This is a genomic window from Streptomyces sp. NPDC058001 (genome assembly GCF_042886315.1).
GTDB lineage: Bacteria > Actinomycetota > Actinomycetes > Streptomycetales > Streptomycetaceae > Streptomyces.
This window is the reverse complement of the sequence record NZ_JBHVQT010000004.1, coordinates 536,167-645,759: the sequence shown is the minus strand read 5'-3', so window position 1 is coordinate 645,759 and position 109,593 is coordinate 536,167. Positions and strand designations below refer to the sequence as shown.

Sequence of the window (109,593 nt, the reverse complement as noted above, 5' to 3'; positions counted from 1 at the left end):
GGTACTGCAGGGGGGACCCTGTGGGAGAGTAGGACACCGCCGAACTATCTTTATGGGAAAGCCCCCGCACCTCGGTGCGGGGGCTTTTTCGTTTTACCGGTGAGGGGACGGCCCGTACCATCTCCGTATGGAGCACGTGATACGCGCCGTACGCGCCGATGAATGGTCGCAGATCAAGGAATTGCGGCTGGCCGCCCTGCGGGACCCCGCGGCGTCGATTGCCTTTCTGGAGACGTACGACGCCGCGTGCGCCAAGCCGGACGCGTTCTGGCAGGACCGGACGGCCCAGGCCGCACAAGGCGTGGCTCAGCGGCAGTTCGTCGCGGAAGGCCCCGACGGCACCTGGGGTGGCACCGTCGTCGTACTCATCGAGGAGCCCGGTTCCCTCGACTTCTTCGGGAACCCCGTCGAGCGCCGGCAGGTACATCTCGTCGGTGTGTTCGTACGGTCCGAACACCGCGGCACCGGGATCACGCAGGCGCTGTTCGATGCCGCGCTGGAATGGGCGTGGTCCGTGGACGGCGTGCACCGGGCGCGGCTCTTCGTGCACCAGGACAACGGGCGCGCCGACAGCTTCTACCGCAAGGCCGGCTTCGTACCCAGTGGTGTGACCGTGGTGGAGCCGGGGGGACCGGACCGGAACGAGACGCACGACCACGAGTTGGTGATGGCCAGGCCGTCGCGAGGCTAGCTTTCGGACGGGGAGTCAGACCAGGGAGTGGGTCAGACCGGGAGTTCGTCGTGGGGCCAGCGGGTGCGGCCCTGTTCGCGGGAGCGGAGCAGGGCCAAGGTCGGCAGGCCCCGGTCCGCTCCCGTCGTCAGCAGCTCCGGCAGTTGCGGGAGCGGGGCCACCGCCGCCACGTCCTCCAGGACGAACGTAAGTGGTGGGTCGAGCCGACCAGAGGATGACCGTTCGGCCATGCGCCGGCCGTGCTCGACCACGCTTGAGGCCAGAGCCGTATGCAAAGGCATGGCTCCGGGATGGGACCTGGGGTCCTCAATGGCTTCCCCCACCAGATAAAGCGTGCCCCCTTCGTTCACGAAGGAATCCAGGGTGAGGGCATCAGTTCGGTTCGGTGTGCACGCCTCGCGGATGTTGACCGTGAACAGGGCCGACAGCGCACGGGCCGTCAACTCCTGGGCCACATCACGGCGTTCCGGATGGCCGGTGAGTGCCGCCTCCAGCTCGCCTGCCGCGCCCGATGCCGCCTTGGGATGCGTACGCAGCGCACGGACCGCCTCCTGCACCTGGCTGCCCTGCGCCCAGCGGTGGACGTGGCGGAACTGGCGGCCGTCCACGGCGGCGGCGTGCAGGAAGCTGCGCATGAGCGTTTCGGCCGTGTCGGCGACCGCCGCGTCGATCTTCGCGCTGGGGCGTACCGGGGCGAGCAGGGCCTTGGCGCGGCGGGCCGCCGTGTCCCGGTCCTCGCAGCCGGCGGTGGGGGACCAGTGCATACGGGCCGGGGTGTCGCAGAGGTGGGACGGGTCGTAGAGGAGGACCGGGCCGAGTTTGGCGCGGGCGTCCTTCGTCTCCTCCCACACCGTGGGGTCCGAGGTGACCACCATCGCGGGGCCCTCCGCGTCCCGTACGGCCTGGATGGCGGCCGGGTGCCGAGTTTCGGGCGGGCCCAGGAGCATGCCCCTCCGGGGGTGCGGGACCGGCGCCGGTGTCGGGGCCGGTGCCTCCGGCGGGGGTTCCTGGACGGTCGGCGTCGGCGTCGGCATCGCTTGCTGTTCCGCGCCTTCGGCGCAGAGATCCCGCACACCCGCCCATTCTTCTTCCGGAACCTTCGAGTCGACCCGCGCCGGGGCGCCCGGAACCTTCGAGTCGACCCGCGCCGGAGCCCGTCGCATAGCCCGCAGTCGTGTCACCACGCCCAGGACGAACACCCCCAGCACCACCAGCACCATCACCTGCCCTATGAACAGGCCCCAGAAGAGCCCGTAGCCGGAGAGGTGGTCCGGTGGGGTCGCGGGCCAGGCCGTGGGGAGGTCGCGGGGGGCCGCGATCAGGCGGCGCATGGCCAGGGGGGTGTTGCCGAAGGTCACCGACGACGGCCAGGAACCGTGGGCGAACAGGCCCGCCAGGCCCGTCGCCGACCACACCATGATCGTCATGCCGAGCAGGAAGGCTAGGACGCCCACCAACAGGCCGTCGGGCACGCCCCGTTCCCGGTGTTCGGCGCCGCCGCCTCCGTATCCTCCGCTGTCGTGTCTCGGCATGTCAGGCCACCGTGGATTCCGACGAGTCGGCGAGCTGTTGTTCCACGAACGCCGCCGCGCGCTCCTCCGCCTCCAGTTCCGCGGCCCGTAGCGCGTCGTCCGCCATCTCGGCCGACGACTGGGTCATCGCGCGGTCCGTGAAGACGAGGGGGCGTTCCGTCTCGGTGATGAGGTGTTTGACGACCTGGACATTGCCGTTGACGTCCCACACCGCGATGCCCGGGGTGAGGGTCGGGATGATCTCGACGGCCCAGCGGGGCAGGCCCAGGACGCGGCCCGTGGCGCGGGCCTCGTCGGCTTTCTGGGCGTAGATCGTCCGCGTGGACGCCATCTTGAGGATCGCCGCCGCCTCCTTGGCCGCCGCTCCGTCCACCACGTCCGAGAGGTGGTGGACCACCGCCACGAAGGACAGGCCGAGACGGCGGCCGAACTTCAGCAGGCGCTGGAACAGTTGGGCGACGAAGGGGCTGTTGATGATGTGCCAGGCTTCCTCGACCAGGAAGATGCGCTTCTTGCGGTCCGGGCGGATCCAGGTGTGTTCCAGCCAGACGCCGACGATCGCCATCAGGATCGGCATCGCGATGGAGTTGCGGTCGATGTGGGACAGGTCGAAGACGATCAGCGGTGCGTCCAGGTCGATGCCGACCGTGGTCGGGCCGTCGAACATGCCGCGCAGGTCACCGTCGACCAGTCGGTCCAGGACCAGCGCGACGTCCAGGCCCCAGGCGCGTACGTCGTCCAGGGCGACGTTCATCGCCTCGGCGGAGTCAGGCTCGGGGTGGCGGAGTTGCTCGATGATGTCGGTGAGGACCGGCTGGCGTTCGACGGTGGTCTCGTTGACGTAGGTGTGCGCGACCTTCAGGGCGAAGCCGGAGCGCTCGTCGAGGCCGTGGCCCATCGCCACCTCGATGATGGTGCGCAGCAGCGCCAGTTGGCCGGTGGTGGTGATCGACGGGTCCAGCGGGTTGAGGCGGATGCCCATGTCGAGGGCGGCCGTCGGGTCGAGCCGGATGGGGGTTATTCCCAGCTCTTCGGCGATGAGGTTCCATTCGCCGACGCCGTCCTCGCCCTGGGCGTCGAGGACGACGACCTGCCGGTCGCGGAACCGCAACTGGCGCATGACATAGGTCTTCTCCAGTGCGGACTTGCCGTTGCCCGACTCGCCCAGGACCAGCCAGTGCGGGGCCGGCAACTGCTGCCCGTAGAGCTGGAAGGGGTCGTAGATATAGCCCTTGCCGGAGTAGACCTCGCGGCCGATGATCACGCCGGAGTCGCCGAGTCCGGGTGCGGCCGTGGGCAGATAGACCGCCTGGGCCTGGCCCGTCGAGGTGCGCACCGGCAGTCGGGTCGTCTCCACCTTCCCGAACAGGAAGGCGGTGAAGGTGTCCGTCAGGATGGACAGCGGATCCCGCATCACCACATCAGCTCCCGCATGACCACATCAGCTCCTGTCCACCTACCTGCGGATGCCGGTCGCGAACGGCAGGGTGTTGACGAATGCCCTGTGGTGCTCGCGGTCGCACCACTCCAGCTTCAGATAGGACTTGCCCGCCGACGCTCGGATGGTGCGCTTGTCGCGGGCCAGGGACTCCGGGGAACGCGAGGACACGGTGATGTAGCCGACGAGGTTGACGCCGGCCGCGCCGGACGCGAGGTCCTCGCCGCGCTGGTCGAGCCGGGAGTGCGCGGCGATGTCGCGGGGGTCCACGGTCCGGTTCATCTTGGCGGCGCGGCTGGCGTCGGCCTCGTCGTTGGTCTTCTCGGTGAGCATCCGCTCGATGGCGATCTCGGTGGGTTCTAGGTCCATGGTGACGGCGACCGTGCGGATCACGTCCGGGGTGTGGACCAGGAGCGGTGCGAGGAAGTTGACGCCGACGGGGGTCATCGGCCACTCCTTGACCCACGCGGTGGCGTGGCACCAGGGGGCGCGACTGCTGGACTCGCGGGTCTTCGCCTGGAGGTACGTGGGTTCCATGGCGTCGAGTTCGGCGGGCCAGGCGTTGCGCTTGGTCATGGCCTGGATGTGGTCTATGGGGTGGTCCGGGTCGTACATGGAGTGCACGAGCGACGCGAGGCGGCCCTGGCCGAGGGGCTGGCGGACGCGGATGTCGGCTTCCTGGAGGCGGGAGCAGATATCGGTCAGCTCGCGGGCCATGACGACGGCGAGACCGGCGTCGCGGTCGAGTTTGCGGCCGGAGGTGGGGCGGGCGGCGCGGGCCATGGCGTGTGCCTCGGCGGCGAGTTCGCGGCTGTAGTGCATACAGGCGACGAGGTAGGCGCGATGCTGCTCGCTGCTGGTGGAGACCATGGACTGGAGCTGGTCGTAGGACTGCTGGAGCCAGCCGGGCGCGCGTTCGTCGCCGCGCACGGTGACGTCCTTGGCGTGGGCGTCGGGGTCGGCGGGCAGGGTGCGGGCGAGCATCTGGAGGCGGGTGACGAAGCCGTCGCCGTTCGCGACGTGCTTCAGCAGGGTGCCGAAGCGGTCGACGAGGGCTTCCTGGTCCTCGGAGTCGCGCAGGCCGACGCCGGGGCCCTCGATCTCGATGGCCGCCGTGACGGTTCTGCGGTCGGCGTGCAGCAGGACGGCGATCTCGTCGGGTCCGAACGGCGCGGCCAGCCAGGAGATACGGCCGATGCCGGGCGGCGGTCCGATCTCGACCTCGCGGCCGTCGAACCGTACGCCCGCCTCCGGGGCCTGGGAGCGGTACGTGGTGCCCTGTTTGACGCGGCGCTTGTAACTGCGGTTGATCTCGAACCACTTGTAGAAGGTGCGGCGCTTGTACGGGATGTAGACCGCTGCGAGGGCGAGCAGCGGGAAGCCCATGAGCAGGACGATCCGCAGGGACAGGACGGGGACGAGGAGTCCGCACATCATGCCGAGGAACGCCCCGGCGATGATCAGCGCGATCTCGCCCGTCTCGCGGTTGCGCCCGACGACGGCGTTCGGCCGGGCGCGGCCGATGAGATACGTCCGGCGGGGCGCGACCGGATGGGACATATGGGACACCGAGGAGTCGGTGGTCAACGCCCTTCACCTCCCGTGCGGTGGTTACTGCCTTTGCGGTGGCCGGCGTGCGGGGTGTTGATCGGGCTGCTGCGGGGTGCGGGTGCGGCGGAGGGGACAGATCCGCCGCCTCCCGCACCGCCCGCGCCGCGGCTGCTGTGTGCGGCCACCCCGCCGCTCACCGGGTTCGCGGGCCGGGGCGGCTGGCCGCCGCCTTCGGCCCTGCCCCGGGCGCTGTGGGTCTTGATGCCTTGCGATACGAGGGCGGCCGGGGAGCTGATGACGGCCGCGGCCCGGTTCTCGGCACCTTGCTGGATACGGTTGTTGCGGGAGCCGGCGATCTCGTCGCCGAAGCCGGGGACGAAGCGGTAGATCATGGCGCTGGCGAAGATGGCGAGCAGGATGATCGCGAGGCCGGAGATGACGGCCGAAAAGGCGTCGGGGCCGTTGTCCGACCCGCTGAGCGCGCCGGCGAGGCCGAGGACGATCACGATGACCGGTTTGACGAGGATGACGGCGATCATGATGCCGGCCCAGCGGCGGACGTGGCCCCAGAGGTTCTTGTCGACGAGTCCCGCGTAGACGACCGTGCCGAGGAGTGCGCCGACGTAGAGCAGGGCGGCGCGGATGACGAGTTCGAGCCAGAGGATGCCGGCGGCGAGGATCGACACGAGGGCGACGACGATCAGCATGATGGGGCCGCCGCCGATGTCGGTGCCCTTGGTGAGGGCTTCCGAGAAGGAGCCGAAGAACACGTCCGTCTGGCCGCCGGTGGATTTCGCGAGGACGGCGGTGACACCGTCGGTGGCGGATACGACGGTGTAGAGGATGAGCGGGGTGAACGCGGACGCCAGGACCGTCAGCCAGAGGAAGCCGATGGCCTCGGACAGGGCGGTGCCGAGGGGGACGCCGCGGACCGCGCGCTTGGCCACGGCGAGGAGCCAGAGCAGCAGCGTCAGGACGGTCGACGCGGCGAACACCACGGCGTACTGCTGGAGGAACTTGGGGTTCGTGAAGTCGACGTTCGCCGTCTCCTTGACCGCGTCGGACAGCTTGGTGACGGTCCAGGAGGCGGCCTCGGCGCAGCCCTTGGCCAGGGAGGCGAGGGGGTCGAGGGTGCTGGGGAGGGTGTCGGAGGGGGTGTTGGGGGAACGGCTGGTGCCATTGCCTCGTTCGCAGTAGTCCTTGGCGGGGCCGCGAATCAGGTCACAGGGGTCGTTGCTGGGAGTGGGGGACGGGGTCGGTGCGGCGACGGCTCGGGTCGCCAGGAGGACGGCGGCCGTCTGTACCGAGGTGACGGCGGCGGTGAGCGTCAGGAGGGCACGGCGGCGCTGTTTACCGGGCATAGGTGAAGCCTCCGTACTGCTCCACTGCCTTCGTGAGTTCGTCGGCGGTGGACGCGGTCTGGTCGCGCCCGGTGGGGACGGGCCCGTCCTTCTGGTCGAAGTCGGCGACCTTCCAGTCACCGCCGTTCCAGCGCAGTTCGTAGGTGGTGGTGTACCAGTTCTCGGTGACCGGGTTCTTGGAGCCTTCGCCGGCGAGGCCGAAGAGTGAGGAGTTCCAGACGGCGACGGTCGCGCTGTCGGCGCTGAACTTCTCGACCTTGGTGCCCACGGGGATGACCCGGGAGATGAACGTCTGCCCGTCGGGCGCCGATCCGTCGCGGTCGAGGCCGATGCCGGTGAGGAAGTCCTCGGCGCTGTACGCCGTGTCCAGGTCGGCCTGGCGGCCGGCCGCGGCGTCAGGGGTGTAGACGGCGGTCACGATGGCGCGGCGTCGGTCCGTGCTGAACATCTCCGCCGATCCCAGCGCCACCGCGTAGTTGGCCGCCGCCGACTCCGCCCCCTGCCGGTCATGGGCGAAGCCCGACGGGATGCCGGCGTTCTTGGCGTCGACCGGTTGGGTGCCGGAGGCTGCCGTGGGGGCCGGTTTGGCGTTGCTGGTGTCGTTGTTCGACGAGGAGTCGCCGCCGCCGCGGTTCGCGAAGGCGATGGCCGCGATGAGGAGGACGACGACGCCGACGACGGTGACGAGGCTGCGGGAAGGGGTGCGGCCGGCTCTGCGGGCGCTCCCGTACCCGTCGCCGTCCCGCTCGGGCAGCCGCGTCCGGGTCTGGCCGCTGCCGCCGAACTCGTCGTCGTCGCGCCCCGCGTCCCCCGTGTACCGCCCGGCGTCGCCGCCGTAGCGGGCGGATTCGCCGTCGTAGCCGTGGTCGTCACTCGGGCTCATGCCGCGTACGCCCCCTCAGCGTCGTACCCAACCGCGTGGACCGCGTAGTACGACGGTAGCCGTGCTGGTTCCCGCGCGGGCGCGGTGTGGTGACTCGACATCAGGGAAACGCAACCTCAGCCGGTGGGCGCGACGGACGGGTGGGACGGGGGATGAACGGGGCGCTCCGACCGGGACTGACGGGCGCCGGACGCGGCGCGGCTAGACGGCCATGCCGTACACGATGGTGAAGAGCGTGCCGAGGGATCCGATGATGAACACACCGGTCAGGCCCGCGATGATGAGGCCCTTGCCCTGCTCCGCGCTGAAGGTGTCGCGCAGTGCCGTCGCGCCGATGCGCTGTTTGGCCGCGCCCCAGATCGCGATGCCCAGGCAGAGCATGATGGCGACCGCCATCACTACCTGGATCATCACCCGCGCTTCGCTGCCCAGGCTCCCGAAGGGCCCCCAGTCCGGGGCGATCCCGCCGATGATGGTGGTGATGTCGCCCTTTTCGGCTGCCATAAGCATGTAACTCACCGCCCCTGTTGGGTAGTTCCCGCTCCTCTGCGAGTGCGCAGAGGTCACGCCTATTGTCGCCGACAATGGCGCCGACGGATGTCGACTTGACGTCATTGGTTGGCGGGTTTCGTACGGATCCCCGGTCGCCGGCCCCCGCGCGGGGCGTGAGACGGCATACGAAGGACCGCATGGTCACTCTGTGTATCACGCGGGGTCACGCCGGGCAATGAAGGACCCCGAAACCTGTCACGTGGTTGTGTCGTTGTTCCCCTTTACCGTCATCCCCATTTTTACCCCGCGCGGCTGTGAGGCGGCGTCAGAGTCCGTAGCCGAGGCCGTTGGTGAGGACGTAGGCGCACTCCGTGTACAGGTAGCCGTTGCGGATGTTGGCGGTGTCGCTGCCGGGGGTGGTGACGGTGGGGTTGTCCACAGGCTTGTGGAGGAAGTAGTACGTGCCCGGGGGCAGGCTCAGGGTCTTGCTCGGGTAGTTCCTGCCGCTCGCCTTGCAGGCGCTGAACTGGGCGCTGATCGCGGTGCTGTAGGTCGTGCAGCCCGCGCAGCGCTTCAGCTTCATGCTGCCGGTGACCGGGCCGGTGAACAGGACCTCGATCTCGTCGGGGCTGTCGTTCTTGAAGGTGACGGGGATGCTGCCGCCGGGGTTGCCGGTCGAGGGCAGTCGCTTGCCGGCCGCGGGTTCGGTCTGGGCGATCTCGGCGGCGATGACGATCTTCTGCGCGCGGGCCCGGTTCTTGTCGTTCTTGTAGCTCGCGATGAAGTCGTCCAGGGTGCCCTGCGCGGCCTTGAAGTCGCCGTCCTTGTACTGGTCGACACCACAGGCGTACGAGCCGGCCGCGAGCTTGGACTCGGCGCGGCCGGCGTCCTTGTGGAGCGCGTCGGTGACGCCCGCCTTGTCGCCCGGCAGGCGGAGCGCCTGGCGGTTCAGGACGCGCAGGCGGTCGGTGGCGTCGCAGGGCTTGTCGCCCTTGATGCCCTTGGCCGCGGCGTCTATCGCGGAGCTGACGGCCGGTTCGACGCGGGCGGCGGGCTCGGACTCCGGGAAGGTGCGCAGGAGTTCGCCGAGGTTGCCGTCGGGGGCGTCGACGCTTTCGGTGACGCCGAGCTCGGTCACGCCGCACTCGTACAGCGAGGTGGCGAGCCGGTCGTCGGGCCAGCCGGCGAGGGAGCCGAGCCGTTCGCGGTCGATGACCTTCGGCACGGTCCGCAGATAGGTCAGCGGCGCGACGGCCTCGCAGTACTTCTTGTCCGCGTACGGCGCCCCGACCGTCTTGTAGTACGCGGTCAGCCGGTCGGGTACGCGGTGGGCCGCGCGCGAGTCCGGGTGGTCGTCGCCGAGGTCGCCGTAGAGGGTGAGCGCCTTGCGGAAGTCGGCCTCGCCGGTCGTGAACGGCCGGCCGGCCGCGGCGCGGACGAGCCGGTCGGCGTTGTCGAGCCGGTCGAGCAGCATCTGTTCGACGGCCTCGTCGTGCGCGGCGCCGTACGCCACGACGCCGCCCGCCGGGACGGCGAGCAGCACCAGGCCGAGGACGAGCGCGATGGGGGCGCGCGGCGGCCACGACAGGGGCGTACGCAGCGCGCGGAAGGCGCCATGAAGCGCGGCGAGCGCGAGGAGGACGAGATACGCGACGAGTGCGCCTCCGGAGACGCCGTCGACGTCGGCGGGCAGCGCGACGAACAGCAGCGCGGCGGTGGCGACCCAGCACACTCCCGTGGCACCCCAGCGGCGCAGCAGCGCGTACCCGATGCCGAGCCCGCTGAGGTTCAGCAGCGCGACGGCGACGGCCCGCAGCGGGTCCGCGGGGCCGGAAGGGGCGGGGGGCCGGGGCGGCGGCCCCCCGAGCAGGAACTCGCCGGGGGAGAAGTCGGGGGGCAACGGGCCGCCGGGGGGCGGGCCGTAGGGATTTTCGGGTGCGGAGGGCGCGGAGGGCGTCGGTCCGGCGGGCGACGGGCCGGGCGGTGGGCCGTAGGGCTGGTAGGAGGGCGGCGCGGGCGACTGCGGTGGGACCGACGGCTGGGCAGGTGCCTCAGCGGGTGCCTGTGCGGGTGGCGGTGGCGGTACGGGCGTCGGTGGCTGTGCCTGTGACGGTACTGACGGCTGGTCGGGCGTCTGTGTCGATCGCTGCTCGGGGATCCGGTCCGACGGCTGCTCGGACGGCGGTGTGTTGGGCGTAGGCGTCTGCGCCCCGCCGGTCGCCCCGGCCCCCGTGCCGCCGTCCCCGCTCTCTTTCCCGTTCTCAGGTCGCTGGTCCCAGACCATGACGCCTCGACTCCCCCTGGTCGCCGGACGCCCGGTCGACGCCCGTCCCCCCCGCACTGCCCGGCCACTCCTACGGAGTGAGATGCCCCGGAACTCCGGGCGCCACGCACGATACGCAGTGTGTCAGCGGTTGACCGACTGGATTTCCTGGACCGTCACGTTCTGGTCGTCCCCGAATGTCCCCTCGGGTAGATCCACGGGTCCCGGGACCCCCGTACCGGCCCAGTGGATCTTCCAGGTGACCGTCGCCTGGAGCTTGTACGTGTCGTCGCCGGAGGAGCGCAGGTACTTCACGCCGCACGGTGGGGTTCCGCCCGACTTGCCCTTGCTGTACGGCTCGCCGATGCGGCCGTTGGTGATCCGGCACTCGCCCGACGCGGGATAGGTGATCGCGTCGTCCGTGCCCGGTTCGATCTTCAGCGAGACGGGTTCCGCGGTCGTGGTCGCGGTGATGTTGAGCAGGGGCACCGACGCGGTGACGGAGACCGGCTTGAACTGGGCGCCGTTCAGCCATGCCCAGGTCGGCAGGTTCACCTTCGTGGTGCCGGCGGGGGCGAGGTCGACCTCCGTCGACGGGACGCGGATCTCGGCGTACGCGAGCATGGCGAGCATCTCCGGAGTGATGGCTTCCGGAATGTTGGCGGGCGGCGGGTCGCCCTGGTCGACCCAGAAGTAGGGCTCGTCGCAGTTCAGCGCGCCGGGGTCGCCCTCACGGCCCGGGGTGACGTAGGAGGACCACCAGTGGCCCTTGCCTTCCTTGTCCTTGTTGAAGTCCGTGTACGGCTTGCCGTTGACGTACCGGTCGCGCTGGGAGACGTCCCACTCGTGGCCGGTCGACTCGGCGTTCCAGATGGGCTCCAGATAGTCCTTGAGCTGGTCCGGGGAGTACTTCGGCGCGTAATAGCAGGCGGGTGGCGTCCAGTTGGAGGAGGACGTGGTGACCGGTCCCGCTTTGGGGCCCGAGCCGTTCTTGGAGCGGTCGAAGACGACGGCGCCCGCCGTGGCCGATATGCCGCCGTCCTGCTGGCCCCCGTCGACCTGGGTCTCCGAGCCGGAACCGTTGCCCCCGGGCACGATGTCCGCCCAGGCGGGCGGGGTCGCGGCCAGGACCAGGGCGCCCGCGACGGCGGCGGCGCCCGTGGCCCGTTTCCAGGACGTGACCCTTTTCCAGGGTGGCAAGGCCGTCAAGGCGGACGTCAAGGCTGACATGATGAAGCTCCCCGTGTGGAAATGATCTGCGACGTCTGCCAGACGCCCGCTCCGTTCTTGTCGAGGCGGGTGTTGTAGAAGACGTAACTGTTCTTCGTGACCGGGGTCTTGGAGATCTCACCGGTCTTCTTGTCCTTGCTGAAGCCCTTGCTCTCGTCCGCGCAGAAGGTCAGCACGGCGGACGTCTTGCCCTTCAGCGTGACCGTCCGGTCGTAGTACCGGGCCTCGCCCGTCATCGTCGCGTTCGCCTTCTTGAACTGCCCGACCCAGTCGAGCGCGGCCTCCAGCGCCTTGCCGGTGTTGTAGAACGCGAGCGCCTCGCCCTTGGCGTCGGTGCCGGTGATCGCGGCGTCCACCGCGCGCATGCGCTGCTCGTTGTCGGCGAGTACGGCGTCCTTGACGGCGTCCCCCGTCTTCGCCCCCTCGAACGTCAGCTTGAGGTCGCCGGGCAGTGTGATGTCCGGCCGGCCGGCGCCCGCCGGTTCCGACGCGCTCGTGCTGGGCGTCGCCGACTCCTTGGCGCTCGTTTCGGCGCCCGAGATCTTGTCGTCCGGTGCCTTGTCGTCCCCGCCGCAGGCGGACAGCGCGAGGGTCGCCGCGGTGGTGAGCGTGGCCACGGTGAGCAGCGTGGAGCGGCGGTTCACGGTCGACTCCCGTTGGGTGGGTGAGGGTTGGCTGGATCGGCACTCACGCTATCCAGGGCCGGTTCGTGGCACCAGGGCGGAATCTTTGCCACCGGGGAGGATTCTGTGAAGGCCGGGCCCCGAGACCCCGGCGATGCCCCCTGGTCGGCGCGGCCCGCGCCTCTACACTGGCGAACGGTGGACTGCGGTGCGGCGAGAGGCGGTTGACGGTGCGTAAGGCGTGGATCGTGGCCGGGGCCGCCGCCAGCGGTGGGCTCGGGTTCGTCATGCTGCTCGTCGTCGGGACGTACATGGTCGCCGGGAACCTCACCAACGGCATCGGCAAAGGCGCCGTCGGTCTCGCCAAGGGCGCGGTGCCGGCCGCGTACCAGCCGCTCGTGCAGCAGTGGGGGAACCTCTGCCCCGCGATCAACCCGGCGCTGCTCGCCGCGCAGCTCTACCAGGAGAGCGGGTTCAACCCGAACGCGAAGAGCCCCGCAAAGGCGCAGGGCATCGCGCAGTTCATCCCCGGTACCTGGGCCACGCACGGCATCGACGGGAACGGTGACGGGCAGCGGAACGTCTGGGACCCGCAGGACGCCATTCCGTCGGCGGCCTCGTACGACTGCGAGCTGGCCAAGTATGTGAAGGACGCGCCGGGCGACCCGACCGAGAACATGCTCGCCGCCTACAACGCGGGCGCGTACGCGGTCATCAAGTACGGCGGCGTCCCCCCGTACCGCGAGACGCAGAACTATGTGAAGACCATCCGCAGTCTGGAGCAGAGCTTCGCGCGGCCCGTCGGGCGGGTGCAGCCCTCGCAGCAGGCCGCGGGCGCCATCTACTACGCGCAGCAGAAACTCGGCACCGAGTACCTGTGGGGCGGCAACGGCACCGCCGACCAGGGGGGCCGCTTCGACTGTTCCGGGTTGACCAAGGCCGCGTACGAGACCGTGGGGATCGAGCTGCCCCGGGTCGCCAACGACCAGTACAACGCGGGCCCGCACCCCGCACGTGACGAACTGCTCCCCGGTGACCTCGTCTTCTTCTCGGACGACCTCACCAATTCGCGCGCCATCCGGCACGTCGGCATCTATGTCGGCGGCGGCTACATGATCGACGCGCCGCGTCCCAACGCCGTCATCCGTTTCGACCCGATCGACACCCCCGACTACTTCGGTGCGACGCGTGTGACCGAAGACGGCGCGAAAGCGCTGCCGACCGGTCCGTCGAACGTCTGATCAAGGTCGCGCGGGCGGGTTCCAGGCGCTGAGCGCGCGTGTGATGATGGTGCACCCGACGTCGGCCGCCTGGCCGGATCTCGCCGGATTCCCCTCCCTGACCACACCCGCTGAGCTGCGGCGATGTGTCTCTCTTCGATAACGTCTGCGTGATCATTCGGTGGAGAGTGGAACGTATGAAGGGGGACTGTGCGTTCCTCTTGCTGAAGCGGATCTACGACCGCGGGGGTTGGTGGAGTGGCGCACAGCGACGTGCGCCCGCGCGCGCATGAGGACGAAGGGGCCGGGCACCATGGCTGGACTCGACGAGACATCCGGGTCGAACCCTGACGTCAGCCTGCTCTACGACATCAACGGCCTGGCCAAGGCCGCGCCGGGCTGGCTAGACCGGACGGTGGGCTTCATCGGGGAGTACGGGCTGCTGGTCGGCATGGTCCTGCTCGTGCTGTGGGCCTGGTGGACCCTGCGCCGCCGTGCCGCGACCCTGGGGGACGCCGCCTCGTCCACCGCCGCCGTGCTGTGGGCGCCGCTCGGTGCGGCCGTCGCGATCCTGGTGAACGTGCCGATACGCGGCTTTGTCGAGCGCCGCCGGCCCTTCCTGGACCACCAGGGCCTTGAGGTCCTGGTCGATGGGAAGACCGACTTCTCGTTCGTCAGCGATCATGCGACGCTCGCCATGGCGATGGGCGTCGGCCTCTTCGTCGCGCACCGCAGGATCGGTCTCGCGGCCATCGGGCTCGCCGTGGTCGAAGGCTTCTGCCGGGTCTACATGGGCGTGCACTATCCGACCGACGTCATCGGCGGCTTCGCGCTCGGTACGGCCGTCGCGCTGCTGCTCTCGCCGCTCGCGACCGCGTTGCTCACTCCGCTGGCGCGGGCTGTGGGGGCGTCTCGGCGGGTGGGGTGGGTGGTGTGGCGGCGGTCTGCGGTGACGGTGGCTCAGGAGACGGTGGGGATTCCGGAGGCCAGGACTCCTGGGGGGTCCGGGGACCGGGATCTCGCGGCGTAGTCGCCTCGCGCTCGCGTCGGAGGAGGGCCCGGCCGGCTGCGCCGGCGGCGGCTGCTGTGGCGGCCGAGGTGAGGGTCCAGATGCCGGCGTTGGGGTGGGGGGTGCCGTCCTCGGCCGTGGCGGAGGCCAGGGCTGCGCCCGCGGTCAGGAGGGCTGCGGCTATTGCCGTGCCGGCGGCTATTCGGGTCGGCGGTATGTGGGTCATGTGCTCAGCGGAACTCCGGCGGCGGGGTTGAGCTAGCTGAGCGGGGCTGTTCGGGGTACCCGCCGTGGTCGGGGTGCAGGTCCGTCGTGGTTGTGCCCACCCTCCCCCAAGGACTCCGACAAGCTCCGTCCAGGGGGGACCCCCATCGCCCTGCGAGACGCCTGCCCACAACCAGGTTGGGTTGGGTTTACAGGGACTGGGGGTTGCTGAAGAAGTTGGTTGGGTCGTGCTGCTTCTTCAGTTTCTGTAGGCGGGGGGCCGCTTGTCCGTAGTACGCCTGGCGCCAGTTGGTGAGGGTTGGGTCTGTGTAGTTCTGGTAGGCGGCGCCTGAGGCGTGGGGGGTCATTGCCTTGTGGGCCGTTGTCAGCCAGGTCGTCGCCGCGGTGCCCGAGGTGTCCGGGCGCCAGGACGCGATGTACTGGGCGAGCATCCGGGAGCGGCGGTGCACGAACGCCGTCGCCGTCGGGTCGACCCGGTTGACCGCCCCGCCGAGCGCGGTCAGCGCGATGCTGCCGGTGCCGCCCTGGACGGACCGTACGCGGGACAGCAGGGTCTGGATCCCGGCGGCGGACAGGGAGCGGTCGAAGAAGTCGGAGCGGGCCGCGTACGTCTCGCGCTGAAGGGCGCCGCGCGGGGTCCGACCCGGGGTCGGCCCCGGCATATGGCACTGCGCTTCGTCGCCGAACGCCGAGCAGCCGGCGTACACCTCCATCGACTCCTGGTACGAGCGCCGCTTGAGGGAGACGCTGCTCGCGGAGGCGCCGACGCGGTCGGCGAGCCGGTCGACGGCGTTCTGGAGTTCGCCGTACGTGCCGAGCGAGAAACAGGCGACCGAGACGGTCGGGGTGCCGCCGGCGGAGTTCGCGAGATGCGCCGACGACCAGATCTCGTCGGGCTGCTCGGGACCCCACTCCTGCCACGCCCCGAGCACCGCGGCGGCGCGGCTCCACGGCCACGACAGATACGCGGTCACGCCCTGCGGGGCCGGATGCGTACGGAAGCGGAGTTCCGTGACGACGCCGAAGTTGCCGTTCCCGGCGCCGCGCAGGGCCCAGAACAGGTCGCTGTTCTCCCGGTCGTTCGCGACGAGTTCCTTGCCGTCGGCCGTGATCAGGGTGGCCTGGGTGAGGCTGTCGCAGGTCAGCCCGTAGGCGCGGGACACGACTCCGTGGCCGCCGCCCAGGGTGAGACCGGAGACGCCGACGGTGGGGCAGGAGCCGGCCGGTATGGTCACGCCCTTCGCGGCGAGCGCGCGGTACACGTCGATGAGCTTGCAGCCGGCGCCGACGACCGCCTCGTCCCCGCTGACCCGGATCCGCGACAGCTTCGACACATCCACGATCAGCCGGCCGTCGCCCGACGACCAACCGGCGTAGGAATGGCCGCCGTTGCGGATCGCGACGGGGATGTGGTGCGCGCGGGCGTACGCGAGGGCCGACCGGATGTCGTCGGTGTGCGCGACATAGGCGACAGCCGTCGGTTTCAGGCCATCGAAGCGGGTGTTGTAGAGCTGGCGTGCCGTCGTCCAGTCGCGGTCGCCCGGCCGCACGAGCGGTCCGTCGAGGTCCTGCGCGAGGGCCTTCCAGTCGGCCGGTCCGGTGGCGCTCGCGGTCGCGGAACCGGAGTGGGTGGCGGGGGTCCCGGTGGTGCGGGGCGTACCGGTGGCGGTTCCCGGCGCGCCGCCGGTCCCGTCACCGCCGGCGCCGCACGCCCCGGTCACGCCCATGGTCAGTGCCGCCGCGCCCGCCCCGATGAACGTACGCCGTTCCATGTCGCCTCCCCGTGGAGTCCCGGCCGGTCCGTCGCGGGTCCCGTGGAACGGGACGACCCTGCGGACCCCAGGGTTCCACGGGGATACGGGCAGGCAAGGGGGCTTGGTTCAAAGGAGGCGCGATGGAGTCCGGATCGATAAGTATCGACAGGCGGGAGGTGTGGTGCGGTGGGTTCAGATGGCGAGTGGTGGGGCGTGTTCGGCGGCGTCGGAGCGGGCCTTGCTGCGGGCCCGGCGGGCCGGGCCGCGCCAGCCGCAGGTGCATCGGGCGGAGATGAAGCGGCCCTTTTCGACGGTTGTCGTGGTGTGGCCCCCGGAGGAGGACGGGGACCCGGTCAGGTCCTGCTGATGCGCCACGGGTCCACGGTACCGAGCGGTGGGGTCGACCGCGGACCGCGCCCGTGGACCGGACGAAGGGCCGTCAGGGACCGAGCGGAGACCGGCTGGAGACCGGCCGGAGACCGATCGTGGCGCGGCCTCGCGCGTGACGAGCGCACCCACCCGTCGTTATCCGGACGACAGGGGGCGCCCTGTCGGGACTGACTTGGGGGTCGGCAGCCGATGGTGGTGCGACAGCATGGGCGGACGGGCGGCGCGCTGGTCGTGGCCGTCGCGGTGGCGGGTCTGATGACGGGCGCCACGGGGTGCTCCGAGTCGGGGGCCGCCGCCGAGACCGTGGACCCCGGCGATCCGGTCGACGCCGTGCACCGCGCGGCGGGCGAGCTGATCCGCGCCGGTTCGTCCAAGGCCCGTACCGCGATGGAGATGGCCACCGGCGGGACCCGTGTCACCATCCGGGGCCAGGGCGTCTACGACTACAAGGACCGGCTCGGGCAGTTGCGGGTGATGCTGCCGCAGGACGCGACCGGCGCCACCGAGCACCGCCCCATCACGGAGCTGCTCGCACCCGGCGCCCTCTATATGAAGAACCGCGGCGCGGGTGTCCCCGCCGACAAGTGGGTCCGCGTGGACACGGCGTCCCTGTCGGACGGGAATCTGGTCACGGGTGGCGCGACCGATCCGCTGGCCGCCGCCGAACTGTTGCGGGGCGCCGAGGAGGTGACCTTCGTCGGGGAGACGGAGGTCGCGGGCGCGCCGGTGCGGCACTACCGGGGGATCACCGATCTGGCGCGGGCGGCGAAGGTGTCGTCCGCAGAGACCGGCCAGGCGCTCGCGGCGGCGGCGAAAGGCTTCTCGCGTACGGAGGTGCCCTTCGACGTGTACCTCGACGATCAGGGGCGGGTCCGTAAGCTGCGGCACGAGTTCAGTTTCACCAACGCGGGCCGGAAAGAGCCGGTCGCGGTCGCCTCGACAACGCTGCTCTACGACTTCGGGACGCCCGTGTCCGTACGGCTTCCGGACGAGCGGGACATTTACGCGGGGAAGATCGCGGAGCCGTAGTCCCGGCGTCGTAGCCCCGGCGCCCGTGGTCGCGGGCCGTGGTCGCGGGGCCGTGGTGACGGCCCTGGGCCAGGGGGCGCCGACCGGTCGGGCGGGCCGGAAATGGTCCGTCCGTGCCATGCGCGGTGCGTAGGCCGCTCCCTACTCTAGGAAGTCGGCGACGGCAGGAAGAGGTGATGTGCGTGGCAGCGTCGACCGCGACGGCGGTGCAGGACTACGTCGCCCTGGCCGAGATCGAGATGTGCGGCGAACTGATCATCGCCGCGTCGGCGTCCCTCGACGAACGCCTCAGCGCCGACCGCATCGACGAGGTGCTGCGTGTCGGCCACGAGTGATGGGCGGGTTCCGGCCAGGCGGTGTCCTGATCCGTTCCCTAGAGGTCCCGTAGAGGTTCCGTAGCTGGCCCTTGGTCAGGTCCTGAGCAGGCGGGCGATCGCCTTGGTGGCCTCTGCGACCTTCGCGTCGATCTCCTCGCCGCCCTTGACCGCCGCGTCCGCGACGCAGTGGCGCAAATGCTCCTCCAGGAGCTGGAGGGCGAAGGACTGGAGCGCCTTTGTCGACGCCGAGACCTGGGTCAGTATGTCGATGCAGTAGACGTCCTCGTCGACCATGCGCTGGAGGCCCCTGATCTGGCCCTCGATCCTGCGCAGCCGCTTGAGGTGCTCGTCCTTCTCGTGGTGGTAGCCGTGCACTCCGCGGTCGTGGTCGGTCACCACGTCCTGCGCCGTGGAGGGCGCGTCCGTCGTCGCGTCGGCCTCGGTGGTCGTCATCGCGTCCTCCTGCTGAATGCTGCCCCGGGGGGCCGTGTGTCACGGTTGTCCCTATATACCCTGGGTGGGTATATAGTACCGAACTTTCCTGGGTACGGGACGGTTGGCCCGGGCCCCGTGCTGATCAGCTTGCCCAATGGGCGACACTGGGAACGCCGGTTAGCTGTGGCCGGATGATGCGCTTAGCATCACCCTGACCGAAAACCAAAGCATCCCGAGGACCCCAACGTGCGCTTTCGTCTGACCCCCAGGGAGACGAGCTTCTACGATATGTTCGCGGCGTCCGCGGACAACATCGTGACCGGCTCGAAACTCCTGATGGAACTGCTCGGGGCGGACGCCTCCGCTCGGGCCGAGATCGCAGAGCGCATGCGGGCCGCGGAACACGCCGGGGACGATGCCACACATGCGATCTTCCACCAGCTGAACTCCTCCTTCATCACGCCGTTCGACCGCGAGGACATCTACACCCTCGCTTCGTCCCTCGACGACATCATGGACTTCATGGAGGAAGCCGTCGACCTGGTCGTGCTGTATCAGGTCGAAGAACTTCCCAAGGGTGTCGAGCAGCAGATCGAGGTGCTGGCACGGGCCGCCGACCTGACCGCCGAGGCGATGCCGAATCTCCGCACGATGGACAACCTCACCGAGTACTGGATCGAGGTCAACCGGCTGGAGAACCAGGCGGACCAGATCCACCGCAAACTGCTCGCGCAGCTTTTCAATGGCAAGTATGACGCCATGGAAGTACTGAAGCTGAAGCAGATCGTGGATGTGCTGGAAGAGGCGGCCGACGCTTTCGAAAAGGTCGCCAACACCGTGGAGACCATCGCGGTCAAGGAGTCCTGAGCGTACGTGGACACCTTTGCGCTGGTCGTGACCATCGGGGTCGCGCTTTTCTTCACGTACACCAACGGATTTCACGATTCGGCCAATGCGATCGCGACATCCGTGTCCACTCGGGCGCTGACTCCTCGGGCCGCCCTCGCCATGGCGGCCGTGATGAATCTCGCGGGCGCCTTTCTTGGCAGCGGGGTCGCCAAGACGGTGAGCGAGGGGCTGATCGCCACGCCTGAGGGCGGCAAGGGGATGGGCATCCTCTTCGCCGCGCTCGTCGGCGCGATCATCTGGAACCTGGTCACCTGGTACTACGGGCTGCCGTCGTCCTCGTCGCACGCGCTGTTCGGCGGCATGGTCGGCGCCGCGCTCGCCGGCGGTACGGATGTGATCTGGTCCGGGGTGGTCGACAAGGTCATCATCCCGATGTTCGTCTCACCGGTGGTCGGGCTTGTCGTCGGTTATCTGGTGATGTGCGCGATTCTGTGGCTGTTCCGTAAGGCCAATCCGCACAAGGCCAAACAGGGATTTCGGATAGCGCAGACCGTCTCGGCGGCCGGGATGGCGCTCGGGCACGGGCTTCAGGACGCGCAGAAGACCATGGGTATCGTCGTGATGGCGCTGGTTATCTCCGATGTCGAGGACTACGGGGATCCCATTCCGATCTGGGTGAAGATCGTTTGTGCGGTGATGTTGTCGCTGGGGACGTATGCCGGTGGGTGGCGGATCATGCGGACGTTGGGGCGGAAGATCATTGAGCTTGATCCGCCGCAGGGATTTGCCGCCGAGACCACGGGGGCTTCCATCATGTTCGGGTCGGCGTTTCTTTTCCATGCGCCTATTTCTACGACCCATGTGATTACTTCGGCGATTATGGGCGTGGGGGCTACTAAGCGGGTTAATGCGGTGCGGTGGGGTGTTGCCAAGAACATCATCCTGGGCTGGTTCATTACGATGCCCGCTGCCGCTTTTGTCGCTGCGCTCAGCTATTGGGTGGTGCAGCTCGCTTTCGGGTGACCCCGCCGTCGTGGGCGTTGTGCCCACCCGTCCCGCCCTGCGGGACGCCTGCCCACAACGCGGTCACGACGAAGTTCTCGTACCAAATACGCGGGCCCGCCCCCCGGGAGCCAGGGGGCGGGCCCTTTTCCTCGCGGTGGCACCGCCATGCAGCACCGCGAGGGGTCTAGCCGAAGCGGCCCGAGATGTAGTCCTCGGTCGCCTGCACCGACGGGTTGGAGAAGATCCGCTCGGTGTCGTCTATCTCGATGAGCCGGCCGGGCTGGCCGACTGCCGAGAGGTTGAAGAAGGCCGTACGGTCCGAGACGCGGGCGGCCTGCTGCATGTTGTGCGTCACGATGACGATCGTGAAGCGTTCCTTCAGCTCACCGATCAGGTCCTCGATGGCGAGCGTCGAGATCGGGTCGAGCGCGGAGCACGGCTCGTCCATCAGGAGAACGTCCGGCTCGACCGCGATGGCGCGGGCGATGCACAGCCGCTGCTGCTGACCACCGGAGAGACCCGAACCGGGCTTGTTCAGGCGGTCCTTGACCTCGTTCCAGAGGTTGGCGCCCTTGAGTGACTTCTCGACGACATCGCTGAGCTGGCTCTTCTTGTACGAGCCGTTGAGCTTGAGGCCCGCGGCCACATTGTCGAAGATCGACATCGTGGGGAACGGGTTCGGGCGCTGGAAGACCATGCCGACCGTACGGCGCACGGCCACCGGGTCGATGTTCGTGCCGTACAGGTCCTCGTCGTCCAGGAGCACCTTGCCCTCGACGCGGCCACCGGGGGTGACCTCGTGCATACGGTTCAGGGTGCGCAGGAAGGTGGACTTGCCGCAGCCGGACGGGCCGATGAAGGCCGTCACGGAGCGGGGCTCCACGGTCATCGAGATGTCCTCGATCGCTTTGTGGGCGCTGTAGTAGGCGGTCAGGCCGCTGACGTCGATTCGCTTGGCCATGGTGGGGATCACTACTTCTTTCGAGAGGGTCGCTTCGGCCGCGTCAGCGGCCCGTCTTGGGGGCCTTCCAGCGGGCGATGCCGCGGGCCACCAGGTTGAGGATCATGACGAAGCCGATCAGGACGAGGGCCGCTGCCCAGGCACGGTCGTAGGCCGCGCCCTCTCCCGCGCTGTTCGCGTACTGCTGATAGATGTACAGCGGCAGCGACGCCTGTGCGCCTTCGAAGGGGTTGTTGTTGATGTAGGCCGCGCCCCAGACCAGCAGCAGGACGGGGGCGGTCTCACCGGTGATCCGCGCGACGGCGAGCATCACACCGGTGGTGATACCACCGATCGACGTCGGCAGAACCACCTTGAGGATGGTCCGCCACTTGGGGACGCCCAGCGCGAGGGACGCCTCGCGCAGCTCGTTCGGGACGAGCTTGAGCATCTCCTCCGTGGAGCGGACCACGACCGGCATCATCAGGATGGACAGGGCCAGGGATCCGGCGAAGCCGGAGTAGTCCATGCCCATCATCAGGATCCAGAAGCTGAGGATGAACAGACCCGCGACGATCGACGGGATACCCGTCATGACGTCGACGAAGAAGGTGACGGCCTTGGCGAGCTTGCCCCGTCCGTACTCGACGAGATAGATCGCGGTCATGATGCCGATGGGCACCGAGATCAGGGTGGCGATGCCGACCTGCTCCAGGGTGCCGATGAGCGCGTGATAGACACCGCCGCCGGGCTGGGTGTCCGCGATGCCCATCATCGAGTGGGTGAGGAAGTAGCCGTCGAAGACCTTGACACCGCGCTTGACGGTCTCCCAGATCAGCGAGGCCAGCGGGATGACGGCGAGGATGAAGGCGACCCAGACGACGCTGGTGGCGAGCCGGTCCTTGGCCTGCCGGCGGCCCTCGACCTTCGCGGCGATGACGTACGTACCGAAGACGAAGAGCAGGGCGGCGATGAGGCCCCACTGGACCTTGCTGTCGAGTCCGGCGGCGAGGCCGATCCCGACCGCGACGACGACCGCGCCGACGGCGATCGCCCAGGGCGACCAGCGCGGCAGGGTCGCGCCCCGAAGGGTGGAGGACGGACGCTTGTCCGTGACTGCGTGGCTCATCCGTTGGCCCCCGAGTACTCCTTGCGGCGGGCGATGATCGCGCGGGCTCCGCCGTTGACCAGCAGGGTGATCACGAAGAGGACGAGACCGGAGGCGATGAGCGCGTCACGGCCCGATCCGCTGGCCTCGCCGAACTTGCTGGCGATGTTCTGGGCGAAGGTACCGCCGCCCGCGTCGAGCAGGCTGGCGTTGATCTCGAAGGTGGACGAGAGGACCGTGGCGACGGCCATCGTCTCGCCGAGCGCGCGGCCGAGGCCCAGCATCGAAGCGGAGATCACACCGGAGCGGCCGAACGGCAGGACGGCCATGCGGATGACCTCCCAGCGCGTGGCGCCGAGGGCCAGCGCGGCTTCCTCGTGCATCTGCGGAACCTGCCGGAAGACCTCACGGCTGACGTTGGTCACGATCGGCAGGATCATGATCGCGAGCAGGATGCCGACGGTGAGCATGGAGCGGGCGGGGCCGCCCTGCCACTCGAAGATCCCGGTCCAGCCGAAGTAGGTGTCGAGCCAGCCGAACAGGCCGTTCATGTGCGGTACGAGGACCAGGGCGCCCCAGAGGCCGTACACGATGGACGGTACGGCGGCCAGCAGGTCGATGACGTAGCCGAGGAGGCCGCCGATCTTGCGCGGCGAGTAGTGCGAGATGAAAAGGGCGATGCCCACCGCGATCGGGACCGCGATGAGCATGGCGATGAGTGCGGAGACGACCGTGCCGAACGCCAGCACCGCGATGCCGAAGTACGGCGGATCGATGCTGGTGTTCCACTCGAAGGTGGTGAAGAAGTTGCCCTCGTTCTTACTGAGGACGATCGCGCTGCGGTAGGTCAGGAAGCCGGCGATGGCGGCCATGACCACCAGCAGGAAGATGCCGGAACCCCGGGAGAGTCCGAGGAAGATCTTGTCGCCGGCGCGCGAGGTGCCACGGGCGCGCTGACTCAGGGATTCGGCGGCCTGGGGGGTGGGGGGAGGTGGTGCGGTGTTCTGCGGTGTCGATATGTCCATAAGAGTCTCCGGTCTGCGGGGCCACACGGTGGGGTGGCTCCAGGCGGCGGTGCACCGGACGGTGCGGGCGGACCCGGATCGGGTCCGCCCGCACGCTCAGGTCAGCTCAGGGACGCGACGGTCTCGCGAACCTTGGTCGCGATCTCGGTCGGGATCGGGGCGTAGCCGGCGTCCGACAGAAGGCCCTGGCCCTCCTCGCTCGCGATGTAGGTGAGGAACGCCTTCGTCGCGGGCAGCGTCTCCGCCTTGTTGCCCTTCTCGCAGACGATCTCGTACGTCACCAGGGTGATCGGGTACGCGCCCTCGGCGGTGGGCTTGTAGTTCAGCTCAAGGGCGAGGTCCTTGCCCTTGCCGACGACCTTGGCCGCGGCGATCGCCTTGGAGGCGTTCTCCGTGGTGGCCTTGACGGGGGCCGGGGCGTCCGTCTTGACGTCGACGGTGCTGATGCCGTCCGAGGCGTAGGACAGCTCGAAGTAGGAGATCGCACCGGCGGTCTGCTTGACCTGCTGCGCCACACCGGAGGAGCCCTGCGCGGACTGGCCGCCCTTGGCCTGCCACGCCTTGCCGCCCTCGTACTTCCAGTCCGCCGGGGAGGCGGCCTTGAGGTACTTGGTGAAGTTGTCCGTGGTGCCGGACTCGTCCGAGCGGTGGAACGCCTGGATCTTGGTCTTGGGCAGCTTGGCGTCGGGGTTCAGCGTCTTGATCGCCTTGTCGTCCCACGTCTTGATCTTGTCGTCGAAGATCTTCGCGAGGGTGGGGGCGTCCAGGACGAGGGTGTCCACGCCGGGGACGTTGAAGCCGATGGCGATCGGGCCGCCGACCATCGGGAGGTCGATGGCCTGGCTGTCCTTGCAGACCTTGGCGGACTCGGTGATCTCCTCGGGCTTGAGCGCCGAGTCGGAGCCCGCGAAGGCCGTCTGGCCCTGCACGAAGTTGGTGACACCCGCGCCGGAGCCGTTCGGGTTGTAGTTGATCTTCACGTCCTTGCAGGCGGCCGTGAAGTTCGTGACCCACGCGTCGATCGCGTTCTTCTGCGCGGAGGAGCCGGCGGCCAGCAGGTTGCCCTTGGCGTCGTCACACTTGATCGAACCGGACGAGGCGGTCGCCTTGCCGCTGCCACCGGTCGAGCCGCTGCTCGTGTCGTCGGAGCCGCACGCCGTGAGCGCCAGGGCGCCGGAGACGGCGACTGCACCGAGGGAGAGGGCGCGAAGCCGGTTCTTGCGCTGAAGCTTCACTTCTTGGAGTTCCTTCCAGGAGCCGCCGGAAACCTGACGGCATGCGGTGTCGTACGTAACGGTGTTCCGTGTGCTTCCGCGGGGCCGGCCGGAGTGGACGGCTCGCGGTGCGTAAGGCCGAAATTAGGCAGAACAGGTGAAGTGGCCTATGGCCGTAGGTGAACGGAGGGTGAACCCCTGCGGTCGGTGCGGTGAGGTAACGGAACGGATTACGTCGTGTCTCGCGGGGGTCTCGGTTGCCGTTGCCTTTCGGGGCGCCCGGTACTTGGGCTGTGCCCACCCGTTCTGCCGTGCGGGACGCCTGCCCACGGCGGGAGTTACGCGAGATGGAGGGCCGTCAGCAGGTCGTCGACCAACGTCTTGTCCCTGGGGTGGGTCACGTGCGTGCGGGCCTGTCTTGGCGAGAGCCAGACGATGCGGTCGACCTCGTCGTTTGGCGCGAAAATGCCTTCCGTGGCTTCCGCCGCCCAGTACGTCACGCGCTTCGGACGGCCGTTCGCGAGATAGCGGACCGTCGGGAGGCCCGCGCCCGGCACACAGTGGTAGCCGGTCTCCTCCTCGACCTCCCGCAGCGCGCCTGTGAGGACGTCCTCATCGCGTTTCAGCTTTCCCTTGGGGTGCGACCAGTCGTCGTACTTGGGCCGGTGGACCAGACAGATCTCCAGTCCACCGTCGATCCCGGACCGTCGCCACAGGACACAGCCGGCGGCCAGAACGGTGCCGTTGCCGTCCGTCGTCATCTCCTCACCGCCTCCCTCAGCCAGACCTCTTGGAACGCGTACCGCGCGGCCTCGACCTCGTGCCGCTGGTCGGCGTGCAGAACACCCAGCGCGTACGCCGTCGCCGGGGCGATCCGGGGGGTGCGGGCCGCCGAGGCCGCCGCCGCTGCCGCCTCGGCCGCGTCCAGGTGCCGGTTCAGGGCCGCGCCCGCGCCCGCGATGCGCGGGTCGGTGAGGTCGTCGTCGCCGGTGCCGGCCAGCACCTCGCGCGCGTACCGGTGCAGGCGGAGCAGGAGGCGGACCTGGTGCCAGGGGGAGTCCTGGGACTGGGGTGCGGGGTCGGCGGCGAGGCCGTGGACGAGGGCTTCCGCGTTGTACGGGTGGCCCGCCTGGAGCAGCGGGAGCGCGGCCACCGCGTCGAGCAGCCGGGACTCGGCCTCCGCGGCGAGGGGCTTCAGGTCGGCCGTGGCTGCCGTGCGGGAGAGGGGGACCTCGCTGGCCAGGACCGCCACGTTGTCCGCGACGGCGTGGAAGCGGGAGGAGCCGAGTGCTTGCAGCGCCGCGGAATGCGCCCGCGTACGGGCCAGTGTCAGCTGGCGTTCCAGTAGCGCGCCCGCCTTTGCCGCCCCCACCGTCAGAGTGCCCTGGGCCGGACCGCCGCTGCTCGGGGGCGGGATCGCCGGGCCGGCGCCGGCGGGGGAGGGCACGGTAGCGGTGCCCGAGAGTCTTTGCAGTGCTGCCAAGAGGCGTTCCAACCGACCCCCGTACGCGTGTTCCCGGGCCAGCGTGCCCGAGAGCCAGGCTAGTTCCGGGCGCAGGGCGTCGGACCACTCGGCGTCGAGGAGCGGCCGGAAGGTGTGGAGTGTGCCGCTGATGCGGCGCGCGCAGCGGCACAGTTGCCGGGCCGCGTCGACGGTCTCCTCACTTCCGTTGGTGGCTCCCCCGCTCTCGCGGTGCAGCCGCAGCGAGCGGAGGAAGTCCGTGGCCCGGTCCTGCAGATAGGCCGTCAGGACGTCGCCCGCCGCGGTCTGTGCCGAGAGTTCATGGTGTTGCTGTGCCACGCCGGCGCCTCCGGGCGTCTATGAGCGTCTCCTGTACGTTCCGCAGGGGCTGGCCGTCCGCGTCGGTGGCGTGCCGGTTCCACTCGCCGTCCGGGCCCAGGTGCCAGGAGCTGGTGGAGTCGGACATACCGGTCTCCAGGAGCCGGTTCAGGGACGCCCGGTGGGCCGGGTCGGTGACCCTGACGAGCGCTTCGATACGGCGGTCCAGGTTGCGGTGCATCATGTCCGCGCTGCCGATCCACACCTCGGGCTCGCCGCCGTTGCCGAAGCCGAAGATCCGGGAGTGCTCCAGGAAGCGGCCGAGTACGGACCGTACCCGGATGTCCTCCGACAGGCCGGGGACCCCGGGGCGCAGGGCGCAGATGCCGCGGACCCAGATGTCGACCGGGACGTCCGCCTGTGACGCGCGGTAGAGCGCGTCGATGACGGCCTCGTCGACCATCGAGTTGACCTTGATGCGGACATGGGCCGGGCGTCCGGCGCGGTGGTGCTGGATCTCCTTGTTGATACGGGAGATGAGGCCGTCCCGCAGGGACTTGGGGGCGACCAGGAGCCGGCGGTAGGTCTCGCGGCGCGAGTAGCCGGACAGCCGGTTGAAGAGGTCCGAGAGGTCGGCTCCGACCTGCGCGTCGGCGGTCAGCAGCCCCAGGTCCTCGTAGAGCCGGGCGGTCTTGGGGTGGTAGTTGCCGGTGCCGACGTGCGAGTAGCGGCGGAGCGTCTCGCCTTCCTGACGGACGACCAGGGACAGCTTGCAGTGCGTCTTGAGACCGACGAGGCCGTAGACGACATGGCAGCCGGCCTCCTCCAGCTTGCGGGCCCACTTGATGTTGGCCTGCTCGTCGAAGCGCGCCTTGATCTCGACCAGTACGAGGACCTGCTTGCCGGACTCCGCGGCGTCTATCAGCGCGTCCACGATCGGCGAGTCGCCCGAGGTCCGGTACAGGGTCTGCTTGATCGCGAGCACGTCACGGTCGGACGCGGCCTGTTCGAGGAACGCCTGCACGGACGTGGAGAAGCTGTCGTACGGGTGGTGCAGCAGCACGTCCCGCTCACGCAGGGCGGCGAAGATGTCCGGCGCCGACGCGGACTCGACCTCGGCGAGGTCGCGGTGGGTGCCCGCGATGAACTTGGGGTACTTCAGCTCGGGCCGGTCGAGGGAGGCTATGCCGAACAGACCGGTCAGATCGAGCGGGCCCGGCAGCGGATAGACCTCGGCCTCGCCGATCTTCAGCTCGCGCACCAGCAGGTCCAGGACATAGCGGTCGATGGACTCCTCGACCTCCAGGCGCACCGGCGGGCCGAAGCGGCGCCGCATGAGTTCCTTCTCCAGGGCCTGGAGCAGGTTCTCGGCGTCGTCCTCCTCGACCTCCAGGTCCTCGTTCCGCGTGAGCCGGAACATGTGGTGCTCCAGGACCTCCATACCGGGGAACAGCTCTTCGAGGTGGGCGGCTATGACGTCCTCGATCGGCACATACCGCGAGGGCGACGCCTCCAGGAAGCGGGACAGCAGCGGCGGCACCTTGACGCGGGCGAAGTGCCGGTGACCGCTGACCGGGTTGCGCACGACGACCGCGAGGTTCAGCGACAGACCCGAGATGTACGGGAAGGGGTGCGCGGGGTCGACGGCCAGCGGGGTCAGGACGGGGAAGATCTGGTGCCGGAACAGGGTGAAGAGCCGGGCCTGCTCCTTGTCCGTCAGCTCGCCCCAGCGGACCAGGTGGATGCCCTCGTCGGCGAGCGCGGGCGCCACGTCCTCCTGGTAGCAGGCGGCGTGCCGGGCCATGAGTTCCCGGGAGCGGGCCCAGATCATCTCCAGCACCTCGCGGGGCTGGAGGCCGGAGGCGGACCTGGTCGCGACGCCGGTGGCGATGCGCCGCTTCAGTCCGGCGACGCGGACCATGAAGAACTCGTCCAGGTTGCTCGCGAAGATCGCCAGGAAGTTCGCGCGCTCCAGGAGGGGCGTCTGGGGGTCCTCGGCGAGTTCGAGCACCCGCTCGTTGAAGGCGAGCCAGCTGCGTTCGCGGTCGAGGAAACGGCCCTGGGGCAGCTGCTCGCCCTCGCTGTCGTCCTCGTACTCGTCCAGATCCGCGTCCAGGTCCGGCTCCAGGTCGGACACCGCGGCGGCGACGGTGTGCGGCCGGTGGGCGGCGATGGAACCCACGGACGGCTGGACGTGCTGGATCTGTGCCTGGGCATCTTGCTGGCTCATGCCTCCATGGTGCCGCGCGAGGGGCTTCACCGGCGCGTCGGAGCGCGCCGGAGTCAGGCGGAGTGTCCCGTTCGCAGGACGGTCGGGCACAGCGGGCTGCATTCACCGAGCGTCGCAAGCTCGTCTGAATCATTGGTTACGAGGACATGACGTGCAGGACATCGGCGAACGGCCCCCGGGGTTCGCACCGCCGGGGACCGCTTGCTTCGGGTAGGCCGTCAGGGGGATGTGCGTCAGGGACGGGCCTCAGTGAGGTGCGTCAGGGGGTGCGGGCGCGCAGGACACGGAACGTGACGAAGACGGCGACGGCCGCGAGTGCGAGGACGATACCTGTCTCGACGAACTGGAGGGGCCAGTGGTGGGAGGTCGGGTGGTAGTCCATGTACTGGCCGACGATGTCGTGCCGGTCCTGGCAGGACTCGAACTCCGACCACTTGTGGACGTTGTCGCAGAGGGTGTTGGGCACCCGCTCGCCGGACCCGTTGACCCAGCCGTAGGCGACCGGCCAGATCGGTCCTGAGGGCTGATCGTCGCCCAGTTCGTTTATCCAGGACATGGTCGAGCTGGGCCACAGTCGGGGCCGGAAGTAGATCAGGACGAGCTGGACGGCCACCGTCGCCACCACACCGGTGGCCAGGGCGGTGATCGTGCGCCGCGTCAGGGCCCCGATCAGCGCGCCCACGGCCACGCCGAGCAGGCTGAGGGCGACGAGGACCGGTCCGCTCGACTCGTAGGTGCCGGTGTCGTACCAGTACGTGCCGCTGTCGGCGGCCATCGGGCGCCAGGTGACGCGGTAGATCACGACGAGCGCGGTCGACAGGGCCATGGCGGCCGTCGCGAAGACCGCGAGCCGTGACGCGAGCCAGCGTGTCGGGGTGACGGACTGGGTCCAGGCGAGGCGGTGCAGTCCGCCTTCCAGTTCGCGGGCGATCACCGGGCCCGCGACCAGTGCGGCGAGCAGGGGCGGAACGGCGAGCAGGGTGAGGCCGCCGGAGTCGGCGAAGAGCCGGTGCCAGCTCTCGGCGTACGGGTAACCGAGGAGGCTCGTGCCGCACTCCTCGACCCGGTCGGCGCCGGCCATACAGGCCGCCCGGTCGGGTGCCAGCTGCTTCCACAGCCGGACCCCGCCCGCGAGGAAACCGGCCAGCACCACCAGGCCGAGCCCGAGCCACAGCGTCCTGCGGTGCAGCAGGACGGTCATCCGGTCCACGCCGGGCAGGGTGGGGGCGCTCACGCGGTCACCGCCGCGCGCTCGTCGGCCGCCGGGGTCGCGCTCGGGGTGAGCAGCGGTGGGGTGTCCGGGGCGCGGAGATGGGCGAGCAAGATGTCCTCCAGGGGAGGTTCGGCCGTCTCCCAGGCGGCGTCGACCGGGCCGTCGGGGCGGATCAGGGCGGTGGTGCCGCGCCCGGTGGCGCGGGCTTCGACCACGGTGTGCGCGGCCAGTTCCTCGACCGGGCCGCGCCCGATGACCTGGGTGTGCGCGGCGATCAGGTCGTCGATGCCGCCGCCGAGCCGTATCCCGCCGTCGCTGACGAGCAGCAGATAGTCGCAGGCGCCGGCCAGCTCGCCCAGGATGTGCGACGACATCACGACGGTGGTGCCGCGATCGGTGGCCTCGGCGAGCAGGGTGCCCATCAGCCGGTGCCGGGCGAGCGGGTCGAGGTCGGCCATCGGCTCGTCCAGGAGCAGCAGGTCGGGGCGTTTGCCGAGGGCGAGGGCCAGGGCGACCCGGGTGCGCTGGCCGCCGGAGAGCGCGCGGATCCGGGCGGCCGGGTCGAGGTCGCCGTCCGCGACGATCCGCTCGGCGAGTGAAGCGTCCCAGCGGCCCGGGTTCAGCTCCCGGCCGAGCGTCAGCGTCTCGGCGACGGTGAGCTGCGGGTAGAGGGGTTTCTCCTGGGCGATGTACCCGATCCGCTCACGTGCTGTGGCCGGGTCGGTGCCGAGGACGCGCAGGGTGCCCTCGGTGGGGCGGTCGAGTCCGGCGGCGAGTGTGAGGAGCGTCGACTTGCCCGCGCCGTTGGGCCCGACGACGGCGCAGACCCGCCCGGCCGGCAGCCGGAAACCGCAGTCGCGCAGCGCCCATCCGGTGTCGCCGGGGCGGGAGGTGGTGCGCGTGGTGGTGGTGCGGGTGGTGCTGCGGGCCCGCCGTCCGCCGTAGCGCTTGCCGAGGCCGGCCGCCTCGATGGCGGTGTCGGTCATACGTGATCTCCCTTGGAGCGGTGGACGGTGGGGTTCGGCGCCGGGTCCGCCGGTGCGGGCGTGAAGTGCTCGTCCAGTACGGCCGCGAACAGGGCGCTCACGTCGTCCCGGTCGAGCCCTGCCGTACGGGCCCGCGCGGCCCAGCCGGACAGTTCGGCACGCAGCGGTGAGTCCGCGGCGCCGCTGCCCAGCGAGCGGCGGACGAAGGTGCCGAGGCCGCGCCGGGCCTCGACAAGCCCTTCGTTCTCCAGCTCGCGGTACGCCTTCAGCACGGTGTTGGGGTTGATGGCGGTGGCCTCCACGACCTCGCGGGCCGTGGGCAGCCGGTCGCCCGGTTCGAGCAGTCCCAGGCGGAGGGCCTGTTTGGTCTGCTGGACGATCTGGAGGTAGGTGGCGACGCCGCTGCGCCGGTCGATCCGGAACTCGACCACTCTTAACCACCCTTTCACTAATTGAGTAGTGAAAGGGTGGTGCAAAGAAGGGGGCGGCGTCAAATCACGCCGCCCCCTGGGGCCCCACGGACCTCTCGGCCCGCTCCTCTGACTGCCCGAACCGTCCGGTCTACGACTCCGTGCGATACATGAGATCCGTCTCATAGGTCACGAAACCCAGCCGCTCGTACACGGCCACCGCCGCCGTGTTGTCCGCGTCGACATAGAGCATCACCGTCGGCAGGGCGGACGCCGCGAGATGGCGCAGCCCGATCGTGGTGAGCGCCTTGCCGAGGCCGCCGCCCTGCGCGCCGGGCCGGACCCCGAGTACGTACACCTCGCCGAGCTGTTCCTCGGCGTGCGTCTTCGTCCAGTGGAAGCCGACGAGTTCGCGGTCCCCTTCGCCGCCGCCGGTGCGCTCGGCGAGGAAGAAGCCCGCCGGGTCGAACCATGGCTCGCCCATCCGGTCGTCCAGATCGCGCTGGGTCAGCGAGCCCTGTTCCGGGTGGTGCGCGAACGCCAGCGCGTTCACCTCCAGCCAGGCCGCGTCGTCCTGCCCCGGTACGAAGGTCCGTACCGTGACGCCCTCGGGCAGTACCGGGTCCGGCAGCGCCAGATCCGTCAACGCCCGCCGCATCTGGCGCAGTTCACGGAACAGCGTCAGGCCGAGGACCTGGGCGAGGTGCCGGGCCGCCGCGTGCCCGCCGTGCGCCCACACCCGCAGCCGCTTGCCGGACTCGGCGAGCAGCGCGGTGCCCAGCGCCCGGCCGTGCCCACGCCCCCGGTGCGCCGGACGCACGACGAGTTCGGCCGCAGGAGCCTCGACCGGGTCGGTGTCCTCCAGCTGCGCGTACCCGACCAGTTCGTCATCGACGCTCAGCAGCAGATGCCGTACGCCCGCGCGGGGGCCGCCGCGCAATTGCAGCCGGCCCTGCTCCGAGACCGCCTGCTGGCCGTCCTCGCGAGCGGCTTCGGCGATCAGCGCCAGCACCTCGTCGGCGCGGTCCGGGCTCAGTTCGGTACGGGTCTCGATGCGGCGGAGAGGCGCGGGGTGCACGGCGTCGCTGGTCATGGATACGAGAGTACGGCCGACCGTAACGCCATCTGCACGCAACCAGTCCGTAACCCTTACCCCCTGTTGCGCTACGCGCGTTGACCTTAGGCTGCGCTGCGCAGGACCCTAGAGCCTGTGTCACACCCCCGGCCGGGCCCGCGACGCCTGGCACGCACGCTCGCCCGTTGCCGGAGTGCCCAAGTGGCTCCGCTACGAGGACACTCCGGCGCCTTGCGATCGCACGCACCGGACGCCGCGCGCTGATCCGGCCGGGTATGTGACACAGGCTCTGCCTGCCCACCAAGCCGAAAAGCATCATCGATCCATACAGGGGGGCACGTGTCAGCCACGTCCCAGTCTCGTAAGCACGGAAAGTCCAGACGCGCGCATCGCGTTCTCATCGCGGGCGCCGGGCTCGCCACCATCGGCGCGCTCGTCGCGGCCCTGCCCGCCGTCGCCGGTCCCGAGAAGGACGACAAGCACGGCAAGGGCTCGACCGTCGACGTCCAGCTGCTGTCCTTCAACGACTTCCACGGAAACCTGGAGCCCCCGACCGGTTCGTCCGGTGAGGTCGTCGAGAGCCACGCCGACGGAACCACGGAGAAGATCAAGGCCGGCGGTGTCGAGTACCTCGCCTCCTCGCTGCGCACCGCCCGCAAGGGCCACCCGTTCAGCGTGACCGCCGCCGCCGGTGACCTCATCGGCGCGAGCCCGCTGCTGTCCGGAATGTTCCACGACGAGCCGACCGTCGAAGCGATGAACAAGCTCGACCTCGATGTCACCAGCGTCGGCAACCACGAGTTCGACGAGGGCGCGGCCGAGCTGGCCCGCATCCAGAACGGCGGCTGCCACCCGAAGGACGGCTGTTACGAGGAGGGGCGCAAGTTCAAGGGCGCCGACTACCCGTACCTGGCCGCCAACGTCACCAATGAGAAGACCGGCAAGCCCGTCCTCGCGCCCTACTGGGTGTGGGAGGAGAAGGGCGTCAAGGTCGGCTTCATCGGTGTGACCCTGGAGGGCACCCCGAACATCGTCTCGGCCGAGGGCGTCAAGGGCCTGAAGTTCCACGACGAGATCGAGACGGTCAACAAGTACGCGGACATCCTGGACAAGCAGGGCGTCAAGTCGATCGTCACGCTGATCCACGAGGGCGGCCTCCCGGCCTCCACCTCGTACAACTACGACTGCGACTCGCCGTCCGGCGGCTCCGGTATCTCCGGCCCGATCGTGAACATCGCCAAGGGCATATCGCCCAAGGTCGACGCCCTGGTCACCGGTCACACGCACAACGCGTACGCGTGCACCATCCCGGACCCCTCGGGCAACCCGCGCATGGTCACGTCGGCCTCCTCGTTCGGCCGGCTGTACACGGACACCACGCTCACGTACGACCGTCGCACCAAGGACATCGTGCGCACCAGCGTGAAGTCCGCGAACCACGTCGTGAACCGTACGCAGACCCCTGCGAAGGACATGACGGACCTGATCGGCGCCTGGAACAAGCTGGCCGCGCCGATCTCCAACCGTTCGGTCGGTTACATCTCCGCCGACATCCAGGGCCCCGGCATCCTCACGCGCCCGCCGGAGACGCCGCTCGGTGATCTGATCGCCGACGCGCAGCTCGCGCACGCCAAGTCGCTGGACCCGAAGGCCGTCGTCGCGCTGATGAACCCGGGCGGCATCCGGGCCGACCTCGTCTACAAGGCGAGCGGTCTTGAGGGCGACGGAGTCGTGACCTACGGCGAGGGCTTCACCGTGCAGCCCTTCAGCAACACGGTCAACCTCATCGACCTGACCGGCGCCCAGCTCGTGACCGCGCTCCAGCAGCAGGTCAGTGGCGTCAACACGGCCTCGCCGAAGTTCCTCCAGATCTCCGACGGTCTGACCTACACCGTGGACCTGACGAAGACCGGCGTGGACCGTGTCGTCGTCGACTCCATCAAGCTGAACGGTGCCGCGCTCGACCCGGCGGCCACCTACCGTGTCGCGACGAACAACTTCCTCGCGGGCGGCGGCGACGGCTTCGCCGAGCTGGGCAAGGGCAAGAACCCGCTGGTCGGCGGTGACGACCTCAAGGCGTTCACCGACTACCTGACGGCCAACTCCTCGGCGACGGCCCCCATCGCGCCGCCGAAGGCCGACCGGATCACGGTCGTGAAGTGACCCGTTGACCCGGTGACCCGTACGGAATAACCCCCCTGGAAGCCGGGGCGTGCCGACTCCTGTCGCGTACGCCCCGGCTTTTCGTGTGCGCCCCGGCTTTTCGTGTACCAGGAAGTAGTACTGATAAGTAGCCAACTCCCGTGCCTCATCTGTCACTTGGTTCAGACCTGTGGTTCTCTGCTGCCATGACCCCCACACTCGATCGACGAGGCTTTCTGAAGCGGGCGGGCGCGGTCTCGGCCGCCGGTCTGCTCGCGTACGCGGGAAGCGCGGCTCCCGCGTCCGCCCGCACCCTGGGCGTCCAGGACTGGATGGGCGGGTTCGGCGACACCACCGCTCTCCAGCGCCTGTCCATACCCGGTACGCACGACTCCGGCGCGCGCTTCGGCAATGCCTGGGTGAAGTGCCAGAACATCACCATTCCCGAGCAGTTGAACGCCGGGATCCGGTTCCTGGACATCCGGTGCCGGCTCTTCGAGAACGCCTTCACGATCCACCACGAGGCGTTCTACCAGAACCTCAACTTCGACGACGTACTCGTCGCCTGCCGTGACTTCCTCGCCTCGCGGCCGTCCGAGACCGTGCTGATGCGGGTGAAGCAGGAGTACTCGACCGAGAGCGACGGCGAGTTCCGGCGCGTGTTCGACAGCTATCTGGACAAGGGCTGGCGGTCCCTCTTCCACATCGCCGACACCCTGCCCTCGCTCGGGCAGGCGCGGGGCAAGGTCGTCCTCATCGCCAACAACGGCGGACTGCCCGGTCCGCAGTGGGGCAACACCGGGATCTACGACATCCAGGACGACTGGAACGCGGCGCCCGGCAGCAAGTACCCGCTGATCGAGGCCCACTTCCGCAAGGCGTCCCAGCAGCCGGGGAAGCAGTACATCAACTTCGTGAGCACGGCGGCGCTGCTTCCGCCGTCGTACAACGCGGGTCAGCTGAATCCGCGCGTACGGACTTTCCTCACGGGGGCGGGAAGTGCGGGTTGGACCGGTTTGGGGATTGTGCCGATGGACTTTCCGGAGGCTACCGGGGGCTTGATCGAGGCGGTTCTGTCCCACAACCCGTAGCCCTGTCGGCCGTCGTCGATTCCGCCGGACACTCGCCGTGGTGGTCGGCCGCCGCTGCGGCGGGAAGAAATCCGGCCTGCGGCCGGCAGCCGGGCGTGCCCGCCGTCGCGGCGAGTGTCCGGCGGAATGGGGCACCGGGTCAGGGGGCTCCAGGCTCCGTCGGGGGCGGTGTCGGGGCACCCGGTAGGTGGATGGCGGCCACTGTGCCTCCGCCCTCTGCCCGGTCAAGGGTCACCCGGCCCCCCGCACTCTGTATGGTGCGGGCCACGATGGACAGGCCCAGGCCCGAACCCGGCATTCCGCGGGCGGACGGGGAGCGCCAGAAGCGGTCGAAGACGTGGGGGAGCTCCTCGTCCGGGATACCGGGACCGTGGTCCCGTACCGTCAGCCCGCCCTCCCTCAGGGCGACCTCGACGGTGCCTCCGGGCGGACTGAACTTCACCGCGTTGTCGAGGATGTTGACGATCGCCCGCTCCAGCGCCGCGGGCTCCCCGCGCACGTACCACGGCTGAAGGTCCGCGGTGATCGTCACCTCGGGCCCCCGCAGCCGCGCCCGCCGCAGCGCCACATCGGCGATCTCGTGCAACCCGATCACCTGCACCTTCCCCAGATGCTGCCCGTCGTCGGGACGGGACAGTTCCTGGAGGTCGCCGATCAGCGCCGCCAGCTCCGTCATCTGCGCCTTCACGGACGCGAGCAGATCGCGCCGGTGGTCCGGCGGCAGCGCCCGCCCGGTGTCCTCACTGCGGGACAGCAGCTCGATGTTGGTACGCAGCGAGGTCAGCGGCGTACGCAACTCGTGCCCGGCGTCCGCGATGAGCTGCTGCTGAAGTTCCCGCGACGACGCCAGCGCCGCGGTCATCGCGTTGAACGACCGTGAGAGCCGAGCGATCTCGTCGTCGCCCTCGACCGGAATCCGTACGGTCAGATCCTCCGTACGCGCCACATGCTCGACCGCGCCGGTGAGTTGGTCCACCGGCCGCAGCCCGGTCCTGGCCACCCACGCCCCGGCCGCCCCGGCCCCGAGCACCCCGATACCGGCGACCAGGACGAGCACCAGCGTGAGATCGCTGAGGGTGCCGGTGACCTCGGTCAGGGGCCGCGCGGTGGAGACGGCTCCGGGCCAGCCCGCCACGGTGTAGGTGAGGACCCGGTACTCCTTGCCGTCCGAGCCATGGGCATTGTGGTAGGACTGCGTCAACTGGCCGTCCAGGACCTCCTTGTCGGCGGAGGTGACCTGGATCGAGTGCTCGCCGATGATGACGCAGCTGTCCCCGGTCGGTCCGATGAGCTGGACCGTCGCCCCGTACATGGTCGAGTTCTCGTTGGCCAGGGACCTTCTGCAGGTGCCGTCCGGACCGACGCGGCTCGCGATCGCCGGGGCGCCGAGGCGGTTGCTGCTGAGCGCGGTGTCCAGGGAGTTCACGAGCGCGTTCTGCACCACGAACCACGACACCAGGGCCACCGCCGCGACGGCCACCGCGACCGCCGCCGCCACCAGGATCGCGAGCCGCGACCGCAGCGGCAGCGAACGGGCCCAGCGCAGCGCACGGTTCATTCGGCGCCGCCGGCCCGCAGCACGTACCCCACACCTCGCACGGTGTGCACGAGACGCGGCTCGCCGCTCGCCTCGGTCTTACGGCGCAGATACATCACGTACACGTCCAGGGAGTTGGAGCTGGGTTCGAAGTCGAAGCCCCAGACGGCCTTCAGGATCTGCTCCCGGGTGAGGACCTGGCGCGGATGCGCGAGGAACATCTCCAGGAGCGTGAACTCGGTACGGGTCAGCTCGACGGTACGGGTGCCCCGCGTGACCTCCCGGGTGGCGAGGTCCATCCGCAGATCGGCGAAGGACAGGACATCGCCCTCCTCGGCCTGCCCGGTCGACGTCGCGTACGTACTGCGCCGCAGCAGCGCCCTGATCCGGGCGAACAGCTCGTCCAGCTCGAACGGCTTGACCAGATAGTCGTCGGCCCCCGCGTCGAGCCCGGTGACCCGGTCGCCGACCGTGTCCCGCGCGGTCAGCATGAGGATCGGCACGGTACTGCCGGACGACCGGATCCTGCGGGCGGCGGTCAGGCCGTCCATCCGGGGCATCTGGATGTCGAGGACGACCAGGTCGGGCCGGTACACGGCGGCCTTCTCCAGCGCGTCCGCGCCGTCGACGGCGACCTCCGTGCCGTAGCCCTCGAAGGCGAGGCTGCGGTGCAGCGCCTCACGGACGGCGGGCTCGTCGTCGACGATCAGGATGCGCAGGGGTTCGCGGTCGCCATCGGCGGGGCTCATCGGCGCTCTTTCCACAAGGTCCGGTCCGGCAGGGGTCGTCGGTATCAGCCTCGCACGGCGCGACGGCGGTCGCGGGCCGCGTCGCGACGGGCCTTGTTGCGGGCGGCCGTCTTGCCGGTGCCGGACTTGCCGGCGGCCGTCTTGCCGGATCCCGCCTTACCGGCGGCCGTCTTACGGGCGGCGGGCGCCGGTGCGGTGATCTCGGGGGCGCGGGCGGCGGTCCCGTGCAGTGCGCGGGCGACTTCGAGCGCGAGGGCGGTCCCCGCCGGATCGCCGGAGGCGCTGCCGGTGCCGCCGTGCCGCACCCGGATGACGTCGATCATGCGCTTCTCCTCGTGCTGGTCCTTGGTTCCGTGGTCCGTGGTTCGTGGTTCTAGTTCGTGGCGCCGGCCCGCAGGGTGGCCAGGTCACCCTTGACCGTGTTGATCGGTATGGCGAAGCCGAGGCCCACACTGCCGGCGTCCGACGAGCCGCCGCCGGAACCCGAACTCGCCGAGTACATGGCCGAGTTGATGCCGACGATGTTGCCGTTCATGTCGATGAGGGCACCACCGGAGTTGCCCGGGTTGAGCGACGCGTCGGTCTGGATCGCCTTGTACGTGGTCGTCTCCGACCCGGTGTCGCCGTTGAACTGGCGCCCGCCGTACTCGAACGGCCAGCCGCCGCCCGGCTGCTGTTGCTGCTGCCCCTCACCCGTGGCGACCGTGACATCACGGTCGAGCGCCGAGACGATCCCGCTGGTCACGGTGCCGGTCAGGCCCTCGGGGGAGCCGATCGCGACGACCTCCTGACCGACCTGGATGTTGTCCGAGTTGCCGAGCGAGGCGGGCTTGAGCCCCGAGGCCCCGCTGACCTTGATCAGCGCGAGGTCCTTCTTGCTGTCGGTGCCGACGACCTTCGCGCTGTACTTCTTGCCGTCGCTCATGACCACGCTCACCGAGGTGGCACCGGAGATCACATGGTTGTTGGTGATGATCTCGCCGCCGGAGGTGATGACCACTCCGGAACCGGTGGACTGCCCGGCGTTCGACGTCGCGTTGATCTCGACGATGCTGGGGGTCACCGCGGCGGCGACCCCCGCGACCGTGCCCTTGCTGCTCGCGGCGACCTGCGTCCCGTTGACCGTGGTGCCGCTGGTGTCCTGCGTACCGGTGAGCTGCTGGAACGCGTAGGCGGTACCGCCACCGACCGCCGCGGCGGCGATGGCCACCGCGGCGAGGAGGGCGAAGGGTCCCTTGGCCCGGCGCCGCGACCCGGTGGGCCCGACAGGTCCGGTGGGTGCGGGGGTCTGCGGGGCGTACGGGGGCGGGGGCGGAGGCGGGTAGGAGTGCTGGAACCCGGCGTGCTCGGGGTACGCGGGCTGCTGGTGGTCACCCTCGGGGTACTCGCCGCTACGGCGGAAGCTCTCGGTCATGGTTCTGAGCGTCCCGGGCTCAGATGAGAGCCACCTGAGACCACAATAAGAAGCCCGACAGAACCCTGTATGCCCTATATAAAGATGTGCGGGGCCTAGCTACAGCCGCAAGAGTGCCGGATGACCAACTCCGACGGGAACAGCTTCAACCGCTCCCGCCGGGACCCCGCGACCCGCAACCCGTCGTCCAGCACGAGATCCACCGCGGCACGGGCCATCGCGGGCCGGTCCGACGCCACCGTGGTCAGGGGCGGATCCGTCAACCCGGCTTCCTTGACGTCATCGAACCCGGCGACGGCCAGGCCCCCCGGCACATCGATCCGCAGTTCCCGCGCCGCCCGCAGTACCCCGATCGCCTGGTCGTCCGTGGCGCACACGATCGCCGGCGGCCGATCGGGCCCGGCCAGCAGACCCAGGGCCACCTGATAGGCGTCGTACCGGTTGTACGGCGCCTGGAACAGCCGTCCCTCGGTCGACCGCCCGGCCTCCCGCATGGCCTGCCGCCATCCCTCGACATGGTCGGTGACGGGGTCGCCGACGACGGGTGTCTTCTCGGTACCGCCCAGACAGGCCACGTACGGATGGCCGTGGTCCAGCAGATGCCGTGTCGCGCGCTCGGCGCCGCCCACGTCGTCGATGACGACGGCGACGTCCTCGATGGCCTCGGGCCGCCGGTGCAGCAGCACCACGCGCGCGTCCCACGCGTCGATCTCGGCGGCGGCCGTCTCGCTGGGACCCTGGCTGACCAGGATCAGCCCGGACACCCGCATCCCGAGGAACGCCCGCAGATAGTGCACCTCGCGCTCGTCGAGGTAGTCGGAGTTGCCGACGAGGACCATTTTCCCGCGCTCGGCGGCGGCCTGTTCGACGGCATGGGTCATCTCGGCGAAGAACGGCTGCCGGGCGTCCGGCACGATCATTCCTATGAGGTCCGTGCGCCGCGAGGCCATCGCCTGCGCCACCCGGTCCGGCCGGTACCCCAGCTCCTTGATCGCGGCGAGCACACGCTCGCGCGTGGCCGGGGCGACCGGCCGGGGTCCGTTGTTGATCACGTAGCTCACGACCGCGGTCGAAGTCCCCGCCAGTCGCGCCACATCGTCCCGCGTCACCTTGGCCACGCGCGAAGTCTACGCGGATCAACCCGCCTGTTCGCAGGCCGTACGGCATCCTTTTCCGCTCGCGACGTAGTTGCCTACCGCCGCGGCGGTGTGAGGTGTCAGCCCTGGGCCGGGTGGGTGAGCGGTTCTTCCGTTGTGGCCGGTGAAGCGGGAGCTTCGGGGGCCGGTGCCGGCGCGGGTGCCGTTTTCTCCTTGGATCCCGTGGTCTCGCGGTTCGGTTTTTCCGGGGTCACGAAGCGGTAGCCGACATTGCGTACCGTGCCGATCAGCGACTCGTGCTCCGGGCCCAGCTTGGCCCGCAGTCGCCGCACATGGACGTCGACCGTCCGCGTACCGCCGAAGTAGTCGTAGCCCCAGACCTCCTGGAGGAGCTGGGCGCGGGTGAAGACGCGGCCCGGGTGCTGCGCCAGGTACTTGATCAGCTCGAACTCCTTGAAGGTCAGGTCGAGGACCCGCCCCTTCAGCTTCGCGCTGTACGTCGCCTCGTCGACCGAGAGATCACCGTTGCGGATCTCCATCGGGGAGTCGTCGTTGACGATCTGCTGCCGGCCCATCGCCAGCCGCAGCCGCGCCTCGACCTCGGCGGGCCCCGCCGTGTCGAGCAGCACGTCGTCAATGCCCCAGTCGGCGGTGACGGCCGCGAGACCGCCCTCGGTGACGACCAGGATCAGGGGGCAGCCGGGCCCGGTGGACCGCAGCAGCTGACACAGGCTGCGCACCTGCGGCAGATCACGCCGTCCGTCGACCAGGATCACATCGGCGCCGGGGGTGTCGACCAGAGCGGGGCCTTCCGCCGGGGCCACTCGTACGTTGTGCAGCAGCAGGCCGAGCGCGGGAAGCACCTCCGTCGACGGCTGGAGGGCATTGGTCAGGAGCAGCAGAGAACTCATCGCACCCCACCTGCCCGGGTCGTCTTGCCTGCGTACACGGATCGCTCGCCCATAACGTCGGTTCCTCCTCGGTCCCTGCGAGGACGTTGCGGCACTCTTCGTACGAGCCGCCGGCCCGTCGTCGTATACAACGAGCCGGAAAGCACAAAAGGACCCGGGGGCTACGTTGCCCGAGTCCTCTTCGCAGCAGAATAGCTCACATGACTCCAGGTCCGGCAGGTCATCCGTCACCCTTTTGCGGCCCACCGTTCACGGAGCGCGGTCGGCGCACCCTTCTGCGTACCCGTGACGGGGTTCTCGTCGACGCCCACCACGAGCCGGGACCCGACACCCGAACGGGTGGCGCGGAAAGCCTCGCGATCGTTGTGGCGCACGGTTTCACCGGCGACCTGGAGCGCCCCCACGTACGGCGGGCGGCTGCCGTCTTCGCCCAGCGTGCGGGCGTGATCACCTTCTCGTTCCGGGGACATGGCGCGTCCGGCGGGCGCTCCACGGTCGGCGACCGCGAGGTGCTCGACGTGGCCGCCGCCGTCGACTGGGCCCGCCGGCTCGGGTACGAACGAGTGGTGACCGTCGGATTCTCGATGGGCGGTTCGGTGGTCCTGCGGCACGCGGCGTCCGGCGCGGCAGGGCGTGACACAGAGCACGAGGGGCGCACGGGAGCGCGGGTCGACGCGGTGGCCGCCGTGAGTGCCCCGGCCCGCTGGTACTACCGGGGAACCGCGCCGATGCGGCGGCTGCACTGGATGGTCACGCGTCCGACGGGACGACTGGTGGGCCGGTACGGCTTCCGCACCCGTATCCACCACGAGGAGTGGGACCCGGTCCCGCTCTCACCGGTCGAGTCGGTCCCGCTGATCGCCCCGACCCCCCTCCTGATCGTCCACGGCGACCAGGACCCGTACTTCCCCCTGGACCACCCCCGCACCCTCGCGGCGGCCGGCAACGCGGAACTCTGGCTGGAGAAAGGAATGGGCCACGCGGAACACGCGGCAACCGACGACCTGTTGGAACGCATCGCGAGGTGGTCCTCGCACCCCGGGAAGAACGGCAAGGCATGATGGGCCCCGTCACAGGGAAAGGGGGCGCGCCGACATGGCACAGGGCACGATCCGCTACTGGGCGGCAGCCAAATCGGCGGCGGGCACCGCGGAGGAGCCCTACCAGGCCGAAACCCTGGCAGAGGCCCTGGACACCGTCCGACAGCACCACCCCGGCGAACTGACCACCGTCCTGCGCAGATGCTCATTCCTGGTCGACGGCGCCCCTGTGGGCACCCGCGGGCATGAGACGGTACGCCTGGCCGAGGGCGGCACGGTCGAGGTGCTCCCGCCGTTCGCAGGAGGGTGACCCCCACACCATGAGCAACCAGCCGTACGGACACGACCCGTACCAGCAGTACCCACAGCAGCAGTACCCCCAACAGCCGCAACAGCAGCAACAGCCGTACTCCCAACAGCCGTACCCCCAGCAGCAGGAGTACACGCAACAGCAGGAGTACACGCAGCAGTGGCAGGGCCAGACCTGGGACACCCAGGCGCAGCCCGTCACCACGGCGGACCCCGCGTATCTCCCGCCGCAGCACCTCACCCCGAACCCGAACCCGGACCCGGAGCCCGGCCCCGACCCGGCCCCGGCCCCGGAGCGCCCCCTCACCCCCGCCGAGCGCGCCCGCGCCGCGGGACTGCCGACGGTCATCGAACCGGGGCTCCAGCCCGCCGCCCTCACCGCCGTGCTCGGCGCCCTGCTCGCCGGGGGCGCCGCGATCGGGCAGTACGCCCTGCTCGTACCGCTCGTACTGCTCCAGGCCGTGACCGCCGCCGGCTGGTTCCGGCTGAACGGGATGTGGCCCGCCCGGCAGGGCATCGCGCTGGCCTTCGCCGGCGGCCTCGCCGCCGACGCCGTCCTGATCGGCGTCGGCCGGGAGAACGCGCCCGCCGCGATCCTCGGCACCCTCGGCGTCTGGGTACTCCTCGTCCTGGTGCTCCAACTCCGCAGCCACGCGGGCCCCGACGAGCGGATGCAGGGCCTGATGGCCACCGTCGCGGCGTCCGCCCTGGTGATCCTGGCGACCGGTCATCTGGCCGCCGTACCGGACGCCGTCGTCGTCGGGGGCCTCGCGGTCGCCGCCGCCGTGCTCGCGCGGGCGCTGCCCCTGCCGCTGATCGTCTCGGTGGTCGTGGGGCTGCTGGCCGCGACGGGCGCCGGTATCGTCGCCGGGCAGCAGCTCACGGACCTCGGCTCGGACGGCGCCCTGCTCGGCCTCGGGGCCGGGATCTGCGCGCTGATCGGCCACCGCGCCGCCAGCTACGACCTGCCGTCCCGTTTCGTGCACATGACCGCCGGGGTCGCCCTGCCGCTGGCCGCCGCCGCCCCCGCCGTCTATCTGCTGGGCCGCGCACTCGGCTGACGCGGAAGCGGACAGCGGAAAGAGGAAGCGGGAAGCGGAAGCGGAAAGCAGAAGAGGAAGGGCACCGGTCACAGCCGGTCGACCGGTCGTCACAGCGGTCGTCACAGCTGGTCGACAAGGTGAAGCGGGCCCCCTGCGCGGGGGCCCGCCCGCGTTAGGCTCGCCGCACTGTCCGAGATCCGCGGGGGGAAAGAGCGAGCATGCGCGCACTGCGAATACTTCTGATCGTCGTGGTCGTCCTGGGCGGCCTGTTCGTCGCGGCGGACCGTATCGCCGTCGGCTTCGCCGAGGACAAGGCGGCCGACCAACTGCGCACCAGCGAGGGCCTGTCGAGCAAGCCCGACGTGTCCATCAAGGGCTTCCCCTTCCTCACCCAGGTCGCGAGCGGCTCGCTGGACGACGTGCAGATCGGGATCAAGGACTACGACGCGGCGACATCGGTCGGCAGCGGTGACGGCAAGGGTCCGGACAAGATCCGTATCGACGAACTCACCGCCGAGATGAGGGGTGTGGCGTTCTCCGGCGACTACAGCTCCGCCACCGCCGACACGGCGTCCGGCACCGCCCGGATCTCGTACGCGGAACTCCTCAAGGCCGCCCAGGTCGAGCCCGTGCAGGTGGCTCCCGGGGTGACCGCCAATGTCGTGGGGCTGTCCGACGGCGGCAACGGGAAGATCAAGGTCGAGGTCGAGGCGACCGTGCTCGGCAAGAAGCTCGCCGAGCCGGTGTCGGTGCTCAGCTCGGCCCGGGTCGAGGGCGATGTCGTGAAGGTGGACGCCGACGCGCTGCCCAAGCTCGGCGTACCGGTCGCCGAGAACCGGGTCCGGTCGATCACGGACTTCCAGCAGAAGATCACCGGGCTGCCGGCCGGGATACAGCTCGGCACGGTCGAGGCCGCGCCGGACGGCGTGAACGTCTCCGTGAAGGGTTCGGACGTCCGGCTGGTCGGGTAGGGCCCCTTCGCGGGTGGGGCCGAACGGGGTAGGGCCAGACCTGGGAACGTGTGTCCGAAGGGCGAGACGGGTCGTCCGCCGAGCAGATGGGTGAACGCGGACGGAACCCCGTCCGCCGTGCGGGAGCGGCCCCGACCCCTCGCTCATCCCACATTCCGGACGATCGCGTCTCAGGATATGACACCCCGGTGACATGGTGCCCCGCGCGTACCTACGATCGACGGCATGAGGCGACAGGCGGATCTCACGAAGCGGCGGGCAGTCGACCTGTGCCGCGTCGCCGCCATGCTCTGTCGCACTTTCTGAGCGGGACCTCCGACTCCCGTTTCCGCCGGCCTTCCCGGCCGTCCGCGATGCCCCGACATCCGCGCCGACCAGCGCCGCCCGTACCGGGTGCGCACGGCGCGCCGCGCACCGCCCCACACGAAGCACCGCCCCGCCGCACCTGCCCCGGAGGAGAAAGAGCATGAGCCGCAGCGACGTCCTGGTAGACGCCGACTGGGTCGAGGCGAACCTCGACAACCCCAAGGTCGTCGTCGTCGAGGTCGACGAGGACACGTCCGCGTACGACAAGAACCACATCAAGAACGCCGTCAAGATCGACTGGAAGCAGGACCTCCAGGACCCGGTCCGCCGGGACTTCATCGACCAGGCCGGCTTCGAGAAGCTGCTCTCCGAGCGCGGTATCGCCAACGACGACACCGTCATCCTCTACGGAGGCAACAACAACTGGTTCGCGTCCTACGCCTACTGGTACTTCAAGCTCTACGGCCACGAGTCCGTGAAGCTGCTCGACGGCGGTCGCAAGAAGTGGGAGCTGGACTCCCGCGACCTGGTCGACGAGGTGCCGTCCCGCGCGGCCACCACGTACCAGGCCAAGGAGCAGGACACCTCGATCCGCGCCTTCCGTGACGACGTCATCGCCTCGATCGGTACGCAGAACCTGGTCGACGTCCGCTCGCCCGACGAGTTCTCCGGCAAGCTGCTCGCCCCGGCGCACCTGCCGCAGGAGCAGTCGCAGCGCCCGGGTCACGTCCCGTCGGCCCGCAACATCCCGTGGTCGAAGAACGCCAACGACGACGGCACCTTCAAGTCCGACGACGACCTCACGGCGCTCTACGCCGACGAGCAGGTCGACCTCGCCAAGGACACCATCGCGTACTGCCGCATCGGTGAGCGTTCCGCCCTGACCTGGTTCGTGCTGCACGAGCTGCTCGGCGTGACCAACGTCAAGAACTACGACGGCTCGTGGACCGAGTACGGGTCCCTCGTCGGCGTGCCGATCGAACTCGGCGCGGCCAAGTAACTCCCGCCCCCGTAAACCGTCCTGGAGGACTGAAGACATATGTGTGGAGCGAAGGTGGGCGGACCCGACGCCTCAACGATCAAGCCCGGTGAGACCACCATTCAGGGCCAGGTGACCCGCGACGGCGAGCCCGTCACCGGTTATGTGCGCCTGCTGGACTCGACCGGCGAATTCACCGCGGAGGTTCCGACCTCGGCGACCGGGCAGTTCCGGTTCTACGCGGCCGAGGGCACGTGGACCCTGCGGGCGCTGGTGCCGGGTGGGACGGCGGACCGTACGGTCGTCGCCCAGACCGGTGGGCTCGCGGAGGTCGCGATCGCCGTCTGACACCATTTTGACGGCCGGAGGCCGCATCCCTGGGGGTTGGACGCCCATGCACCGGGATGCGGCCTTTCGGTCTTCTCGGGGCGTACGGCATTCTGACGGCCCGCACCTTCCGCACCGGTCTGCCGGCGGAGCTAGTGGCGCTTCTTGCCGTCCAGTTCGTCCCACCATTCGTCCGACTTCGGGTCGCCGGACGGGTCGTCCCACCAGCGGTCGTCGGGGCCCCGGCGGTTCGCCATCATCGCGGCGACGGGCGGGATCACCATCGCGACGACACACATGGCCACGGCCGCCGGAATCGACCAGAGGCGTACTACGCCCCAGGCGAGCACGAAGAGCGTGACGCATATGCCCATCAGCACGAAGTACACACGTCGCCTGCGCCTGTACATGACTTCAGGGTACGTCCGTCAGTAGACGAGCGCCTGGGTTCCGTCGGCCATCGCCTCCTGCACGAACACCTGCGCCCCGGCGATACGGACGCCTTTGATCACGTCCTGTTCCGTGATGCCGCGACGGGCCGCGCACTGGGTGCACAGGGTGAGCCGGCCGCCCGCCATGACGCCGTCGATCAGCTCGGGCAGCGGCGCCGCGTGCGGAAGCTCGAACTCCGCCGCCCGCCCCGGCAACGCGAACCACGCCGACTCGCCGGTCAGCCACAGCGACACCTCGACACCGCTCGCCACCGCGACGGCCGCCACCGTGAACGCCTGCGAGCACCGTTCGGGCGCGTCCGCCCCTGCCGTCACCTTGATCACGAGCTTCTTCGCCATGACCGAATCGTAATCAACGCGGGTACAACCGGTGCCGGTGCCTGTGGGTCTTCTGTGCGCGCAGTTGCGGAAGCCGCGCTTCTAGTCCCGTGGGGGAACCACTTGGAACCGTTGGAATCGCCAGAATCACCCGAAACCGGCTCAGCGCCGCCGGAGGAGGCCGAAGAGGCCACCCCGGGTAAGAGACCCCGGCGCCGTGGACGTACGGCGCTTCTCATCGCCTGCGCCGCCGTGCTCGGCGTTGTCGCGGGCACCTGCACCGGCTATCTGATCCAGGCCGACCGCACCCCGACCCCGCTGCCCTCGCTCTCGCAGCCGACGATCGAGCAGGCCAAGGGTCCGGCCCCGGAACCGCTCTCCGCCGCCCAGGACCGCAGGGTGAAGACGGATGGCGACCTGCGCAAGCTGCTGCTGTCGAAGCCGAAGGGTGCGCGGTACGAGAAGGACGCCGAGGGCGTCGATCAGAACTGGCTGTCACTGCCCGCGTTCGCCGGGCTGTACAAGCGGCCCAGCAATGGATTCGACAACCTGCTTGCCCTGGAGTTCCGGCGCGCGGCGGTCAGGATCTGGAAGCAGGGCGACGGGCCCTATGTGGAGATCCGCCTGGTGCAGTACCACCAGCGGGAGGAACTCCAGGCACAGGGCTCCGTCGAAGACCAGCAGTACTGGGCCGAGGACGAGGACGGAACCGCCAGCCACAGCATCCCGGGGACGGGCGCCGGAATGGCCTACGTGCACTCCAGGCCGGACACCAGGCCCGGCTACGTCTCGGTCTACACGGCAGAGGCGTATGCCTGGCGCGGGGACATCGCCATGGAGCTGTGGGTCTACGACGACAAGCCCATTTCCAAGGCGAAGATCGTGGATGTGGCCAAGCGGCAGATGGAGCGGCTGTGAGCGAGCAACCGATGAGCGAGCAACCGCTGGCCGAGGACCCGACGGCCGAGGACCCGGCGGCCGAGCAGCCGGTTGCCGAGCAGCCGGTTGCCGAGCCACTGGTTGCCGAGCCGAAGAAGCCCCGGCGCTTCACCCGCCGCACCCTGATCACCCTCGCCGCGTCCGTCGCGGCCTTCGCGCTGATCGCCGGGGGCGTCGGCTTCACCGCCGTCACCGTCCAGAACGCCGACCGCGACCCGGGGAAGCCCACCTGGCGCTTCCCCGAGACCGATGCGAAGGACCCCGGTGACTCGGCCGACAGCGGAAGCACGCGGGCCTCGGGCCTCAAGGGCATGCTCCTGCCGTACGGAACACAGGGCTCCGGCCGCGGCCCCGACCTCGGCGGGTTCGGTACCGACGAGGAGCTGAACGGGCGCCGGGCCACCGAGATGCGCAAGGAGTCGGTTCAGGGCCTGCCGCGCAGCCAGCGCCGGACGATGGAGCGGCTGATCGACAAACAGCGCATCCAAGGCATCGTCATGCGCAGCTACACCAGCACCGACAAGACGTTCACGGTGTCGATCGTGCTGTCCCGTATCGAGAACCGGAGCGCGGTGCGCAGTGGCTTCGCCGGGCAGAAGGCGTTCTTCGAAGCCGTCGATGTCTTCCGCAAGGGCCCGAAGATCGAGGGCCACAAGAACGCCCTGTGCTATCTGATGCCGAAGGGCAAGAAGTACGACATCGACATGATGATGTGCTCCGCCTACGTCGGAGACGTACTGGTCAGCGCTACCGCGCACGGTGGTCAGCCGTTGGACGCCAAGGGTGTCACCGGGTTGTTCCGGGAGCAGCTCGACCGGATCGATTCGCCCGGGGAGGCGGTATGACCGAGCAGCAGACCACCGAACTGCCCCCGATGCCCGAGGCGGCCCCCGTAGTACCCGTACCGGCGAAGAAGGACCGGCGCGTCCTGCGTGCCGTACTCCGGTGGACCGCCGCCACCGTCGTCTTCGCCGCCCTCGGCACCTCGGCCGCGTACGGCATCACGCGCATGGAGCGCACCGGCGTGCCGGGTCTCGCGACCGAGTCCGACGGCAGATGGGCGTACCCCGAGATTCAGCGGCAGCCGCTGCCCAAGGGGAAACCCGGGCCCTTCGACGGCGACAACCCGGCCGGTACCCACTTCGCCGACCTGCGCAAGTTGGTGCTGCCCGCCCCCGAAGGTGCCAAGCCCGACCCGGCGCTACGCGGCAAGGACGGCTGGCTCACGCGCAAGGCGTTCCTCGGCGCGTACGAGGACTGGGGCGACCGCGAGGAGCTGGCGCAGCTGCTGACCGACAGCGGTCTGCGGCACATCGCGGCCGGCGGCTGGACCACCCAGGACGGCACCCGCACCCGCGTCTATCTGCTCCAGTTCGACACGGCGGTCGTCGTGGACGGCCTCCGGGACGACCTCGCGGGGTACGAGGCCCCGACGTACGAGTTGAAGGGCGCGTCGGACGTCCGCTTCGACGACGGCCATCCGGTCGCCGCGAATCTGGACACCATCCGCCGCTCCTCGTACACCGAGAACAAGCCCTACGGCAAAGAACACGTCCGCCAGGCGTATCTCGCCGCCGGCGACACGCTCGCGCTGGTCGTGCAGTCCCGTCCCGGATCGGCCGCCGCCGTGCCGTTCCAGCAGACTGTCGCCCTCCAGAGTCAGCTACTCGGCTGACCTCGGCCGACCTCACGGCGAGTGCCGGGCCTCAGCGCATTAAGCTGGGGCCCGGTCCTTACCGCTCGTTCCGTTCACCGAGGAGCACCCGTGCTTGAGGCATTCTTCGAAGCCCTGCTGGCCCTGGTCTGCGTCGGCGTTCTCGCCTTCGCGGGGTTGACCGTGAAGAAGCTGTACCAAGGCCAGCGCTGACCGTTACCACGAGGAATCGCCGCACATGATCGAGATCCCGTCCGACCTGCACAAGGACCTCGTCCCCCTCGTCTTCCTGCTCGGAAACTGGGCGGGCGCGGGCGTCACGGACTTCCCGGGTGCCGAGAAGGCCAACTTCGGGCAGGAGGTCTCCTTCACCCATGACGGGCGGGACTTCCTGGAGTACCACTCGCACACGTGGACCCTCGACGCCGAGGGCAACAAGGTGCGGCCCCTGGAGTCCGAGTCCGGCTACTGGCGTATCGACGCGGACCGCAAGGTCGAGGTCGTGATGGTGCGCGACGACGGCGTGGTCGAGGTCTGGTACGGCGAGCTGGCCGCCAAGAAGCCGCAGATCGACCTGGTCACGGACGCCGTGGCCCGCACCGCCGCGTCCGGCCCCTACACCGGCGGCAAGCGCCTGTACGGCTATGTCAAGAGCGACCTGATGTGGGTGGGCGAGAAGCAGACCCCGGAGGTCCCGCTGCGCCCGTACATGTCGGCCCAGCTCAAGAAGGTCGTGTCCCCGGAGGACGTGGCCAACTGGGCCAAGGACCTCGGCGACCTGCCGGACGACGGGATCGCTTTCTTCAAGTGACGTGATCCGGTTCCTGAAGTGACGTGCTCCGGCCGCGGTGGTCCTAGACTTCGAGTGTGGTGAGCACCGACTGGAAGAGTGATCTGCGGCAGCGCGGTTACCGGCTGACACCGCAGCGTCAGCTTGTCCTCGAAGCCGTGGACACCCTGGAGCACGCGACCCCCGACGACATCCTCGGCGAAGTCCGCAGGACCGCGTCCGGGGTCAACATCTCCACCGTCTACCGGACCCTGGAACTCCTGGAGGAGCTGGGGCTGGTCAGTCACGCGCATCTCGGGCACGGGGCACCGACGTATCACCTCGCGGACCGGCACCACCATCTGCACCTGGTCTGCCGGGACTGCACCCATGTCATCGAGGCCGATGTCGAGGTCGCTGCCGACTTCACGGCCAAGCTGCGGGAGACCTTCGGGTTCGAGACCGACATGAAGCACTTCGCGATCTTCGGGCGGTGCGAGGACTGCGCCAAGAAAGCGAAAGCTACGTAGGGAACGCGAAATAAACGCCGCTGTGCGCTGGTCGTACTCTGAGTGGATATGAAGAGTCCTCTGCTGTCGCTGCCCGGTGCCGTCTCCGCCGAAGGTGTGGACGAAGGAGTCGCCGCGCACTACGGCGACCTGTTCCGGGAACAGCGCGCCCTCGCCGACGGGACCGGCTTCGTCGACCTCTCGCACCGCGGTGTCGTCACCGTCACCGGCGACGACCGGCTCACCTGGCTGCACCTCCTGCTCACCCAGCACGTCAGCGACCTGCCCGTGGGCCAGGCCACCGAGGCGCTGATCCTCTCCGCGCACGGCCATATCGAGCACGCCCTGTACCTGGTGGACGACGGCACGACCACCTGGGCGCATGTCGAGCCCGGCACCGAGGACGCCCTCGTCGCGTACCTGGAGTCGATGAAGTTCTTCTACCGCGTCGAAGTCGCCGTCCGCACCGAGGACTTCGCGGTCGTGCACCTGCCGGCCGGTTCCATCGCCGAGGTTCCGGACGGCGCCGTCGTCCGCGAGATCCCGTACGGCCGCGACCTGTTCCTGCCCCGCGCCGACCTGGAGACGTTCGCCGCGGGGTACGGTCCCGCGGCCGGGATCCTGGCGTACGAAGCCCTGCGCGTCGAGGCGCACCGGCCGCGAGTGGGCTTCGAGACCGACCACCGCACCATCCCGCACGAGCTGGGCTGGATCGGCACGGCCGTACACCTTCAGAAGGGGTGCTACCGGGGTCAGGAGACCGTCGCCCGGGTGCAGAACCTCGGCAAGCCCCCGCGCCGTCTGGTCTTCCTGCACCTCGACGGCAGCGAGGTCCATCTGCCGCCGCACGGCACGCCCCTGTATCTCGCGGACGAGGGCCCGGACGGCCGCAAACTGGGCTTTGTCACGACCTCCGTACGCCACCACGAGCTGGGCCCGATCGCGCTGGCACTGGTGAAGCGGAACGTTCCGCTGGACGCCCGGCTGGTCGCCGACTCGACGGCCGCCGCGCAGGAGCCGGTGGTCGAGCCGTAACCCGTCCGGATCGGGGGCGGCTCAGATGTCCAGCAGGACCGTGAACGGGCCGTCGTTCGTGAGCCCCACCCGCATCGCGGCGCCGAACCGGCCCGTCGCCACCGTCGCGCCCAGCGCCCGCAACCGCGCCACCACCTCGTCCACCAGCGGCTCGGCGACCGGGCCTGGGGCCGCCGCGTTCCAGGTGGGGCGGCGGCCCTTGCGGGCGTCCCCGTAGAGCGTGAACTGGCTGATCACGAGCAGCGGGGCGTCGATGTCCGAGCAGGACTTCTCGTCGCGCAGCATCCGTACGGACCAGAGTTTGCGGGCGAGCGCCGCCGCCTTCTCCTTGGTGTCGTCATGGGTCACGCCCACCAGGACGCACAACCCCTCACCGCTGATCTCGCCGACCGTCTCGGGCCCGTCGTCGCCCTCGACCACGACACTCGCCCCGTCGACCCTCTGTACCACCGCGCGCATGGCGCCCATCATGCCGTGCGCGCCCCCACCCGCTCCCACAGGCCCTGGCACCCTCCCCCGCGCGCCCATCCGGGTTCCCCACAAGGTCCCGAACCCCCCATCCGGGGCCGATCGGGGGCACTCGGTCACATAGCGCCCACTGGGAGTGGCACCATGCATCTCACGCGGTTCGCCGCGCCGGTCGAGGGGACGGTAGAGACGCATGAACACACCTGGTACGGGGCAGCCGCCCGCACCCGTGTCACTGACCCGTACGAGCCCGCGGGACACGGATCCCGGGGGCCGCCTCAGCACCCCACGTCCGCCCATCCAGCGGACCGGCGGCAGCCCGCTCTTCGACGAGCTACCGATGCCGGAGCTGTCGGGGCTCCGGCTGCCCGAACTGCGGACCGTGCGCCGGGACGCCCAGCAGGACGAGGCCGACCTCAGCTATGTACGGCGGCTGCTCCAGGGCCGGATCGACATCCTCCGCGCCGAGCTGGCGCGCCGTACCGCGCCCCGGTCGCCCGTCGTGGACCGGCTGTCGGAGATCCTCACGGACCAGCCCGCGCGGACCCGCTCGTCGGCCCGGCATGTGACCTTGGGCACCCCGCACAACGAGGAGTACCGGGTCCTCGCGGCCGAGATGCTCGCCGAGGTCGAGCTGTCGGACCTGGCAGCCCGTACGGACGAAGAGCTGCACGACGCGATGGGGCGGCTCGTCCGGTACGAGCAGCGGGTCTCGCGGCGCCGTCAGCAGCTCCAGCGCACCACCGACGATTGCAGTGCCGAGATCGCCCGCAGGTACCGTGATGGCGAAGCCCAAGTAGACGACCTGCTCGCGTGACACGACGGTTCCGGCGATCCCGGTGACCGCGGCCGGGACGGGTCCACGCCCGTCCCGGAAGGTCACCATGCCAGCTGCCGGTTTCCCACCCGCGTCCTCGCCCGTCTCCGCGTCGTCGCCCGCGTCTTCGTCTTCGGCCGCCGCCGTGGACCCGGTTCTCGCCGAGGTCGTAAGGTCCGGCTTTGTCGAAGGGCACCACCGGGGGAGCCTGGTGCTGCTGGACGCCGAGGGCCGGGTCGAGCTGGCGCTCGGCGATGTGACGGCGCCGATCTTCCCGCGCTCCTCCAACAAGCCGATGCAGGCCGCGGCCGTGCTGCGCGCCGGGGTCGAGCTGGCCGGTGAGCGGCTGGCGCTCGCGGCGGCCAGTCACTCGGGGGAAACGTTTCACCGGGATCTGGTGCGGACCATGCTGGCCGAGCACGGACTGAGTGCCGCGCAGTTGCTGTGCCCCGCCGATCTGCCGCTCGACGCGGAGGAGGCCGAGGCGTATCTCGCGGCCGGCGCCGTACGCGACCGGGTCACCATGAACTGCTCCGGCAAGCACACGGCGATGCTCGCGGCCTGCCTCCTCAACGACTGGCCCACCGCGTCCTACCTCGACCCGGACCATCCCCTCCAGAAGCTCGTCCTGACCGTGGTCGAGGAGGCGTCCGGCGAGTCCGTCACCGCACTCGGCACGGATGGCTGCGGCGCGCCCCTGATGGCCATCAGCCTCACCGGGCTCGCCCGAGCCTTCCGGCACTTCGTGACCGCCGAGCCCGAGTCCGCCGAGCGCAGGGTCGCGGACGCCATGCGGGCCCATCCGGAATACGTCGCCGGTACGCGTCGGCACGACACCTGGCTGATGCGGGAGATGCCCGGTGCCCTCTCCAAGATGGGCGCGGAGGCCGTCCAGGCGGTCGCCCTCGCGGACGGACGGGCCCTGGCCTTCAAAATCACCGACGGCGGCACCCGCGCCCTGGGCCCGGTCCTGGCCCGAGCCCTCCACCTGCTCGGAGCAGAGGCGGGGGTCCTCGACCGCATAGGGCGTGCGCCGCTGATGGGGGGCGGGGCGGAGGTGGGGGAGGTACGGGCGGTGTTCTGACGTGCGCCTGGGGTAGGGGCGGGCTCGGGCTAAATCAGGGCGACACCATGTATCCGGTTCACCTAGCGTGAGCGCTATGCGTCGTGACGACATAGCCGTACGTCCTGTGACCGTGGACGAGTATCCCGACTGGATCCGCGCCCTGAACACCGGCTTCCTCAGGGAACCGTCCGTTCCGCCGATTGAGGTCGAGAACCGTAGGCCGCTTCTCGAACGGTCCCGTAATCTCGGCGCCTTCGACGGCGCCCGCTGCGTGGCGACGTTCCGCTCGTTCGCGCAGGAGGTCACCGCGGTCGGCGGCGCCGTCGTCACGGCCGACGCCATCTCCAATGTCACCGTCACCGCGACCCACCGCCGCCGTGGCCTCCTCTCCCGCATGATGGCCACCGACCTTCCGGCGGCCCGCGAGCGCGGCGACGTCCTCGCCACCCTGATCGCCGCCGAGTACCCGATCTACGGCCGGTACGGATTCGGCCCCGCCACGACAGCGACGCAGTGGAGTGTCGACGTACCGCGCGCGGGACTCGACCCCCGCTGGGCGGGCCCGGAGGACGGCGGCCGTATCGACCTGGTGGACGCCGAGGACGTACGCAAGCACGGCCCCGACCTGTACGAGCGGTTCCGGCGCGGCCAGCCCGGCGCGGTGGACCGGGACGACCGCTGGTGGCAGGTCACCACGGGGGCGCTGCGGGTGGTGGGCCCGGGGGATCCCTGGACGGAACCGTTCCACGCGCTCTACCGCTCACCGAACGGCGAGGTCGAGGGCCTGCTCACGTACAAGCCCGACGATGTGTGGGGCGACGCCAAGCAGCCGCTGGACACGGCGACCGTGCGCGGTCTGATCGCGCTCACCCCGGCCGCCGAGCGCGCCCTGTGGCGGTTCCTGTGCTCGATCGACTGGATCACCACGATCCGTACGGGCTACCGCGCCCCGGACGATCTGCTTCCGCATCTGCTGCCCGACCCGCGCGCCGCCCGGATCGTCACCCAGGCGGACTGGCTGTGGATCCGGGTCCTGGACGTCGTACGGGCCCTGGAGGCGCGGACGTACGCCGGCTCCGGGTCGCTGGTGATCGAGATGACCGACCCGGACGGTCTGTCGGGCGGGCGCTTCCGGCTCGACGCCTCGCCGGACGGCGCCACCTGCGCGCCGAGCACCCGGTCAGCCGATCTCGTCGTCGGTTCGGGCGAGTTGGCGGAGCTGTGGCTCGGGGACGCGTCGGCCGTGCGGCTGGCGGCCCTGGGGCGGGTGGGGGAGGAGCGTGCGGGCGCCGCCGCCGTTGCCGACGCCCTGTTCCGTACGTTCAGGCGACCGTGGTGCCCGGACATGTTCTGACGGAAGTGGGTTCTGACCGGAGCGAGTTCTGAACGTAGCGAGTGCTGTCCGTAGCGACCTTCAGAACTGCTCCGTGTGGTGCTGTGCTGCTGTGGTGCGCGACCTCGCTTCCTCTTCCTCCACCGTGCGGCGGTACGGGTGCGGCATGGCGTCGTCGGCATGCCGCACGGCCTGACCGGGCTCCCGGCTCCCCTCCGGAAGGAAGCCCGGTCGGACCGTCCAACCTGGTTGAGGTACAGCCATGTTCACCAAGTTGGCTACCAACTCCAGATGTCTTATCTCCGTGATGGCACGTCTCATAACCACCTTTCCTGCAACTCCCAAAAGATGGCCCGAAGTTGTAGGGTTTGGTTGTGGACCGGGAAGGTGCGCACCACGAGATGGCGCGGGAGCTGCGCGGTCGGATCAGGTCCGGACGCCTGCGCCCGGGTCAACGCATGCCCACCCAGGCCGAGTTGGCCGAGGAGTTCGGCGTCGAGCGCGGCACCGTACGGCAGGCCCTGCGTGTTCTCCAGTCGGAACACCTGCTGGCCAACGTGACGAAGGGGAGCCCGGCCACCGTCGCGGGCCCCGCCGAACACGCGCTCGCGGCGCCCGAGGCACCCCCGCAGTCGACCACGGTGGCGCTCGCGCCGAGGATCGCCGCGGCGTTCGCCGCGCCCCATGTGGAGATCGACGCGCTGTGCCTGACCGCGGTCTCACTCACCCTCGCCATCGGCGAACCCCTGCGGCACATCCACGCGGGCCGTATGAATCCGGCCAAGGTCGACGTCCGCGTCCTGCTGCCCAGCCGTGACATCGACCTCGCGTTCCCGGCACCGGTCGCGCCAGACGGCACGGGCGCCGACAGCCGGCTGCACCAACGCTGGCTCACTCAGCGCAACGCCCAGGGCCAGGTTCTGCGGCACAATCTGCTGGCCCTGCGGTCCTCGCACGGCATCGACGTGAACGTCACCTTCCGCGCACTGCCCTTCACCCCGCCGGTGAAGCTGTACCTGCTGAACGGCAGCGAGGCCCTGTTCGCGTACTACACCCTGGCCCGGCGCGGCGAGGAGATCGACCACGAATACCTGGAGATGTACGACGCCCAGGGCTGGCAGTCGCCGCTGTTCCCCTTCGAGCAGGGGGCGGGACTGCGGGACACGACCTTCGTGGAGCAGTCGCACGTATGGTTCAACGCCCTGTGGAACACGATCAGTTCGGACCTGACGCTGACGTCCTGACCTGCATAGGAATGGCGGCACAGGTGCGGCACAGGTGCGGCGGCATGGGGAAGGGCCCGACTCGCGCCGGGCCCCGGTGATGCGGTGGGGGTCGCGTCGGGCTCCAACTCAGAGCGCGGGCGCCGCCACCAGCAGGGCGAGTACGACCGCCCCGATCGAACTGCACGTGGGGTTCTTCGCCTTGATCCCGATGGTGAGCAGCAGCAGCCCGACGATGCCGACGGGGCCGTAACGCCACTGGACGAGCTGCTCGAAGCCGATGACGAAGACAGTGGAGAGAAATGCGACAGCAGGCACGGTGGTTCCTCCTTCGAGGTGGGAGGAGTGGTCTGCCATCTTGGATAAGTTGGCAACCAAGTACACTTGAGTTGTCCCCACTTGGTCGGCACCTATAAACAACTCTCCAACAACTCCCTTTAGATGGGGAGAAGTTGTAGCGTTTGGTTGTGACACAGGAGAACGGTGCGGTGAACGGCACTCAGCCCCAGTCCCCCAAGTACTCGCCCCAGGACATCGCCGACGACCTGCGCGAGCGCATCAGGGCGGGCGTCCTCAAGACCGGCGACCGGCTGCCCACCCAGGCCGAACTCGCGGAGGAGTTCGGTGTGGAGCGGGGGGCCGTACGGCAGGCCCTGCGGCTTCTCCAGGAGGCCGGCCTCCTCAGCAACGTCAGCAAGGGCAGCCCGCCCCGGGTCGCCACCCCCGCGGGTGGCGCCGTGGCGGGCGCCGGGGGTGAGCCCCAGCCCACGATGGTGGGCCTGGCACCCCGCCTCACCGAGGCGTTCTCGGCGCAGCGGGTCCGGATCGACGCGGTCTGCCTCACGGCGGAAACCCTGATGCTGGCCCTCGGCGAACCCGTACGCCAGATCCACGAGGGCCGCATCCAACCGGAGTCGATCACCGTCCGCATCCTGCTGCCGAGCAGGGACATCGCCCTGGCGTTTCCGGTGTCGGCCGACGCGAGTGACGAGGGTGACCGCGTACACCAGCGCTGGCTGTCCCAGCGCAACGCGCAGGGACAGGTTCTGCGGCACAATCTGCGGGCCCTGCGGTCCTCGCACGGCATCGACGTGAGGGTGACGTTCCGGGCGCTGCCCTTCACCCCGCCGGTGAAGCTCTATCTGCTGAACGGATCCGAAGCCCTCCTCGCGTACTACATGGTCACCAGGCGGGCGGAGGAGGGCGAGGACGGGCCGCTCGACATGTTCGACGCGCTCGGCGGCCAGTCGCTGCTGTTCTCCTTCGAGGAGCAGGTGGGGGGACGAGACGGGACGTTCGTGGAGGAGTCGCAGAAGTGGTTCGACGCCCTCTGGGAAACCATCACCTCGGACCTGACACTCTCCTAGTGACTTCTGAGACCGCACAGACCGAACCGGTGACACAGGCGAACGAGAGTTTGCGCGGACTGATCGACCGCGCACGTTTCGTCCTCTTCGACTTCGACGGGCCGATCTGTCGGCTGTTCGCGGGGCACAAGGCCGATCGGGTGGCGGGCGATCTCGTCGAGTGGCTCGAAGGGCGGGGCCTGCACGGGCTGCTCAGCGAAGGCGAACGGGACTCCCTCGACCCGCATGTCGTGCTGCGCGCCGTGGACCGCAGGCACCCCGGCAGCGACCTCGTGGCGGAGCTGGAGGAACGTCTCACCCAGGAGGAACTGCGGGCGGTGTCGTCGGCGATGCCCACGGCGTACGCCGATCCGCTGATCCGGACCTGGTCGGCCGTCGGTTCCCGACTCGCCATCGCCACCAACAACTCGCCCCGGGTGGTCCGCGAGTACCTGGAGGATCGCGGCCTGGCCCAGTGCTTCGCGCCCCACATCTACGGCCGCACCGAGAATCTGCATCTCCTCAAGCCGGACCCGCACTGCCTGATCCGCGCCCTGAACGCGATGGGCGCGGCCCCGGCCGCCTCGCTGATGATCGGCGACGCCCCGTCGGACCTGGCTGCCGCCGAGCAGGTCGGGGTGCCGTTCCTGGGCTACGCGCGTAACGAGGCCAAGGAGAAGATACTGCGTGAGGCCGGTGCCGACACCGTGGTCACCTCACTGAAATCGGTGCTCGACCTGCTCAAGCGCAGCACGTGAAAGGACACTTCACGACCCTTCACGCCCCACCGTCAGCCCTGGGCCATCAGCCCTGAACCATCAGCAGGACGAACAGAATGGCGCCCAGGCAGAGCCACTTGCTGCGCCGCAGATGCAGACCCATGCCCAGGAGTACGAGGCCGATCAGACCCATCGCGCCGAACCGCCATTGCAGCACCTGCTCAAGGCCGAGCAAGAGCAGTGTCTGCACCACGTGCAGGAGAACCATGGAACCCACCCCCACATCTGTCATGTTCGGTGAACCGATCAACTAGCCGTCCAATTGGACTGGTTCACTGAATTGGTTGTCCCCTGCCTGACTGATCCCGTAACCAACGCCCTTCAACAGCAGCCAATTTGACTGAAAGTGGTTTGCTCGCAGAAGTGGAGAGGTACGGTCGCGATGTGAGCGATGGGCAGCCCGGCAAAGTCGGCGGACACAAGGTGCAGAGGGTCGGTGACGTGCTGCGCGCGAGGCTGGCCGACGGGACGTATCCGTTGGGCAGCCGCTTTCCGACGCAGCGGGAGTTGATGGAGGAGTTCGGGGTCTCGCGGGACACGGTGCAGCGGGTGGTCAACGAACTGGCGGGCGAGGGCTGGACCGCCTCCCGCCAGGGCAGCGGGACCTGGGTCGTGATGAAGACGCAGCGGATCCACTCCAGCGCCCCCAAGGGAGGCCGCCGCGGCTCCATGACCCTGGGACCGCTCATCGGCGCCGCGTTCGAGAGCCCTCAGGTCACGCTGGATGTGGTCACCCTGACGTCGGAGTCCCTGGACACGCACATCCGGGTGCAGTCGGAGCGGATCCGGGCCCAGGAGATCGCCCCCGAGACGATCAGCGTCCGCATGCTGCTGCCCTCGGAATCGCTCCCCCTGCCCTACCCGCGCTCCCTGGACGACCCCGCCGATCTGCGCCTGCGGGAACGCCTGCGGGCCATCACCCGCCGGCACACGGAGTCGCTGCGGGAGGTGCTCGGCGCCCTGGAGACCGAGGAACTGGTGGGGTCCGCGCGGCTCACCATCCGCCATGTGGCACTGACTCCGGCCTTCAAGCTGTACATATTCAACGGTGTCGAGGCGCTGCACGGTCCTTACGAGGCCATCGAGCGCACCATCGCGCTGGACGGCGGCGACCGGGTCAAGGCGCTCGACGTGATCGGCCTGGGCTCCACGCTCACCCACTACGTCGCGGACGACGACCAGGACTCACAGGGCTCCGTCTTCGTGGGGAGCTGGCAGGCGGCCTTCAACTCGTGGTGGGACCGTCTCGCGGAGGAGTGAAAGCGCACCCCATCCGGCCCACGGGGCACCTCACGAATCAGCGGACTCGATTCGGAAGGAACAGTTCCCGCCGCTAGGGTGTGCATCACTTTCCCCCGCGGTGGGGGAGTATTCACGAGATCCCTGGAGCTGCCAGTGGGCGCACCTCCTGTTCCCCGCCTGCTCAACGGGGAATGCGCTCCCGACGCCGTCTACGACGAGTTCGTGAAACAGGCCAGGGAACTCGGGGTCGTCCACCAGGGACACCACAACCAGAACCATGTGCTGGGCCTGACAGAGCCGATGGCCCAACGGCTCAACAAGGAGCCCGGAACCCCCGTGACGGTACGGAGCCGGATGGCCGACGCGCTTCCGGTGGTGATCAGGACCTGGCAGGACGAGTCGGAGATCCTCCGCGCCGTCGAGGGCGTACTGCACAACGTCCCGCGTTGTCTGGCCGTCCTGGGTGACATCGCCGTCCACAGCTATGTGGACGGTGTCCCGCTGTCCGGCGTCTGCCCCGACGACAAACCCGTTGACCTGCTCCTTGTCCAGGCACTGGCCGAGGTCTTCGGCGAAATGACCCAGGTACGGCGCGAGGCACTGCCCCGGTTGCCCGCCGACTGGCCCGCCGACGACAAAGACAGCCAGGGATACCTGCGGACCCTCTGCCATCTTGCCGAGCGACAGATCCGCCGGCCCAATTGGACTGAATTCGGCGAGCTGTTCGCCGCGCTCGGCGTTCCGGACGACGCCATGGACCGCCTCGCCGAACGCGTTCCCGTGATGCGACGCCGACCGTTCAGTCTGCTCCACACCGACCTGCACCGCGACAACGTGATCATGTCGTACCACGGCGAACCGCCGGTGATCTGCGTCGACTGGGAGCTGGCGAGCTACGGCGATCCGCTGCACGACCTGGCCACCCATCTGGTGCGCATGCGCTACCCCGACGACCAGTGGGACGAGGTGATCGACGCCTGGGCGGACGCCATGCGGCGCTTCAGGCCCGCCGCGCTGCACGGCCTCGGCGAGGATCTGCGGCACTACGTCGCCTTCGAGCGTGCCCAGTCCGTCTACCCCGACGTGATGCGGGCCGCGAACTCGCTGGAGCACTCGGACGACCAGAGGAGCCTCGACGCGGCCACGCGGGCGGTCCACCGGGCCCTGGAGGCCGCCGCCGAACCCCTTGTCCTGCGCGACCTTCCGGACGAGCGTGAGATCGAGCGGATCCTCTTCCGCCGCCGGGCCGAGCGACACAGCCGCGACGGGAGTACCGGAACGGCCACCGCGATCACCTGGGTGCCCGACGAGCGGGTCGCCGAACAGCCCGACTTTCCCCGTACGGCCGTACGCGAGGCGCTGATCGCGGAGAGCGCGGCGCCCGAGGGACGCGTGTTCAAAGGCACCGCGCACCTCAACTCGGTGGTCCGGGTCAGCGGCGTACCCTTCCCGGTCGTGGTCCGCCGCAAGGCGGTGTCCGTGCCTCGGCGTGAACGGGTCTTTCTCAGTGAGCACGCCGTGCTCGCCGCCATCGAGGACGCGCAGCCCCCCATGGGCAGCGACGCGCCCCGGGTGCGGGCGCCCCGCGTCGTGGCTCTGGGCACCACCAGCCGCACGGCCCTGGGCGCCACCAGCCGCAAGGACCCCTTCGCCATCCACACCTATGCGGGGTCGCCGGACAGCGACCAGCCGCCCCACCACCCCGTGGACGGACTGCTGCCGCACGAGGCCGACGACCTCGTCGACCAACTCGGCGCGCTCACCCGGGTCGACCACCGCCGGCTCGACCCGGCCGCCGACAACCTCGACTTCTACGACTGGCTCACCAGGGAACTCGTCCGCCTGGTCGAAGCACTGCCCTCCGAGTCCCTGCGCTTCGCCGGCGTGCTCGGACTGCCGCGCGGCCCCCGGCTGCGCGAGATCCTGTCCCGGCATCGGGTCGCGCCTCGCGCCCCCGCCCTGCTGCACGGCGACCTCAACCCGTGGAACCTGGTGCGCCGCGAGCACGGCGCCGGACTCACCGTCATCGACTGGGAGATGGCGATGATCGGCGACCCGCTCTACGACCTGGTCCGCCATATGCATCTCACGCCCACCCGGCCCGAGATCCGCGAGCGCATGACCGACCGCTGGGAACGGCGGCTCCCCGCCACCCACACCAAGGGCTGGCGTGAGGACTGGCATGTCTACCAGCGGATCGAGGTCGTCCGCTCCGCCTATGTGGACCTCGACCGGCTGATGACCCGCACGGGTCTCGACGCGCCGAACGTGTGCCGCGCGGTGGACTCGTACGCGGTCACGCTGGCCGCGGCGGCCGGTTCGCTGGGACTGCGGCCCAAGTCGTTCGCGAACCCGTATCTGGCGCGCGCGCTACCGAACCGGGACGCGGTCGACCTGTACGGGGTGTGAGTCGCCCTGGGCCCCGCGCGGCGCCCCGCTCCGAGCCGCCCGCCCGTCTGCGTACCCTCGGTGTCCATGAGTGAGACGCGTGACGCGGGTGAGCCGGGGCTTCGGGAGCGTAAGAGGTTGCGGACGTATCAGGCCGTGTCCGATACGGCTGTCGCGCTGTTTCTGGAGCGTGGTTTCGATGCCGTGTCCGTCGCCGAGGTGGCCGCCGCCGCCGAGATCTCCAAGCCGACGCTGTTCCGGTACTTCCCGGCCAAGGAGGACCTGGTCCTGCACCGGTTCGCGGACCACGAGGACGAGGCGGCCCGTGTGGTCGCCGGGCGTGCGGCCGGGCAGTCCCCGCTCGACGCCCTGCACCGGCACTTCCTCGCGGGTCTGGACCGCCATGACCCCGTGACCGGCCTCAACGACCACCCGAACATCCTCGCCTACCACCGTCTCCTGTACGGGACCCCGGCCCTGGTCGCCCGGCTGCACGGATACCTGGAGCGATCCGAGGCCGCTCTCGCGCACGCCCTCGCCGACTCCGCCGGCAGCGACCTCACCGCCAAGCTGGCCGCCGGCCAGATCATCGCCGTACAGCGCGTCCTCGCCCAGGAGAACTGGCGGCGGATCGCGGACGGCGAGCGGGCGTCGGCGGTACGGGACGACGCGGTCGCCGCGGCCGACCTCGCCTTTGGGCAGCTTCGGGAGGGGCTGCAAGAGTACGAGACTCAGTAAGAAATGTTACTCGGTTGCTTTATTGCGTTATTCTCGCTCCAATGACGTCACCGCCACCGCCACCGCCTCCACCACCCGACGACGCCCTCACACAGGAACGCGCCTACCACGACACCTGCCGCACCGCCCTCGCCGCCATGGTCGACGGCGCCGATGAACAGGTCGTCATCGGCGAGGACGTATCGGCGTCCGGAGCCGACGCCGAAGTGCTCGGGTACGCGCTCCGCAGCCAGGCCAAGGAACTCCACGAACTCCCCGACGGGCCACTCTTCTTCGGGCGCCTCGACTTCAGCGGATCGGCCGGCGAGCACGCGGGCCAGCGCTATCACATCGGCCGTCTGCGCATCACCGAACACCCCTCCGCGCCCCCGCTCGTCGTCGACTGGCGCGCCCCGGTCTCCCGCGCCTTCTACCAGGCGAGCCCCCGTGACCCGCGGGGCGTCGCCGTGCGCCGCCGGTTCGGCTGGGCCCAGGCGAGCACGGGCGCGTCCGCCGACCTGACGGGACTTGAGGACGAGCACCTGGACGAGGTGCCGGACAGGGCATGGGGTGAGGCACTGGATGCGGCGCTCATCGACACGGCCGCCCCCGGCGGGTTCCTCGCGCGTGAGATCGAGCGCCCCCGCATCGGCCCCATGCGCGACATCGCCGCCACCATCCAGCCCGAACAGGACGATCTCGTACGGGCCGACCTGACCGCGTCCGTCTGTGTGCAGGGCGCCCCCGGCACCGGCAAGACCGCCGTCGGCCTGCACCGGGCCGCGTACCTCCTCTACACCCACCCGCAGCGGATCCGGCGCACCGGACTCCTCGTGCTCGGGCCCAACCGGACCTTCCTGCGGTACATCTCCGAGGTGCTGCCCGCGCTCGGCGAGACCGGGGTGCGGCAGGCGACCGTAGAGGACGAGATCGCCCGGCAGCCCGTGACGGCCGAGGACCCGGAGGCCGCCGCCGTCGTCAAGCACGACGCCCGGATGGCGGAGGTGCTGCACCGCGCCCTCTACGCGCGCGTGGGAGCCGTTTCCGATACGGACGACCTGGTCGTGCCGGACGGCTCGTACCGCTGGCGGGTCCCCGGGGGCGCGCTCGACCGGATCGTCGCGGAGGTCCGCGCGGAGCGGCTGCCGTACGAGGTCGGCCGGGAGCGGGTCCGTACGCGCGTGGTGGCGCGGGTACGGGAGCGGGCGGAGCGGCGGGCCGGGCTCCGCGGCGGCGCGTGGGTGCAGCGGATCGGGCGGGCGCGGCCTGTCACCGCGTACCTCGACACCGTCTGGCCGAAGGTGCGGCCCGAGGAGGTCGTCGCCGAGCTGCTGTCCGACCCCGGCGCGCTCGCGCGGGCCGCCGGCGGGATCCTCGGCGCCGACGAGCGGGCGGCGCTCGGGTGGGCGAGACTCCCGCGCTCGTACAAGTCGGCCCGCTGGTCGGCCGCCGATCTCGTGCTGCTCGACGAGGTCGCCGGACTGCTCGAACACCCCGGCGGATACGGGCACATCGTGGTGGACGAGGCGCAGGACCTCTCGCCGATGCAGTGCCGCGCCATCGCCCGCCGCGCCCGGTACGGCTCCCTCACCGTGCTCGGCGACCTCGCCCAGGCCACCGCGCCCTGGGCGGTACGGGACTGGGCCGCGCTGCTCGGGCACCTGGGCCGGCCCGAGGCCCCGGTGGTGCCGCTGACCGTCGGTTTCCGGGTTCCAACAGCGGTGGTGGAGTTCGCGAACCGGCTCCTCGCCGAGCTGGATGTGCCCGTACCGCCCGGCCGGTCGCTGCGCCGGGACGGCGAGTTGAGGGTGCGTCGGGTGCCGGACGCGGTGGCCGGGAGCGTGCGCGCGGTACGGGACGCACTCGGGTACGAGGGGTCGGTCGGGGTGATCGCGGCCGACGCTGAGGTGGAGCGGGTGCGGGTCGCCCTCGCGGACGCCGGGATCGAGGCGGGCGGGATCGGGGCGGGTGGGGCCGGTGAACTCGGGTGCCGGGTCACGGTGTTGCCCGCCTCGCTCGCCAAGGGACTGGAGTACGACCATGTCGTCGCCGTCGAACCGGCCGCCGTCGCGGAGGCCGAACCGCGCGGGCTGCACCGGCTGTACGTCGTGCTGACCCGGGCGGTGTCACGGCTCGACGTGGTGCACAGCCGCCCGCTGCCTTTCGGGGCGTGAGCGGGCGGCGGTCGGGGACTCGGGCGGGTCGACAGGGGTCAGAAGTTGATCATGTGGCCTGCCAGTCCGTGCACCGCCTCCTTGACGGCCTCGCCGAGTGTCGGGTGCGCGTGCACGTTACGGGCGACCTCGTGCACCGTGAGATCCCACTGCTGCGCCAGCGTCAACTCGGGCAGCAGCTCGGTGACATCGGGACCGATGAGGTGACCGCCGAGCAGTTCCCCGTACTTGGCGTCGCTGATGAGCTTCACGAAGCCGACCGTGTCGCCGAGACCGTGCGACTTGCCGTTGGCCGTGAACGGGAACTTCGCCACCTGGACGTCGTACCCCCGCTCCCGTGCCTGCGCCTCGGTCCACCCGAAGCTGGCGATCTGCGGCTGGCAGTAGGTGGCGCGCGGGATCATCACATAGTCCAGCTCCATGGTCTCCGCGTCTGCGATCGTCTCGGCCGCGATGATGCCCATGGCCTCGGCGGCGTGCGCGAGCATCAGCTTCGATGTGACGTCGCCGATGGCGAAGATGTGCGGTACGGACGTACGGCACCGGCCGTCCACGTCGATGGCGCCCCGCTCGGTGACCGCGACACCGGCCGCCGCCAGGCCGAACCCGGTGACATTTGGCTGGAAACCGATCGCCTGAAGGACCTTGTCGGCCTCCAGCACCTGCTGCGAACCGTCCTTGGAGGTGACCGTGACGCGGACCTGCGGGCCCGACTCGTCGATGGAGTCGACACGGGTCGACGTCAGTACGTCGATGCCCAGCTTCCGGTACTGACGGGCGAGTTCGGCCGACACCTCCACGTCCTCAAGCGGTGCCACCCGATCGAGGAACTCCACGATCGTGACGTTGACGCCGTAGTTGTGGAGCACGTACGCGAACTCGATACCGATGGCGCCGGCGCCCGCGATGACGATGCTGCCGGGGAGGTCGTCGGTGAGGATCTGCTCCTCGTAGGTGACGACCCGGTCGGTACGGCGGGTGCCCGGAAGGAGCTTCGGCGTGGCGCCGGTGGCGATGACACAGTTCTCGAACGTGACGGTACGGGTGGTGCCGTCCGGCCCGTCGACCTGGAGGGTGTGCGGGTCGGTGAAGGTGCCGCGGCCGTCGATCTCGGTGATCGCGTTCTTCTTCATCAGATAGTGCACGCCCTTGACCCGGCCGTCCGCGACCCGGCGGCTGCGGCGGTACGCCTCGCCGTAGTCGAAGGACACCTCACCGTCGACCTTGATGCCGAAGGTCTTGGCCTCGTGGGTGAAGATATGGGCGAGTTCCGCGTTGCGGAGCAGGGCCTTGGTCGGAATACAGCCGACGTTCAGGCACACGCCGCCCCAGTACTTCTCCTCGACCACCGCCACCTTCTTGCCGAGTTGGGCGGCTCGGATCGCGGCGACGTAGCCCCCCGGGCCGGCTCCGAGTACGACGACGTCGAATCGGTCTTCCATGGAACGCTCCTTGCCTCGCGGAACCTGTGCTTACGATCCTTGCGTATCCCGTCCGGGTCAGTGACCGGGCCCGGCCTGCGGCCGGCTCTTGGCCTGCGGCCGGCTCTTGGCCTGCGGCCGGCTCTTGGCCTGCGGCCGGCTGTCCCACCCGCCTGCGTTGCGGTCCGTGTGTGGCCTGCGGCCCGGCTTTCCCACCCGCCCGCCCGTACGGCCTGCGGCCCGCCCCCACCCGCCTGCGTTGCGGTCCGCGTACGGCCTCCGGCCCGGCTTTCCCACCCACCCACCCATTCGTCGGGCTGCGGCCCGCTCCCGGCCCGCATACGCGTACCTGTCTGCTCAGAGTGCCGTGTCTGTGACGTGGCGACCTGCCGGACCGGACGATTCCGACCGTTCCGGTGGCGTCTTCGGGCTTCGCAGAACCCCGTACGCCACCCCGAACGCCGCCGTCAGTAGGCCCGCGCCCACTCCGAACGCCACGTGATAGCCACTGGTCAGTGCCTCCGGCGCCGTCGCCCCGGCCGCGAGCCGCGACTCCGTGCGGGAGGCCGCCAGCGTGGACAGGACGGCGACGCCCAGCGCCATACCGATCTGCTGCGTCGTGTTGAACAGGCCGGACGCCAACCCCGCGTCCCGCTCATCCGCCCCGGACATCCCCAACGTCGTCAACGCGGGCAGCGCCAGGCCGAATCCGGCGGCGAGGAGCATCAGCGGGAGGACATCGGTCACGTAACGGGCGTGCACCGGGACCCGGGTGAGGAGGAGCAGGAGGACGATCAGAAGGAGCAGCCCGGTCAGCAGCACGCGGCGTTCGCCGAAGCGGGCGTTCAGGCGGGCCGAGACGCCCAGCGACACCGCGCCGATCACCACGGCCGCCGGCAACATCGCGAGTCCGGTCTCCAACGCCCCGTATCCGAGGACCTTCTGGAGATAGAGCGCCACCAGGATCTGGAACGAGAACAGCGCCGCCACCATCAGCACCTGCACCAGATTCGCGCCGGTGACCGCGCGCGAGCGGAAGATCCGTAGCGGCATGAGGGGAGTTTCGGCGCGGGCCTGGCGGACCACGAATCCGGCGAGCAGCGCGAGGGCGAGTGCGCCGAGCCCGAGCGTGGGCGCCCCCGTCCACCCGTACCGCTCGACCTGAACGACCGTATAGATCCCGAGCATCAGGCCCGCCGTGACGAGCAGCGCCCCGAGTACGTCCGCGCCGGCGGCCAGGCCGAGGCCCCGGTCGGTGGGGAGTACGGGGACGGCGAGAGCGAGGACCGCGAGGCCGATCGGCAGGTTGATGATGAAGATCCAGTGCCAGGAGAGCGCGTCCGTGAGGACCCCGCCGAGCACCTGCCCGATCGACGCCCCGGCGGCGCCCGTGAAGCTGAACACCGCGATGGCGCGGGCCCGTTCGGCCGGGCGCGGATACAGCGTGACGAGGATGCCGAGCCCCACCGCCGCCGACATCGCGCTGCCGGCGCCCTGGAGGAACCGGGCCACGATCAGCGTGACCGGGCCGTTTGCGACGCCCGCGAGGACCGAGGCCGCGGTGAACACGGCTATACCCGCCATGAACATCCGCTTGCGCCCTATGAGGTCCCCGAGTCGGCCCGCGAGGAGGAGCAGGCCGCCGAAGGCGATGAGGTAGGCGTTGACGACCCAGCTCAGCCCGGCCGGGGAGAACCCCAGTTCGCCCTGGATGGCGGGCATCGCGACGGTGACGATGCTGCCGTCGAGGATGACCATCAGGAGGCTGGTGGCGATGACGACCAGGGCGAGGGTCCGCCGCCGTCTTACATCAGGTGCATCAGGTGCAGCATCAGTTTCATCAGTGGACGCACGGGTCATGGGGCTCTCCTGTCGGATGCGGCGCGGTGCGGTGCGGTGCGGTGCGCGACAGGATTGACCGTAGCAGATGGTTTTGTTGCAGACTATTTGTTTCGGATCTAACCTCGGTTCCGTTCGTGGCCTCGTTCGTCTTCTTGTTCGTCGTCTCGTGTCGGTACTTGCTACTTTCCGCGCTGTCGGGCCCGGCGTACCGGCTGCGGGCCCTCCGCCGGATTGGCCAGATGTCCATCGGTCAGGCGTCGCAAGGCCCGTACGAGGATCGTGCGCTCGTCGTCCGGGAGCGCCCCGAGCGCTTCCCCGTGCACCCGGTCCACGATCCGCTGGCTGCGCTCGGCTACCCGCGCGCCCTCTTCGGTGACGGCGATGATCCGCGCGCGCCGGTCCTTGCTCGACGGGCGGCGCTCGGCGAGTCCGGCCTTCTCCAGGGCGTCCACGGTCACGACCATCGTGGTCTTGTCCATGTCGCCGATATCGGCGAGCTGGATCTGGGTGCGCTCCTCTTCGAGGGCGTGGACGAGGACGCAGTGCATCCGCGCGGTCAGCCCGATCTCGGCGAGCGCGGCGGCCATCCGGGTCCGCAGTACGTGACTGGTGTGGTCCAGGAGGAAGGAGAGGTCCGGTTCGGTACGGGTGGGTGCCATGGCGGTCATGCGTGCCAGGTTAGCGGGGAATGTCCCGTCGCGGATTATCCGCTAGCGCTCGCTTTGAGTGTCGGTGTCGGTGTCGGTGTCAGTGGCTCGCAGTACGGTCCGCCTCATGGCACCGAACTCCGATCCGACTCCAGATCCGACCTCCGATCCGACCTTCCGTCTGACCTTCGATCTCACCCTCGACTGCACGGACGCCCTGCGCGTGGCCGCGTTCTGGAAGACGGCCCTCGGCTATGTGGACGAGCCGCCGCCCCCGCCCTTCACGACCCGCGAGGAATGGCACGCGAGCTTCGACCTGCCGGAGGACGACTCGGTGGACGACGGCGCCTGGCTCAGCGCCCCGGACGGCACCGGCCCGAGACTCGCGATCCTGAAGGTCCCCGAACCGAAGACGGCGAAGAACCGCCTGCACATCGACGTACGGGTACCGGGCCACGGAAGCGCGGAGGACCGCTGGGCCCGGATCAGGGCCGAGTCGCAGCGTCTGGTGAAGGCGGGCGGCTCGGTCGTGGAGGAATTCGACGGCCATCACGTACTGATGGCCGACCCGGAGGGCAACGAGTTCTGTGTGGCGGCGGGGCCGACGTATGACCGGGCGGCAAGGATGGCACGGCTTCGGGACCGAAACACCGGTTCGTAGACTGACGGCGTGGCATTCGTGAGCACTCCGCACTGCTTCCTGTGATCGGAAGGCGTTGAGGGCGAGGCCGGTCGGCGTCGCCCTCCTTGGTGTGCCTGCTCCGCGCCCCGCGTGCAGGCACGGTTCCTTCCCCTCGCCGTTGCCAGGAGTGCCTCGTGCCCGTGTCGCTTCCCCTTCCCCTTGCCCTTGAGCAGTTCCTTGACGTGCTGCGTTGCCCGACGTGTTGCGGCCGTCTTCATCTGGATCGCTGTGCCCTGCGCTGCCCGGCAGGTCACACCTTCGACATCGCCCGCCAGGGGTACGTCAGCCTCCTGACGGGCACCCGCGCGCTCAGCGGCGACGACGCGGCCATGGCGCGGGCCCGGGACCGCTTCCTGTCCACCGGCCGGTACCTTCCCATCCGCCGGGCCGTGGCCCGACTGGCGGCCGAGGCCATGCCCGCGCGGGGCACGGTCGTGGACGTCGGCTGCGGCACGGGCTACTACCTGGCCGGTGTGCTCGGGCACCTTCCCGACGCCCGGGGACTGGGCCTTGACGCTTCGGTGCGCGCCCTGCGTTCGGCTGCCCGAGCCCATGCCCGAGCCGCCGTCGCGACCTGGGACGTCTTCCGTCCCTTCCCGCTGGCCGACGGGGTGGCCGACGTCGTCCTTGACGTGTTCGCCCCGCGCAACCCGTCCGAGTTCCACCGAGTACTGAGCCCGACCGGCCGGCTGGTCGTGGTACGGCCCACCGGACGGCACCTGGCCGAACTGCGCGGTCACGTACGGGCGATGGTCACCGTCGACCCGGCCAAGGAACAGCGCCTGCACCGAGCGCTCGACCCCCACTTCGAGGCCGTCGCCACCGAACGGGTCGAGTACGTCACCCCGTTGACCGCCCTTGAGGCCCTGGATCTGGTGGGCATGACATCGAGCGCGCGCCATGTGAGCCGTGCGGAGATCGAGATCGACCACCACGGCCTCCTGCCCGACCGGGTCACCGTCTCCGTACTGGCCACCACCTATCGGCGCCGGTGACCGGGTCCGCCGGTGACCAGGTCCGCTGGTGACCACGTCCGCCGGTGGCTAGGTCCGCTCTCGCGCCGCCCGCAGGCGGTGGGTCACGCCGATTTCCGCCACGTTCTTCGTGAGTTCGAAGTTCACCCAGCTCGCGATGTCCAGGAGGGTCAGGTTCCCGCCCCAAGGAAGGCCCGCCGTACGGGCCGTGGAGTCCAAGTCCGCGTCCGTCAGGGGGAGTAGGGCGGTGCGCCAGTCGGTCTTCAGGGTGCGTAGCCAGTCGGCGGTGGCCGCCGCCGTGCCGGGCCATGTGATGTCCTCGCGCGCCGGTGCGCCCGGACCGAAGCAGTGCTGGTGAGTCGTGGTCCACCAGTAACCGATGTGCCAGGTCAGCCAGGCGATGGACGTGTTCGGTACGGGGTCCGGCTCCGGTACCTCCCAGTCGGCCACCCATCGCCCGGCCGTGTCGCGCCGCACACTCCAGGCGCCCGGCGCCGGTTCCCAGAAGTGGTCCTCGTCGTCCAGCTTCTCCACGTGGTACTCGAACAGCGTCCAGACCAGGTCGAGTTGGCGGACCACGAGGTCGACACGGACGTTCGTCATGGGCGTCGTACCGGCTGTGGTCATGGTGGGCAGGGTGTCAGCGGGTCGGCCGGGGGGCCAAAGGAATATCGCTCCGGGTCGCCATGATGAATGCCTGCGCCGTGCTCTCCCGGTACGACCCGTCGACGTCCGCCTCCCTCGTCAGGCGCCCCGTCACCACGAACCCCGCCTTCGTCAGGAGCGCGGCGACCTCGTCCGGGCCGTGCCGGTAGACGTCGAGGTCCACCTCGTGACCGTACGCACGGTCCAAGTGCACCTGCTCGCCGCCCACTTTGAACGCCGTCAGCAGATGCCCGCCCGGGGCCAGTACCCGGTGGAACTCCGCGTAGGCGGACGGCAGTTGCTCCAGTGGGGTGTGGCATGTCGAGTACCAGGCGAGGACCCCGCCGAGGGTGCCGTCCTCGATGTCCAGCGCAGTCATCGACCCCACGCCGAACTCCAGGTCCGGGTGCCTTCGCCGGGCCACCTCGATCATCCCCGGCGACAGATCCACGCCGAACGCGGTCACCCCCAGCCCGGTCAGATGCGCGGTGACCCGACCCGGTCCGCACCCGACATCCGCCACCGGTCCCGCACCGGCCGCCCGTACCACCTCCGCGAACGCGGCGAGCATCGCTCGGTCCAGCGGCTTCTTGTCCAGTTCGGCGGCGAGGAGTTCGGCGTAGTCGGCGGCGACGGTGTCGTACGACGCGCGGGTCGTCCCAAGGCGGGCGGCAGGCATGGTCATGGGCGAGGACGCTACCTCCCGCCACCGACAGCCGAGAGGAGCGTCAGCCGAGAGCAGCATCCGCCGAAGGGAGCATCAGAGGAGCATCAATCCCCGCGCGCCCCCGAGTACCCCCTTGGGATGATGACGGGCATGCGGACGATCCTGCGTGGAACCCTGGTCACCCTGCGTCCGGCCACACCGGCCGACATCCCGGAACTCGCCGCGATCCGGACCACGCCCGAGGTGTACGCGCGCTGGCGCGGCGGCGACGACCTGACGGCCGAGGTGGCCGACGACCTCGCAGACCCCGAGGCCCGGACGCTCGCGATCGAGTACGAGGGCCGGGTGGTCGGCGCGATCCAGTGGGGCGCCGAGGACGAGCCGGACTACCGGCACGCCAATATCGACATCTACGTCGACCCCGCTGTCCACGGGCGCGGCATCGGCACCGACGCCGTCCGCACCCTCGCCCGCCATCTGATCGACGACCACGGATACCACCGGCTCGTCATCGACCCGGCCGCCGACAACACCGCCGCCATCCGCTCCTACCGCAAGGTCGGCTTCCGCCCGGTGGGCCTCATGCGGCAGTACGAGCGCGGGCCCGACGGCAGTTGGCACGACGGGCTCCTCATGGACCTGCTGGCCGACGAGCTGGAGTGAGCCACCCGCACCCCGCCATCCACCAGCCCGGCCCGCCAGCTCGGTGTGCTACCGGGGCCATCGGGGTCGTCCCGTGCTCAACCTCCCGTAACCGCCGCGTCCATGATCCGGGCCAGCTCGGCCGGTCGGGAGAACATCGGCCAGTGGCCGGTGTCCATCTCCACCAGGTTCCACCGCTCGCTCTTCAGCAACTCGGCGACGTCATCGGTCGGTTGGTCGCCGTCGAGCAGGCACTTGATGTACGTCGCCGGCAGCTCGCCCATGGAGCGGGTCACTACGGCGGGCTCGGTGAGCGAGGCACCCGGATGCGGGGTCGAACCGCCCACGAACCGGGCGATCTGCTCGTCGGTGAGTTCCTGCCCCTCGCAGTCCTCCGCCGTGATCGGCGCCCACGACCCGCCGTCCGCCGCGAGGATCGCCTCGAAGGCTGCCCGGCCCTGCCACCACGCGGAGGCGAAGGACTCACCGTCCGCCGGAACGCCCGCGTCCACGAATATGACCCGGGTCAGCCGGTCCCCGATCCGCTCGGCGGCCTGACCGACCGGGATACCGGAGTAGCTGTGCCCGACGAGGACGACGTCCCGCAGATCGAGCCGCTCCACCTCGTCCACGATGTCCTGCACATGCGTCTGTTGCCCCGCCTCCACGCCCCGTCTCTCCGCGAGTCCGGACAGCGTCACGGGATGCACCCCGTGCCCTGCGGCCCGCAGCTCCGGCACCACATCGCTCCACGCCCAGCCCCCGAGCCAGGCCCCAGCCACCACAACGAATTCAGCCATGAGATCAACGTAACGCGAGGGTCTGACAACGGCCCCGGACCGACCTCCTGCCCGGACGGAACCTGCTTGGATTCCCGTATGACGAACAGGTCTGTGGCGGATGGGTCCATGACGGATTGGTCGAAGCTCACTCACGCGTACGGCTCGGCGGAGGACATACCCCCGCTGCTCGACCGGCTCGCGTCGGACCCGACGCCCGAGGACTGGGCCGATCTGTGGTCGGCGCTGTGTCACCAGGGCAGCGTCTATCCGGCCAGCTTCGCGTCCCTGCCCTGGCTGGCGAGCGTGGCCGACGGCGGCGGAGGGGGCGGGGGCGGGGGTGGCGCGGGTGATCGTACGCAACGGGTCAACGCCGTCGCCCTGGCCGCTGCGATCATCGCCGGCGCGACCGAGCCGCCCGGCACCGGTGGCGGCGTCCGCGAACGGTACGCGGCCGAGATCGCCACCCTGCTGTCCCTCGCGAACGCCCACCTGCGCACCACATCCGACGGCACCGCGCCCGACCACGTCGAGTACGCGTACCTCCTGGAAGCCGTCCTGGCCTTCGAGGGCGTGGCGGGATGGAGCGAGGAACTGGCGTGGGGGCTCACGAACGAGGAGTACCAACTCGCCTGCCCCGCCTGCGAGGCGGGCGTCTTCGTCGTCATCGGGGAGCGGGGCCACTTCTGCTCCCGGGACGACCACGCCCCGGCGGCCGGCGACGCGGGGACCCGCCCCCTGCGCCCGGCCGACCCCACCCATCTGGACGGCATCGGCCGACGGCTGCACGACACCGCGCTCGCCGACGGGCAGCGCGAGATCGCCCACGCGCTGACCTACGTCTTCGGCGACGCGACCTGCCCCGACTGCGGTACGGACTTCTCGGTGGCGGCCCAGATCGACGCCGAGTGGCCGACCACGGCCCCCGGCGCCCATGAAGAGCCGCCGTCCGAGTGAACTCCGAGGAACACGAGCCGGACCGGAATACGAGCCGTCCGGCGCCTAGTTGAACGAGCCATGAGCGACGACACACGTTTCGACCCGCACGCGCTGCTCGCACGGAGCCGGCTCGGCGTACTCGCGACGATCAAGTCCGACGGCCGCCCCCAGCTGTCGCCCGTCATGCCGTCGTACGACCAGGCGGCCGGAGTCATCCGGGTGTCGACGACCGCGGGCACCGCCAAGATCGCCAACCTGCGCCGGGACCCACGGGCGGCCCTGGAGGTGACCAGCGCGGACGGCCGCGCGTGGGCCACCGCCGAGGGCACGGTCACCCTCGCGGGCCCGGGAACCGACCCCGATGGCCCCGAGGTCGAGGCCCTGGTGGACTACTACCGATCCGCCGCCGGCGAACACCCGAACTGGGCGGAGTACCGCTCCGTCATGGTCACGGACCACCGCGTACTGCTGACACTGACGGTGGAGAAGGTTTACGGGGCCGATCTGTCGTAAGACGACGCGCTGAGGATCAGCATTTGACGGTGTCGGCGGGTGCCGATGGCATCACGGTCGCCGCCCACATGACGGAGGGACCGGAGCCGGTCCGGCTGCTCCGTCGCCGCCGGACGCGCTCACCGCGCCCTGCGTACCCTCGTCCACGTGCCAGCCTCACCCCTGCATCACGTCGCCGTCCTCGTGCTCGAAGGTGCGAAGCCTCTCGATGTCGGTATTCCGGCGCAGGTGTTCACGACCCGCGCGAGCATGCCGTACGAGGTGCGGGTGTGCGGCGCGGCGCCCGGTCTCGTGACCGGTGGCGATGGCCTCGCGTACTACGTCGCCCACGGCCTCGACGCGCTTGCGTGGGCCGACGTCGTCTTCGTCCCCGGCTACCGCTTTCCGGACCGCGATGACCCGCCGCAGGCCGTCGTTGACGCGCTGATCGCCGCCCATGATCGGGGCGCGCGGCTCGCCGCCATTTCTACGGGCGCCTTTGCGCTCGCCGCCACGGGCCTGCTCGACGGCAAGCGCGCCACGACGCACTGGCACTACACGCGCGCACTCGCGGCGAAGCATCCGCTCGTCCAGGTCGACAAGAACGTTCTGTTCGTCGACGAGGGCAGTGTGCTGACGTCGGCAGGCGCCGCCTCGGGTATCGACCTGTGCCTGCACATTCTGCGCGGCGATCTCGGGGTGGCCGCGTCGAACCACGCGGCCCGGCGCCTGGTCGCGGCCCCCTACCGCAGCGGCGGTCAGGCGCAGTACGTGCCGTACAGCGTGCCCGAGCCGCTCGGCGAGCGGTTCGCCGCCACCCGCGAGTGGGCACTGCATCGGCTCGGCGAGCCCCTCACCCTTGACGTGCTCGCCCGGCACGCGGCGGTGTCGCCGCGTACGTTCTCGCGGCGCTTCGTCGAAGACACCGGGTACACGCCGATGCAGTGGGTCATGCGCGCTCGCATCGACGTGGCCCGTGAGCTGCTGGAGCGTTCACAGCGGGGCATCGAGCAGATCGCCGCCGACGCCGGTCTCGGCACCGGTGCGAATCTGCGGCTGCACTTCCAGCGCATCCTCGGCACCACGCCGAGCGAGTACCGGCGCACCTTCACCCGGGGCGAGTAACCCGCGTGGCGGCGTGGCGGGATCCTTGCGTGGCGGGATCCTTTTGAACCGTGGCGATCCCGCCACTGTCAGCGGCGCCGGCCGCGGGCGAGCCTGATGTGGAAGGGAAGGGACATCACTCATGACTCGCATCGCCATCAACGGATTCGGCCGCATCGGACGCAATGTGCTGCGCGCACTGCTCGAACGCGACAGCGGCCTGGAGGTCGTCGCCGTCAACGACCTCACGGAGCCCGCCACCCTCGCGCGGCTCCTCGCCTACGACAGCACGGCCGGCCGGCTCGGGCGCCCGGTGACCGTCGACGGGGACGCGCTCGTCGTTGACGGCCGTCGCATCACCGTGCTTGCCGAGCGCGAACCCGTGCGGCTGCCGTGGGCCGAACTCGGCGTCGACATCGTGCTGGAGGCGACCGGCCGCTTCACGTCGGCCACGGCCGCCCGCGCCCACATCGACGCGGGCGCGAAACGGGTACTCGTCAGCGCGCCGGCGGACGGCGCCGATGTCACACTCGCGTTCGGGGTCAACACCGACGCGTACGACCCGGCCGTGCACACGATCGTCTCGAACGCCTCGTGCACGACCAACGCGCTCGCGCCGCTGGCCAAGGTGCTCGACGATCTCGCCGGTATCGAGCACGGCTTCATGACGACGGTGCACGCCTACACGCAGGAGCAGAACCTCCAGGACGGTCCGCACCGCGACGCCCGCCGCGCCCGTGCCGCCGGTGTCAACATCGTGCCGACCACGACAGGCGCCGCCAAGGCGATCGGCCTCGTACTGCCGAATCTCGACGGCAAGCTGTCGGGCGACTCGATCCGCGTACCGGTTCCAGTGGGATCGATCGTCGAACTCAACACGACTGTCGCCCGCGACGTGACGCGCGAGGACGTGCTGGCGGCGTACCGCGCCGCGGCGCAGGGGCCGCTCGCCGCCGTACTTGAGTACTCGGACGACCCGCTCGTGTCGTCCGACATCACGGGCAATCCCGCCTCGGCGATCTTCGACTCGGCTCTCACCCGCGTCGACGGCCGCCACGTCAAGGTGGTCGCCTGGTACGACAACGAGTGGGGCTTCTCGAACCGCGTGATCGATACGCTCGAACTCCTCGCCACCGGCTGACCGGGTACCTGGGATAGCGTCCCTCTCATTCCGGACGAGTGAGGGGGACTTCGTGCTGGTTCAGGTGCGTGGGCGGGGGGCCCGCTGGTGGATCACGTTCGGGGTGACCACGTTCGGGGCGCTGTTCTTGGTCGTCGGGTTGATCCTGGCGGGAGTGTCGATCTCGTTCCTGGCGGACGCGGAGCGCGCCCCGGGCACGGTGGTGGCCCTGGAATGGCGGAGCGACCACAGTGGCGTATCCCGCAAGAACCGGGCGAGCGACAAGCCCGCGGCGTATCCGGTGGTCGAGTTCACGTCGACGGACGGCACGCCGAGGACGTTCCGGAGCTCGACGGGCTCCAATCCACCGGCGTACGAAGAGGGCGAGCGGGTCGAGGTGTTGTACCGCGCCGATTCCCCCGAGGACGCGCGGATCAATGGGTTCGCCTCGCTGTGGCTGCTGCCGCTGATCTTCGGTGGGATCGGACTGGTGATCGCGGGGATCGGGACGGCCATCGCGTGGGCGACACGGAGACGTTCCTAGGCCCGCCACATCTTCTGGGTTGAGGCATTCAACGGCTTCTCGGACTGACTGTCAGATCGTGGGGTGCTGGCCACGGACCGGGCTGAGCGACTCCGGAATGGTCGCCGTCTGAATATGGGCGGCGTCCACCGTCCGACCGCTGATGGTGAACTGGGTGAGCCCTGTTCGTGGGCAGGGATGGGCAGGACCGGGAGCAGGAGGGCGTCGTACCGCTGGAAGTACTCGGTGAACGCGTCCCGGAGACGTTCGATGCCCTGTTCGGCCAGGACGTAGTCGCGGATGGACGTGTCGGGGCCGGCGAGCATGGACGTGGAGACCTTGGCCATCTGGTCCTCGTGGCCGGCGGTGACGTCCCGGAAGGCCGACTTCACCCAAACCCCTCGTCCAGGTGATTACGCGGGCAGGTGGCCTCCCAGGCTGCCTCGATCATCCCAAAGATCTCGTCCACCGCCGCCTCCGGTTCGGCCGCTTCACGGGCCAGCGAATAGGCGTCGATCACGAACCTCGCGATCGTCCGGCTCGCCGTTGCGGTCTGTGACAGTTCGGGATCGGCGGCGATGGCTGTTGCCAGCGTCTCGGCGTGGCGCAGCCTCATCGACTCCTCGTATTTCCGCAGGCCGGGTGATTCGTCGATCATGCGCCAGATCGGGGCGGCGCTGTCCGCCGTGCAATGTCGCACCAAGGCGTGGATCTCGCGGCGTAGTACGGGGATGAGCGGTTCGTGCGGCGCGCGGCCGGTGACCGCCTGCGCGAGGCGTTGCTCGAAGTCCTCGTCCTGCTCGAACACCAGGGCCTCTTTGGAGGCGAAGTGGGAGAAGAGCGTGGTGACGGCCACGTCGGCCTCGGCGGCCACGTCGCGGATGCCCACCGCGTCGTACCCACGTTCCAGGAAGAGCCGCAGGGCGGTATCAGCGATCTTCTGGCGGGTCGCGGCCTTCTTGCGCTCGCGACGTCCCGGGGGCACGGTCGTCATGCCTTCACGCTATCAGGTACGAAGTTGAAGTTGTTTCAAAACACTAACCGTTAGTGTTACGGTCCATCACATGAAGAAGGTGAGCTTCGCCGAGTTCGGCGGTCCGGATGTTCTGCAACTCATAGAGGCCGAGGAGCCCCACGCGGGCCCCGGCCAGATACGCATCGCCGTGCGGGTGGCGGGAGTGAACCCCGTCGACTGGAGGATCCGCGAGGGCCAGTTCCAGAAAGAGCGCACTCCGGCGCACCAATCGAACGAGTTGCCCGCCGGAGTGGGGCAGGACGCCTCCGGGGTGGTGGACGAGGTCGGCGAGGGCGTTGAAGGGGTCGCGGTCGGCGACCACGTGTTCGGCAGAGGGTCGAGCACCTACGCCGAGTTCGCTGTACTGCGGGCCTGGGCCCGTATGCCCGAGGGGCTGACGTTCGAAGAGGCGGCCGGGTACCCCTCCGTGGTGGAGACCGCGCTGCGGATCATCCGTGAGGTCGGTGTGCGGCCCGGACAGACACTGCTGGTCAGCGGTGCGTCCGGGGGAGTCGGGTCGGCGGTGCTGCAGATCGCCCGCGACCGCGGCATCACGGTGATCGGCACCGCCGGGGCCGCGAACCAGGACCATCTGCGGAGCCTGGGCGCCCTCGCCACGACGTACGGGGAGGGCTGGGTCGAACGGGTGCGGCAGCTCGGCCAGGTCGACGCGGCCCTCGATCTGGCCGGCTCGGGCGTGATCCGCGAACTCGTCGAGCTGACCGGGGACCCGCAGAAGGTGATCTCCATCGCCGATCTCGGTGCGCCGGAACTCGGTGTCCGCTTCTCGGGCGTGACCGGGAACGTGCCTGATGCGCTCGCCGAGGCTGTCGGCCTCATCTCGCGGGGAAAGCTCCACATCCCGGTCGAGAAGTCGTACACGCTCGCCGAGGCCGCGGCGGCCCACATCGACAGCCAGGCCGGTCACACACGCGGGCGCCGCGTCGTTGTCGTCTGAGCCGGTTCCTGCACGGTTGCCCGCCCGGCAAGCTGACCTCGGCGGTGGCCCGCAGATGGACCGGGAACGGATAGCCGCCATCGGTGGGTCGGTTGTATGTCGACGTGGTGTGGAACACTTTTGCAAGCGTGTGCTTGCAAAAGTTAGCGGGGCGGGGCAGGGTGGAGGCATGGCATCGCTCAACGTCGGCAATCTCGGTGAGTACCTCCGCGAACAGCGGCGCAACGCGCAGCTGTCGTTGCGGCAGCTCGCCGACGCCGCCGGGGTGTCCAATCCGTATCTGAGCCAGATCGAGCGCGGGCTGCGCAAGCCGAGCGCCGAGGTGCTCCAGCAGGTCGCCAAGGCCCTGCGGATCTCCGCCGAGACGCTGTACGTACGCGCCGGCATCCTCGACGAACGCGAGCGGGACGAGCTGGAGACGCGTGCCGTCATCCTCGCCGACCCCTCCATCAGCGAGCAGCAGAAGCAGGTGCTGCTCCAGATCTACGACTCCTTCCGCAAGGAGAACGGGACCGCACCCGGTGACGGAATCACCCCCGGGGGCGCGATATCCGGGGACGGCGGCGGCGACTCCGACGACGGCGATGCCCGCCGGCGCGAAACCTGACACCTGCACACCAGACAACAGACAGCACCACAAAACCCTCGTACCGAAGTGATCCGGGAGGACCGCTGACCATGGCCATCACCGACGATCTGCGTAAGACGTTCGCCGACCCGACCCCCCTCTACTTCGCCGCCGGTACGGCCGATCTGGCCTACCAGCAGGCCAAGAAGGTGCCGGGGCTCGTCGACCAGCTGCGGGCCGAGGCTCCGGGCCGTATCGACGCCATGCGCAACACCGACCCCAAGGCCGTCCAGGACAAGGCGACGGCCCGCGCCAAGGAGGTCCAGGAGACCCTCCAGGCGAAGGTCACCGAGTTCATCAGCACCCTCGACACCGACTTCAAGAAGCTCGGCGAGTCCGCCCAGGACTTCGCGCTGCGCGGGGTCGGGGTCGCCGCCGAGTACGCCGTCAGGGCCCGTGAGACCTACGAGAAGGTCGCCGAGCACGGCGAGGAGGCCGTCAAGACCTGGCGCGGGGACGCCGCCGACGAGATCCTTGAGGTCGCCGAGGCCGTCGAGCCCAAGCCGGAGTCCGGCCAGGTCGAGGACGAGAAGCCCGGTCCGGTTCCGGCGCCCGACGCCTCCGAGAAGAAGCCCGTCGCGAAGAAGCCCCCGGCCCGCAAGCCCGCCAACGGCAGCTCCTCCGCCAAGAAGCCCACCCCGCCGTCCGGCAAGTGAACAACCGCAGGGAGCCGGGCACGATCGGCGTGCCCGGCTCGTTCTGCGGGTACGGTGGCGGCGTAGGAAATATTCGACTCGGGTGGTGGGCACTGTGCTGATGACCGGATTCAGCGGCCTCATGTGGCTGCTCTTCACCGCCATGCTGGTCTTGGCGGTAGTGGCTCTGGTGATGGCGGCCCTGGCCCGCGATGACGCGTACCGTGCCGCCGACAAGCAGAACAAGATGTTCTGGCTGATCATCCTGGGGATCACCGTCGCGGTGAATCTCCTGGTGCCCATGCTGTTCCTGCAGATCGCCGGGCTGATCGCCACGATCGTCTTCTTCGTCGACGTCCGACCCGCGCTCCGCCAGGTCTCCGGCGGCGGTGGCGGTCGCCGTGGCCGAGGCAGCAGCAGCGACGGTCCGTACGGGCCGTACAACGGCGGGCGGTAGGCCGTCTCGCGGTTGGTCGTCCGGCGGTAAGTCCCCGGACGTTCCCCAGGCGTGCCGGGCGGGCAAACGTTTCAGCGCCGCTGTGCGCTGCCGCTCAGCCGGTCGAGGAGGACCACGGCGACATCGTCCGTGAGGTCGCCGCCATTGAGGTCCCGTACCTCGTTGACGGTGGCCTCCAGGAGGGATTCGCCGTGCAGGCCCGCCGCGAACTGGCGGCGGACGATGTCGACCATGCCGTCCTGGCCGAGGCGTCGGTTCCCGTCCCCGACGCGGCCCTCGATCAGGCCGTCCGTGTAGAGCATCAGGCTCCAGGCGCCGCCCAACTCCACCTGTCGGCGCGGCCAGCGGGCGCGCGGCAGCAGCCCGAGCGCCGGGCCGCCGCTCTCGTACGGGAGCAGTTCGGCCGGGCGGCCGGGGCGGGCGATCAGCGGGGCCGGGTGTCCGGCGAGGCTGAGTCCGGCGCGGCGGCCGTCCGGTGCGATGTCCACCGTGCAGAGGGTCGCGAAGATCTCGTCGTCGGCCCGCTCGTGCTCCAGTACCTGCTGGAGCGTCGACAGGAGTTCGTCGCCGCACAGTCCGGCCAGCGTCAGCGCCCGCCACGCGATCCGCAGCTCCACACCGAGCGCGGCCTCGTCGGGACCGTGGCCGCAGACGTCGCCGATCATCGCGTGCACCGTGCCGTCGGGCGTACGGACCGTGTCGTAGAAGTCGCCGCCGAGCAGCGCGCGGGAGCGGCCGGGGCGGTAGCTCGCCGCGAACCGCAGTGACGAGCCGTCGAGCAGCGGGGTCGGCAGGAGGCCGCGCTCCAGACGGGCGTTCTCCTGGGCGCGCAGACGGGATTCGGTGAGCTGGTGCTGGGCGGAGTCGGCGCGCTTGCGCTCCACCGCGTACCGGATGGCGCGGCTCAGCAGCCGGGCGTCCAGTTCGTCCCGGAAGAGGTAGTCCTGGGCGCCGACGCGTACGGCCTCGGCGCCGCCTTCCGCGTCGCCGGAGCCGGTGAGGGCCAGGACCGCGTGCCGGGGGGCCAGGCGCAGGATGTGCTTGAGCGTGGCCAGTTCGTCGGCCTCGCCGCCCGCGCCGGCCGGAACTCCCGGGCGCCCCTGGGGCAGAGCCAGGTCGAGCAGGATGCAGTGCACGTCGTCGGTGAGCAGCCGCTCGGCCTCGGTGAGGTTGCGGGCGGTGCGGATACGGATGGGTTTGCCCGCCGCGTCCAGGAGTTCGGGGATGCTCAGCGCGCCCGCCGGGTCGTCCTCGATGACCAGCAGGGTGAGGTTCGTCCCCGATGCGGGCGCGTGACCGGGCCAGGGTTCCGGTGCGGAATCGGAGTCCGCTGCCGGACCGGACGCGGAACCGGAACCCGTAGAGGAATCCGACGCGGTACCGGAATCCGAAGCCGTACCGGAGTTCTGCGTGGGGACCGCCGGTATCGCCGGGGTCGTGGGCGCGGCAGTGGGCGCCGTCTGAGCCTGACCACTCTCCGCGGCCGGGATCGCTCTCTGCCGCGGTACGGGTGCGGGCATCGTGTGGTTTCCTTCCCTCCCCCCGAGGGCAGGGTGGGGCGACGATCGACGCCCCACCAGACGGGGACCATAGCGGGTGCCGGCGCCGTAATGGAATGGCATATGGAATGGCGCGAGGCAATCAGCCACCGTCATATGCCGCATCCCAGGGCGCAATTGGGCGCGCATGGTCCTCCAGGGGATGACGAACATCACGCGCCCAAGGTTGAGCCCTCACCCCGACGTGCCTCAGATCACGTGCCCCAGATCACGTGCCGCCCGTCACATGGCGGAGCCCATTGCCTACGGGGCCACTCGCCCTACTTGGCAACTTGCCCTACTTGTCCGGGCGGACCACTCCGAGGATCTTCATGGAGCCGGCGCCGGCGATCGTCACCGTGCGGCCCGGACGTGGGGAGTGGATGATCGCGCCGTCCCCTATGTACATCCCGACATGGCTGGCGTCGTCGTGGTAGATGATCAGATCGCCGGGGCGCATGTCCTCGATGGCGATACGGGGGAGCCCGGCCCACTGCGCCTGCGAGGTGCGCGGGATGCCTCGGCCCCCGGCGGCCCACGCCTGTGAGGTGAGCCCCGAGCAGTCGAATGTCTTCGGGCCCTCGGCGCCCCACTGATACGGCTTGCCGAGCTGCTTCGTCGCGTACGCGACGGCCTTTTTGCCCTGACTGCTCGCCTTGCTGTTGATCTCGTCCAGTATGCCGGAGTTCAGCCAGGTGGACTGGGCCTTGAACTCCGCCGCCTGCTCCAGCTTGAGGAGCCGCTCCCGGTCCTCCTTCTCCAGCTGGGACTCAAGCTTCTTCGCGTCCGCGATCCGCTGCTTGACCTTCTTCTTGGCGCCGGCCTTGGCCTTGCGGTTGGCCTCCAGCTTCTTCCAGCCGGTGGACGCGTCCTTGGCGTACAGCTCCAGGTCCTGCTGGGTCCTCGCCATGTCCGTGAGCAGCCCCTTGGTGGCCTGCTGGCCCTGCCGGACGCGGCCCGCGCCGTCCAGGAAGCCCTTCGGGTCGCCGCTCAGCATCAACTGGGCCTCGGTCGGCAGTCCGCCCGTGCGGTACTGGTCGCGGGCGGCGGCGCCCGCGCGGTCCTTCAACGCGTCCAGCTTCGCCTGGCCCTTGACGATGTCCTGGGCCAGCTCCACGATCTGCTTCGACTGCTCGTCGGCCATCTCCTGAGCGGCGTTGTACTGATCGGTGGCGACCGACGCCTCGTGATAGAGCCGCTCCAACTCCTTGCGGACCTCTTCAAGAGTCTTGTCGCTCTTGGGTGTTGAGCTGCCCGGGGTCGGCTGCGGGGTCGGACGGGCCGCCGGATCGGCGAACGCCGTGCCCGGCGCTCCCAGTACGGTGATCGCGCAGACCAGCGCCACGGCCGCGGTGGTCAGACTGCGGTTCACGGTCACGCTTCCGCCCCCCTCAAACCCTCAGACCTCAAGCTGATTTACCGTCAGTAACTTGTGGTGCGCCCTCGGATGGTGCCATGCCGCCGCGCAATACGACAGAGTCGTGAAGCCCGACTTGCGGCCCGATGTCCCCACCCGTCTCATCTGACGAGCGGGCCCCCGAGATCGTTCCCGGGCCCACGGCCGGATACGCCCCAGCCACTCATGCCAGATGCTCAGACCAGTTACTCAGGCCAGTTACTCATGGCCGCGGGGCCAACGCGTCCCATTTCACCGTGATTTCGCCCTGCCGCCATCTCGACGGTTCGTCCGTCACCGGCCAGTCGCCCGTCAGGTCTTGCACGGCGCGGATCCAGCGTTGCCGTGCGCCGTACGCGGCGTAGGGCGCGGCGGTCGCCCAGGCGCGGTCGAAGTCGCGCAGGAAGGCGTGTACCGGTTCGCCCGGGACGTTGTGGTGGATGAGGGCCTTGGGGAGGCGTTCGGCGAGGTCGGACGGGCGGTCCAGGGATGCGAGGCGCGTCGCGAAGGTCACCGTACGCGGGCCCTCCGGGCCGAGCGCGACCCAGACGTGGCGGCGGCCGATCTCGTCGCAGGTGCCCTCGACGAGCAGGCCGTCGGGGGCGAGACGGGCGCACAGGCGCTGCCAGACCGCGGGGACCTCGGACTCGTCGTACTGGCGCAGGACGTTCGCGGCGCGGATCAGTACGGGGCGGTGGGGGAGCGGGACCTCGAAGCCGCCGTGGCGGAAGGTGAGGCCCTCGCGCGCGTAGGGGGTGGCGGCGGTGACGCGGGCCGGGTCGATCTCGACGCCGACCACCTCGGCGGTGGGGGCCACTGTGCGGAGGCGGTTCAGGAGTTCTACGGCTGTCCAGGGGGCGGCGCCGTAGCCGAGGTCGACCGCTGTGGGGGCGCTGGTGGTGCGGAGGGGGTGGGCGTGAGTGGTGGTGATCCAGCGGTCCATGCGGCGTAGGCGGTTCGGGTTGGTGGTGCCGCGGGTCACCACGCCTATGGGGCGCGGGGGCATGCCTTGAGGTTACGGGGTCGGGCGCCGGTGGTTCCGTCGGTACGGGGGGCTCCCCACCCACCCGCCCTTTCCCTGCGGGGCGCCCGGCATCCGGGCTGAGTGGCTTCCTTGCCCCTTGCTTCGGGGGCGCCGGCACTTGGCGTTGTGCCCACCCGTTCCGCCGTGCGGAACGCCTGCCCACAACGGGGTGGGGTGGGAAGGGGTGGGCGTGGGTGCCGGTGGCTCTCCGTGGGGGTTGAGTTCGGGTGGGTAATTGTTTGGCAAAGTGGAAATGGGGGTGGGGGGATTACGTGTTCATCGGTTCGGGGCGTGTCCTTGGGAGGGCGCGTGCGCCGGGACCGTAGCCGTAGGAGCCGCAAGGAGGACCGCTTCGTGAGCCAGTACGTCAGCAGGCTCGGGAGACGTTCCGCCGTATCCCCGTCCCGGCTGCGGCTGCCGGGCACGTCCAGGCGGCCACGGCGCGTGGCCATGCTGAGCGTGCACACGTCACCGCTGCACCAGCCCGGCACGGGCGACGCCGGCGGCATGAACGTTTACATCGTGGAGCTGGCCAAACGTCTCGCCGCGATCAATATCGAGGTCGAGATCTTCACGCGCGCGACGACCGGTGCCCTGCCGCCCACGGTCGAGCTGGCGCCCGGCGTGCTCGTACGCCATGTGGACGCGGGCCCGTACGAGGGCCTGGCCAAGGAGGAGCTGCCGGCGCAGCTCTGCGCGTTCACCCACGGTGTGATGCAGGCGTGGGCCCGGCACCGGCCTGGGTACTACGACCTCGTCCACTCGCACTACTGGCTCTCCGGGCACGTCGGCTGGCTCGCGTCCGAACGCTGGGGCGTCCCCCTGGTGCACGCCATGCACACCATGGCCAAGGTCAAGAACGCCGCGCTCGCCGAGGGCGACACCCCGGAGCCCGCCGCCCGCGTCATCGGCGAGACCCAGGTCGTACGTGCCGCCGACCGCCTCATCGCCAACACCGCCGAAGAGGCCGACGAACTGGTTCGGTACTACGAGTCCGACCCCGGCAAGGTCGCCGTCGTCCATCCCGGCGTCAATCTGGACCGCTTCTGTCCGGCCGACGGTCGCGCCGCCGCACGGGCCCGGCTCGGTCTGCCGCAGGATGCCCTGGTGCCGCTGTTCGCGGGCCGTATCCAGCCCCTCAAGGCGCCCGACGTACTGCTGCGCGCGGTCGCCGTACTCCTCGACGAGTGCCCCGATCTGCGCCGGCGGCTCGTTGTTCCGATCGTCGGCGGCCCCAGCGGCACCGGGCTCGCCAAGCCGGAAGGGCTCCAGAAGCTGGCCGCGCGGCTGGGGATCGCGGATGTCGTACGGTTCCGGCCGCCTGTCGGGCAGGAGCAGCTCGCGGACTGGTTCCGGGCCGCGTCGGTCCTGGTGATGCCGTCGTACAGCGAGTCCTTCGGCCTGGTCGCCATAGAGGCTCAGGCGGCCGGTACGCCGGTGCTCGCCGCCGCGGTCGGCGGACTGCCCGTCGCGGTACGGGACGGGGTGACCGGCATCCTGGTCCACGGCCACGAACCCGGGGCCTACGCGCGCGTGCTGCGCGAATTCGCCGACAACCCGGACCTCTGTACGCGGATGGGCGCGGCGGCGGCCCGGCACGCCGGGTCTTTCGGCTGGGACACCGCCGCGTTGGCTACGGCGGAGGTTTATATGGGGGCGGTGGGGGATCACCGCCGCGTTAGGCTCCGCACCCGGCAGAACTGAGGGGCTGCGCCCCTCGCCCCCGGATGCCCGGGAGCCTTGGCTTGGCACCGCCGGGTGCCGCCGTCGTGGCTGAGCGCCGCTGCGGCGGGATTGGGAGGGGCTGCCGCCCCTCGCCACCCCGGCACCGAGGGATGAGGGGCTGCGCCGCCTCGCCCCCCGGGTGCCGTCGTCTTGGTTGAGCGCCGTTGCGGCGGGATTGGGAGGGGCTGCCGCCCCTTGCCGCCCTGAGGGGCTGTGCCCATCTCGCCCCCGGCACTTGGAATGAGAGGGGTTCCGGCCCTCGCCGAATTGCGGTACCCGCCATTTCGTCCCCGGAACCAACGGTCGCGTCCCCTCGTCCCGTACGCTCCCCCCCATGTCCGACGTAGCCGTGATCATCGAGCAGGTGTTGGCCGATGCCGGTGTTGATGTGGAGTGGGAGAGTCCTGAGCCCGGGGTGTTTGTCGTGAAGTTGCCCGGGACTCGGAAGTTGTCGACGACCGTGTCCCTGATCGTCGGGAAGCACTCGCTGTCGTTGAACGCGTTCGTGGTGCGGCATCCCGATGAGAACGTCGAGGGTGTGCACCGGTGGCTTCTTGAGCGCAATCTCAAGCTGTACGGCGTCAGTTACGCGGTCGATCCGCTCGGCGATGTCTATCTCGTCGGCAAGTTGCCCCTCGCCGCCGTCACCCCCGACGAGGTGGACCGGCTGCTCGGTTCCGTACTCGAAGCGGCCGACGGTGGTTTCAACACGCTCCTGGAGCTGGGATTCGCCTCCGCGATCCGCAAGGAGTACGCCTGGCGGGTGTCCCGGGGCGAGTCCACGCGGAACCTGGACGCGTTCACGCATCTGACGCAGCGCCCAGCGGAGTGACCCCCTTCCCACTCTCGTAATTGGCTCGCAATTAGGTGGCGCAAGCCTCTTTCCCGTCCCATCGTCGCCATGGCATGCTCACCGCCGACGCAGATATGAACTCTGTTCACATCCATGGAAGGCGGGCGCATGGATCAGCAGGATCAGCACCTTTGCGGCGGAGGGCTCGGGCGGCGCGCTCTGCTCGGCGGCGCCGTCGCCGTGGCGGCCTTCGCCGTGAGCGGTGGCACCGCGGTGGCGAGCGGAGGCGGCCCAGGTCGGACACCCGGCCGCACGCCCGATCTGTGGCGGGAGTACGTCCGCGACCCCTTCACGCACCCCCAGATCCCCTACGTCGGCCGCGCCGGCGCGCACGGTGGTGAGCGGCGCCTTCCGCGCCGCCCGGTCGTCGCGAACGTCCTTCAGTACGGCGCCCAGGCGGACGGCTCCGGCGACGCGGCGCCCGCGATCAACCGTGCCATCGCCGCTGCCGGCAGGGCCGGCGGTGGCACGGTTCTGCTTCCCCCGGGCACGTACCGCATCGACGATCTGATCCACATCGGGCACTCGAACGTCGTCCTGCGCGGCGCGGGCAGCGGCCGGACCAAGCTGTACGCGACGAAACACCTCACCGACCTCATCGGCGTCTACGGCTCCCGCTACGGCGGTGACAAGTCGAGTTGGTCCTGGGCCGGCGGACTCATCTGGCTCTGCCCGGAGGACCGTTTCCGTACGCTGACCGACGCGATCAAGGCAAAGGCGTGGCCCTTCGAGGGCTGGACCGGTAACCAGCGCGACGAGTGGTCCACGTTGACCACGGTCGAGCCCGCGCTGCGCGGCTCCTGGTCGGTCAGGGTCGCCGACGCGTCGAAGCTCCGCCGCGGCGACCTGGTCCTGCTGCGGCTCGCCGACGACCCGGCGCACGGGCTCCTCAAGCACATGGCGGGCGACGGACCGGGACCTGAGGCGTACTCCTGGGACGACAAGACCAAGCTCACCTCCTACGTGCCGTACGAGTGGCCCGTACGGATCGCCTCCGTGCGCGGTCACAAGGTCACCTTCGAGCGCCCGCTGCCGCTCGACGTACGCCCCGAGTGGGACCCGCGGCTCACCACGCACGTCGAGGCGCTGACCGGCTCGGGCGTGGAGGGCCTGACCCTGGAGGCCGTCGAGACCCCGCAGTCCCCGCACCTCCTGGACAAGGGCTACAACGGCGTCACCTTCCAGTGCGCGTACGACTGCTGGGCCGACGACGTCTGCGTACGGCACGTCGACAACGGCTTCGGACTGGTCGCCGCCTCCGCGTGCACCCTGCGCCGGACCCGGGTCGCCGGACGCGGTGCGCACCACCCGTACTTCTGCCGCGAGGGCGCGCACGACAACCTCATCGAGGACTTCACGATCGAGCAGCGCACGGTGCCGGCGCCCTCGGGCACCCAGTTGCACGGCATCAACGTCGAGGGACTGTCCTCGTACAACGTGTGGTCGCGCGGCGACATGCGGATGGGCACCTTCGACAGCCACCGCGGGATGCCCTTCGCGAACGTGCGCACCGACATCACCGTGAACAACAACGGCCGGCACGGCGGCGACGCCATCGCGGGACCCCTGTTCGGCGCCCGGTTCACCCACTGGAACATCCGCGTCACCAACGGCCGCGCGGGGCTGATGAAGATCGACGGACTCGCGCCCTGGAGCGCCACCGTCGGCGTCAACGAGGTCACCGAGTTCGACCAGATCGACGTACCCGACTTCACCGGCGATCTGAACGCGCGCCTGGAGCTGTACGGGACGACCGACGAGGTCCGCCCACGCAATCTGTACGACGCCCAGCGTGACCTCTAGGCATCACCTGTAGAGCCGCGGCCACCGAAAGCGCCCTCCCGCGCGCGTGGGGGCGCTTTCAGCCGAGCAGCTTCAGAGAGAGGTCGTAGAGCCGTTCCGCCGCCGTCGGGTCGAACGACGGGTCGTCCAGGTCGGCCGGTTCATGCAGGACGAAGGCGCTCAGGGGCGCGGTCGGCGGGGCGTCGATCCGGGCGACGATCGGCTTGACGCCCTCCGCCACCGGCTTGCCGTACTTCTTCAGGCGGGCGACGTGGGCGGCGGTCGCCGCGTCGAACTCGCCGCGGACACCGGTGGATACGGAACCGGGGTGGATCAGTACGTACCGCCGGCCGTCCGTGGCGTGCCGGGCCGCGTACGCGACGCCGAGCAGGTCGTTGGCCCGGCCCGCCTGGAACTGGGCGGCCATTCCGTCGTAGCCGCGCGTCAGCATGAGGTCGTCCCAGTGGATACGGCCCCCGGGGACGCCGGGCCCGGAGACGTTGACGACGGTCTTCGGGGCGGTCAGACCGTGGCTGAGCAGAAAGCGGCTCAGATAGTCCAGGGCGAAGACGCTCTCGATGCCCTCGGCGGTCTCGTGCCGGGTCGCGCGGAAGTACCGGGCGCACAGCACCAGGGCGTCCACCGCCGGGAAGTCGGCGTTGATCCGCTCGACGACCCGCCGGTTCTCGCTGATCAGGCTCAGGTCCGCCGGCACGAAGACGGCACCCGGCACGGTCTTCGCCTTCTCGGCGTCCCGTCCGACGATGACGACGGTGTCGCCCCTGGCCACATACGTACGCGCGAGTTCCCTGCCCATGCCGTCCGTGCCGCCAGTGATCACCAGGGTTTTCATCAGGATGTCCTCTCGGGTGTGCGTACGGGCGGTTCGTGGGTGGAGTCGCCGGTGGCCCCGGTGGCCCCGGTGGCCCCGGTGGCTGGGGGCAGCAATGGGACAGCGGCCAGGACGACCAGGCTCGCGGTGACGGTCAGCCAGAAGACGTTGCGGAAGCCGGAGATGGCGTCGCCCGAGGTCTCCAGGACGAGCGTGACCAGGGCGACGCCGAGGGCCGCGCCGAGTTGGTTGAGCATGTAGAGCACCGAGCTGCCCTGCGCCACCATCGGCGCGGGCAGCGCCCGGTACAGGGACCCCATCGTGGGCGCGGTCACGGACCCCAGACCCAGGCCGAGGGTGAACGCGGCCGTCGCGGGCCACAGTTCGGGGGTCTCCGCGCCGATCCGGGTGAGCGCGAGACCACTGGCGACGGCCACGACCCCGCCGCCGGTGGCGAGTCCGCGTGCGCCGAGCCGGTCCGAGAGCCGTCCGGCGAGCGGCATCGCGAGGGCGCTGCCGAGTCCGACCGGAGCCATCAGGAGCCCGGCGGCGAGCACACCCCGACCGTGCGCCTGCTGGTAGTAGAGCGGCAGCGTGAACAGCGCCGCGAAGGTGACCAGACCGCTGAGGCCCATGATCGTGACGCTCGCCGAGAAGCCACGGTGTGCGAAGAGCCGCAGGTCGATGAGGGGCGGTGTGCTCCGGGTGCCGGTGCCGGTGCCGGTGCCGATGCCGGTGCCGGTGTGGGTACGGGTGCGCAGGGCGTGGACTCCGTAGCCGATGAGCAGCGCGGCGCCCGCGGTCAGCGGTACGAGGGCCTGCCAGGCGGCGAGGGTGGTCTGTTCGGCGGTCCGGGAGAGGGCCAGGACGAGGGCGGCGAAGCCGGGGCCGAGGAGGGCGAGGCCGAGCACGTCGAGGCGGGGGCCGGGCGCCGGGGTGTCGGTCCGTGCGGGATCGGCCGGGACGACCCGTACCGCGAGCCCGTACGCGATCAGTCCGACCGGCACGCTCAGCAGGAACATCCACCGCCACGGCAGGGCGTTCAGGACGGCACCGCCCGCGATCGGGCCGAGTACCGGGCCGAGCGAAAGGACCACGCCCATCAGACCCATCACCCGGCCCGCCCGGCTCGGACCGGCGGCGCGTGCCAGCAGGATCAGCACCAGCGGATCGAGCAGTCCGGCGCCGACGCCCTGGAGGACGCGGAAGGCGATCAGGCTGCCGATGTTCCACGCGAGCCCGGCGGCCAGCGAACCCGCCAGGAACAGGGCGAGTCCGGTCAGCCACAGCCGTTTGCCGCCGAACCGGTCCACCGCCCAGACGGTGAACGGAATGGTCGCCGTGACGGCCAGCAGGAACCCGGTCGAGGCCCAGCCGACCGTGCCCAGCGAGGTGTCGAGTGCCGAGGCCAGGGTGTCGCTCGCCACCGCGGCCATCGTGCTGTTGAGGATGCCCAGGAGTCCGCCGAGCAGAATCACGGCGATCAGGCCGAGCAGACGTGGGTCCAGACGGTCACCGAGGTCACCGTCCGGCGTTTTTGAACTCATGGGTTCAAGCTAACGATCCGACGAGTTCATGTGCAACCAGCCCGGCCAGATAAATGAACCCGTGGGTACAATGAGCGGCATGGCAGCCACCACCACACCTGGCACCTCCTCGGCGACCGCCCCCCGCCCGTCCCGCGGCCGGATCGACAAACGGCAGGCGATCCTCGATGGCGCCTTCACCGTGTTCGCGCGGCAGGGATACGCCCAGGCGTGCGTCCAGGAGATCGCCGACGAGGCGGGCGTGGCCAAGCCCACCGTGTACAACCACCTCACCGACAAGGCGACCCTGTTCCGGCACGCGCTCGACGCGGCGGCGCGGGCCGCGCTGCACGACAAGCTGGCCGCGCTCGAACCGCTCCTCGCACCCGGCGACGACCTGCGCGCCACCCTGCACGACGTCGGGCTCGCGCTGCTCCGGCTGCACTGCGACGACCGCTCCTGCGCGCTGCGGCGCCTGCTGTACGCCGAGGTCACGCGGTTCCCCGACGCCCTGGTCATCGTCAGCGAGCACGGACCGCACCGCCTGGTGCAGGCCCTCGCCGACCGCCTGGCACGGCTCGCGCTCGCGGGCCGGCTGCACGCAACCGACCCCACGCGGGCCGCCGAACACTTCCTGGCCCTGCTCATCGGCCCGATGGAGGCCCGCTCACAGATGGGCACCCGGGAGATCGCGGACGCCGAACTGGTGGAGGTCACAGGGGCGGCCGTCGAGACGTTCCTACGGGCGTTCGGCGGAGCGGAAGACCGGGGCGCCGCCACGCTCTGATACGCGGGTACGCGCAGACCCGAACACCCGAGTACGCGCACACCCGGACACGCGGTCATCCGGCCCTCGTACCCTCACGCGTCCCAACCGCCCGGGAACTCACGGCACTTGCCGGACGACACGTGGGACATGAGCCGTAACGACCCGGACCCCACCCGGTGCGACCCCGCCTCGTGCGACCCCACTTCGTACGACCCCGACTGGTACGCCGACGACGATCTCTGGGTGGACTTCGCGCCCGCCATGTTCTCCGGTGAACGCGCCGCGTCCGTCGCCGCGCTCGTCCGGGACGCGGCCCTCCTCGACTTCCCGGCCGGGTCCCGGGTCCTCGACCTGTGCTGCGGCCCCGGCCTGTTCCTGGTCCCGCTCGCCGCGCGCGGGTACGAGGTCACCGGCGTCGACCTCAGCCCCGCCATGCTGAAGTCGGCCCGTACCGCCTGCGACACGGCCGGGGCCTCCGTACGCCTGCTCCACGCGGACATGCTCGACCACACCGAACCCGGCGCGTACGACGTGATCCTCAACCTCTTCACGTCGTTCGGGTACTTCGCCGACCCCGCCGACAACCTCCAGGTCCTGCGCAACGCCCGCCGCAGCCTCGCGCCCGGCGGCCACCTCCTCGTCGACGTCATGGGCAAGGAGGTCCTGGCCGGCTGGATCGGCCGCCCGCAGGCCGTGGACCTGCCCGACGGCGCGTATGTCGTCCAGCGCGACACCGTCCTCGACAGCTGGCGCAGGCTCCGTACCGACTGGACCCTCGTACGCGGCGCGACCGCCCGTACCGCCTCGATCCACTCCTTCCTCTACAGCGCGGCCGAACTGCACGACCTGTTCGTGGCGGCCGGGTTCACCGAGGTCGCGTGCTTCGGGGACTTCGACGGCGGGCCGTACGACCAGCACGCGCGGCGCCTCGTGGTCCGAGGCAGAGCCGCCGCCTGACCCCGTCCCGGCCCTCACACCCCCAACCGGAGGACCCGTACGCCATGCAGCAGTTGACGAACCCGGCTCGGTCCTCATGGCGTACGCGCTGCTGCTTGTCGTGGCCCAGCCGCTGCTCGCGGACTGGATCGCCGGACTCCCGTACGGGCGGTCGCTTCGGCTCGGGTTCGCGGCGATGGCCGTGGGGACGGCGGTCATCGGGGCGGGCGGAGTCGCAGGGACCGATACGGGGACGGATACCGGTACGGCGGTCGGGGTCGGGATCGTGCTCGGGGCGGTGCTGCTCTGTTTCGCGGAGACCGTGCTCTTCCTCCGTAACGACTTGGAGGCGCTGGAACGTTCCCGGGCGCCCGCCGCGACCGTCTTCGGCCGGCAGCGGCTGGCGGCGGGGCTCGGCGCCTTCGCCGCCGCCCTGTTCGGCGGCCCGTTGTACGGGGCCGCCGAACAGGTGGGTGACGCGGCCGTGTTCTGGTTCGCGGTCAGCGTCCAGAGCGTGGTGCTGCCGATGGCGCTGTGGGGTGTGTCGGTCCGACGGAAGCGACGGAAGCGACGGAAGCGACGGAAGTGATGGAAGCAACGGACGTGTTGGAATTTTCGGGAGCATCGGATGCGTCGGATGCGGCGGCAGGTGTGAGGGTCGGCTCGGTCCATACCTCCGCCAAGTCCCGGCGGGCCCGAGCCACTCGGGACCGGATCGTCCCCACGGGACAGCCGAGCGCGTCCGCCGCCTCCGCGTAGGACAGGCCGAGCAGACACGTCAGCACGAACGCCTGTCGGCGGCCGGTTTCCAGCGCGTCGAGGGCATCGGCCAGTGCCACGGACTCCTCGAATCCGGGCAGATGGCGCGGTTGCGCGCGATCGGCGGCGCCGAGCCAGTCGGTGGTCTCGGCGATCCGGGGCCGCGCGGCGGCCCGCCGGTACCGGTCCACGACCACGCGCCGCGCGATGGCCAGCAGCCAGGACCGCGCGCAGGACCGCCCGGCGAACCCGCGCAGACTCGTCAGCGCGCGCAGATAGGTCTCCTGGGTGAGGTCGTCCGCGCCGCGTACGTCGGCGGTGAGATGGGCGACGAAGCGGCGTACGTCGTCGTAGGTGGCGTGGACGAAGAGTTCGGCGGCGCGCCGGTCGCCGAGACCGGCGGCGATGGCCCAGGTGGTGACCTCGGCGTCGCGTTCGTCACGGGCGCGGGTCGTCGGTGTCTCAAGTGCCTTACGGGCAGGGGGAATCGGTGTGCGGGCAGGGGGCATCGCAGATTGTCCTTCGCGTCCGGGCGCGGGGCCCGTGAGGGGGTGGGGAGTCGACTCAGGACGGAAGGAGCGGGGGGCCGCGCCGGGGAACGGCGCGCAACAGGGCGACGGATGCCGGGAGCCGGGCCGGGCGGCGGTCACGTACGGGGACGGGCGCGGCGGGCGGCGGCCCGGAGTAGGCACCGCCGAGTACGGCACCGAGTACGGCGCGGGCGAACCGCAGTCGCGCGCCGACCAGTCGCAGCGGCGCCCCGGCGAACAGGCGCAGGGCACGGGCGAGTTGGCGCAGCGCCCGCTCACCGCGCCAGAGCCACCAGCCGCAGACGGCACCGGCGACGAGGTGGGCGGCGGTCATGCCGGGGGTGAGCCCGTCGAGGACGTCGGCGAGCGATGCGGGGACTTCGGTGGGGACTTCGCCGGGGGAATCGGCGAGGGAGTCGGCGGGGGAGTCGGAAGGTGGCGGGTGGGCGGATCCGTGGGTCATGCCGGGCGCCATGAGGTGGGACCCGTGACCCGGTCGGGTACCGGAATGCGCCGACGAACCGTGATGGGCGACCAGCCCGTACAGCCCGTGCAGGGCGACTTGGACGACAGCGCAGAAGCTGACGACGACCGAAGCGGAACGTTCCGTACGGGTCAGCAGCCAGCCGCCCGCGCAGAGCGGCGGGAGCGCGACCGCGTACGCCCACGGGGACGGCGACATGCCCGACGACAGGGCGTGTCCGAGCCCGGACAGCACGAGGCACACCGCGGCGAGTACCGCGGTGTGGGCGACGCGGAGTCCCGGTCCGGCGCGCATGCCCGCCATGGTGTCAGGCACGTGGGGGAGGCGGGGAAGCGCAACTGATGTGGACGGAACGGCTGTTGAGGGTGGTAATCAGGACACGGGAGTGGCGTGATGCACGTCACATTCGTACGGGGAGGGCTGGGGGAACTTTCGTGCGAGCCGGTCCGACTCCTGCACCGGAAGGCGCGGCGCGGGTCCGGGTCCTGGTGTCGGCGGAGGGGAAGCGGTGGCGATGCGATCGAATCCGGAAGAGACGGCGCCGGAACCGGGGGCGGTGACGGAACCGGAGGAGACGGTGCCGGAGCCGAAGAAGCCCGTCGTGCCCGCGTCCCCCACCCCCCGTACAACGCTCCGCTCCGACCTCCGCGCCTCCCTCCTGGACGGCGCCATCGCACTGCTGGTCACGGCGGCGATCTTCGGCGTCCTCTATCTCCGTATCCGTGCGAAGACGTCATCGACCGTGACGGTGATGCCGTTCATGGCGGATGCGGGCGCGTTCTGGGTGTACTTCCTCAGCCAGGCGTTCGGCTGGTCGGCGCTGCTCTGGGCCTGGGGCACGGTGATCCTGGGCCTGCTCCTGTCGGGCCCGCGCCCGGGGTGGCTGCCGTGGTCGGGCCCGTCCCTGGAACGCCTCCACCGCACCACGAGCCTCAACACGATCGCCCTGATCACCGCCCACGCGCTGCTGTTCGCGGTGGAGTTGATCCGGCACGACACGGACGCGTGGTACGCGCGCGTGGGCACCGCGTTCGTGGAGGCGTTCGTCCCCGGCGGCTACGACTCGGGCACCGGCCGCATAGCGATCCCGGTCGGCCAGGCGGCCCTGTACCTGGCGATACCGCTGGGCCTCCTCTTCTACGTACGCCACCGCATCGGCCCGAAGACCTGGCGCGTCCTGCACCGCTTCGTGATCGCGGTCTACATCCTGTCGGTCTGGCACACCCTCCTGTATGGCACGAACGTCTGGTACGACGGCTGGTTCCGCACCACGATCTGGCTGCTCCAACTCCCCCTGGCCGCCCTGTTCCTGCTCCGCCTGCTCGCCCCGGCCCGCCGCTCGGAACGCCTGCGCGCACTCCGTGACCACCCGGGTTCGGCGACGGGCTGGACGACTCGCCTCACCGGCAGGGTGCTGGCGGCGGGAATCCTGGTGGCTCTGGTGGCGGTACTGGCAACGGGCCGTGACGGTGGCAGAACGGAACCCCCCGAGGACACGTCATCGACGCACAACCACGGGTGATCACCAATCGCGCCACTTGTCGGTGATCTCATGGGCGCCCATGCCGTTGCGCTCGGCGAGGGCGGGTATGTCGATGCCGTGCCCGGTGAGCGTGCGGTGGATGTAGTCGCACAACTCCTCACGCTCCCCGGTCTCGAACCCACTGCCACCGTGAGCTTCATTGATGCCGTTGAGCGTGACGACAACCCGCTCGACCACTCCGAACACCTCGTCGTCCGAGGCCCCCGCGGACAACCCGGCGACCTCGGCCTCGAACCCGGCGAGCGCCCCATCCGTCGCATCGAGCAACGACTCCGGAAACAGCCGCGCCCACACCGCGCACTCAGGCTCCCGCCGCCCCGCGGCCACCTCCTGAGCCTCTTCCACCACACGAACACGCCACCGCTCAGACGGTTTACTGATCATCCCCTCAACGTAGCGCCCCCCACTGACAACACCCCTTGACCAGCAAGAACCCCCGAAACACCCTGGGGCAGGGCATCGGAACCGGCCGCCGGGGCAAGCCGCCGCGGCTACTTCTGTCGGCTGTGGCGGTGGCTGCGCAGTGGCAGTGCGGCAAGCGCGAGCAGAGTGGCAAGTCCGAGCAGCGCGATCGCCCCGGGCACGAGCTGCTTGGCGCGCCAGAGTTGGACGGGCAGTCCGATCCAGGGCACGCGCAATCGTGCGACGCCTTGGAGTGCCGTGGGCCGGATCGGTGTGGAGTCCGGTGTGGAGTTGGCGTCGCCTTTGGTGATCAGGGCGTTGTCGGGAAGTACTTGGTGGACCCGGTGGGTGAGCAGACGGCCGGGTCGGGTGGGGTCCAGGGCCAGCACGATTTGGCCCACGGCCGGTGCGCGGTCGCGCTGTGTTGGCTGGTAGAGGACGACGTCGCCCGGCGCGAGGGCGGGACGCATGGAGCCGGACTGCACCACACCCGCTGTCCAGCCCAGCGCCATCACGGGCAAGTGCGCCCACATCAGCAGCCCCACCATCGAGCCGAGCACGGTACGCGAGATGACCGAGCCCGCCACCCGGATCGGGTGCGGGTCGCCTTCGGCCGTGGGTCGGCGGAGAACACCGGCGGCTGGGTCACTGGGGAGCGTCACTTCTGTTCCCGCGCCTCCCAGGTGAAGGACGCCTCGTTGGTGGCCGCGCCTTGTGAGCTGTTGGGTGCCGTCGGGCTGAACTTCCACACGAAACGGAAGCTCAACGAGTTGGGTGGCTTGCCGGACAGCGTCCAGGGACCCACGCCGGTGCGGAAGTCGGTGTACAGGGCCATGAACTGGTCCAGGGTGCCGTCGAACGCCCTCTTGTGCGGAGTGAAGCCGTTGCAGTCCCCGAAGGTGCCGCCCCTGCCCACCTCGATTTTGAGGTTGATGAACGATTGGAAGTTGCTTGGCCAGTTCGGTGAGTTGCCGTACAGCTTGAGCGCGGTGGGGAAGTCGGCGTTCGACTTGATGTTGATGCAGTTGGAGCCCGTGTCGCCCGGCCGCATGTCGTCGATGCGGAACATGGGTACGTTGCTGTCATTGGCCAGCCCCACCGAGCCGGCGGTCCATGTGTTGCCGCTGTTGCTGCTGGTCCCGCTCCAGTCGGCGTTGGTGGCAGCCCAGACCAGAGCACCGCTGAGCAGTAGTCCGAACGGAACGGGAACCACGTGTGCCAGCACGTTCAGCCAGGGGCGAGCCATCGCCAACTCCGTTCAATTGCTCCGCTTCTGCAGCATATTGTCTCCTTCTGTCTTGCCTGCGGCGGTGCCGCTCCGTGTCGCGATCCGGCGTCTGATGGCGGCTCGATTCCCCGGTGCGGGTTCGCCTGCCCGAAGTGTGAGACCCGCCGCACATCCGCTCCGGGCGCGGGGTGCACTGCCATGACATCGCGCCTGATGACCACCAGCGACCGCTGTCGGCCGAACGACGCAACGCAGTCCGCGTCGGCCGACCACCAGGGCCCGCTCGGCTCGTTCCGGCTGTGCCGATCGACGAGGAAGCGCATGCGGCGCGCGTAACGAGGGGTGGATCAGAGGGCCCGGTCGTGGTTTCGGGACATGAAAACGCCTCCCATCCGCGCCGCACGCGCAGGTGGGAGGCATGATCAAAGAGGTTACTTCTTTTTGCCCTGGTTCTTGACCGCCTCGATGGCCGCTGCCGCTGCGTCCGGGTCGAGGTAGGTGCCGCCGGGGGTCAGGGGCTTGAAGTCGGCGTCCAGTTCGTAGGTGAGGGGGATGCCTGTCGGGATGTTGAGGGACGCGATGTTCTCGTCCGAGATGCCGTCGAGGTGCTTGACCAGGGCGCGGAGGCTGTTGCCGTGGGCGGCGACCAGGACCGTGCGGCCGGCCAGGAGGTCGGGGACGATGCCGTCGTACCAGTACGGCAGCATGCGGGTGACGACGTCCTTGAGGCACTCCGTGCGCGGACGCAGCTCCGGCGGGATCGACGCGTAACGCGGGTCGTCCGACTGCGAGTACTCGGTGCCGTCCGCCAGCGGGGGCGGCGGTGTGTCGTACGAGCGGCGCCAGAGCATGAACTGCTCCTCGCCGAACTCGGCGAGCGTCTGCGCCTTGTCCTTGCCCTGGAGCGCACCGTAGTGCCGCTCGTTCAGTCGCCAGCTGCGGTGGACCGGGATCCAGAGGCGCTCGGCGGCCTCCAGCGAGAGCTGCGCGGTACGGATCGCGCGCTTCTGGAGCGAGGTGTGCACGACATCGGGCAGCAGGCCGGCGTCCTTCAGCAGCTCACCGCCGCGGACCGCCTCCTTCTCGCCCTTCTCGGTGAGATTGACGTCCACCCAGCCGGTGAACAGGTTCTTCGCGTTCCACTCGCTCTCGCCGTGGCGGAGGAGGATCAGCTTGTACGGTGCGTCGGCCATGACCCGAGCCTAATCGACCCCCATGGCCCCCCACCCATGCGTCCGCCCAGTGGCCACCCGCTGCCCACTCGCCGCCCACCGCCCCGTCGATTGACTGTCGCCGTCAATCGACTGGCGCCGCGCGACCCCCTCCTCGTAACGTGTGCTCGGCGCATTAGCCACTTACATCGTCACTGACACACCGGCCGCCGGGGGGACCTATGTCACGCGCACATGAGGGACGGATACGGCGTGCCGTCCGGGAGAGCGTCTCGGGGCTGCCCCGCGCGTTCTGGTGGCTGTGGCTCAGCACCCTGGTCAACCGCCTCGGCGCCTTCGTGGCGACCTTCATGGCCCTCTACCTCACCCTCGACCGCGGGTACTCCGCCTCGTACGCCGGTCTCATCGCCGCACTGCTCGGGCTCGGCGGGGTCGTCTCGTCGATCGGCGCGGGTGTGATGACCGACCGGCTCGGGCGACGCCCTACGCTCCTCATCGCGCAGTCGTCCACGGCGGTGACGGTCGCCCTGCTCGGGTTCGTGCAGCACCCGGTCGCCATCGCGGGCGTCGCGTTCCTCGTCGGTATGGCCAGCAATGCGTCGCGGCCCGCCGTGCAGGCGATGATGGCGGACATCGTGCGCCCCGAGGACCGGGTCCGCGCGTTCTCGCTCAACTACTGGGCGATCAACCTCGGTTTCGCGGTCTCCGCCGCCGGCGCCGGTTTCGTCGCCGAGTACAGCTATCTCGCCGGATTTCTCGCCGAGGCCGCGATGACCCTGATCTGCGCGATCGTCGTCTTCGTCAAGCTGCCCGAGTCGCGGCCCGTCCGCACCGCGCAGGAGAAGGCGGCCGAGCCGGAGGTCGGGCTCGGCCATGTGCTGCGGGACGGGCGGTTCATGGCCGTCGTCGGGCTGTCGCTCCTCGTCGCGCTGATCTTCCAGCAGGGCGCCGTCGGACTGCCGGTCGCGATGGGCCAGGCCGGATTCACACCCGCCGACTACGGCATGGCACTCGCCGTCAACGGTGTCCTGATCGTCGCCCTCCAGATCCCGGTCACCCGTTTCATCGAACACCGGGACCCCCGGCGGCTGCTCGTCCTGTCATCGCTTATCGCGGGGTACGGGTTCGGGCTCACCGCCTTCGCCGGGTCGGTCGGCGTCTTCGCGCTCACGGTCTGCGTGTGGACGCTGGCGGAGATCGTGAACGCCCCCACCCAGACCAGCCTCGTCGTCAGCCTCTCACCGACGCACGGCCGTGGGCGCTACCAGGGCATGTACACCCTGTCCTGGTCGGTCGCGGCCCTCATCGCCCCCCTGATGTCCGGCTTCATGATCGACCGGTACGGCGCGGACTGGCTGTGGGCGGGCTGCGCGGTGGTCGGCACGGTGGCCGCGGGCGGGTACTGGGTCGTGATGCGGGGGCCCGCCGCCAAGGAGACCCCGGCACCGGAATCGGCTCCGAATCCGACACCCGCCCCCACGGACGAGGTCGCAGCCTGACCACATCCGCCAGGGCAACGTCTGAAGAGCCCCGGTTAAGGGGCCCCGGTCAAAGGGCCCCGGTCACAGAGGTCTCGTACGGCGGCTCCTCCGGCAGCAGCCGCCCGGCCTCCTCGACCCGCCCCTCCCGCACCAGCCCACGCACCCGGTGCGCCAACGGCGTCACATCGCTGATCGAGACGATCCACTCGTCCGCGTACCGGTGCGCGGCCTCGCCCGAGAGCCCGAGCTGAAGCGCCCGGTACGGCAGGGGCCGCAGCCGCACATCGCGTTCGGGATCCCACTGCACGCGCGCGGGGGACTGCCGCAACTCCCGTTTCCAGGCGGCCCGATCGGCGTGCACCCCGGGCTTGTAGTGCGACAGACAGGAATGGCTCAGCGCCCACTCGAAACCGCTCCGGGTGATCTCGACGGCGAGCACCACCTGCTGCCCTTCGGCGGTGCCCCAGTCGGAGCGGTACATCATCCACAGGAACGACGGCTTCACCCAGGTCATCCGCTCCCGCCGCCACCCGCCCCCGAACCGTCCGTCACGCGCGGCGGTGTTCCCGATCTCCGGCCCGTACGCCTGATAGACGGTCAGGGTGGTCGGGGTCTGCGCGGCGCGGATCTCACGGACGGGACGGGGGGTCGGGTACGCGGTCGTACCGAACTCGGTCATACCGAACAGGGTGCAGGGCGGCGGTGCGACCGCGCCATCGAAATAGCCCGCGTCAGCATCGCCGCGTCAGCACCGCCGCCTCGGAACCCCCCCGTCAGAACAGGGCGTTGTACTGGTTGAAGCCCGTGCCCAGGGACTTGCGGGCGCCGAACAGTGCCGTGGACGCCTTGCCCGTGCCGGGGTACAGGTACAGCGTTCCCGTCGAGGTGCGGGCGAGGACGTCCGGGATGCCGTCGCCGTTCATGTCGCCGTTGGCCACCATCGCCGTGAAGTTCCAGCCGGTACGCGCCTTGATCCGGCTCGCGAACGGAGTCTTCCCCTTGCCGGTGCCCCGGTAGAGCCACAGCGTCTGGGACTTGTCCCGGACCAGCAGGTCGGCCTTGCCGTCCCCGTTCAGGTCGCCACGGCCGAGCAGCTTCACGCCCTTCCAGGCGCCCTTGACGATCTGGACCTTGCCGTAGAACTGCCCGTTGCCCTTGCCGGGGTAGAGGTAGGCGTTGCCCGACGAGTCGACGGCCATCAGATCGGGCCGCCCGTCCCCGGTGAGGTCCCCGGGCACCGCGTACGAGCTGTAGCCGCCCCACACCGACGACACCTGCATCCACTTCCACGCGCCGGCGTCATGGTCGCGGTACTCCCGGTACAGCTTCCCGTCGGCCTTGTCGCGGATCAGTAGATCCTGGTAGCCGTCGCGGTCGAGGTCGACCTGCATGCCCCAACTGATCGACTGCCAGCCCGCCGACGCGTAGGCGCGCGTCGCGAGCGAACTGCCCTTGCTGTTGAGCTGGAACAGTCCGCCCGACGGGGTCCGCGCCAACAGATCGGCCCGCCCGTCCCACGTCAGATCCGTGTCGTCGATACGGGGCTGAGCCGCCCCGATGTACGAGCTGACCTTGGTGAACACCGGGTACGCGCCCTTGGCCGTACAGCCCTCGACGCCCCAGGACACGATGCCCGCGACCTTGCCGCCGACCACGAGCGGGCCGCCCGAGTCACCGCTGCACGTGGACTTCGTCCCGGCGTCCGCGCCGGAGGCGGGCGTACCGGCGCACACCATGGAGCCCTCGGCGAACCAGTCCGCGCCGAGCACCCCCTTCATGGCCGTATTGCACGTCGAGTCGGCGACCATCGGCAGCGTCACCTTGCGGAGCTTCGCCGACAGGGTCGCGTCGTCGGCGCCGGAGGTGAGGCCCCAGCCGTAGACGGTGCCGCTGGTGCCCGCCTTGTACAGGGCGCTGTCGTCGGACGCGGCGAGCCGGAGCCAACGCTGGTCAATGGCGCGGTCGAGGGTGAGGACCGCGACATCGTTGCGGAGCGTCGTGGCGCTGTACTTCGGGTGCTGCCACTGCCGGTGCACCCCGGCGACGGTCCCGGAGGCCGCGTCGTCCAGATTCGTGGCCCCGGCGAGCACCGCGCCGTTGCGCGACCAGTTGAGTCCGGCGACGCAGTGGGCCGCGGTGAGGACCTTGTCGGCGGCGACGAGCGTGCCGCCGCAGAAGTAGCCCTCGTCCTTGGCGGCGTCGTAGTAGCCGAGCTGCACCATCCACGGCGCCGACGAGATGGCGGTCTCGGCGCCGCCGATGATGAACGGGGTCGGACCGGCCCCGGTCCGCGCGGATCGTGCCGGCGCCCCGGCCTCTTCGGCGGTCGCCCCGGCCGCCCCCACCACGCGCTCGCGCAGTACGGCGTCGGGCGCGGCGGTGTACGGGGACGGGATCGTCGTACCGGCACCGGCCGCCGCACCGCGCCACGGTGCCGGCGTCGCCGACGAGGCCGCGGCGGGCACGGAGAGCGCGCCCCCGGCGAGCGCCGCGGTCAGCGCGAACCCGGCCAGCGCCGCGCCCCCGCGTCTGGACCGCCGGTACCGGTCATGGGCAAGAGTCATTCAGGAACCCCCCTGAGAGTGACGTGAGAGTGGGCCGGGGCAGGGCGTCGTACGCGCACGCGCCTCAGCGTGAAGTCCCGTCGGCACGGTTCGGTTTCGCTCCGGACCGCTCGGTACCGCTTCATACAGCCGACGAACACCGCGGAGCCCCCCTCCGGCGGAGTGATAGTAGGGCCGCGCCGACCCCCCGGACCACGCCCGCCCCGTACGTCCCGCAGGTGTTCTTCCGTCGCGTGCCGGCGGTTGGCCACAGGGACCCGGCCAGGTCGCCCGGCGTTCACCTGACCGGGCACCGGTACTGGCCCGGCACTGGCCCGGCACCGGGCGGGATCCTCGCGATTCGCGCGCGTGTGCGCCGTTGATGCGCCCGGTGGCGTGGGCATGCAATGGGCAGGAGGCGGTGTGCCTCGATGTCCTCGCTGGGAGGGAACCCATGGCCGAGTCCCCGAAGCCCGACACCATTCCCGAGCCGACCGCGACGCCGGGGCTGCCCGCGCTGGTGCTGCTCGGCGCCTGCGGCTGCGGCCCGGGCTGCCAGTGCGGCTGCCAGAGCGGCGGCCCCTGCCAGTGCGGCGGCGCCTGCTGACGCACGCGCAACCGGCAGACGAAGTGCCCCGCACGGTCACCCGTGCGGGGCACTTCGTATGTCCGGAAACCGCGCGCTGTCCGCTGTCCGCTGTCCGTTGTCCGTTGTCCGCTGTCCGTGAGGGAGTCAGGCACCCTCGACCGGCGTGGGCGCGGCGGACAGCTCGTCCGCGTGCTCGCCCGTCACCAGGTACACGACGCGCTTGGCGACCGACACCGCGTGGTCCGCGAACCGCTCGTAGTACCGGCCGAGCAGCGTCACGTCGACCGCCGTCTCGATGCCGTGGTGCCAGCGCTCGTCTATCAGGTGCTGGAACAGCGTGCGGTGCAGCAGGTCCATCTCGTCGTCGTCCTGCTCCAGCTGCATCGCCAGATCGACGTCCTTCGTCACGATGACCTCGGCGGCCTTCGCCATCAGGCGTTGCGCGAGCTGCCCCATCTCCAGGATCGTGGCGTGCAGGTCGTGCGGGACGGCACGGTTGGGGAAGCGCAGCCGGGCCAGCTTCGCGACATGCTGGGCGAGGTCGCCGGAACGCTCCAGGTCGGCGCTCATCCGCAGGGAGGTGACCACGATCCGAAGATCCGTCGCCACGGGCTGCTGCCGTGCGAGCAGGGCTATGGCCCGAGCCTCCAGGTCGTGCTGGAGATCGTCCACCCTCTGGTCGGCGGCGATCACGCTCTCCGCCAGTTTCAGATCGGAGTCGAGGATCGCGGTGGTGGCGCGTCCTATCGCCGACCCGACGAGCCGGGCCATCTCGACCAGGTCCTCGCCGATCGAGTCAAGTTCCTCGTGGTACGCGTCCCGCATGGTGGCTCGTCCCTCTCTCACGTCATCTGGGGGTTCACTCTGGGGTTCAGGGGCCCGTCGATCCCCACGCTCCCACGATCCGGTCCGTACGCGACGGTTTCCGGCATCGCAAGTGAATCACCCCTGTCCCCTCAGTGAACTCTGGGCGACGAGTGTTCGAGCTGACACCCGGATGGCTGTGGATGCGGGACAGACCGTGCATAACCTGGGGACATGGACGTGAACGCGGCGGTCGCCGCAGCGGCAGCGATCGCCGGGGTGTGCACCGGTGTCATCGCCATGCTGGCGTTCCGCTGGAGCGAGCGCGACCAGAAACGCCCCACGCGGACCTCGCTGCACACCGACCCCGTACTGCCGCCCGGTGTCGACACGGTGCTGTCGGTCCTGCGCTCGTCGGCCGTGGTGCTCGACGAGGGGGACGCGGTGGTCAAGGCCAGCTCGGCCGCGTACGCCCTCGGTCTGGTACGCGGCGGGAAGCTCGCCGTGGAGCCCATGCTCCAGATGGCCCGCGACACCCGGCGGGACGGCGAGATACGGCAGGTGGAGCTGGATCTGCCGCGGCGCGGCACCGGCCGCGGCGAGGCGCTCGCCGTGTCCGCGCGGGTCGCTCCGCTCGGCTCCCGGCTGGTGCTCCTGCTGGTCGAGGACCTCACCGAGGCCCGCCGTATCGAGGCGGTACGCCGCGACTTCGTCGCGAATGTCAGCCATGAGCTGAAGACCCCCGTCGGCGCCCTGTCACTGCTGTCCGAGGCCGTCATGGACGCGTCGGACGACCCCGAGGCCGTGGAGCGGTTCGCGGGGCGGATGCAGATAGAGGCGACCCGGCTGACCAGCCTGGTCCAGGAACTCATCGACCTCTCCCGGGTGCAGAACGACGACCCGCTGGAGGACGCCGAACCGGTCCGCGTCGACGAACTCGTCGTCGAGGCGATCGACCGGTGCCGGCACCAGGCGGGCACCAAGCAGATCACCATGGCGTCCGGGGGAACCGCCGACCTTCAGATCTGGGGCAACCGCGGACAGCTCGCGGCTGCCCTCGGCAATCTCGTCGAGAATGCCGTCAACTACAGCCCGGCCCGTACCCGCGTGGGAATAGCCGCGCGCCGGGTGTTCGTGTCCGGCGGTGACCTCATCGAATTGGCCGTCACCGACCAGGGCATCGGCATCTCCGACAAGGACAAGGAGCGCATCTTCGAGCGCTTCTACCGGGTCGATCCGGCCCGCTCCCGCGCCACGGGAGGCACCGGTCTGGGACTTGCCATCGTCAAGCACGTGGCCGCCTCGCACGGCGGGGAGGTCACGGTGTGGAGCTCCGAGGGTCAGGGCTCCACGTTCACCCTGCGGCTACCGGAGGCGGGCGCGGCCCGTGACCGCGCGCCCCTGGAGCCCGGCCTCATCGACGAGGACGAGAACGGGCAGCCCGAGACATCCGTCTCATCATCCCCGTATGAACCGCTTCCTGCCCCGGAGGTCCTTCCGTGACCCGAGTGCTCGTCGTCGAGGACGAGGAATCCTTCTCCGACGCCCTGTCGTACATGCTCCGCAAGGAGGGCTTCGAGGTCGCCATCGCGACCACCGGGCCCGACGGTCTCGACGAGTTCGAGCGCAATGGCGCCGACCTCGTCCTGCTGGACCTGATGCTGCCGGGACTTCCCGGTACGGAGGTCTGCCGTCAGCTGCGCAGCCGTTCCAATGTCCCGGTGATCATGGTCACCGCCAAGGACAGCGAGATCGACAAGGTGGTCGGCCTGGAAATAGGAGCCGATGACTATGTCACCAAGCCGTTCTCCTCGCGCGAGCTGGTCGCCCGGATCCGCGCCGTGCTGCGTCGCCGCGGGGAGCCCGAGGAGGTCACCCCGGCCGCGCTGGAGGCGGGCCCGGTCCGTATGGACGTGGACCGCCATGTGGTCACGGTCTCGGGCTCCAAGGTCGACCTCCCGCTCAAGGAGTTCGACCTCCTCGAAATGCTCCTGCGGAACGCCGGACGCGTTCTGACCCGCATGCAGCTCATCGACCGCGTCTGGGGCGCGGACTACGTGGGCGACACGAAGACGCTGGACGTCCACGTGAAGCGCCTCCGCGCCAAGATCGAACCCGACCCGGGTGCCCCGCGCTACCTGGTGACGGTACGAGGTCTCGGCTACAAGTTCGAGCCGTAAACCGCAGTCCGGGGCCCCACGGGGGTTGATTTCCGCCGCCACGACGGCGTGTGTTCGGTGGCCTTGTCGGTAGCCGAGGCATTCGCTCTGGGTATTCGGTCGGCACCGTGAAAGGACGGGAACCGCATGGGTCCCGTCCTTTTCGCGTGTCCCCGTGAGGGGGCCGTGTCAGTGGCCAGTCGTCGCTGACTCCGATGTCGACTCGGACGGTGAACCCGACGGGGTGGAGCCCGGGGCGCCCGGTGAGGACGTCGAGGTGCCCGGTGAGGTCGAGGGCGAGGTCGACGGGGATGCCGAAGGGCTGGGGAGTTCGCTCGGGCCCCAGCCCGAGAAGTAACCCGACGCGGGCACGACGAACGACTCCAGCTTCACGTCCCCCGTCTTGCTGAACGTGAACGTCACCGGCTGCGCGTTCCCGTTCTGGACGGACTCCCGGCCGCTCGCCAGCACGGCGGACGCGTTCCCCTTGCCACCGATGACCACGGACCCGCCGGCCGGCACGGTGAGCGGCCCGCTGCCCGTGGCGGGCTTGAGGGCGGCCTTGCCGGTACCGGTGACCGTGATGGAGTCCAGTGTCTGGTCCGACGTGCCGTGGTTGAAGACGGTCGCGGAGACCACGGCGGGCCCGGTCGCCTTGGGGTCGGGCTGCGTGATGATCGTCGCGTTCTGGATCTGGATGTCGCCTACCGACGTGGCGGCGTTGTCCGGCTTGACCTGAAGCGTCTGCGCGTTGGTCCCGGCACCGCACGCGGCGAGCGAGGCGACGGAGAACGCGAGGACGGTGGCGGCGAGGGTGCCGCGTCGAAGGCTGCGGCTCACGGCGGCGGCAACTCCTAGAACGGGGGCGATACGGACGTGGCGGTACGGCGGTGCGGACGGCCACGAAGCCGTCCCCAGGGTGTGTCAGCGGCCTTAGGCTACCGAGCCGTTCCGGCGCCACCGCACCCGACCCGCCCCTACCGCCCCCCCCGGGCACCGGCACCAGCACCGGCACAGCACCGGCACCCACGGTCGTATTGCCCGCTCGTTCACCATTCACATAAGCCCCCGAGCGACCGCTTGCGGATTTTTCGTTAAGGAATGCAAGCCGCTCACAGGAATTGATCACGCCACTCGATGATCAATTCCCGATTCTCTCCGCGCGTGTCCTGATTCTGTTCGGACAGCGCTCCGACCGCCGAACGGAGTAGCGGGAACTCGAAGAAGTACGCCCTTACGAACCCGGCAAAACGGGACGTTCGGCCACTTGGCGTGCCCTTCCCCTGTGTGTGACGTGCGCGTTTCTCCCCACCCGGACAGCCGCTCCGACCTGCGCATACCCGGCGCGCAGCGGCCTCCGCGACCCCTCCGCAGCACGTTCCTGTCGTGGTTGTCAAGCCCCGAGATATGCCCTGACCTGCGAAAACGCCATTCAGAAGACGCCGTTCTCGTGTTACCCTGGATAGCCACGGAAGGGGTACCTGTCACATGACGTTCAAGGTTGGCGACACCGTGGTCTATCCCCATCACGGGGCCGCGCTGATCGAGGCTATCGAAACTCGCCAGATCAAAGGCGTGGACAAGACCTACTTGGTGCTGAAGGTCGCCCAGGGTGACCTGACGGTGCGTGTGCCAGCGGACAATGCGGAGTTCGTCGGCGTACGTGATGTGGTCGGTCAGGACGGGCTGGACCGGGTCTTCGAGGTGCTGCGCGCGCCGTATGCCGAGGAGCCCACGAACTGGTCGCGTCGTTACAAGGCAAATCTCGAAAAGCTCGCATCCGGCGATGTCATCAAGGTCGCGGAGGTAGTGCGCGACCTGTGGCGTCGCGAGCGCGAGCGTGGACTGTCCGCCGGTGAGAAGCGCATGCTCGCCAAGGCTCGCCAGATCCTGGTGAGCGAGCTGGCTCTCGCGGAGAACACCAA

112 protein-coding genes (1 of these 112 only partly in view) are annotated in these 109,593 nt (G+C 69.9%); 56 read left to right on the top strand and 56 right to left on the bottom strand.

Features of this window, described 5'->3' with window-relative positions:
* The first annotated feature begins 127 nt into the window (after positions 1-127).
* The gene (locus tag ACFVT5_RS12760) at positions 128-691 is read left to right on the top strand and encodes a GNAT family N-acetyltransferase (RefSeq protein WP_389885189.1); all 564 of its coding nucleotides are present in this window, start codon (positions 128-130) and stop codon (positions 689-691) included.
* A 32-nt stretch (positions 692-723) separates the two neighbouring features.
* Here ACFVT5_RS12760 and ACFVT5_RS12755 read toward each other — a convergent pair whose 3' ends face one another.
* The 9 genes from ACFVT5_RS12755 to ACFVT5_RS12715 all read right to left on the bottom strand — a co-directional run bounded on the left by ACFVT5_RS12755 (position 724) and on the right by ACFVT5_RS12715 (position 12,085).
* A complete protein-coding gene (locus ACFVT5_RS12755; RefSeq protein WP_389885186.1) occupies positions 724-2,223 on the bottom strand; it encodes a type VI secretion protein in 1,500 nt (499 codons plus the stop codon).
* 1 nt (position 2,224) lies between these two features.
* A complete protein-coding gene (locus ACFVT5_RS12750; protein ID WP_389885183.1) occupies positions 2,225-3,637 on the bottom strand; it encodes an ATP-binding protein in 1,413 nt (470 codons plus the stop codon).
* A 42-nt stretch (positions 3,638-3,679) separates the two neighbouring features.
* Entirely contained in the window at positions 3,680-5,221 is a 1,542-nt protein-coding gene (locus ACFVT5_RS12745) for an SCO6880 family protein (protein ID WP_389885301.1), read from the bottom strand.
* A 23-nt stretch (positions 5,222-5,244) separates the two neighbouring features.
* A complete protein-coding gene (locus tag ACFVT5_RS12740; RefSeq protein WP_389885180.1) occupies positions 5,245-6,573 on the bottom strand; it encodes a hypothetical protein in 1,329 nt (442 codons plus the stop codon).
* Positions 6,563-7,456 carry a hypothetical protein gene (locus ACFVT5_RS12735; protein ID WP_389885178.1) on the bottom strand — a complete coding sequence of 298 codons (894 nt, stop codon included), beginning with the start codon at positions 7,454-7,456 and terminating at the stop codon, positions 6,563-6,565. Before ACFVT5_RS12735 ends, ACFVT5_RS12740 begins: the two co-directional genes overlap by 11 nt.
* A 201-nt stretch (positions 7,457-7,657) precedes the next feature.
* The gene (locus tag ACFVT5_RS12730) at positions 7,658-7,966 is read right to left on the bottom strand and encodes a hypothetical protein (RefSeq protein ID WP_389885176.1); all 309 of its coding nucleotides are present in this window, start codon (positions 7,964-7,966) and stop codon (positions 7,658-7,660) included.
* Positions 7,967-8,273: 307 nt separating this feature from the next.
* Complete coding sequence (locus ACFVT5_RS12725; protein WP_389885173.1) at positions 8,274-10,232, bottom strand: hypothetical protein; 1,959 nt, start codon at positions 10,230-10,232, stop codon at positions 8,274-8,276.
* Between the two features lie 123 nt (positions 10,233-10,355).
* Complete coding sequence (locus ACFVT5_RS12720) at positions 10,356-11,441, bottom strand: hypothetical protein (RefSeq protein WP_389885172.1); 1,086 nt, start codon at positions 11,439-11,441, stop codon at positions 10,356-10,358.
* Complete coding sequence (locus tag ACFVT5_RS12715; protein ID WP_389885169.1) at positions 11,429-12,085, bottom strand: hypothetical protein; 657 nt, start codon at positions 12,083-12,085, stop codon at positions 11,429-11,431. The genes ACFVT5_RS12720 and ACFVT5_RS12715 overlap by 13 nt, the downstream gene beginning before the upstream one ends.
* 209 nt (positions 12,086-12,294) lie before the next feature.
* Between ACFVT5_RS12715 and ACFVT5_RS12710 the strand changes: the two genes are divergently transcribed.
* Positions 12,295-13,305 carry an NlpC/P60 family protein gene (locus ACFVT5_RS12710; protein ID WP_389885166.1) on the top strand — a complete coding sequence of 337 codons (1,011 nt, stop codon included), beginning with the start codon at positions 12,295-12,297 and terminating at the stop codon, positions 13,303-13,305.
* A gap of 292 nt (positions 13,306-13,597) precedes the next feature.
* Positions 13,598-14,314 (top strand): phosphatase PAP2 family protein, encoded by a 717-nt coding sequence (locus ACFVT5_RS12705; RefSeq protein WP_389885163.1) that lies wholly within the window; start codon positions 13,598-13,600, stop codon positions 14,312-14,314.
* A gap of 392 nt (positions 14,315-14,706) precedes the next feature.
* Here ACFVT5_RS12705 and ACFVT5_RS12700 read toward each other — a convergent pair whose 3' ends face one another.
* On the bottom strand, positions 14,707-16,290 hold the full coding sequence (locus tag ACFVT5_RS12700; protein ID WP_389885160.1) for an FAD-binding oxidoreductase: 1,584 nt from the start codon (positions 16,288-16,290) through the stop codon (positions 14,707-14,709).
* 174 nt (positions 16,291-16,464) lie between these two features.
* Positions 16,465-16,647, bottom strand: a complete 183-nt coding sequence (locus tag ACFVT5_RS12695; protein WP_389885157.1) for a hypothetical protein — start codon at positions 16,645-16,647, stop codon at positions 16,465-16,467.
* A gap of 204 nt (positions 16,648-16,851) precedes the next feature.
* Here ACFVT5_RS12695 and ACFVT5_RS12690 point away from each other — a divergent pair, with 204 nt between their 5' ends.
* Positions 16,852-17,691, top strand: coding sequence for a hypothetical protein (locus ACFVT5_RS12690; RefSeq protein ID WP_389885154.1), 840 nt, complete (start codon positions 16,852-16,854; stop codon positions 17,689-17,691).
* 182 nt (positions 17,692-17,873) lie between these two features.
* A complete protein-coding gene (locus tag ACFVT5_RS12685) occupies positions 17,874-18,026 on the top strand; it encodes a hypothetical protein (protein ID WP_389885304.1) in 153 nt (50 codons plus the stop codon).
* A gap of 75 nt (positions 18,027-18,101) precedes the next feature.
* Here ACFVT5_RS12685 and ACFVT5_RS12680 read toward each other — a convergent pair whose 3' ends face one another.
* Positions 18,102-18,461 (bottom strand): metal-sensitive transcriptional regulator, encoded by a 360-nt coding sequence (locus tag ACFVT5_RS12680; RefSeq protein WP_389885152.1) that lies wholly within the window; start codon positions 18,459-18,461, stop codon positions 18,102-18,104.
* A 228-nt stretch (positions 18,462-18,689) separates the two neighbouring features.
* Here ACFVT5_RS12680 and ACFVT5_RS12675 point away from each other — a divergent pair, with 228 nt between their 5' ends.
* The gene (locus ACFVT5_RS12675; RefSeq protein WP_389885149.1) at positions 18,690-19,310 is read left to right on the top strand and encodes a DUF47 domain-containing protein; all 621 of its coding nucleotides are present in this window, start codon (positions 18,690-18,692) and stop codon (positions 19,308-19,310) included.
* Positions 19,311-19,316: 6 nt separating this feature from the next.
* A complete protein-coding gene (locus ACFVT5_RS12670; RefSeq protein ID WP_389885146.1) occupies positions 19,317-20,315 on the top strand; it encodes an anion permease in 999 nt (332 codons plus the stop codon).
* A 166-nt stretch (positions 20,316-20,481) separates the two neighbouring features.
* Here ACFVT5_RS12670 and pstB read toward each other — a convergent pair whose 3' ends face one another.
* The 11 genes from pstB to mshD all read right to left on the bottom strand — a co-directional run bounded on the left by pstB (position 20,482) and on the right by mshD (position 32,296).
* Positions 20,482-21,258 (bottom strand): phosphate ABC transporter ATP-binding protein PstB, encoded by a 777-nt coding sequence (gene pstB, locus ACFVT5_RS12665; protein ID WP_389885143.1) that lies wholly within the window; start codon positions 21,256-21,258, stop codon positions 20,482-20,484.
* A 43-nt stretch (positions 21,259-21,301) separates the two neighbouring features.
* Complete coding sequence (pstA, locus tag ACFVT5_RS12660) at positions 21,302-22,366, bottom strand: phosphate ABC transporter permease PstA (RefSeq protein ID WP_389885141.1); 1,065 nt, start codon at positions 22,364-22,366, stop codon at positions 21,302-21,304.
* Positions 22,363-23,370 (bottom strand): phosphate ABC transporter permease subunit PstC, encoded by a 1,008-nt coding sequence (gene pstC / locus ACFVT5_RS12655; protein ID WP_389885139.1) that lies wholly within the window; start codon positions 23,368-23,370, stop codon positions 22,363-22,365. Before pstC ends, pstA begins: the two co-directional genes overlap by 4 nt.
* Positions 23,371-23,471: 101 nt before the next feature.
* On the bottom strand, positions 23,472-24,605 hold the full coding sequence (pstS, locus tag ACFVT5_RS12650; RefSeq protein ID WP_389885136.1) for a phosphate ABC transporter substrate-binding protein PstS: 1,134 nt from the start codon (positions 24,603-24,605) through the stop codon (positions 23,472-23,474).
* Between the two features lie 317 nt (positions 24,606-24,922).
* Positions 24,923-25,345, bottom strand: coding sequence for an NUDIX hydrolase (locus ACFVT5_RS12645; protein ID WP_389885134.1), 423 nt, complete (start codon positions 25,343-25,345; stop codon positions 24,923-24,925).
* Positions 25,342-26,385: a CHAD domain-containing protein gene (locus ACFVT5_RS12640; protein ID WP_389885131.1), complete on the bottom strand. Its 1,044-nt coding sequence runs from the start codon at positions 26,383-26,385 to the stop codon at positions 25,342-25,344. Before ACFVT5_RS12640 ends, ACFVT5_RS12645 begins: the two co-directional genes overlap by 4 nt.
* A complete protein-coding gene (locus ACFVT5_RS12635; protein WP_389885128.1) occupies positions 26,366-28,594 on the bottom strand; it encodes an RNA degradosome polyphosphate kinase in 2,229 nt (742 codons plus the stop codon). Before ACFVT5_RS12635 ends, ACFVT5_RS12640 begins: the two co-directional genes overlap by 20 nt.
* Positions 28,595-28,853: 259 nt before the next feature.
* Positions 28,854-29,828 (bottom strand): ABC transporter permease, encoded by a 975-nt coding sequence (locus ACFVT5_RS12630; protein WP_389885125.1) that lies wholly within the window; start codon positions 29,826-29,828, stop codon positions 28,854-28,856.
* On the bottom strand, positions 29,825-30,793 hold the full coding sequence (locus ACFVT5_RS12625) for an ABC transporter ATP-binding protein (protein ID WP_389885122.1): 969 nt from the start codon (positions 30,791-30,793) through the stop codon (positions 29,825-29,827). The genes ACFVT5_RS12630 and ACFVT5_RS12625 overlap by 4 nt, the downstream gene beginning before the upstream one ends.
* On the bottom strand, positions 30,790-31,224 hold the full coding sequence (locus ACFVT5_RS12620; RefSeq protein ID WP_389885119.1) for a GntR family transcriptional regulator: 435 nt from the start codon (positions 31,222-31,224) through the stop codon (positions 30,790-30,792). Before ACFVT5_RS12620 ends, ACFVT5_RS12625 begins: the two co-directional genes overlap by 4 nt.
* A 130-nt stretch (positions 31,225-31,354) precedes the next feature.
* Positions 31,355-32,296, bottom strand: a complete 942-nt coding sequence (gene mshD, locus ACFVT5_RS12615; protein WP_389885116.1) for a mycothiol synthase — start codon at positions 32,294-32,296, stop codon at positions 31,355-31,357.
* Positions 32,297-32,617: 321 nt separating this feature from the next.
* On the opposite strand from mshD, the gene ACFVT5_RS12610 reads away from it, so the two are divergent.
* Entirely contained in the window at positions 32,618-34,441 is a 1,824-nt protein-coding gene (locus tag ACFVT5_RS12610; protein ID WP_389885113.1) for a bifunctional metallophosphatase/5'-nucleotidase, read from the top strand.
* Positions 34,442-34,626: 185 nt separating this feature from the next.
* Positions 34,627-35,511 (top strand): phosphatidylinositol-specific phospholipase C domain-containing protein, encoded by an 885-nt coding sequence (locus tag ACFVT5_RS12605; protein ID WP_389885110.1) that lies wholly within the window; start codon positions 34,627-34,629, stop codon positions 35,509-35,511.
* A gap of 139 nt (positions 35,512-35,650) precedes the next feature.
* Here the strand turns inward: ACFVT5_RS12605 and ACFVT5_RS12600 are convergent, their stop codons facing one another.
* The 6 genes from ACFVT5_RS12600 to ACFVT5_RS12575 form a co-directional block, all read right to left on the bottom strand.
* On the bottom strand, positions 35,651-37,069 hold the full coding sequence (locus ACFVT5_RS12600; RefSeq protein WP_389885107.1) for an ATP-binding protein: 1,419 nt from the start codon (positions 37,067-37,069) through the stop codon (positions 35,651-35,653).
* Complete coding sequence (locus ACFVT5_RS12595) at positions 37,066-37,797, bottom strand: response regulator transcription factor (RefSeq protein ID WP_389885104.1); 732 nt, start codon at positions 37,795-37,797, stop codon at positions 37,066-37,068. The genes ACFVT5_RS12600 and ACFVT5_RS12595 overlap by 4 nt, the downstream gene beginning before the upstream one ends.
* 44 nt (positions 37,798-37,841) lie before the next feature.
* Entirely contained in the window at positions 37,842-38,120 is a 279-nt protein-coding gene (locus tag ACFVT5_RS12590; RefSeq protein WP_389885101.1) for a hypothetical protein, read from the bottom strand.
* A 50-nt stretch (positions 38,121-38,170) separates the two neighbouring features.
* Positions 38,171-39,211, bottom strand: coding sequence for a S1C family serine protease (locus ACFVT5_RS12585; protein WP_389885098.1), 1,041 nt, complete (start codon positions 39,209-39,211; stop codon positions 38,171-38,173).
* A 95-nt stretch (positions 39,212-39,306) separates the two neighbouring features.
* Positions 39,307-40,329 carry a LacI family DNA-binding transcriptional regulator gene (locus ACFVT5_RS12580; protein WP_389885095.1) on the bottom strand — a complete coding sequence of 341 codons (1,023 nt, stop codon included), beginning with the start codon at positions 40,327-40,329 and terminating at the stop codon, positions 39,307-39,309.
* Between the two features lie 98 nt (positions 40,330-40,427).
* A complete protein-coding gene (locus ACFVT5_RS12575) occupies positions 40,428-41,219 on the bottom strand; it encodes a response regulator transcription factor (protein ID WP_389885092.1) in 792 nt (263 codons plus the stop codon).
* A gap of 200 nt (positions 41,220-41,419) precedes the next feature.
* Here ACFVT5_RS12575 and ACFVT5_RS12570 point away from each other — a divergent pair, with 200 nt between their 5' ends.
* The 7 genes from ACFVT5_RS12570 (at position 41,420) to ACFVT5_RS12540 (ending at position 46,215) form a co-directional block, all read left to right on the top strand.
* Positions 41,420-42,280, top strand: coding sequence for an alpha/beta hydrolase (locus ACFVT5_RS12570; RefSeq protein WP_389885089.1), 861 nt, complete (start codon positions 41,420-41,422; stop codon positions 42,278-42,280).
* 34 nt (positions 42,281-42,314) lie between these two features.
* On the top strand, positions 42,315-42,569 hold the full coding sequence (locus ACFVT5_RS12565; protein ID WP_389885086.1) for a MoaD/ThiS family protein: 255 nt from the start codon (positions 42,315-42,317) through the stop codon (positions 42,567-42,569).
* Between the two features lie 10 nt (positions 42,570-42,579).
* Entirely contained in the window at positions 42,580-43,629 is a 1,050-nt protein-coding gene (locus ACFVT5_RS12560) for a hypothetical protein (protein ID WP_389885083.1), read from the top strand.
* Positions 43,630-43,829: 200 nt separating this feature from the next.
* Positions 43,830-44,582, top strand: a complete 753-nt coding sequence (locus ACFVT5_RS12555; protein WP_389885081.1) for a DUF2993 domain-containing protein — start codon at positions 43,830-43,832, stop codon at positions 44,580-44,582.
* Positions 44,583-44,807: 225 nt separating this feature from the next.
* Entirely contained in the window at positions 44,808-44,888 is an 81-nt protein-coding gene (locus tag ACFVT5_RS12550) for a putative leader peptide (RefSeq protein ID WP_353963671.1), read from the top strand.
* A 160-nt stretch (positions 44,889-45,048) separates the two neighbouring features.
* A complete protein-coding gene (locus ACFVT5_RS12545; RefSeq protein WP_389885078.1) occupies positions 45,049-45,888 on the top strand; it encodes a sulfurtransferase in 840 nt (279 codons plus the stop codon).
* A 39-nt stretch (positions 45,889-45,927) separates the two neighbouring features.
* The gene (locus ACFVT5_RS12540; RefSeq protein WP_365579841.1) at positions 45,928-46,215 is read left to right on the top strand and encodes a DUF1416 domain-containing protein; all 288 of its coding nucleotides are present in this window, start codon (positions 45,928-45,930) and stop codon (positions 46,213-46,215) included.
* A gap of 131 nt (positions 46,216-46,346) precedes the next feature.
* On the opposite strand, the gene ACFVT5_RS12535 is transcribed toward ACFVT5_RS12540, so the two are convergent.
* Together ACFVT5_RS12535 and ACFVT5_RS12530 are read right to left on the bottom strand one after the other, a co-directional pair.
* Positions 46,347-46,604: a DUF3099 domain-containing protein gene (locus ACFVT5_RS12535; protein ID WP_389885075.1), complete on the bottom strand. Its 258-nt coding sequence runs from the start codon at positions 46,602-46,604 to the stop codon at positions 46,347-46,349.
* Positions 46,605-46,622: 18 nt separating this feature from the next.
* Positions 46,623-46,985: a DsrE family protein gene (locus ACFVT5_RS12530; protein ID WP_389885072.1), complete on the bottom strand. Its 363-nt coding sequence runs from the start codon at positions 46,983-46,985 to the stop codon at positions 46,623-46,625.
* A gap of 231 nt (positions 46,986-47,216) precedes the next feature.
* Between ACFVT5_RS12530 and ACFVT5_RS12525 the strand changes: the two genes are divergently transcribed.
* From ACFVT5_RS12525 to ACFVT5_RS12500, 6 genes are all read left to right on the top strand, one after another.
* Positions 47,217-47,882: a hypothetical protein gene (locus ACFVT5_RS12525; RefSeq protein WP_389885070.1), complete on the top strand. Its 666-nt coding sequence runs from the start codon at positions 47,217-47,219 to the stop codon at positions 47,880-47,882.
* Positions 47,879-48,748: a hypothetical protein gene (locus ACFVT5_RS12520; protein ID WP_389885067.1), complete on the top strand. Its 870-nt coding sequence runs from the start codon at positions 47,879-47,881 to the stop codon at positions 48,746-48,748. Before ACFVT5_RS12525 ends, ACFVT5_RS12520 begins: the two co-directional genes overlap by 4 nt.
* A complete protein-coding gene (locus tag ACFVT5_RS12515; protein ID WP_389885065.1) occupies positions 48,745-49,578 on the top strand; it encodes a hypothetical protein in 834 nt (277 codons plus the stop codon). Before ACFVT5_RS12520 ends, ACFVT5_RS12515 begins: the two co-directional genes overlap by 4 nt.
* Positions 49,579-49,795: 217 nt before the next feature.
* Positions 49,796-50,368, top strand: a complete 573-nt coding sequence (locus tag ACFVT5_RS12510; RefSeq protein WP_389885062.1) for an FABP family protein — start codon at positions 49,796-49,798, stop codon at positions 50,366-50,368.
* 56 nt (positions 50,369-50,424) lie between these two features.
* Positions 50,425-50,856 carry a Fur family transcriptional regulator gene (locus tag ACFVT5_RS12505; protein WP_389885059.1) on the top strand — a complete coding sequence of 144 codons (432 nt, stop codon included), beginning with the start codon at positions 50,425-50,427 and terminating at the stop codon, positions 50,854-50,856.
* 48 nt (positions 50,857-50,904) lie between these two features.
* Entirely contained in the window at positions 50,905-51,870 is a 966-nt protein-coding gene (locus tag ACFVT5_RS12500; RefSeq protein ID WP_389885056.1) for a YgfZ/GcvT domain-containing protein, read from the top strand.
* Positions 51,871-51,891: 21 nt separating this feature from the next.
* Here the strand turns inward: ACFVT5_RS12500 and dtd are convergent, their stop codons facing one another.
* Positions 51,892-52,329, bottom strand: a complete 438-nt coding sequence (gene dtd / locus ACFVT5_RS12495; RefSeq protein ID WP_389885053.1) for a D-aminoacyl-tRNA deacylase — start codon at positions 52,327-52,329, stop codon at positions 51,892-51,894.
* A gap of 202 nt (positions 52,330-52,531) precedes the next feature.
* On the opposite strand from dtd, the gene ACFVT5_RS12490 reads away from it, so the two are divergent.
* The 4 genes from ACFVT5_RS12490 (at position 52,532) to ACFVT5_RS12475 (ending at position 56,798) form a co-directional block, all read left to right on the top strand.
* The gene (locus ACFVT5_RS12490) at positions 52,532-53,155 is read left to right on the top strand and encodes an ABC transporter substrate-binding protein (protein ID WP_389885050.1); all 624 of its coding nucleotides are present in this window, start codon (positions 52,532-52,534) and stop codon (positions 53,153-53,155) included.
* Positions 53,156-53,222: 67 nt separating this feature from the next.
* Positions 53,223-54,239 (top strand): asparaginase, encoded by a 1,017-nt coding sequence (locus tag ACFVT5_RS12485; RefSeq protein WP_389885047.1) that lies wholly within the window; start codon positions 53,223-53,225, stop codon positions 54,237-54,239.
* A 76-nt stretch (positions 54,240-54,315) separates the two neighbouring features.
* Positions 54,316-55,575, top strand: coding sequence for a GNAT family N-acetyltransferase (locus tag ACFVT5_RS12480; protein WP_389885044.1), 1,260 nt, complete (start codon positions 54,316-54,318; stop codon positions 55,573-55,575).
* 380 nt (positions 55,576-55,955) lie between these two features.
* Positions 55,956-56,798, top strand: a complete 843-nt coding sequence (locus ACFVT5_RS12475; RefSeq protein WP_389885298.1) for a GntR family transcriptional regulator — start codon at positions 55,956-55,958, stop codon at positions 56,796-56,798.
* Between the two features lie 108 nt (positions 56,799-56,906).
* Here the strand turns inward: ACFVT5_RS12475 and ACFVT5_RS12470 are convergent, their stop codons facing one another.
* Positions 56,907-57,095, bottom strand: coding sequence for a hypothetical protein (locus tag ACFVT5_RS12470; protein ID WP_389885041.1), 189 nt, complete (start codon positions 57,093-57,095; stop codon positions 56,907-56,909).
* A 143-nt stretch (positions 57,096-57,238) separates the two neighbouring features.
* Between ACFVT5_RS12470 and ACFVT5_RS12465 the strand changes: the two genes are divergently transcribed.
* Together ACFVT5_RS12465 and ACFVT5_RS12460 are read left to right on the top strand one after the other, a co-directional pair.
* Positions 57,239-58,144 carry a GntR family transcriptional regulator gene (locus ACFVT5_RS12465; RefSeq protein ID WP_389885039.1) on the top strand — a complete coding sequence of 302 codons (906 nt, stop codon included), beginning with the start codon at positions 57,239-57,241 and terminating at the stop codon, positions 58,142-58,144.
* Positions 58,144-58,881 (top strand): HAD family hydrolase, encoded by a 738-nt coding sequence (locus ACFVT5_RS12460; protein ID WP_389885036.1) that lies wholly within the window; start codon positions 58,144-58,146, stop codon positions 58,879-58,881. The genes ACFVT5_RS12465 and ACFVT5_RS12460 overlap by 1 nt, the downstream gene beginning before the upstream one ends.
* Before the next feature lie 46 nt (positions 58,882-58,927).
* On the opposite strand, the gene ACFVT5_RS12455 is transcribed toward ACFVT5_RS12460, so the two are convergent.
* A complete protein-coding gene (locus ACFVT5_RS12455) occupies positions 58,928-59,110 on the bottom strand; it encodes a hypothetical protein (RefSeq protein ID WP_389885034.1) in 183 nt (60 codons plus the stop codon).
* A gap of 176 nt (positions 59,111-59,286) precedes the next feature.
* Between ACFVT5_RS12455 and ACFVT5_RS12450 the strand changes: the two genes are divergently transcribed.
* From ACFVT5_RS12450 to ACFVT5_RS12435, 4 genes are all read left to right on the top strand, one after another.
* Complete coding sequence (locus tag ACFVT5_RS12450) at positions 59,287-60,162, top strand: winged helix-turn-helix domain-containing protein (RefSeq protein WP_389885031.1); 876 nt, start codon at positions 59,287-59,289, stop codon at positions 60,160-60,162.
* A 135-nt stretch (positions 60,163-60,297) separates the two neighbouring features.
* Complete coding sequence (locus tag ACFVT5_RS12445) at positions 60,298-62,553, top strand: phosphotransferase family protein (protein ID WP_389885028.1); 2,256 nt, start codon at positions 60,298-60,300, stop codon at positions 62,551-62,553.
* Between the two features lie 66 nt (positions 62,554-62,619).
* Positions 62,620-63,270, top strand: coding sequence for a TetR family transcriptional regulator (locus ACFVT5_RS12440; RefSeq protein ID WP_389885025.1), 651 nt, complete (start codon positions 62,620-62,622; stop codon positions 63,268-63,270).
* Positions 63,271-63,311: 41 nt separating this feature from the next.
* A complete protein-coding gene (locus tag ACFVT5_RS12435; protein WP_389885023.1) occupies positions 63,312-65,423 on the top strand; it encodes a HelD family protein in 2,112 nt (703 codons plus the stop codon).
* A gap of 38 nt (positions 65,424-65,461) precedes the next feature.
* Here ACFVT5_RS12435 and lpdA read toward each other — a convergent pair whose 3' ends face one another.
* The 3 genes from lpdA to ACFVT5_RS12420 all read right to left on the bottom strand — a co-directional run bounded on the left by lpdA (position 65,462) and on the right by ACFVT5_RS12420 (position 69,354).
* Positions 65,462-66,865: a dihydrolipoyl dehydrogenase gene (gene lpdA / locus ACFVT5_RS12430; protein ID WP_389885020.1), complete on the bottom strand. Its 1,404-nt coding sequence runs from the start codon at positions 66,863-66,865 to the stop codon at positions 65,462-65,464.
* A 336-nt stretch (positions 66,866-67,201) separates the two neighbouring features.
* On the bottom strand, positions 67,202-68,704 hold the full coding sequence (locus ACFVT5_RS12425) for an MFS transporter (protein ID WP_389885018.1): 1,503 nt from the start codon (positions 68,702-68,704) through the stop codon (positions 67,202-67,204).
* A 161-nt stretch (positions 68,705-68,865) separates the two neighbouring features.
* Complete coding sequence (locus ACFVT5_RS12420) at positions 68,866-69,354, bottom strand: MarR family winged helix-turn-helix transcriptional regulator (RefSeq protein WP_389885015.1); 489 nt, start codon at positions 69,352-69,354, stop codon at positions 68,866-68,868.
* A 106-nt stretch (positions 69,355-69,460) separates the two neighbouring features.
* Here ACFVT5_RS12420 and ACFVT5_RS12415 point away from each other — a divergent pair, with 106 nt between their 5' ends.
* Both ACFVT5_RS12415 and ACFVT5_RS12410 read left to right on the top strand, forming a co-directional pair.
* Positions 69,461-69,994 carry a VOC family protein gene (locus ACFVT5_RS12415; protein WP_389885013.1) on the top strand — a complete coding sequence of 178 codons (534 nt, stop codon included), beginning with the start codon at positions 69,461-69,463 and terminating at the stop codon, positions 69,992-69,994.
* Between the two features lie 155 nt (positions 69,995-70,149).
* Complete coding sequence (locus ACFVT5_RS12410; RefSeq protein WP_389885010.1) at positions 70,150-71,010, top strand: putative RNA methyltransferase; 861 nt, start codon at positions 70,150-70,152, stop codon at positions 71,008-71,010.
* A gap of 48 nt (positions 71,011-71,058) precedes the next feature.
* Here ACFVT5_RS12410 and ACFVT5_RS12405 read toward each other — a convergent pair whose 3' ends face one another.
* Together ACFVT5_RS12405 and ACFVT5_RS12400 are read right to left on the bottom strand one after the other, a co-directional pair.
* Complete coding sequence (locus tag ACFVT5_RS12405) at positions 71,059-71,616, bottom strand: DinB family protein (RefSeq protein ID WP_389885007.1); 558 nt, start codon at positions 71,614-71,616, stop codon at positions 71,059-71,061.
* Between the two features lie 13 nt (positions 71,617-71,629).
* Positions 71,630-72,319 (bottom strand): class I SAM-dependent DNA methyltransferase, encoded by a 690-nt coding sequence (locus tag ACFVT5_RS12400; protein ID WP_389885004.1) that lies wholly within the window; start codon positions 72,317-72,319, stop codon positions 71,630-71,632.
* Between the two features lie 132 nt (positions 72,320-72,451).
* Between ACFVT5_RS12400 and ACFVT5_RS12395 the strand changes: the two genes are divergently transcribed.
* Positions 72,452-72,964, top strand: a complete 513-nt coding sequence (locus tag ACFVT5_RS12395) for a GNAT family N-acetyltransferase (RefSeq protein WP_389885002.1) — start codon at positions 72,452-72,454, stop codon at positions 72,962-72,964.
* A 77-nt stretch (positions 72,965-73,041) separates the two neighbouring features.
* Here the strand turns inward: ACFVT5_RS12395 and ACFVT5_RS12390 are convergent, their stop codons facing one another.
* A complete protein-coding gene (locus ACFVT5_RS12390; RefSeq protein ID WP_389884999.1) occupies positions 73,042-73,743 on the bottom strand; it encodes an alpha/beta fold hydrolase in 702 nt (233 codons plus the stop codon).
* Between the two features lie 108 nt (positions 73,744-73,851).
* On the opposite strand from ACFVT5_RS12390, the gene ACFVT5_RS12385 reads away from it, so the two are divergent.
* From ACFVT5_RS12385 to ACFVT5_RS12365, 5 genes are all read left to right on the top strand, one after another.
* A complete protein-coding gene (locus ACFVT5_RS12385; protein WP_389884996.1) occupies positions 73,852-74,679 on the top strand; it encodes a hypothetical protein in 828 nt (275 codons plus the stop codon).
* 60 nt (positions 74,680-74,739) lie between these two features.
* The gene (locus tag ACFVT5_RS12380) at positions 74,740-75,174 is read left to right on the top strand and encodes a PPOX class F420-dependent oxidoreductase (protein WP_389884993.1); all 435 of its coding nucleotides are present in this window, start codon (positions 74,740-74,742) and stop codon (positions 75,172-75,174) included.
* A 147-nt stretch (positions 75,175-75,321) separates the two neighbouring features.
* On the top strand, positions 75,322-76,278 hold the full coding sequence (locus tag ACFVT5_RS12375; protein ID WP_389884990.1) for a GlxA family transcriptional regulator: 957 nt from the start codon (positions 75,322-75,324) through the stop codon (positions 76,276-76,278).
* A gap of 121 nt (positions 76,279-76,399) precedes the next feature.
* Positions 76,400-77,398: a type I glyceraldehyde-3-phosphate dehydrogenase gene (gap, locus tag ACFVT5_RS12370; protein WP_389884987.1), complete on the top strand. Its 999-nt coding sequence runs from the start codon at positions 76,400-76,402 to the stop codon at positions 77,396-77,398.
* A 52-nt stretch (positions 77,399-77,450) separates the two neighbouring features.
* Entirely contained in the window at positions 77,451-77,921 is a 471-nt protein-coding gene (locus ACFVT5_RS12365; protein ID WP_389884984.1) for a DUF3592 domain-containing protein, read from the top strand.
* 367 nt (positions 77,922-78,288) lie between these two features.
* On the opposite strand, the gene ACFVT5_RS12360 is transcribed toward ACFVT5_RS12365, so the two are convergent.
* Positions 78,289-78,894, bottom strand: a complete 606-nt coding sequence (locus tag ACFVT5_RS12360; protein WP_389884982.1) for a TetR/AcrR family transcriptional regulator — start codon at positions 78,892-78,894, stop codon at positions 78,289-78,291.
* Between the two features lie 70 nt (positions 78,895-78,964).
* Between ACFVT5_RS12360 and ACFVT5_RS12355 the strand changes: the two genes are divergently transcribed.
* From ACFVT5_RS12355 to ACFVT5_RS12340, 4 genes are all read left to right on the top strand, one after another.
* Positions 78,965-79,873, top strand: coding sequence for an NADP-dependent oxidoreductase (locus ACFVT5_RS12355; protein WP_389884979.1), 909 nt, complete (start codon positions 78,965-78,967; stop codon positions 79,871-79,873).
* 169 nt (positions 79,874-80,042) lie between these two features.
* Complete coding sequence (locus ACFVT5_RS12350; protein WP_389884976.1) at positions 80,043-80,480, top strand: helix-turn-helix domain-containing protein; 438 nt, start codon at positions 80,043-80,045, stop codon at positions 80,478-80,480.
* Between the two features lie 71 nt (positions 80,481-80,551).
* Complete coding sequence (locus tag ACFVT5_RS12345; RefSeq protein ID WP_389884973.1) at positions 80,552-81,157, top strand: hypothetical protein; 606 nt, start codon at positions 80,552-80,554, stop codon at positions 81,155-81,157.
* Between the two features lie 94 nt (positions 81,158-81,251).
* The gene (locus tag ACFVT5_RS12340; protein WP_389885296.1) at positions 81,252-81,593 is read left to right on the top strand and encodes a DUF2516 family protein; all 342 of its coding nucleotides are present in this window, start codon (positions 81,252-81,254) and stop codon (positions 81,591-81,593) included.
* 71 nt (positions 81,594-81,664) lie between these two features.
* On the opposite strand, the gene ACFVT5_RS12335 is transcribed toward ACFVT5_RS12340, so the two are convergent.
* The 3 genes from ACFVT5_RS12335 to ACFVT5_RS12325 all read right to left on the bottom strand — a co-directional run bounded on the left by ACFVT5_RS12335 (position 81,665) and on the right by ACFVT5_RS12325 (position 85,533).
* Positions 81,665-83,113 carry a PP2C family protein-serine/threonine phosphatase gene (locus ACFVT5_RS12335; protein ID WP_389884970.1) on the bottom strand — a complete coding sequence of 483 codons (1,449 nt, stop codon included), beginning with the start codon at positions 83,111-83,113 and terminating at the stop codon, positions 81,665-81,667.
* 316 nt (positions 83,114-83,429) lie between these two features.
* Positions 83,430-84,509: an NlpC/P60 family protein gene (locus ACFVT5_RS12330; RefSeq protein ID WP_389884968.1), complete on the bottom strand. Its 1,080-nt coding sequence runs from the start codon at positions 84,507-84,509 to the stop codon at positions 83,430-83,432.
* Positions 84,510-84,750: 241 nt separating this feature from the next.
* Positions 84,751-85,533: a class I SAM-dependent methyltransferase gene (locus ACFVT5_RS12325; RefSeq protein ID WP_389884965.1), complete on the bottom strand. Its 783-nt coding sequence runs from the start codon at positions 85,531-85,533 to the stop codon at positions 84,751-84,753.
* Positions 85,534-85,905: 372 nt separating this feature from the next.
* Here ACFVT5_RS12325 and mshA point away from each other — a divergent pair, with 372 nt between their 5' ends.
* The 3 genes from mshA (at position 85,906) to ACFVT5_RS12310 (ending at position 89,932) form a co-directional block, all read left to right on the top strand.
* Positions 85,906-87,255, top strand: coding sequence for a D-inositol-3-phosphate glycosyltransferase (gene mshA / locus ACFVT5_RS12320; protein WP_389884962.1), 1,350 nt, complete (start codon positions 85,906-85,908; stop codon positions 87,253-87,255).
* A gap of 355 nt (positions 87,256-87,610) precedes the next feature.
* Positions 87,611-88,108: a YbjN domain-containing protein gene (locus tag ACFVT5_RS12315; protein WP_389884960.1), complete on the top strand. Its 498-nt coding sequence runs from the start codon at positions 87,611-87,613 to the stop codon at positions 88,106-88,108.
* 129 nt (positions 88,109-88,237) lie between these two features.
* The gene (locus ACFVT5_RS12310) at positions 88,238-89,932 is read left to right on the top strand and encodes a glycosyl hydrolase family 28-related protein (RefSeq protein WP_389884957.1); all 1,695 of its coding nucleotides are present in this window, start codon (positions 88,238-88,240) and stop codon (positions 89,930-89,932) included.
* A gap of 58 nt (positions 89,933-89,990) precedes the next feature.
* Here the strand turns inward: ACFVT5_RS12310 and ACFVT5_RS12305 are convergent, their stop codons facing one another.
* Both ACFVT5_RS12305 and ACFVT5_RS12300 read right to left on the bottom strand, forming a co-directional pair.
* Positions 89,991-90,764: an SDR family NAD(P)-dependent oxidoreductase gene (locus ACFVT5_RS12305; RefSeq protein ID WP_389884954.1), complete on the bottom strand. Its 774-nt coding sequence runs from the start codon at positions 90,762-90,764 to the stop codon at positions 89,991-89,993.
* The gene (locus tag ACFVT5_RS12300; RefSeq protein WP_389884951.1) at positions 90,764-92,290 is read right to left on the bottom strand and encodes an MFS transporter; all 1,527 of its coding nucleotides are present in this window, start codon (positions 92,288-92,290) and stop codon (positions 90,764-90,766) included. The genes ACFVT5_RS12305 and ACFVT5_RS12300 overlap by 1 nt, the downstream gene beginning before the upstream one ends.
* 79 nt (positions 92,291-92,369) lie before the next feature.
* Between ACFVT5_RS12300 and ACFVT5_RS12295 the strand changes: the two genes are divergently transcribed.
* The 3 genes from ACFVT5_RS12295 (at position 92,370) to ACFVT5_RS12285 (ending at position 94,563) form a co-directional block, all read left to right on the top strand.
* On the top strand, positions 92,370-93,056 hold the full coding sequence (locus tag ACFVT5_RS12295; RefSeq protein ID WP_389884948.1) for a TetR/AcrR family transcriptional regulator: 687 nt from the start codon (positions 92,370-92,372) through the stop codon (positions 93,054-93,056).
* A gap of 243 nt (positions 93,057-93,299) precedes the next feature.
* The gene (locus tag ACFVT5_RS12290) at positions 93,300-93,995 is read left to right on the top strand and encodes a class I SAM-dependent methyltransferase (protein ID WP_389885293.1); all 696 of its coding nucleotides are present in this window, start codon (positions 93,300-93,302) and stop codon (positions 93,993-93,995) included.
* 76 nt (positions 93,996-94,071) lie between these two features.
* Positions 94,072-94,563: a hypothetical protein gene (locus ACFVT5_RS12285; RefSeq protein WP_389884945.1), complete on the top strand. Its 492-nt coding sequence runs from the start codon at positions 94,072-94,074 to the stop codon at positions 94,561-94,563.
* On the opposite strand, the gene ACFVT5_RS12280 is transcribed toward ACFVT5_RS12285, so the two are convergent.
* Positions 94,475-95,242 carry a sigma-70 family RNA polymerase sigma factor gene (locus tag ACFVT5_RS12280; protein ID WP_389884943.1) on the bottom strand — a complete coding sequence of 256 codons (768 nt, stop codon included), beginning with the start codon at positions 95,240-95,242 and terminating at the stop codon, positions 94,475-94,477. The two genes, ACFVT5_RS12285 and ACFVT5_RS12280, sit on opposite strands and share 89 nt — an antisense overlap.
* 55 nt (positions 95,243-95,297) lie before the next feature.
* The gene (locus ACFVT5_RS12275) at positions 95,298-96,041 is read right to left on the bottom strand and encodes a hypothetical protein (protein WP_389884940.1); all 744 of its coding nucleotides are present in this window, start codon (positions 96,039-96,041) and stop codon (positions 95,298-95,300) included.
* 220 nt (positions 96,042-96,261) lie between these two features.
* Between ACFVT5_RS12275 and ACFVT5_RS12270 the strand changes: the two genes are divergently transcribed.
* Positions 96,262-97,269 (top strand): ferric reductase-like transmembrane domain-containing protein, encoded by a 1,008-nt coding sequence (locus ACFVT5_RS12270; RefSeq protein ID WP_389884937.1) that lies wholly within the window; start codon positions 96,262-96,264, stop codon positions 97,267-97,269.
* Here ACFVT5_RS12270 and ACFVT5_RS12265 read toward each other — a convergent pair whose 3' ends face one another.
* The 4 genes from ACFVT5_RS12265 to ACFVT5_RS12250 form a co-directional block, all read right to left on the bottom strand.
* Positions 97,270-97,674, bottom strand: coding sequence for a hypothetical protein (locus tag ACFVT5_RS12265; RefSeq protein WP_389884934.1), 405 nt, complete (start codon positions 97,672-97,674; stop codon positions 97,270-97,272).
* 107 nt (positions 97,675-97,781) lie between these two features.
* Entirely contained in the window at positions 97,782-98,354 is a 573-nt protein-coding gene (locus ACFVT5_RS12260) for a signal peptidase I (RefSeq protein ID WP_389884931.1), read from the bottom strand.
* Positions 98,351-98,938, bottom strand: a complete 588-nt coding sequence (locus tag ACFVT5_RS12255; RefSeq protein WP_389884928.1) for a hypothetical protein — start codon at positions 98,936-98,938, stop codon at positions 98,351-98,353. Before ACFVT5_RS12255 ends, ACFVT5_RS12260 begins: the two co-directional genes overlap by 4 nt.
* Before the next feature lie 413 nt (positions 98,939-99,351).
* On the bottom strand, positions 99,352-100,113 hold the full coding sequence (locus ACFVT5_RS12250; protein WP_389884925.1) for a phosphoglyceromutase: 762 nt from the start codon (positions 100,111-100,113) through the stop codon (positions 99,352-99,354).
* Positions 100,114-100,313: 200 nt separating this feature from the next.
* On the opposite strand from ACFVT5_RS12250, the gene ACFVT5_RS12245 reads away from it, so the two are divergent.
* Complete coding sequence (locus tag ACFVT5_RS12245; RefSeq protein WP_389884923.1) at positions 100,314-101,591, top strand: MDR family MFS transporter; 1,278 nt, start codon at positions 100,314-100,316, stop codon at positions 101,589-101,591.
* Positions 101,592-101,640: 49 nt separating this feature from the next.
* Here ACFVT5_RS12245 and ACFVT5_RS12240 read toward each other — a convergent pair whose 3' ends face one another.
* The gene (locus tag ACFVT5_RS12240) at positions 101,641-102,252 is read right to left on the bottom strand and encodes a DUF4291 domain-containing protein (protein WP_389884920.1); all 612 of its coding nucleotides are present in this window, start codon (positions 102,250-102,252) and stop codon (positions 101,641-101,643) included.
* Positions 102,253-102,346: 94 nt separating this feature from the next.
* On the bottom strand, positions 102,347-104,137 hold the full coding sequence (locus ACFVT5_RS12235) for a trypsin-like serine protease (RefSeq protein ID WP_389884917.1): 1,791 nt from the start codon (positions 104,135-104,137) through the stop codon (positions 102,347-102,349).
* Positions 104,138-104,570: 433 nt separating this feature from the next.
* On the opposite strand from ACFVT5_RS12235, the gene ACFVT5_RS12230 reads away from it, so the two are divergent.
* Positions 104,571-104,723 (top strand): hypothetical protein, encoded by a 153-nt coding sequence (locus tag ACFVT5_RS12230; RefSeq protein ID WP_389884915.1) that lies wholly within the window; start codon positions 104,571-104,573, stop codon positions 104,721-104,723.
* A 126-nt stretch (positions 104,724-104,849) separates the two neighbouring features.
* Here ACFVT5_RS12230 and phoU read toward each other — a convergent pair whose 3' ends face one another.
* Positions 104,850-105,530, bottom strand: a complete 681-nt coding sequence (phoU, locus tag ACFVT5_RS12225; RefSeq protein ID WP_389884912.1) for a phosphate signaling complex protein PhoU — start codon at positions 105,528-105,530, stop codon at positions 104,850-104,852.
* 213 nt (positions 105,531-105,743) lie between these two features.
* On the opposite strand from phoU, the gene ACFVT5_RS12220 reads away from it, so the two are divergent.
* Both ACFVT5_RS12220 and ACFVT5_RS12215 read left to right on the top strand, forming a co-directional pair.
* Positions 105,744-107,012 (top strand): sensor histidine kinase, encoded by a 1,269-nt coding sequence (locus ACFVT5_RS12220; RefSeq protein WP_389884909.1) that lies wholly within the window; start codon positions 105,744-105,746, stop codon positions 107,010-107,012.
* Entirely contained in the window at positions 107,009-107,689 is a 681-nt protein-coding gene (locus ACFVT5_RS12215) for a response regulator transcription factor (protein WP_033322296.1), read from the top strand. Before ACFVT5_RS12220 ends, ACFVT5_RS12215 begins: the two co-directional genes overlap by 4 nt.
* A gap of 168 nt (positions 107,690-107,857) precedes the next feature.
* On the opposite strand, the gene ACFVT5_RS12210 is transcribed toward ACFVT5_RS12215, so the two are convergent.
* The gene (locus ACFVT5_RS12210; protein ID WP_389884906.1) at positions 107,858-108,508 is read right to left on the bottom strand and encodes a DUF461 domain-containing protein; all 651 of its coding nucleotides are present in this window, start codon (positions 108,506-108,508) and stop codon (positions 107,858-107,860) included.
* 648 nt (positions 108,509-109,156) lie between these two features.
* Between ACFVT5_RS12210 and ACFVT5_RS12205 the strand changes: the two genes are divergently transcribed.
* Positions 109,157-109,593 carry the 5' portion of a CarD family transcriptional regulator gene (locus ACFVT5_RS12205; RefSeq protein WP_003953493.1) on the top strand. Its footprint extends 46 nt past the window's final position, so 437 of the gene's 483 nt are visible here — the first part of the coding sequence; it begins with the start codon at positions 109,157-109,159; its stop codon lies beyond the right edge, outside the window.

What these genes read in the sequence shown, in the direction of transcription:
- ACFVT5_RS12390 (WP_389884999.1), bottom strand. Translation starts at nt 73,743, where the DNA reads ATGGCTGAATTCGTTGTGGTGGCTGGGGCCTGGCTCGGGGGCTGGGCG.
- ACFVT5_RS12500 (WP_389885056.1), top strand. Translation starts at nt 50,905, where the DNA reads ATGAAGAGTCCTCTGCTGTCGCTGCCCGGTGCCGTCTCCGCCGAAGGT.
- ACFVT5_RS12305 (WP_389884954.1), bottom strand. Translation starts at nt 90,764, where the DNA reads ATGAAAACCCTGGTGATCACTGGCGGCACGGACGGCATGGGCAGGGAA.
- ACFVT5_RS12535 (WP_389885075.1), bottom strand. Translation starts at nt 46,604, where the DNA reads ATGTACAGGCGCAGGCGACGTGTGTACTTCGTGCTGATGGGCATATGC.
- ACFVT5_RS12570 (WP_389885089.1), top strand. Translation starts at nt 41,420, where the DNA reads ATGACTCCAGGTCCGGCAGGTCATCCGTCACCCTTTTGCGGCCCACCG.
- ACFVT5_RS12590 (WP_389885101.1), bottom strand. Translation starts at nt 38,120, where the DNA reads ATGATCGACGTCATCCGGGTGCGGCACGGCGGCACCGGCAGCGCCTCC.
- pstB (WP_389885143.1), bottom strand. Translation starts at nt 21,258, where the DNA reads ATGGCCAAGCGAATCGACGTCAGCGGCCTGACCGCCTACTACAGCGCC.
- ACFVT5_RS12325 (WP_389884965.1), bottom strand. Translation starts at nt 85,533, where the DNA reads ATGCCCCCGCGCCCCATAGGCGTGGTGACCCGCGGCACCACCAACCCG.
- ACFVT5_RS12745 (WP_389885301.1), bottom strand. Translation starts at nt 5,221, where the DNA reads ATGTCCCATCCGGTCGCGCCCCGCCGGACGTATCTCATCGGCCGCGCC.
- ACFVT5_RS12625 (WP_389885122.1), bottom strand. Translation starts at nt 30,793, where the DNA reads ATGACCGACACCGCCATCGAGGCGGCCGGCCTCGGCAAGCGCTACGGC.
- ACFVT5_RS12245 (WP_389884923.1), top strand. Translation starts at nt 100,314, where the DNA reads ATGTCACGCGCACATGAGGGACGGATACGGCGTGCCGTCCGGGAGAGC.
- ACFVT5_RS12565 (WP_389885086.1), top strand. Translation starts at nt 42,315, where the DNA reads ATGGCACAGGGCACGATCCGCTACTGGGCGGCAGCCAAATCGGCGGCG.
- ACFVT5_RS12385 (WP_389884996.1), top strand. Translation starts at nt 73,852, where the DNA reads ATGACGGATTGGTCGAAGCTCACTCACGCGTACGGCTCGGCGGAGGAC.
- ACFVT5_RS12545 (WP_389885078.1), top strand. Translation starts at nt 45,049, where the DNA reads ATGAGCCGCAGCGACGTCCTGGTAGACGCCGACTGGGTCGAGGCGAAC.
- ACFVT5_RS12605 (WP_389885110.1), top strand. Translation starts at nt 34,627, where the DNA reads ATGACCCCCACACTCGATCGACGAGGCTTTCTGAAGCGGGCGGGCGCG.
- ACFVT5_RS12480 (WP_389885044.1), top strand. Translation starts at nt 54,316, where the DNA reads ATGCGTCGTGACGACATAGCCGTACGTCCTGTGACCGTGGACGAGTAT.
- ACFVT5_RS12315 (WP_389884960.1), top strand. Translation starts at nt 87,611, where the DNA reads ATGTCCGACGTAGCCGTGATCATCGAGCAGGTGTTGGCCGATGCCGGT.
- ACFVT5_RS12595 (WP_389885104.1), bottom strand. Translation starts at nt 37,797, where the DNA reads ATGAGCCCCGCCGATGGCGACCGCGAACCCCTGCGCATCCTGATCGTC.
- phoU (WP_389884912.1), bottom strand. Translation starts at nt 105,530, where the DNA reads ATGCGGGACGCGTACCACGAGGAACTTGACTCGATCGGCGAGGACCTG.
- ACFVT5_RS12380 (WP_389884993.1), top strand. Translation starts at nt 74,740, where the DNA reads ATGAGCGACGACACACGTTTCGACCCGCACGCGCTGCTCGCACGGAGC.
- ACFVT5_RS12300 (WP_389884951.1), bottom strand. Translation starts at nt 92,290, where the DNA reads ATGAGTTCAAAAACGCCGGACGGTGACCTCGGTGACCGTCTGGACCCA.
- ACFVT5_RS12555 (WP_389885081.1), top strand. Translation starts at nt 43,830, where the DNA reads ATGCGCGCACTGCGAATACTTCTGATCGTCGTGGTCGTCCTGGGCGGC.
- ACFVT5_RS12740 (WP_389885180.1), bottom strand. Translation starts at nt 6,573, where the DNA reads ATGCCCGGTAAACAGCGCCGCCGTGCCCTCCTGACGCTCACCGCCGCC.
- ACFVT5_RS12705 (WP_389885163.1), top strand. Translation starts at nt 13,598, where the DNA reads ATGGCTGGACTCGACGAGACATCCGGGTCGAACCCTGACGTCAGCCTG.
- pstA (WP_389885141.1), bottom strand. Translation starts at nt 22,366, where the DNA reads ATGAGCCACGCAGTCACGGACAAGCGTCCGTCCTCCACCCTTCGGGGC.
- ACFVT5_RS12440 (WP_389885025.1), top strand. Translation starts at nt 62,620, where the DNA reads ATGAGTGAGACGCGTGACGCGGGTGAGCCGGGGCTTCGGGAGCGTAAG.
- ACFVT5_RS12355 (WP_389884979.1), top strand. Translation starts at nt 78,965, where the DNA reads ATGAAGAAGGTGAGCTTCGCCGAGTTCGGCGGTCCGGATGTTCTGCAA.
- ACFVT5_RS12735 (WP_389885178.1), bottom strand. Translation starts at nt 7,456, where the DNA reads ATGAGCCCGAGTGACGACCACGGCTACGACGGCGAATCCGCCCGCTAC.
- ACFVT5_RS12435 (WP_389885023.1), top strand. Translation starts at nt 63,312, where the DNA reads ATGACGTCACCGCCACCGCCACCGCCTCCACCACCCGACGACGCCCTC.
- ACFVT5_RS12395 (WP_389885002.1), top strand. Translation starts at nt 72,452, where the DNA reads ATGCGGACGATCCTGCGTGGAACCCTGGTCACCCTGCGTCCGGCCACA.
- ACFVT5_RS12280 (WP_389884943.1), bottom strand. Translation starts at nt 95,242, where the DNA reads ATGCCCCCTGCCCGCACACCGATTCCCCCTGCCCGTAAGGCACTTGAG.
- ACFVT5_RS12310 (WP_389884957.1), top strand. Translation starts at nt 88,238, where the DNA reads ATGGATCAGCAGGATCAGCACCTTTGCGGCGGAGGGCTCGGGCGGCGC.
- ACFVT5_RS12490 (WP_389885050.1), top strand. Translation starts at nt 52,532, where the DNA reads ATGAACACACCTGGTACGGGGCAGCCGCCCGCACCCGTGTCACTGACC.
- lpdA (WP_389885020.1), bottom strand. Translation starts at nt 66,865, where the DNA reads ATGGAAGACCGATTCGACGTCGTCGTACTCGGAGCCGGCCCGGGGGGC.
- ACFVT5_RS12510 (WP_389885062.1), top strand. Translation starts at nt 49,796, where the DNA reads ATGATCGAGATCCCGTCCGACCTGCACAAGGACCTCGTCCCCCTCGTC.
- ACFVT5_RS12240 (WP_389884920.1), bottom strand. Translation starts at nt 102,252, where the DNA reads ATGACCGAGTTCGGTACGACCGCGTACCCGACCCCCCGTCCCGTCCGT.
- ACFVT5_RS12290 (WP_389885293.1), top strand. Translation starts at nt 93,300, where the DNA reads ATGTTCTCCGGTGAACGCGCCGCGTCCGTCGCCGCGCTCGTCCGGGAC.
- ACFVT5_RS12550 (WP_353963671.1), top strand. Translation starts at nt 44,808, where the DNA reads ATGAGGCGACAGGCGGATCTCACGAAGCGGCGGGCAGTCGACCTGTGC.
- ACFVT5_RS12455 (WP_389885034.1), bottom strand. Translation starts at nt 59,110, where the DNA reads ATGGTTCTCCTGCACGTGGTGCAGACACTGCTCTTGCTCGGCCTTGAG.
- ACFVT5_RS12405 (WP_389885007.1), bottom strand. Translation starts at nt 71,616, where the DNA reads ATGACCACAGCCGGTACGACGCCCATGACGAACGTCCGTGTCGACCTC.
- ACFVT5_RS12235 (WP_389884917.1), bottom strand. Translation starts at nt 104,137, where the DNA reads ATGACTCTTGCCCATGACCGGTACCGGCGGTCCAGACGCGGGGGCGCG.
- ACFVT5_RS12540 (WP_365579841.1), top strand. Translation starts at nt 45,928, where the DNA reads ATGTGTGGAGCGAAGGTGGGCGGACCCGACGCCTCAACGATCAAGCCC.
- ACFVT5_RS12530 (WP_389885072.1), bottom strand. Translation starts at nt 46,985, where the DNA reads ATGGCGAAGAAGCTCGTGATCAAGGTGACGGCAGGGGCGGACGCGCCC.
- ACFVT5_RS12755 (WP_389885186.1), bottom strand. Translation starts at nt 2,223, where the DNA reads ATGCCGAGACACGACAGCGGAGGATACGGAGGCGGCGGCGCCGAACAC.
- ACFVT5_RS12230 (WP_389884915.1), top strand. Translation starts at nt 104,571, where the DNA reads ATGGCCGAGTCCCCGAAGCCCGACACCATTCCCGAGCCGACCGCGACG.
- ACFVT5_RS12275 (WP_389884940.1), bottom strand. Translation starts at nt 96,041, where the DNA reads ATGCGCGCCGGACCGGGACTCCGCGTCGCCCACACCGCGGTACTCGCC.
- ACFVT5_RS12560 (WP_389885083.1), top strand. Translation starts at nt 42,580, where the DNA reads ATGAGCAACCAGCCGTACGGACACGACCCGTACCAGCAGTACCCACAG.
- ACFVT5_RS12285 (WP_389884945.1), top strand. Translation starts at nt 94,072, where the DNA reads ATGGCGTACGCGCTGCTGCTTGTCGTGGCCCAGCCGCTGCTCGCGGAC.
- dtd (WP_389885053.1), bottom strand. Translation starts at nt 52,329, where the DNA reads ATGCGCGCGGTGGTACAGAGGGTCGACGGGGCGAGTGTCGTGGTCGAG.
- ACFVT5_RS12360 (WP_389884982.1), bottom strand. Translation starts at nt 78,894, where the DNA reads ATGACGACCGTGCCCCCGGGACGTCGCGAGCGCAAGAAGGCCGCGACC.
- ACFVT5_RS12700 (WP_389885160.1), bottom strand. Translation starts at nt 16,290, where the DNA reads ATGGAACGGCGTACGTTCATCGGGGCGGGCGCGGCGGCACTGACCATG.
- ACFVT5_RS12415 (WP_389885013.1), top strand. Translation starts at nt 69,461, where the DNA reads ATGGCACCGAACTCCGATCCGACTCCAGATCCGACCTCCGATCCGACC.
- gap (WP_389884987.1), top strand. Translation starts at nt 76,400, where the DNA reads ATGACTCGCATCGCCATCAACGGATTCGGCCGCATCGGACGCAATGTG.
- ACFVT5_RS12750 (WP_389885183.1), bottom strand. Translation starts at nt 3,637, where the DNA reads ATGCGGGATCCGCTGTCCATCCTGACGGACACCTTCACCGCCTTCCTG.
- ACFVT5_RS12725 (WP_389885173.1), bottom strand. Translation starts at nt 10,232, where the DNA reads ATGGTCTGGGACCAGCGACCTGAGAACGGGAAAGAGAGCGGGGACGGC.
- ACFVT5_RS12585 (WP_389885098.1), bottom strand. Translation starts at nt 39,211, where the DNA reads ATGACCGAGAGCTTCCGCCGTAGCGGCGAGTACCCCGAGGGTGACCAC.
- ACFVT5_RS12265 (WP_389884934.1), bottom strand. Translation starts at nt 97,674, where the DNA reads ATGATCAGTAAACCGTCTGAGCGGTGGCGTGTTCGTGTGGTGGAAGAG.
- ACFVT5_RS12425 (WP_389885018.1), bottom strand. Translation starts at nt 68,704, where the DNA reads ATGACCCGTGCGTCCACTGATGAAACTGATGCTGCACCTGATGCACCT.
- ACFVT5_RS12690 (WP_389885154.1), top strand. Translation starts at nt 16,852, where the DNA reads ATGGTGGTGCGACAGCATGGGCGGACGGGCGGCGCGCTGGTCGTGGCC.
- ACFVT5_RS12600 (WP_389885107.1), bottom strand. Translation starts at nt 37,069, where the DNA reads ATGAACCGTGCGCTGCGCTGGGCCCGTTCGCTGCCGCTGCGGTCGCGG.
- mshD (WP_389885116.1), bottom strand. Translation starts at nt 32,296, where the DNA reads ATGACCAGCGACGCCGTGCACCCCGCGCCTCTCCGCCGCATCGAGACC.
- ACFVT5_RS12270 (WP_389884937.1), top strand. Translation starts at nt 96,262, where the DNA reads ATGCGATCGAATCCGGAAGAGACGGCGCCGGAACCGGGGGCGGTGACG.
- ACFVT5_RS12250 (WP_389884925.1), bottom strand. Translation starts at nt 100,113, where the DNA reads ATGGCCGACGCACCGTACAAGCTGATCCTCCTCCGCCACGGCGAGAGC.
- pstC (WP_389885139.1), bottom strand. Translation starts at nt 23,370, where the DNA reads ATGGACATATCGACACCGCAGAACACCGCACCACCTCCCCCCACCCCC.
- ACFVT5_RS12680 (WP_389885152.1), bottom strand. Translation starts at nt 18,461, where the DNA reads ATGACGACCACCGAGGCCGACGCGACGACGGACGCGCCCTCCACGGCG.
- ACFVT5_RS12350 (WP_389884976.1), top strand. Translation starts at nt 80,043, where the DNA reads ATGGCATCGCTCAACGTCGGCAATCTCGGTGAGTACCTCCGCGAACAG.
- ACFVT5_RS12760 (WP_389885189.1), top strand. Translation starts at nt 128, where the DNA reads ATGGAGCACGTGATACGCGCCGTACGCGCCGATGAATGGTCGCAGATC.
- ACFVT5_RS12400 (WP_389885004.1), bottom strand. Translation starts at nt 72,319, where the DNA reads ATGACCATGCCTGCCGCCCGCCTTGGGACGACCCGCGCGTCGTACGAC.
- ACFVT5_RS12635 (WP_389885128.1), bottom strand. Translation starts at nt 28,594, where the DNA reads ATGAGCCAGCAAGATGCCCAGGCACAGATCCAGCACGTCCAGCCGTCC.
- ACFVT5_RS12515 (WP_389885065.1), top strand. Translation starts at nt 48,745, where the DNA reads ATGACCGAGCAGCAGACCACCGAACTGCCCCCGATGCCCGAGGCGGCC.
- ACFVT5_RS12295 (WP_389884948.1), top strand. Translation starts at nt 92,370, where the DNA reads ATGGCAGCCACCACCACACCTGGCACCTCCTCGGCGACCGCCCCCCGC.
- ACFVT5_RS12645 (WP_389885134.1), bottom strand. Translation starts at nt 25,345, where the DNA reads ATGACGACGGACGGCAACGGCACCGTTCTGGCCGCCGGCTGTGTCCTG.
- ACFVT5_RS12720 (WP_389885172.1), bottom strand. Translation starts at nt 11,441, where the DNA reads ATGTCAGCCTTGACGTCCGCCTTGACGGCCTTGCCACCCTGGAAAAGG.
- ACFVT5_RS12485 (WP_389885047.1), top strand. Translation starts at nt 53,223, where the DNA reads ATGCCAGCTGCCGGTTTCCCACCCGCGTCCTCGCCCGTCTCCGCGTCG.
- ACFVT5_RS12220 (WP_389884909.1), top strand. Translation starts at nt 105,744, where the DNA reads ATGGACGTGAACGCGGCGGTCGCCGCAGCGGCAGCGATCGCCGGGGTG.
- ACFVT5_RS12335 (WP_389884970.1), bottom strand. Translation starts at nt 83,113, where the DNA reads ATGCCCGCACCCGTACCGCGGCAGAGAGCGATCCCGGCCGCGGAGAGT.
- ACFVT5_RS12475 (WP_389885298.1), top strand. Translation starts at nt 55,956, where the DNA reads ATGGCGCGGGAGCTGCGCGGTCGGATCAGGTCCGGACGCCTGCGCCCG.
- ACFVT5_RS12730 (WP_389885176.1), bottom strand. Translation starts at nt 7,966, where the DNA reads ATGCTTATGGCAGCCGAAAAGGGCGACATCACCACCATCATCGGCGGG.
- ACFVT5_RS12345 (WP_389884973.1), top strand. Translation starts at nt 80,552, where the DNA reads ATGGCCATCACCGACGATCTGCGTAAGACGTTCGCCGACCCGACCCCC.
- ACFVT5_RS12575 (WP_389885092.1), bottom strand. Translation starts at nt 41,219, where the DNA reads ATGAGTTCTCTGCTGCTCCTGACCAATGCCCTCCAGCCGTCGACGGAG.
- ACFVT5_RS12420 (WP_389885015.1), bottom strand. Translation starts at nt 69,354, where the DNA reads ATGACCGCCATGGCACCCACCCGTACCGAACCGGACCTCTCCTTCCTC.
- ACFVT5_RS12255 (WP_389884928.1), bottom strand. Translation starts at nt 98,938, where the DNA reads ATGGCTCGCCCCTGGCTGAACGTGCTGGCACACGTGGTTCCCGTTCCG.